Source organism: Pseudomonas sp. GNP013 (assembly GCF_054343995.1).
In genome coordinates this window covers 2,235,380-2,350,722 of the sequence record NZ_JBTGUT010000001.1, presented here as the reverse complement: position 1 = coordinate 2,350,722, position 115,343 = coordinate 2,235,380, and the positions used below count along the sequence as shown (strand labels likewise).

The window sequence follows — 115,343 nt, the reverse complement described above, 5'->3', positions numbered from 1 at the left end:
GCCAATTTCCGGCAGAGAGCGTGGCCCAACCGAGCAGTGGCAGGCAGAGCATCAGCAAGTAGAGCAATAGATGCGAAACATGCGCCGCCATTGCCTGCCAGTACGGTACGCTGGCAGGCAATGGCGGCGTGGTGCTTAAAAGCCGATTGCCTAGACGCAGGATAGCCAAAAGAAGAATGGCGATTCCCAGAGGCCTATGAAGATCAATGAGCCAGGGACGCAGGCTCAGAGAAGACATCATGCCTACACCTATAAATAGCATAGCCAGGATAAGGACAGCCATGAGCCAATGGAGAAGCCGTGCCGCGAAGTTGAAACTTTGCACACCGGTGTGCTTCTGCTGGGTATGCATTATTTGATTTCCTTTTTGCCAACCGCGTCAGTGGCTTTACCAAAACCTATTTCTCGTAATCGGGCGTTATAGGACTGGGAGTAAATACCCGCACGGGCTGCAAGCACCGGATCGTCTGAAAGCGCTATTCCTGAAGGTACAAGCGTCGGGTCAAAGTTAATGTCACGACATGCCCCATGAGTTTGCTCTACCACCTGGTTGACCTCTAACGTCCCAGCGATTACCTCCTTGCGGTTGCTCGGCCATGGTTGAGAAGGGTCGTTCACCGGATCTCCCGCCTCGGCCAGTTGGAATACCAGATCCCAGTACAAGGGTGCTACACCCACACGCTGAGTTATTTCATCAAACAGGAAGTCATGACTGGCTTGCGCATGAGCCTCTTTGCTCAACATCTCTACCGCCGCATGAGGGCGCATGGACCAGCGCACAGGTTGACGCTTTCCATCCGCTGCAATGAGTACGAAGGCGTTGATGGAATTATATTCGGTTCCTGCAAAACTGGCCGGCCAAGTCGCGTTCGCCTCTCGCTCTACAGACTTGCGAGCCTCTGGATATTTTTGAAAAAACGCGGCCACCTTGTCCGGGGCTGGTTGTCCAGTGGCAGCCACCGGTTCAAAGGCCTCGACCTGCGCCAGGAAACCCTCGGCATCCCGAGTCGCGAAGTAGGGTTCGTTGTTGAGCTTCATTCGCCACTGTGACTTGTCGTCGCCTACCAGCATGAGTGCCATGCTGACGGTCGCCGTCGAATTGTCCGCCGCATGCGGGTCCACGGTGCCGATTGAAAAACGCCCGACGGCTGGGATGTTGGCCGGTAGAAAAATACGTGAGGTCGACAGAGGGACGGCCTCGCCGCTCGCATGAAAAGTCCCACTGAAACACATACCCTTACCGTGGGCCCGTCGATAGCCTGGTGGAAAATTATCCAGGGAGTCACCCAGAAACTCTTTTGTGGTAACGCCGGTGCCTAAGAATCCTCCTGCCCAGGCAAAAGCCAGCACAAGAGCAGTCGCGATACTGAATATGCCCAACAACGGCACTCGATATTTCCATAAACCCTGAAGGTTATTCTTAAGCATAAAATTCTCAGCTGCACGTTGTCAGGCAGCGCTGGATTGAAACTGCCGAATGGCTAGCGCCAACACTAACCGGCGCAAAGCAGTAGTCATGTGTAAGACAGGGGGATTTGAACCGCCGATACGGCAAGAAAAAATCCCGGTGGGCTCAATGGGTTTGCTTGAGCGGCAACGCATGACAATCCCTGCGCCATAGCCTGTGTGTCATCACATTGCTGAGGACGGCCAAGGCAAATGACGCCGGCGATGCACCGCTTTTGACGTTATATGTCCAGCACCAATCGTGGAGACTTTGATCGTGAACAGCATACCAATATCGTATCGTTCGCCGCTTTTTCATCAGCAGTGAGATACACATCGCGATGGTCTGGTTCACCCTCTAAAACATCACAGAGGCATGTGCCACAAACACCCTGCTCGCAGGATATTTCGATATCAATACCTACTTCAGCCAGTGCTTGATAAATGGTCTGCCCGGTCATGACATTGACGGTTTTACCGCTGCGCGCCGCCACAACCTCAAAACCAGACCCATTGGTATCAATGTCGGCCTGAAAGTATTCGCGGTGAATGTGTGCATCAGGGTAGCCGAGTTCGAGAGCATTATTGATAACCCACTTCATAAAACCTCCCGGTCCACATGTATAGATGTGAGCCGTGTCCTGGCTGCCTCCTAATACGCGTTTGAGGTCCAGTTGGCTTTCAGGTTCATCGTCGAAGTGCAGCTGGACAGCTTGGGAAAATCCGGAGAGCTCCAACTCTTCAAGAAACGCACTTCGGCTACGTGAGCGTGCGCAATAATGCATCTCAAACGCCTTTCCCCTGGCTTCAAGCGCATAGGCCATGGCCAGCATCGGTGTGATGCCAATACCCCCTCCGAGCAGGATTGAACGTTCGGCATTCAAGTCCAGCGGGAAATGGTTACGAGGCAGGCTTATGTTTACCTTTACGCCTTCAAGTAATTCCTGATGGACTGCAATGGACCCACCCCTGGATTGAGGATCTCTCAATACCCCAAGGCGATAAATGCCTGCGTCAGCGGGATCGCCGCACAACGAATATTGGCGGATCACATTTGAGGGTAGGTGCACATCAATATGGGCACCGGCCTCAAAGGTCGGTAAATTGCCGCGGTCTGCCCGCGCCAGCTCGATGACGACCACATCATCACCTTGCAGCACTCGTTTAAGCACGACTACGTTTAGGAGTTCATTCATCGGGTAATACCTGTACGCACGCGGGAAGACAATTCATATTGATGGTTTAAAAAAGCTCGCCAATCTTCATTCAGACTGATCAAAAACACGCATAACACCGGCCTTGAGTGACGTGTGAGCGAGTAAGCCTTCTTCACCCAATTCATGACCTGCGCCTGAATCCTTCATGCCGCCGAAGGGGAGACTGAGATCCAGCACATTGTGGTTATTGATCCAGATAGTGCCTGCCTTCACGCCGCCGAAGAAGCTCGTGATCCGATCAACGTTTTTGGTCCAGATACTGGCCCCCAAACCAAATGAGGTCGCATTGGCGCGCTGGATAACCTCACGGTCGTCCTTGAAGGAAAAGGCTGTTAGCACCGGCCCAAAAATCTCCTTTTGGGATGTGATGCTGTTGTTTGTAAGGTCGGTCAAAATGGTAGGCTGAATATAAGCGCCAGGGCTGTTGATCGTTTCGCCCCCACACAGTAATTCTGCACCGGACTCAAGGCCCTGGTGGATCATGCTCATCACCTTGTCGCGGTGGGCGTGATGAACGAGTGGACCCATCTGCGAACTTAAATCCAGACCCGGGCCAATTTTGATGGTCCGTGCGATTTCAGCGACTCCCGCAGTGACTTCGGCGTAGTGGCGTTCGTGGACGTACAGCCGAGAACCTGCGCAGCAGTTTTGACCATGATTGCCGAAAATAGCCCAGGCAGCGCCGGGAATAGCGATGTTCAGATCGGCATCTTCGGCGATGACGACCGGTGACTTACCGCCGAGTTCAAGCGTGTATTTTTTCATCAGGGGCGCTGCTATTGCGGCGATTCGTTTCCCTGTCTCAGTCGAGCCTGTAAAACTTATCTTGTCCACGCCAGGGTGCTCAACAAGCGCCGCACCTACTTCATGACCTAGGCCGGTAATGACATTGACAACTCCAGGTGGAATGCCAGCTTCATTACACAGCTCCGCCAGGCGCAAAGTAGTGAACGGGGTTTGCTCAGCGGGCTTGAGAACAACAGTGCACCCCGTTGCAAGAACAGGTGCCAATTTCCAGACCGCTTGGCAAAGCGGAACGTTCCACGGGGTAATTGCTGCGACGACACCCAGTGGCGATCGTTTTGTGAAACCAAAGAATTTTTGATCCGGCAGGTAAGGAACGGATAGATCCAGGGTTTTTCCAGAGATTTTGGTGGACCACCCGGCCATATAACGCAGCGTATAAACCGACAGGTCCGCATCGAATGCGCGAGTGTTTCGAATAAGGCGGCCACTGCTGAGCGTCTCGAGTTCAGAAAGCTCCTGAGCATTTTCCGCAATCAGATCAGCGAGCCGCAGCATCAAAGCTTCACGTTGATAGGGTCTCATTCTGGACCAGGCGCTGTCTTCAAATGCCTTGCGTGCAGCGGCCACTGCCAGGTCGACGTCAAATTGGTCTGCCTGTGCGATTTGACCTAATTCAAGACCGTTACTAGGATCGGCGATAGAAAAGTATTTTTCTGAATGCGGGTCCCTGAACTCACCATTAATGAAGATTTGGGTACGTTTGCCGATCTTGGATTTAGCCCCAGCGGTGAGGTGTTCGTAGTTATTTGCCAATGTCATGATCGAATGCCCATTGTTATTGTTTCAGGGGCCGCTATCGTACTAGCGGAATATAAAGGAAATTAATATCCCGCACCGTCACGAGTTGGACAATGACAGCAGAGGTACCTATTGTTGCCCTTGCTGCAACAAAGGCGAATCATCCAGGTGGTGCGTCCAATGTCTCACTTGCGTTTAGGGCGGATTGGTTTTTGCTGATCGTGCCCTAGGTCGTGGACCACGACTGCACTAAGCTGAGACGATGACGATATCGGGTAAAACAGTAGTGCATCTGACCGGGCAGGTATATCTAGCCTGTATGGAATACAAGCAAGTATGGTCTTTAAGGCGAATTAAGAGTGTTGTATAATTTCTGCAATTTTTAGGTAAAAAGGAAATTCTCAATGAGGGTTGCTAAAAACAATCAAAAGACTGAAGAGAAACGTACGGCTATTTTGGTCGAGGCAAGGATGGTATTTCTCGACTCGGGAAATGCTGGATTCAGTATGAGAAGCGTGGCTAAAAAAGTCGATATGTCGCTGAGTCATCTTCAATATTTTTTTCCGACCAAAGATCAACTATTTTTGGAGATGGTCAGGTATACCGTAAATGACTATCTGAAAAATTATAAACTCATCATGATGGAGTCCTATAATAGTCCCGAACAACAGATGTGTGCTGTGTTGGATTATTTGTTTAGCGATCTCATGCGACTGGATGTTACAGCTATCTTCGTCGAGCTCTGGGGGATGGCACTCCGGGATGTAGAGGCGCGCCTTTTTCAGCGTAAACTGTACAGAGTCAATAGGCGAAAATTTTCGACAATCCTTACCAGGGTTTACCCTGATGCATCGCGTGAGACCATCAAGCGGGTCGCAACCCAGGTGCTGTTACACATCGATGGCATTATGGTGCTTTACATGGTGGATTGGCCGGATGCGCAGAATTATGAGCGAATAGTTCAAGACGCTAAATCCATCATATGGAGAATCATGGAAAACATCGCTCAGAAAAAAGAGGCTAGTCAACTGCCGTAGCTATGGCATTTTTCCGAACCAAGAAAATCTTATTGGGATTTCTGCTGGTGCAATCACGGATGCGCCGAATCTGTGCGTTTATCGCCATTGCCAAGTAATGCACCAAATCACGCGAAAGAGGGGACAGCTTCCTGGATTGGCGCGAAATAATTTGTACTTGTGTTACATTCAATGCGTGATAATCGATAGGAATAGCTTTTAATGTACCGTTGCATAACTCATCAATGACGGGAAAGTCACTGAGTATTGTCGAGGCTATGCCATTGCGCGTGAGGTCCAACATTATCTTCAGTGAGTTTGAAGTAATGTAAGGCTGGAAGTGAGCGCTGCTTTCACTTTGCAACTGATCAATAATTCCTCTGATCCGGTACTCAGGCGGGGGTAGAACAATATCTTCCTCAGCCAGGTCTTGAAGACTGAGTATCGATCTGCCCGCCAGCGGATGGTCGGGGTGGACAATAGCTCTCATGGGTTGATCGAAAGAATGGAGCCTATTGATGTTGGTGGTCTTGGTCGGGGAAAACACCAATCCTATGTCTGCTTCGTCTTCAGCGACCATTCGCTCAACTTCGTGAGAGGGCGCAATCAACAGCTCAGTGTGCGATTGTCGGTTAGCTTTGAAAAATTGATAAAGCTCACCTATGGCCTGAGTACTGAGTAATCCTTCGCCCACCGCAATGCTGGTTCTATTTAAATATCCTTCTTTGAGTTGGCCGAGTTTTTTCAAAAGTTGATTGTGATGACCCATACGCTCAACATAATAATCAACTGCAGCCTGACCAGCGGCGGTCAGGCAGATCCTGTGAGTACCTTCTTGTATGAGCTGAATACCTAGATCGGACTCCAGTTTCGCAATCTGTCGACTGATGGAGGAGACGGCGAGCTCCAGCTCTTCGGCCGCCGCGCGCATGGTTCCCAGTCTGGAGCTCAAATACAGATACTTGAAGCGTTGATCTTGAAGCTCAGTTTGGGAATTCATCATGGGTGCCTCGCACGGTTCGCATCATCAAGTTTTTTATTATGCTGACGAATCTATGCTAGTGAATGCCGGGAAGCAATACTGCGGGCTAGTTTTTTTGGTCAGTGACCTACAATGCTTTTATAGCTTTTTGATCTAAGGGGCGTTTCTGTCTGCGCCGAAATTTGCGGTTCCAGGTTGCACGTTTAACGTTCTATGGAGCTCTTGATTGCGGAGGTACCCCTGATTTCCTGGCTTGATCAGCTGTGCTGGCGCTTGAGGTGATACGGTGCGGGATTAACTATGGGTGTGTCGCCAGTGACGAGATCAGCGACCAGTTGTCCGGCTGCTGGAGAGGTGCCAAAACCATGCCCTGAGAATCCGGAAGCAAGCGTCAAGCCCGGGATTTTATCCACGGGGGATATCACTGGGAGGCCGTCCGGCGTTACATCGATCATGCCAGCCCATTCGAGCTCTATGGTGGCTTTTTTAAAAGCGGGCCAAGCTTCAGTGAGATTGCGTAATGCAGCCCGATTCAGTCCGTGATTGACCTTTGGGTCTATTGTCCGTCTCTGCTCGAAAGCAGAGGTACCTTGGTCAGAATTGCGTCGCGACAGGGCCAGTTCTGTCATGAAATCTCGTCCCAGGGAAAGATTCATGTTTTTCCATTGGGAACGCAGTGTGGAAAAGTAGTGATGCCCGATCAGCAAGCTGTCAGGTACGATCGGCACCATGAAAGCTCCCCGGTTCGTGATGATGTATCCGCCGTCCTGGTGTTTGCGAAAAGAGATATCTGGAGTGCCTACTGCGACTTCAGTCATGCCCTCTATCGTCAGAGGAGCCGTTCGAAGGACTGAGGCGACTACCGGTAACGTCAACAGGGGAACACCGCAGGTAGCCAGGAAGCGTCTTGACCACATGCCGCCGGAAAGGATTACGTTATCGCAACGCACTTCCCCCCGCTCGGTTACAACACCGCTTACTCTGCCTGCCGACATGGATAGCGTTCGCACCGCGCAGTTCTCCACGATGATAACGCCTTTAGCGATAGCCGCCCGTGCGATGGCACTGCTGGCAAGAGTAGGTTCTGCTCGGCCATCAGAGGCTGTGTAAATTCCGCCTGCCCAATCGACGGTGCACCCTGGAGAAATATCAACGATTTCTCTCGCCGTGACCAGGCGTGAGTCGAGCGAGGCATCAGCGACTGAGTTCAACCATTCTTGATGTGAAGCCATTTCCCCGGCTGAGCTGGCGGTATACAAAATACCCGTCTGTCTGTAGCCAACATCGGCATTGAGCCGTTGTGCCATGGTGCTCCATAGTTTTTCTGCGGCGATTGAAAGAGGGAGGTCCAGTTTGGCCCGCCCCATTTTCCTGATCCACCCCAGATTTCGCGAGGATTGTTCGCCAGCAATTCGGCCCTTTTCAAGTACTGTGACGGGGATGCCACGTTCTGCCAGCGACAATGCCGCAGTGAGTCCGATAATGCCCCCTCCGATCACCACCACTGTCGTGGCGGCAGGAAGAACGACAGAAGTCTGAACGGGAGAGATAGAGGGGGCCAAGTTTCTTGTCCTTGATACTGTATACGTTATCGAAAGTGCACTGAATCGCTACGCCCTGAGGCTGCTAAGTGTCACGTATTGTTATGAGTAATCGTGATTTCTTTGACATTGGCCTTTGAGACCCCGCGATAGGCGGTGACTTCAATTTCAACTTTGTATATCTCAGATCCCAGAGGAGGGCTGGTCAGCGTCAGCGTTGGATTAATACCGCGCATTTTTTCTGCGTAGGTGGCCATTACGATATCTATGTCCTTCGCAAACGGTATGAACACGCGCGCGGCAACGATATCGCCAAGCGAAGCGTCAACGGCCGAAAGGGCATGTTCTATATTGGCCAAGACTTGAAGGGTCTGCTCAGCCGGGTCTTCGGGCATTTCCTTTGTGGCGGGATTGCGGCCGGCGGTATTGGATACGAAAATCAGATCGCCGACGGCGATGAGGCGCGAATAGCTACCCAGCTCCTCAAACTTGGATCCGGTTTTAACTTTAATAACGTCGATAACTTCTTTCATGTGGAGTGTCCGGTATTCAATGAAAACTCAGAAGGCGCGGTGGCCGTGCGGGATCAACTTAGCGTTGGGGTTTCCCAGAGATTAAGTTTGACGCCTATGCCTTTTTCGCAGGCATTGCGATAAATCACGGTGCCCCACGCAACGTCTTCTACCGGCATACCGCCGACGGACATGATGATGATTTCATCGTCGTTTTTGCGGCCAGGTGCTTCACCGACAACAATCTTGCCCAGATCCTCGAGCTGGTCAGGTGACATTTTTCCTTCGTCTATCAGATCCAGGAATTGGATGCCCACTACTGGCACGATGTTGTGCACTGGCTTGGGATTTTCTTCATGCCATGCCTGGTAGAGAGAAGGATTGTCCAGAACCTTGCGGATGTCGGGTGACTGCATGCCTTCATCGATACTCGTCAAGGCGGGCATGGACAGAAACGTACCAGGGCTTAACCATTCACGCTTCACCACAGGATAGGCAGAGGCATCGCCAATTGCTCCGGAATTGCAGAATGTGACGATGTCACAGTCGCGTACCACAGCTTCGTTGGTGTCAACCACATGAATGTTGACAATCTGCGGAAAAGTCTCACGAACCCACGATGTAAACGCATCGATATTTTTTTGGCCGCGTCCTTTGACTTTAACTGTGTCAATCTCAGGACATTCGGCAACGAATGCCGAAAGTGAGGTCTTCGCCATCACACCTGGACCCAGGATGCCAACCACCTTCGAATTCTTTTTGGCCAGATGGCGGGCGCCTACGCCAGGCACGGCGCCTGTTCGATAAGCAGAAAGAAGATTCGCTGACATGATTGCCAGAGGAGCGCCCGTATCGGCATCGTTGAGTACGAACAGAAGGATGGAGCGGGGGAGGCCCTTCTCTCTATTCGCGATGTTGGATCCGTACCATTTCATCCCGGCTGTTCGAAATTGACCGCCAAGGTACGCAGGCATCGCCATGAAGCGTCGATCGGGGGTAGGTTTGGGCATGTCCGGAAAAGGTGAGTCTTCGGGAAATACCACCACAGATCCGTGGGAGTTGTTATTGGGACCTGCCATCCTGTAGTCGCCGTGGTACATCAGGGAAAACATTTCTTCCATCGTGTCAACGCAGGCTGCCATATTGGTGACGCCCGCCTGAATCATGTCCGGTTCGGAGAGGTAAATGAAATCAATATTTGGTAAGTTGTGCATAGTCGTTGATGCTCATTTTGAAATACTGCTCTTGCCGCTGATACGAACCTTTCTCAGCGGGGACGTGATCTGACCGGTTGCGGTCTAACCTTCAACGCCGTTGTCATTCTGAATCGAACGGTCCAAATCGCAGGGCCTTCGAATAATCGGGTGAGCCATGACGGTTATGCGCTTTTTTCGGCGCTTAACTGCTCCAAATCAGCCTTGGAGCATTCGGCATGAGTTCTGGCGCTCAAGCTAAACTAGGTAACAGACCACGCTTATCCTACAGTTCGTTTTTTTGAACTCGATGACATTCGAGGCGACACTTGTTGTGGTAATGACAACGCTTGCGCTAGCAGGGTATAGCGGCTATTCCGGTCAAGCACCGATCAACATCATTGCCTAAAAAGCAACATGATCCCTGGTTGCTGTGATTGTGGCCCGATTTCTATGTCAGTAATTTCCTTGTCTTGTTTTTGCAGATTCGACAGGAGCCTTTTCATGATTTCCCCCATTTCTGACATTTCCCTGCTGGAAGAGCGTATTCGGGTACTTGAGGCCGAATCTGCGGTTCGCCATTTACTGAATCGGTATATGTTTTTGTGCGACGTTCCCGGGCCTGAAACACGTGAAAGCGAGCTGGGCCAATTGTTCTGCCAGGACGCAGTTTGGCAGGGGGTCGGTTCTCGGTATGCCCTTAAGTTTGGTCGTGTAGGCGGACGCAAAGCGATAGTGGCGATGCTCATGAGTTACCTGCCGCCAGCTCCACACTTTCTGTCAAATATGCACTTTCTTTCCGGTGAGCAGATATCTGTCGATGGTTTTCAAGCCAAAGGCCGATGGGTAATGCAGCAACTCAGTCGCTACGAGTCTGGCCAATCAGGATCAATTGTCGCCGCCCTCAGCGTGGAATTTCTCTGGGAGGCAGACGCCTGGCGCATCTCCTCTTTTTCAACTGAACGCGTTGATGCCTTTCGTCTCGAGAATGTCCAGGGGGCGTCACTGTGAGCCCGCTGGTCATTGAAGGTTGCATCGGGGGGCCAGGTCGGACGGTCGCCATCAAGGATTCTTTGGATGTGGCAGGTTGGCCAACACGGTGTGGGAGTCGTGCTTTCGAACACGCCCCGCCAGCCCAAAACCATGCAACTGTTGTGAAGGCGCTTCTCGACGATGGTTGGCAAATCATTGGCAAGACTGTGCTGCATGAGCTGGCTTTCGGTGTGACCGGTATCAACGAGTGGGCTGGAACGCCAGTTAATCCACAGGCACCAGATCGGATACCTGGTGGCTCTTCCAGTGGCTCAGCGGTCATCGTTGCTCAGGGAAATGTGGATGTGGCATTGGGTACTGATACAGGAGGTTCTGTGCGCATGCCGGCTGCTTGCTGTGGGGTCTTGGGTCTCAAGCCATCGTTCGGTCGTTTGAGTCGTCACGGTGTGTATCCGGCCTCCAGTTCTCTTGATGTTGTAGGACCCATGGCTCGTGATCTCGAGACGCTCGTGGCCGCGATGACTTCAATGGACTCAACTTTCTCGGCGCATAAGCCTCTCGGGAAATTTCGGGTAGGTTTAGTCAATGTCTCTTGCGATCCTGCGATTGAGCAAGCCATACGGAACGAGATGAATCGTCGCGGCTGGGCCTGGGAAGTCGTCACGCTGCCGCTTCTTGATCAGGCATTCGAAGCTGCATTGACCGTCATTAATGCTGAAACGTGGGCTGCTTATAGTCATTACACCGGCCAGGCTTTACTGGGTGCCGATATTGAGGCGAGGTTACTGCGTGCGGCCGACACTGATGCCGTGGCCGTACAAGCAGCGAATGCGGTGCGCATGGCATTCAGCGAACAGGTAGACCATTTGCTGGAACGCTTCGATACACTCGTCCTTCCGAGTTTGCCTCGTCTGCCACCGCTATTGGTCGATGTGTGCAAGGGTGAATCGGTGATCGATCTGACGCGCTTCCTCAGGCCGTTCAACTTGAGCGGGCACCCTGCATTGAGTGTGCCAATTCCCTATCCGGGTTCCTCCATTAAAACCGGCCTGCAACTCATCGGAGCAAAGGGTGACGATGCACGTCTGTGTGCCATTGCTGGTGCGTTCCTTTGAATAAATCAGCGTTCGTCATCGAGCGCAGCAAGCACGCGGGTCAGGCGGTGCAATCAGCAGGCGGTGCAAGCAAAAAGTGACTCAGTTCCTTCTCGGGCGACCAAGGACCTGATCAGGGATGTCACCCAAAAGGTTGCAGCGTTGCAATCTGTACAACGAATGTCGCTTACGGTGTCATCGTTTCCGCGGCGAAGTACTGCAAGGATACCGGTAGGCCGTACACCGCTATGAAGCCGGCGACATGTGATGCGCAATCTACATCGCGCCGACAATTAGAAGGATACGCTTGAACCAGATTCAATCCGATTGCCACGGCCAGGAATATACACTGCACATTGATGCCTCATTGAATAGGCGTCATGAATCGTGTCATCGAAGACAAGTTCCTGAGTACCCGCCTTTTGGCAAGATAAGCGTTTGGTGAACTTGGCAACGAGTGGAGAGCGATATAAAGAATAGCCAGGCTGCGGTTTTCAGGGGCAGCGCGCAGGTATTGCTTGCGCTTGAGGAGCGCTCGCGTTGGTCCGCAAGGATGCTGCTGCATCGATTTATTTCCGTTATTCATAAAATAATTAGAGTGGAGAATTGGGATGACAGAGCTATCCGAGCCCCTATCTGCAGATGTACCTGCAGGCGGCCAGCAATTAGAAGGTAATCTAAGTGCTTATAAAATCGCGTTATTGGTGATTGCAGCCGCAGGACCGTTAGGGGCGGTTCTCACCGCAGCCCCTATTGCTTTTGAGCACGGTAATGGCGCTGGCCTTGCCGGAGCATTCCTGCTGGCAGGAATTCTGATGATTTTTTTCTCGATAGGGTATGGCGAATTAATCCGGGCGATCCCGGGGGCCGGCGCATTTTACAAATACCTCACGGTGATCTTTGGACGGGGCGTAGGAGCGGGGGCGGCATGGGTTGCCTTAGCCTCTTATCTGGCGATTACCACGGCGATTGCTGTGGCGTCCGGGTATTACACGAATATGACCCTGCAAGGGTTTGGTATTGATATCGGCTGGGCAGCATGGACCGTCTTATATGTGGGGGCGATCTGTTACCTGGGTCGGGCGAATATTGATTTTGCCGCAAAGATCCTCGTGCCTTTGGTGCTTGCAGAGTTCTTTGTGCTTTTTCTACTGGGTATTTCCATATTCTTGGATAAAGGTCTTAACGCCTTCCCGGTTCAAGCCATCTCGGTAGACGCAATAATGTTGCCGGGGCTGGGGGTTGGGCTCATGGTGGCGCTGGCATCATTCCTCGGTGTCGAGTCCGCCGCGCTTTATGCGATGGAAGCCAGGAAGCCAGCAAAAACCATTCCGCATGCCACTCGTTTGGCGGTCGTTTTGGTAGGCGTCGCCTACTTGATCATTATCTGGCTGATCATCGGTGAGGTTGGGTTTGACTCCATCAAGGACGAGGCAGCAATAGCGAAGGGCGGGTTGGTCATTAATCTGTTCACGACTCGTCTGGGTAGCACGATGGCGACGATTGTTTCCCTCATGCTCTGCACCAGCAACTTTTGCTGTTTGTTGTCACTGCATAATGCTGCGACGCGCTATGTTCAAGTTTTGGCCAAAGACAGACACTTGCCGAATGTGCTTTCACATGTTCATGAAACGAAAAAATCTCCAGCCAATGCTAGTCTTCTTGTAACCGTGCTCGTTGCGCTGACCATTATCGTCTCTTCCTCCCTGGGCTATGACGCCTTTGTATTTTTGTTTCCCGTAACGGTGGCATTGTCGACGCTTGGATTGATAGGGCTTCAGACATTTGTCACATTGGGGGTCGTCGTTCACTTCAAAAAAGCCAACGATAAACGGTATTTTAAAACATTACTCTGCCCACTCATCGCACTGGCGGGTCTTAGTACTGCCGTTTATCTTATCTACGATAATTACGGCATGCTAACGGGCAGTGAATCTGCCTGGGTCAATGGCACTCCATTACTTCTGGTTGTCTTGTTTCTCTACGGGATAATCAAGGGGCGCTTCAGGAAAGCTGACTCCTCCGGGATCAAATGATATAGGCCTTACCTAAACCGCCGTTAAGCTTGATCCAGGTGGGCTTACGCTTGTTGTCTTTAAAACAATAAACCTCTCGCGGTCGGCGGTTGATGAGCTGTGGGTGCGGGCTTAAGGTTATTTAAAAATGACTCTCGTCACATTGCGATAGAAAGGTAATTAATTGTGAGCGATTTAATTAACGTTGTCGGGTTTGATATGGAGCCCGCAAGCTTGGTCAAGCACGACCGCGTGCACACCTCGTTGTACACCGACGCCAAGCTGTTTGACATGGAACTGGAAAAGATTTTCTACAGTACCTGGGTCTGGGTCGCGCACGTCAGCGAGATCCCGGAGGCGGGCAGCTACAAAAGCACCTACATCGGCAAGCAGCCGGTGATCGTGGTGCGCGACCGCAAGAAACAGGTCCATGTGCACCTCAACCGCTGCCGCCATCGCGGCGCTACGGTATGCGAACACAAGAAGGGCAAGACCAACAGCTTTGTCTGCCCATATCACGGCTGGAGTTACGCGCTGGATGGTTCACTGCGTGGTGTGCCGAGCCCTGAAAGCTACGGTGATTGCCTGGATAAGGGCGAGCTGCCTCTGGTCAGCCTGCGTGTTGAAGAATACGCGGGCATGCTGTTTGCCACGCTCAAGGATGACATCGAACCATTGGTCGACTTCCTCGGGCCTGCCAAGAAATGGATCGACCTTTTCATGAAGCAGGGCGCCGGTTACCCGATCAAGGTCCCAGGCGAGCACCGTTTTCGCTTTCCGGGCAACTGGAAAATCCAGCTGGAAAATACCACAGACGCTTACCACTTCCCTCTGGTGCACAAGTCATTCCTGGCATCGGTTGATGAGCAAACCCTCAAACTGTTCGACTTCGTTGAAGGGCCGGGTTACGTCGAAGACCTTGGTAACGGGCACAGCGTAATGGTGATGATCCCCGACCTGGTGGATCTTGAAGCCGATCTCGACAAACCGATTCCGGAGCGCTTCGAGGAGCTTGCTGCGCAATTGCGCGAAGACGGTATCGAAGAGCAGCAAGTGCGCCGTATTGTTCGTGCTGTCGGTGGCTCGGGTTTCAATCTTAACCTGTTCCCCAACGTTGCCTGTTCCATGGCGTTTTTCCGCGCGCTGCAACCGATATCGGTGACAGAAACAGAAATTCATCACTCGGTAATCACCATGGACGGCGGCCCTGCTATAGCCAACCGCTACCGCCTGCGTTTGCATGAGCACTTCCAGGGTCCGATGGGCTTTGGTACTCCGGACGATTCCGAAGCCTGGGAGCGTGTGCAGAAAGGCGCCAGTGCTGGCGAAGACCTGTGGATCATGTTGAACCGTGGCCTGCCGGGTGAGAAACCGACCGAAGACGGGCTGGTCAGCGACGTAAGCGCCGAGACCGGCATGCGCGCTGCTTACCAGCAGTGGAAAAAGATGATGACGGCAGAGACTAAGTAAATGAACCTGCAATTACTGAACCAAGTCACCGCTTTTATCTGGGCTGAAGGCGACATGCTCGACCATGGCGAATTCGACACCTGGTTGAGCCTGTGGAACGAAAAGGGTACTTACATTATCCCGATCAATCCCAAGGAAGAAGACTTCGAAAACACCCTCAACTACGCCTATGACAATCATCACATGCGTCAGTTACGAATCCAGCGTCTGACCGGAGGTGATTCGATTTCCACCAGCCCGCAGCCGCGTACCGTGCGCACCCTGTCACGTTTTCGTGTGCTGTTCGAAAGCGATGAAAAAGTGACGGTCCGTTGCGCGCAAAACGTGCGCGAGTTCCGTAAGGACTCGCTCAAACATTACAGCGCGGACATCGTCTACGAGCTTGAACGCGTCAGTGACACTTTCAAGATTCAGCGTAAGTTGATTCGTTTGATCAACGCTGACGACGCGCTCGCTGGGATAGGTTATATACTTTAAGTTAACAGTTCGGGTGCCGAAGACGAGGAGTGTTCGAACTGTTTCTGCCGACTATAACAGTGGTGCCTTCTGACACTCGCCAAGCGTTTTGATCGGAAGGCACTTTGTCGGGGTTGAACAGGGTCTACTGAGGGTGTCGGTTATAGATTTAAATATCAGTCTCTGTAGAGGCGGTGTTTTCTGTCGGGTCAGCATACTCAAATTTTTAGCCCTTCTTATACGTGGCACAGGCTCTACAGAAAAAGCACGTCAGACTCGATTGTTGTACAGATAATAATGCTCATGTTAGGCCTGCTAGAGAGGTATTCAAGCAAGATATCGCTAGGAGGTGAAGATTTAAAAAAACGCAACAGATGTTTAAAGCATAGACTGCGCAACTATTAATCGGTAGCTCGCATTGACTACCCCAACGACTGCAGAATCCTGGCGGCATTTAAATGCAGGTGAGGAATAGCCCATTTAATGTATCGCTTAACCCAATAAAAAAAATGGAAATGCAACCATGCGTCGATATTCCCTGCTTCACTTTTGTACCCTCGCTGCACTGTTCAATGCAACAACTCCCGCGGGCGCTTATGAGCTTTTTTCCCGAGATGACACCCATCTCAATGCTAACTTGGATGCGGTTTTTGGCGTTTTCCACAGTCGTGAAAGTTATCCAGCCTCTGGCCGGTTAACACAGGGGGCGTCCTCATGGCGAGAGGGCTACATCAAGTACGGCGTGAGCGGCGATCAGGGATTGCGAGGCGCAGGGACGGCCTATGGTGCCTTCTCACTGGTCAGTTCGGCCACTTGGGGGGACGGGGACGCTGCTGGCTACACTGATGGATCTGAGCGCACCACCAAGATTGAAGATGCTTATTTGGGATGGCGCTCGGGCAACCTGGTTGAAGTCCTTGGCAAAGACGGCATCGACTTTTCATTCGGTCGACAGAATATTGCAGTGGGCGACGGCTTCCTTATTCAGGGCGATGCCTTCAGTGCAGGTCGCGGCCTCGGCGACGGACAGTACAATCGTGGAGGTGCTTTCTACGTGGCTGCCCGCAAAGCGTTCGATAAGACAGCCGTGTTGCGCATTGGCGGTAAAGAGGGCTGGCGTGGCGATCTGATGTGGCTTAAATCCGATAACCCCTCTCAGGCCAATACCGAGATGTACGTCGGTACGCTGGAACACGTGGCTGCAGCCGGTACGGTTGGCCTGACGTACATCAACACCACGAAAATCGCTGAACAGTACGCTTCGCCCCTGCAGCTTGAGCGTGAAGGCATGAAGACCTACAGCGTGCGCGCAGTGGGTAATGCTGGCGTGGAAAACCTGTTTTTGTCGGGTGAATACGCCAGGCAAAACAAACCGAATGCGGCGAATGAGGACGCTTGGTATCTGGAAGCAGGGTGGACCTTTGCTGATGCTCCGTGGAGGCCGAGCGCCAGCTATCGCTACAGCCGCTTTTCAGAAGGTTATGACACCTTGTTTTATGGGACGGGTCGTGGCTACGGCACATGGTTCCAGGGTGAAGTGGCCAGTAACTATGCCGGCCCCTTCAACAATAACGCTCGTATTCAGAATGTTACGTTCAAGGTCAATCCTTTGGAAAGCCTGACCCTCGGAGCCATGTACTTTAATTACGACACCATCGATCGTAACGTGAGTAACACCGATGGTCATGAAATCGACTTGTATGCCGAATGGCGCGTTAATCAGCACTTGACCGTTTTGCCGTTGTTAGGCATCTACCAGCCAGACAAGAGCGCAGAGAAGGGGGGGACGCAGTTGGGTAACAACGATACAAATGTGTACACCCAGTTGGTGTTTTCTACGACATTTTGATACCTGGCAGGTGACTGATGTCACCTGTTTTTGTTCCTCGCCGTTTAGATAAAGTTGTATCCCTGCACACGCCATAGCTCACCGTCGGATCGCCGAGTTTTGCCTGGCAAACGTTCTGTACTTCTTGCGAGATCTAGCTTGATCAAAGAAAAGCATGACGTAAATAACGCAGTCAGCACTAGAAACCGGCAGAGCGTTTCATCCGTGCGCCTGGAATAGTTTCCACTTTTGCTCCTTGGTGGAGGTGCCCTCGTTCCCGAGGGCACCCTTTTTAGACAGCCACTCTTTTTGAGCGGTTCTTGGCCGCTTTATTCTGGCGTTGCGTTTCCCAAGACTATTTCGTCTGGAGCACTCACGATTTTAGCCCCATCGACTTTCCTGACAGCGTCGCCGCGACATCGAGCATCATTTCGCGCCAACGCCGAGGGCCGGCTTGAAGCTTGATGTCCGAAATTTACAATACCGTCACCAACCGCACGCCGATACTCGACCTCGATAGCGTGGGAGCAGTCGATACCTCCTTCAGTCGAGAATAATAATGTCCACTACCACAAACATAGACTTCATCTACTTGTCCGAGCGCGTATCGCTTCGATCGTTTCTGATTTGACCCAAACCTCATGCCACTGTAGGAGCGAGGTTGCTCGCTCCTACGCAGATTAGCGGAGCGAAGCTATGCACTCAGCCAGCAGTTTCTTCACCACTCGAGCAGGCCTGAACCTGCATGTCCTGCGCTCGGACTTTCTGCCGGCGGCGACCCTGCAAGCCATGCGCGACTGCAATGCGCAGGTGCGCACCGCCGAAGTCGCGGACGCCAGCCATTATGTGCACGACGACCAGGGCGCGGGCCTCAACCGCCTGGTCATCGAGTTTCTTCACAGACTCGCGATTTCCGGTCGATGAACCCGCGGGCACGCCTGATTGTATTGCTCTCATCATTGACGGCCTTCGGGCCGTTTTCGATTGACACTTACCTGCCCAGCTTCCCGCAAATCGCCGAGGACCTGTCGACCAGCACTGCGCAGGTGCAACACACCATCAGCGCGTTTCTCGCCGGGCTGTGCCTGGGCATGTTGTGCTACGGCCCGTTGTCCGACCGCTATGGCCGACGCCCTCTGCTGCTTGGCAGCCTGGTGCTGTACGCGGCAGCGACCCTGGGTTGCCTGTTTGCCGGCAGCGTCGAACAATTGATTGCCTGGCGCTTTTTCCAGGCGCTCGGTGGCGCGGGCGCGCTGGTACTGGCGCGCGCCGTTGCCAGGGACATGGTCGGCCTGGTGGAGGCCGCCAAAGTGCTGTCGTGGATGCACGTGTTGACGATGATGGCGACACTGGTCGCGCCGATGATCGGCACCTGGCTGGTGCTGATCCAGGGTTGGCGCACGATCTTCGCGACCTTGTTCATCCTGTCCAGCCTGTGCCTGTTGCTGGTTACCCTGACGCTTAAGGAAAGCCTGCCGATACAGGATCGCGGCGCGTCCGTGGCGGCGGCTTTCGCGGCCTACCTTGCCATTGCCCGCCAGCCCAGGGCGGTGGCACTGATCCTGTGCATGGCCTTGGGCTTTGGCGGCATGTTCGCCTTTATCACCGCTTCGCCTTTCGTGTACGTGGTGTATTTCGGTGCCTCGCCTCGGGTATTCAGCGCATTGTTCGCCTTGAACATCCTCGGCATCATCCTGGTGACCTTCATCAATGCGCGCTGGGTCGGCCGTTATGGGCCACAACGCATGCTCGGCGTGGGCGCGGTGCTGGTCAGCGGGGCAGGGCTGGGGCTGATGCTGGTCGGCTATACCGAATGGGGTGGACTGGCGAGTATCGTGTGTTGCATGGCGCTGTACATGGGTGTGACCGGGTTGATCGGCGCCAATTGCATGGCCAGCCTGATGACGCTGTTTCCACGCCGGGCCGGCGCGAGCGTGGCGTTGGGGATTTCGGTGCAATTTGCCACTGGCGCGCTGGCCAGTGTGTGGGTCAGCGAGTTGGCTGATGGCACCGCGTGGCCGATGTGCCTGGTGGTGGGGTGTTGCGGGTTGGGTAGTCTCGTCGCTTATGCGGTGAGCCGTCGCCTGCCTGCTCGGGCGGTCGCAATGCAAGCTTGAGTCCGGTGGCAGTTGAGTTGTCAGCCCTGACCAAGAATTCGGCAATACTGGACATGCCAGCCAGGCAAATCCGCTACACACTGTAGGCGTGATAGGCCCTGATAATAAAAAGGTAGTCTGGTATGTCGTTGTCTCTGGAAAACCCTTCTTCGTACTACACCATGACCCGTAAATACGATCTGTATTATCGGGATCTCGAAGGGGATATCGAGGCAGAGGTTGTGATTATCAGGGGCGGTTTTTCGGGTATCAACACGGCGCTGGAGCTGGCCGAGCGGGGTATCACCAACGTGGTGATGCTGGAAGCCAATTACTTGGGCTTCGGCGGTTCGGGGCGCAACGGCGGCCACGAGATGGCGGGCATCGGCCATGATCTGGAGAATATCGAAAAGGACGTCGGCCCCGAGGGGCTCAAGGCAATCTTCGAGATCAGCGACCTGGGTGCAAGCCTGATCAAGCAACACATCGCGCGGTATGACATCCAGGCAGATTTTCGGCACGGTTATGGTTACCTGGGCTTCAATAAGCGCCAGGGGAAGCTGTTGCAGTCCTGGGCCAAGGGTTTCCAGAGCCTGAATCCGGATCAAGAAATCACTTACCTGGAAGGTTACGAAGTGCGCAGCATCGTCGGGTCCGATATCTACACCTGCGCGCTCAAGCATATGGGCAATGGGCATATCCATTCGCTGAACCTGCTGCTGGGGCAGGCTCAGGCATTCACTGAAATCCATGGCAGCAGGATTTTCGAGCAGTCTCCTGTGCTTGAGGTGAACTATGGGACTCAAGTCCCCGCGCGAACCGCAAAAGGGTCGGTCAAGGCCGACAAACTGCTGTTTGCGTGCGGGGCCTTTCTCAACAAGATGGACCGCTCGCTCGACAACTCCACCATCAACGTCTACGCAATCAATACGGTCACCGAGCCGCTGACCAATGAAATGATCGAGCGCATCAGCCCGATCCGTGGCGCCTTCAGCGATATCACGCCGATCATTGATTATTACCGGATCACCGCGGATAACCGGCTGATGTACGGCACCGCCGGCATGCTGCTCGAGTATGTCCCGCTGGACCTGAAGGCGTGGAACCATAAAAAGATGCTGAGACTGTTTCCCTACCTTGCCACCACCAAAATCGATTTGGCCTGGGGCGGCCCGATGGATTGCTCGTTGAACCTCTTCCCGCAGGTCGGCACGTTGGATGAGCATCCGAATGTGTTCTATGTGCAGGGATATTCCGGGTTCGGGGTCACACCCAGCCAGGTGATCGCCAGAGTCATCGCCGACGGCCTGAGCGGTGGCTCGCCCGCCTGGGACGCGATGAGTTCAATTCCGCGCAAGCGTATTTTCGGCAAGGATCGTTTCAGGGCAGTGCTGTGCTCTCTGGGCAAGGTTTCTCGCCAACTCAATGCCTACCGTGTAGGCCGTCGTTAAGCAAACGTGGACTTCTGTTCATCAAGCCGGGATACCTCAATGAAAATTACAAAAAAAAATCCGATCGATAAAACTTCCGTTTACTTGTGTGCAGGGCTGGTCTCGGGGGCGGGCGCACTATTATTGAACGTGCTGCCGGTCCTGTTTGGAGCGTTTGCCGAGCGATTCGGGCTGGGCGAGCACCAACTGGGTAACCTCGCCATGGCGATGAACCTGGGATTCGGCGCGTTCGGGCTGGCGTCATTGCTGTGGATTCACCGGCTCAGCTGGCGGGTTATTTCGGCGTTGTCGTCGGCGCTGGTGGTGGGCGCGGTGTTGTTTGTTTTGCGCGAGCCTTCCTATGAAATGCTGCAGGTGATCATGGCCTTGGCGGGTGCCGGGACAGGCGCCTTGTATGCCCTGGCCATGACGATTTTCGGTGACAGCTCTCGGCCCGAACGTGCGTTTGGTTTCAAGCTGGGTATCGAGACGGTACCGGGCGCCTTCCTGCTCATCCTGTTGCCAGTGGCGGTGGCGCCGGTGTGGGGCTTTGAAGGCATGTTGATCACCATCGCCCTTGCCATGGTGGTGATGGGCATTCTGCCGCTGCCTTGGGTGCCGCGTCGCAGCGAGCGCCAATTGGATGCGTCCGATGCTGCTGTCCAGATTGCCAGTACTGAGAGTCGCGCCATCGTGTGGTTGAGTCTGGTGGCCAGCCTGGTGTTCCTGACCGGCATCATGTCGGTGTGGGCGTTTCTCGAACTGATGGGGAAAAAGACCGGACTGAGCTCCGATACCATCGGGATGGTGCTGGCGCTGGGCTTTTTGATCAATGCAGGCGGTGGTTTCATCGCGTCGGCAATCGGCCTGAAGGTGGGGCGCTTCATGCCGGTGGCGGTTATCATACTCGCGGAGTTGCTGGGCCTGGTGGCGCTGGCGCAGTTTTCCTCTCTGACGACCTATGTCGTAGGGGTCATTTGCTTCCTGTTTTCGATCAGCTTCGTGCTGGCTTACACCTTTGGCGTCATGGCCGAGTTCGACCTGTCGGGCAAGCTTGTCGCGTTGGGCGCACTGTGCCTGTCTCTCGGTGCGGCATTCGGGCCAGCTATCGGTGGGTTCCTGATCGAGGCGTTTGGCTACTCAGCGGTATTCGTGTTCTCTGGCGCCTGTTCGGTTGCGGTCCTGGCCATCTATGGTGCTGCGGTGTTGAGAGCTCGGTTGGCGTTCAATCGCGCCAGGGATTCAGACACCGCAGTCATGTCCAGACTGTGAAGCAGGCGACCACCTGTTATTCAGCGCGCACTGCGCTGCTGCGCTGAGCCTCGACGAACGCCGCCAGGCGTTCGCTGGCATCGGCATTCAGCTCTTTGTAAGACTCCCCGGTGGCCTGCGCCATGGTCTTGATCATGCGCTTGGGCGCCAGCCAGTAGTACAACGCCGCCGACTGGCCTTTGAGTCATGCGCTGAAGTTGGATTTCGCAGCGCGTGGTCGACACCACAGGCTATCGGGCCTGGTCTGCGAACTATATGGGCTGGCGCCCTTGCACAAAGTTTTGGCAACAGCAGGCAAACCACGGCCTTCCAGTTGATTTTTTTGCGAGTTGGCGCGTTCTGTGCTTAATCATTAAAAGTAAGATTTTTTTGTTACCTGAATCACGTGAAAAGCGCACTAATAGTGGGCGTGTCCCTGGGAGAATATGATGAATGGTCAAGCGTTGTCGGCATGGAACGAAAGTGTGAACGCGGCTTGCGGTCGTTTCGAAACGCGCTATGACCATTGCCAGAGCCTTTTCATCGGGGAAATGAAACAAACACTGATAGGCAGCACGGCTGTTGCTCACATCCGCAGCAATGCCCATGTGATTGCCATGGATAGTCGGTCAAGCGGGCGCGATTCAGTGGGCCGGTGTTTCCTTGTGTTACAACAGCAGGGTTCAATGGCCATTGAACTGGGGGACCGGGTGGTTGACCTGCGGGCGGGTGACCTTGCTTTGCTCGACTTTTCCGAGGGGGTAAAAATGATCCCCCAGGGGTTGTTTTCCCATGTGTCGATCCCTCTGCCGCGTGAGCTGTTCAAGGACCTGGAGCGCGCCCGCTTCGGCAAACTGTCGACTACGGGGGGTTGTGGTCAACTGCTTGGCACGCTGGTGCGTCAGGTCGCTGGAGGCGAGCTGGCTCAGTGGTCTTGCCCGCAGGATGGCGACGGCGTGCAACGAGCCTTGGTTGCCTTGCTTGAGTCGGTGATGGAGTACCGCGCCAGCGACCACTCGCCGGGGTGGCAGTTGCATGAAGTGCAATCGGTCATCCAGCAGCGGCTCGACTCACCGCGGCTGTCGCCGGCGTCGTTGTCCGAAGAACTTGGCATTTCCAGCCGCCAGCTCTACCGGCTGTTCGAGGCCAGTGGCGACAGTGTTTGCCGGTACATTATGCGTGAGCGGCTGTTGAAGGCGGCGCAGGATTTGCGCGACCCCGTTTGCTCGCATCGCTCGATCACCGAGATCGCCAGCTATTGGGGGTTTGCCGACTCGGCGCATTTTTCCAAGACGTTCAAAAAGCAGACGGGGCTGACACCGAGCACCTACAGAAGTCGCGGGCGCTGAGTCCGGGTTCAGCGAACCGTGCGGATATGACTGCTTTCGTGTCGCATCCGCGCGGCTTTTTGTTGTCCGCGATTTGAGCGCAACCTGACAATAATTTGCAAAATGCTGTCCAGCATGTCCAATCAATCGGCGCCCGACTGCATCAGAATTTCTGTGTACCAGCTTAGAAACCGGCCCACAGCGATCTGATCCATTCATTCATTGAAACGGGTGCTTCATGACCAAGAAAGTATCGTCTTCCCTTGTGCTTCTGGCTGCACTGGCCTGCGGCTTTCCACACGCGCAGGCGCAATCCTCCGAACCGTTGCAGAGCACCATTGAGAACAAGCTGAACGGTATTGCCGCCAGCCGGCCGAAGAAAGACGCCAGGACAGTTGTCGAGCAGGTCTACACCGAGCAGACCCAGATCACCGGCGAAGGGGTAGCGGAGCGTTATCAGGGCAAGGCGCAGCTTACCGGCCTGGTTCAGCACCTGATGGCGGGCTCCAGGAGCACCGTCATCCATCTCAACCGGTTGGTGCAACTCAACGATGAGTCGGCCTACACCTGGGTGACGTGGGACGTGACTCCGGCCGGCAACGAGGAGCAGTTGAGTACGGCGGGGCGATGCGTGTCTGCCGTACTCGTTCACAAATAATGTTGGATCTCTACCTATCAGGTAGATAGAGATCTGCTTTTGATCTGCCCTCAAGTTCCTTCGTGTCAGTAGCGGATGATCACCGATTTCAGCTCGGTATAATCGTCGATAAACGCACTGCCGAACTCACGCCCGACACCCGACGCTTTCATCCCGCCAAACGGCACGCTGGGGTCGACGAAGGTGTGCATGTTGACCCACACCGTGCCCGCTTCGATTCGCGGGATCAGACGCAAGGCCTTGGACAGGTCGTTGGTCCAGATGCTGGCGGTAAGGCCGAACGGGCTGTCGTTCATTAGCTCGACCAGTTCTTCTTCATCGTCGAACCCCAGCACGCACACCACCGGGCCGAAGGTTTCTTCGTGCAGCAGTGGGTCGTCCTTGCCGGTGGCCACGATCAGCGTCGGTTCCACGTAGTAACCGGCGCGGTCCACTGCACGTGCGCCGCACACCACCTGGTTGCCCTGCAGGGCGCGGTCGAAAAAGCCGAGGATTTTGTCGAAGTGCGGCTTGTTCGACAGCGGGCCGAACTGGGCGTGTTCGTCCAGGGGCGAACCGATGACCATCTGCGACAGCATCGCGGCCATCTTCTGCGTCACTTGCTCGACGAGGGAGCAGTGCACGAACAAGCGCTCCGGTGAGGCGCACACTTGACCCTGATGCACATAGGCCGACTGCACGAAGCGCGCCACGGCGTCATCGACATTGGCATCGGCCAGTAGTGCCGCCGCGTTCTTGCCGCCCAGTTCCAGAGTGACGCGGGTCAGGTCGGCGGCCATGGCGGCCTTGCCCACGGCAATGCCGGTGGGCACCGAGCCGGTGAACGACACCTTGCGCACCTGCGGGTGTGCGATCAACTGCTGACCGACCTGGCCACGGCCGTTGACCACGTTGATCACGCCCGCCGGAATCCCGACCTCAATCGCCAGTTCTGCCAGGCGTAGCAGAGACAGCGGCGTGTATTCGCTGGGTTTGAGCACGACGGTGCAGCCGGTAGTCAGCGCGGCGCCGAGCTTCCATACGCCGATCATCAACGAGAAGTTCCACGGCACGATGGCCGCCACCACGCCCACCGGTTCGCGCAGGGTGTAGGCGCTGTACTGCTCGCCGTCCATGGCCGGAAACGACGGGGTCATTGTCTGGCCGCCGATCTTGCTCGCCCAGCCGGCGAAGTAGCGCAGGAACACCGCGCTCTGGCCCACTTCGATATGCCGCGACAGGTTGATCGATTTGCCGGAACTCAGGGTTTCCAATTGCGCCAGTTCTTCGCCGTTGGCTTCTATCAGATCTGCCAGGCGGTTGAGCAGGACGCCGCGCTGGTAAGGCGTGACCTGTGCCCAAGCGCCCTTGAAGGCGGTAGCCGCGCTGTCGACGGCCAGGTTCACATCTTCGGCCTGCGCATCACGCAACTGCGCAACGGTCTCGCCGGTGCCGGGGTCGATCACGCCGATGCGCTGCGCTGACGCGCTGGTGTGCACGGCGCCATCGATGAAGTTGGAATGATCGCGACCCAGGAAAGCAACGACTGAGGGCAATAAGGCAATGTGCATGGCGGGGCTCCAGTGAAAGGTTCGTCGCGCCCGTTGGGCGCTCGAAAGACCTCTGCATTAAAAGCCGATACGCGCCTGGCTGCTTGTTCAAGCCTGCCAGGAAGTTGACTATGCGCGACAGGCTATGTCGCGGCTGGCCTAGGGCTCGCCGAGGTTGTCGAACACCGTTTCGAGCAGGCGGCTCAGGCGCTGGATCTGCGCTTCAGTCATGCCGGTGAAGCTGCGTTTGAATACATCGCGGGTCGCCACCTGGATGCGTTCGATCGCCGCGCGGCCCTCAGGGGTGATTCGCACCTGGGTGACGCGGCCGTCGTCCTCGCAGGGCGCGGTATCGACCAGGCCATCTTCCTTCATGCGATAGACCGTCTTGGTGATGGTAGACAGCTTGGCGATCGCGTGGGTGGAAATCTCAGAAATGCTCGACTGGCCGTTCTCCTTGAGGATCAGCAGCACGCGCCAGCGCGGGATATCCAGGCCGATTTTCTTCAACGCCTTTTCCATGTACTGGCTGTAGCGGCCATGCACCATGGCCAGCCAGTAGAACGGAAAGTCTTCCTTGTGAAAGTTTTCGCTGCCGGGGTCGTAGCGGTTTGCGGTTTTTTTTACAGAAGTCATGGCGTGCTCATGTCAGAGGAGGCGAGTAATCATAGACTTTTCTCGTGAATTGGGCACGGTTATTGAGCCGTGCGGTCTGGGTCGACAATTATAAATATAATTGACAATTCACGTAATATTCGGTGAGTGTGAAAAAAAGGAAAGGGCGCATCGGGCGTCCGTATTCCGTAATTCGTACTGAAGGTGACGTGACATGACCCTGGTGATTGAACAGCTTTCCCTTGGCGGCGATGGTCCGACCGTGATGGTCAAGGACACTATCGATATCGCCGGCCTGCCAACGCGTGCGTCGAGCCAGGCCCTGGCGGATGCCGCGCCGGCCACCGCCCACGCCGATGTGGTGCAGGCCTTGCTGGACAAGGGCTGTCGCCTGGCGGCGAAAACCAGTCTGCACGAGCTGGCGTTCGGCACCACGGGCATCAATCACTGGGCCGGCACCGCGCCGAACCCGCGTTTTCCGGGGCGTATTCCAGGCGGTTCCTCCAGCGGCTCGGCAGCTGCCGTGGCTGCGGGGCTGGCGGATTTCTCCCTGGGTACGGATACCGGCGGTTCGGTGCGCATCCCCGCGTGTTGCTGTGGTGTGTTCGGTTTTAAGCCGACGTTCGGACGGGTCAGCCGCCGTGGCGTGATGCCGACGCACAGCAGCCTCGACTGTGTCGGCCCGTTTGCCGCGAGCCTGCCGATGCTGGTCACGGCCATGCAGGCGATCGACACGACCTTCAAGCCCGTGCCGACACCCGCCGCGCCGCGCCTGGGGATTGTGACGGTGCAGGCCAGCAAGGAAGTACAGCGCGTGATCGACGCTGCCATCGCCGGCAGCCAATTGCCCAATGAACCCCTCACGCTGCCCAGCCTCAAGGCGGCCTATGACGCCGGCATGGTGGTGATCAACCGCGAGACCTTCGATGCCTGCGGACATTTGCTGGACACCGGCAAGGTCGGCGCCGACATCGCCGCGCGCCTGGCGGCCGCCGACAACACCACGGCCACTGCGCTGGCCGAGGCCGAGCAGGTGCGCCTGCGCTTCACCGCCGAAGTCGATGCGGCGCTGCAACAGGTCGACGTGCTGGTGCTGCCAACCATGCCGGACTTCCCCTTGACCCTGGCCGAGGCGACCGACACCCAGGCGGTGCTGGGCATGACCGCCTTCGTCCGCCCGTTCAACCTGTCGGGGCATCCGGCGCTGAGCATCCCGCTAGCCAGTGCCGAGGGCCTGCCGGTTGGCCTGCAACTGGTGGCCGCCAAGGGCGCGGATGAGCAACTGCTGGCCATCGCCGGTCGCCTGCTTGAAAGCCTGTACGCTGGGCATGGTGGCTGAAATGAGCACAAGCATTCCCCGCGCAGACTTGGAACAACGCCTGCGTCGCTTTGAGATCCAGGACAGCGTCCGCGCCTGCATGAACCGCTACATGGTGTTGTGTGACGCCCTCGACGCACACACGCCGCTCGACGAACTGGCCGGCTTGTTCACCGAAGATGCGGTGTGGGAGGGCAAGGGCGCCAAGTACGTCCAGAGCTTCGGCGGCTATCGCGGGCGCGCAGCCATTGCCGCGATGTTCGCCGGCTACATGAAAACCCCGGCGCACTTTGCCCTCAACGTGCACTTCCTCGCCAGCGAGCTTATCGAGGCGCGGGACGCCGCCGTGGTCGGCAGTTGGGTGATGTTGCAGACGTCCACCTTCGCCAGCGGCGCCTCCCACCTCAACGCCGCGCGTCTGAGCGTGCGCTTTGCCGAGGAAGACGGGCAGTGGCGCATGGCGCATTTCCAGACCGAAAACCTGTTCAGCCGCCCGGTACAGGCGTGTAGCAGCGACGCCGAGCTGCCGGTGCCCAAGCCTGCCGCACAGGTGAGCGATAGCGCTCACGAATAACCCCTGACTTTCATATTCCGCGACTGCCGATAACGGCGGGCGCGCTGTGCGCGTGGCGCCTGGAGATTGCTTTGAAACTGTTCGAACTGTTGACCTTCACCTTGCGTGTACGCACCGTGCCGCAAGCCTTGCCACGCCTGGAGCAGAGTTTGCGCGAGGCGGGCGAGGGCGTGCATTTGATGGGCTGCTGGGTATCGGAAATCGGCTCGCAGAATCTTATCGCGGTGCTGCGCGGGTTCGACGATGGCGGCTGTCGTGAACGCGAACGCGAGCGCTATCTGCTGGCGTCCGATGGCTTTGCGATCGGCGAATTTCTGCTTGAACAGCAAGTGGATGATTACAGCGCCTTCGATTTTGTCGAACCGCTGCCTCCCGGGACTCATGGCCCGTTCTATGAATTGCGCGAATACAACCTCGTGCCCAGCGGGCTGGCACCGACGTTGCGTGGTTGGGTCAAGGCCGTGGAGCGGCGCACCGGACCGGACTATTCCCAGGTGTATGCCGCGTTCTATGCCACCAGCGGGCAGATTCCGCGCTACTTGCACATCTGGCCCTACAGCTCGCTGGAACAGCGCCTTGAAGTGCGCACTCGCGCCGTGGCCGAAGGCGCCTGGCCGCCGGAAAATTCCGCGCCGCAACTGTTGCAGATGCACTCCACGGTCTATCTGCCGGCGCCGTTCTCGCCGCTGCGCTGAAAAAATTGCACAGAGCACCCCCTGTAGGAGCGAGCTTGCTAGCGAAGAACTCTCAGACACCGCGTTTATCCAGGTGGTACACGTCATCGTTGAGGTTTTTAGCGGGCAAGCTCGCTCCTAAATTTTTATATTTTTTAAAAAAAATTTTTAATTTATTAACGATAATTCCATTTAAAACAATGAGTAATACTTATTTCATCCAATATTTACGCAAAATATTACGTGATTAGTATTGTTTTTAAGCGTGATAAATCAATTGACAATTCACGTAACCAAGCTCAAATTCACCCCAACGGCACCCACAAAAACAAAGGTAACCACTATGCCGATCCATCGCCCTCGTTACGCCCCGCGTCCCCGCTCGACGCTGAATTCCCGCCCAGCCCAATACCGTTCCTGAAAACGGAGTCAATCTATGCATTCGCTTAAAAAACCAGCGGTTGATACGGTGAGCTCGCTTGCCAGTGGCCCCGCCTTCGAAGCCTTGCTGGTCGATGTGCGTGAACGTGCCCGAGCCGGCGAGTTCGACTGCCAGCGCCACATTTCCCAGGACGTGATCGAGGCCTTCAAGCAGCACGGCGTTTACCGGGCACTGGTGCCCAAGCGCTTTGGTGGCCTGGAGTGTTCGCCGGCCGAGTTCTGCCAGGTGATCGAGCGTATTGCCCAGGCCGATGGTTCCGCCGGTTGGGTTGCCAGCTTCGGCATGAGCCCGGTGTACCTCGCGGCGCTGCCGCTGGAGAGCATCGCCAAGGTGTATGCCAACGGTCCGGACGTGGTGTTCGCCGGTGGCATCTTCCCGCCGCAACCGGCGGAAGTGGTCGAAGGCGGTTTTGTGGTCAATGGTCGTTGGAAATATTCCAGCGGCTCCCTGGGCTCCGACATTGTCGGCGTCGGCATCGCCCCGAAAAACGGCGACACTTTCGGCCTGCCACGCATTGCGGTAATGCCGCGCAGCGCGATCCGCATCGACGAAACCTGGGACACCGTCGGCCTGCTCGGTACCGGTAGCCATGACCTGGTCGCCGAACATGTGCGGGTCTGCGAAGAGTGGACGTTCGTGCGTGGCGGCTTGCCGAATCTGGACGAGCCGTTCTTCCGCTACCCATCGCTGTCATTCGCCACCCAGGTGCTCTCGGTGGTCAGCTTGGGCGTTGCCCGTGCGGCACTCGATGCCCTGGCCGACATGGCCAGTGGGCGTGTCTCGGTCACTGGCGCCCCGGCGATTGCCGATCGGCCCCTGGCCCAGGTCGACATTGCCCGTGCCGAAGCCGAGTTGCGTGCCGCACGGGCGTTTTTCTACGAATCCATCGACCGCGCCTGGGACTACGTCCTGGCCGGCGACGCGGTACCCGTGACCGCGACTAACCTGCTGCGGCTGTCGTCGACCCATGCCACCCGCGTCGCCGCCGATGTGGCGCGTACCGCGCAAATGCTCTCGGGCATGAGCGGCGTGTACAACGACAGCCCGCTGGCCCGCTGCGTCAACGACGCCCAAGTGGTGACCCAGCACGCCTTCATGGGCGACATCACCTATCAAAACGCCGGAGCCATGTTCTTCGGCAAACAGCCTTTGCCTGGCTACCTCTAACCGTCGAGGAAATAAAATGAGCGATAAAAAGACCTTGCGCGTGCTGTTCTGCATGGGCATCAACCAGAATTTTTTCGATGCCGCGCGCGACGAGCAATTGCAGGTGTGGGCAGCGTTCAGTGCAATGTGGAACGGCATTCACGACCTCGCCGGCGTCAAGGTGCTGGGCAACATGGATGACGACCAGAGCATGGTCGGGCCTTCCGATGGCTTCCCCTGGACCACCTACCTGCTGGCCGACGTGCCGGACATCGATACCGTGCATGCCGCCTGCAACCTGTTTCGCACAACACCCGTGGGAGATGGCCCGTACAAGCTGTGGCGCTACACCAAGATCGAAGCCCGGGTTGGGCGCGAGCTGATCATTCAGCGTACTTGATGCCGACGAGGACACTACCATGAGCAAGCTGATTCCCGCAGTAAACCTTGACGTCGACCCCGCCGACCTGGTGCAGGCCGACCGCGTCCACACCTTGATGTACACCGACGCGCAACTGTTCGACGCCGAGCTGGAGAAGATTTTCTACAGCACCTGGATCTGGGTTGCCCACGCAAGCGAGATCCCCGACAACGGCAGCTACAAGACCACCTATATCGGCAAGCAGCCGGTGATCGTGGTGCGGGACCGCAAGAAAGACGTGCACGTGCTGCTCAACCGCTGCCGTCACCGTGGCGCCACCGTATGCGAACACAAGAAAGGCAAGACCAACAGCTTCGTCTGCCCGTACCACGGCTGGGGCTACGCGCTCGATGGCTCGCTGCGCGGTATTCCGCACCCGGAAAGCTACGGCGATTGCATCGACAAGGCCGAGCTGCCGCTGGTCAGCCTGCGCACCGAAAGCTATGCCGGCATGATCTTCGCCACGTTCAAGGACGACATCGAGCCGCTGGAGGACTACCTCGGCGCGGCGAAAAAATGGATGGACCTGTTCATGAAACAGGGCGCCGGCTATGGCATCAAGGTTCCGGGCGAACACCGCTTCCGTTTCCCCGGCAACTGGAAGATCCAGCTGGAAAACACCACCGACGCCTACCACTTCCCGTTGGTGCACAAGAGCTTTCTGTCGTCGGTGGACGAGCAGACCCTGGCGCTGTTCGACTTCGTCAAGGGCCCCGGCTACGTCGAGGACCTGGGCAACGGCCACAGCGTGATGGTGATGATTCCCGACCTGATCGACCTCGAAGCCGACCTGGACAAACCGATCCCCGAGCGCTTCGAAGGCCTCGCGGCCGAGCTGCGTGACGGAGGTATCGAAGAGCAACAGGTGCGCCGGATCGTGCGTGCGGTCGGCGGCACCGGCTTCAACCTCAACCTGTTCCCCAATGTCGCTTGCTCGATGGCGTTCTTCCGGGTGCTGCAACCGATCTCGGTGACCGAGACCGAAATCCACCACTCGGTGATCACCATGGACGGCGGCCCGGCCGTGGCCAACCGTTATCGCCTGCGTCTGCATGAGCACTTCCAGGGCCCGATGGGCTTCGGCACCCCGGACGATTCCGAGGCCTGGGAACGGGTCCAGAAGGGCGCCAGCGCCGGTGAACGCCTGTGGATCATGCTCAACCGCGGCTTGCCCGGCGAGCAGGCCAGTGCAGACGGGCTGGTATCCGATGTGAGTGCCGAAACCGGCATGCGCGCGGCCTATCAGCAGTGGAAAAAGATGATGTCGGCCTGACCCGTGGAGAACCTTATGAACCTGCAATTACTGCACGAAGTGACCGCTTTCATCTGGCAGGAAGGCGACATGCTCGACCACGGGGAATACGACGGCTGGTTGAAGATGTGGACCGAGAAGGGCACCTACATCATACCCATCGATCCTCTGGAAACCGACTTCGAGAACACCCTCAACTACGCCTACGACGACCATCATATGCGTGAGCTGCGGGTGCAACGCCTGACCGGCGGCGAATCGATTTCCACCAGCCCGCAACCGCGCACGGTGCGCATGCAGTCGCGGTTTCGGGTGTTGGCCGATGACGGCGTGCAGGTGACGGTGCGCTGCGCGCAGAACATCCGTGAGTTCCGCAAGGAAAGCCTGAAGTTCTACAGCGCCGACCTCACCTACCAACTGATCCGCAGCGAGGGTGGTTTCAAGATCCAGCGCAAAGTGGTCAGCCTGATCAACAGTGACGATGCCCTTGCCGGTATCGGCTACATCCTTTAAGGAGCGCCGAAATGAGCCAGATCGCATTGGTGACGGGCGCGGGTCAGGGCCTGGGGCAGCATTTCTGCGCGAGCCTGCTGCGGGCCGGGTACTCGGTGGTCATTACCGACCTCAACCTTGACGCCGCGCAAGCCTGCGCCAAACAGTTGGATCCCGCCGGCGAGCACACGCTTGCGCTGCAACTGGACGCCGGCAGCAAGGCCGATTTCGAAGCGGGCCTGGAGCAGGTGCTGGCGCGTTTCGGCGCGCTGCACGTGGTGGTCAATAACGCGGCCGTCACTAAGACCACGCCGCTGATGCAGATCAGCCCCGAGGAATTCGACGCCGTGGTCGGCCTGAACCTGCGCAGTGTGTTCCTTGGCTGCCAGGTGCTGGGCGCGCACATGGCCGAAACCGGCTATGGACGCATCATCAACATGGCCTCCCTGGCCGGGCAAAACGGCGGCACCGCGACCGGCGCGCATTATGCCGCGAGCAAGGGCGGCATCGTGACGCTGACCAAGATCTTCGCCAAGGAATTTGCCGCGCGCGGGGTGACGGTCAACGCGATTGCCCCAGGCCCTATCGAATCGGCGGCGGTGCGCGCGGCGATTCCGGCCGAACGCTTGCCGGGCCTGATGGCCAATATTCCGGTGCAGCGCCTGGGCGATGCGGATTTTCTCGGTGACTTGATTGTGCAGTTGGCACGCCCCGAGGCGTATTTCGCTACCGGAGCCACTTGGGATGTGAATGGCGGCCTGTTCATGCGCTGACTGATACCGGCCGCTACGGCGGCCTTTGCGAACTCCATGGAATAATGGCCATGACTGAAGAACTGTTGGACGTAGTCGTGCGCAAGCGCGAGCTGCAAGGGGACGGTGTTGTCGTCCTGGACCTGACCCGCCGTGACGGCGCGCCGCTGCCGATGTTCGATGCCGGTGCGCACGTCGATATCCATATCGGGCCGGGGCTGGTGCGCCAGTACTCGTTGTGCAGCAACCCTGCCGACCCGAGCCTGTATCGCCTGGGTGTGCTCAGGGATCCGGCCTCGCGCGGTGGTTCGGTCGGGGTGCATGACATCCTGCTCGAAGGTCACGAGGTGCAGATAAGCCTGCCGCGCAACCTGTTTGCGCTGGCGGCCGATGCGCGACGTTCAGTGCTGTTGGGTGGCGGTATCGGTGTCACGCCGATCATTGCCATGGCCTATGCGTTGCACGCGGCCGGCCAAACTTTCGAACTGCACTACTGCGGGCGTGAGCGTAAGCGCAGTGCGTTCCTCGCGGAACTGGCCAGCGCACCGTTTGCCGCGCAGGTGTTCACCCACTTCGATGACGAAGGGCCCGAGCAGAAGCTCTATCTGGCCAAGGTGCTGGGCAAGGGCGAGGCCGGCGTGCACATGTATACCTGCGGCCCCGCAGGGTTCATGGACTGGGTGATCCAGGGCGCGCGCAAGCAGGGCTACAGCGAGTCGCACATCCACAAGGAATATTTCCAGGTGGAAGTGGACAACTCGGGTGGCAGTTTTGAAGTGGTGGCCGCACGCAGCGGCAAGACCGTGCAGGTGGCCGAAGGGCAGAGCATTCTCGCCGCGCTGGCGCAGGTGGGCGTCAAGATCGAGATTTCCTGCGAGCAGGGGGTGTGCGTGACCTGCCTGTGCGACGTGCTCGAAGGAGAGCCGGACCATCGCGACGTGTACCTCACGGACGATGAAAAGGCCGGCAATGACCAAATTCTAGTGTGCTGTTCACGAGCCAAATCCAAAAAACTCGTGCTGGATATCTAAGGGGAACGACCATGATAGATGTAGGCAGCTTTCGCAATGCAATGGCCATGCTGGGCGGTGCCGTGTCGGTCATCACCACCGATGGCGCCGCAGGACGGTTCGGCTTTACAGCGTCGGCGGTCTGCAGCGTGACCGACTCACCGCCCACGCTGTTGGTGTGCATGAACCGTTCCTCTCATTCCAACGAGCATTTCAAGCGCAATGGCGTGGTGTGTGTTAACACCCTATGCGGCGATCATCAGCACCTGTCCGGTGCTTTCGCCGACCGCACGCTGAGCATGGATGAGCGCTTTGCTGTGACGGGGTGGACCACCCTGGAAAGCGGCGCGCCGGTGATGCTCGAAGCGCTGGTGAACTTCGACTGCCGGATCGCGCAGGTCCACGAAGTGGGTTCCCACAGTATTTTCTACTGCGAGGTGCAGACCATTCGCCAGAGCGGTGCGGACGAGGGCCTGGTATATTTCAACCGCGCCTATCACCGCCTGGGTGAAGCCTCCAAGGCTTGCTGAATGCCACGTTCGCTGGAGAGCGAACGGTAGCCGGGTTCAGACAAACCCTGCCGGAGGAACTCAGATCAATTCTTCCACCAACTGCAGGCAATGTGTAAGCCCCGGCGACTGGTCATTCATCCGCCGGCTCAGAATGATCGGCGAGGTCGCAGTGGTTTCCACAACAGGCGTGTAGCCGATGTCCGCGCGGTGCAGCACCTGCACCGAAGCCGGTACCAACGTCACACCCATGCCCGCGCCGACCAGGCCGATGGCGGTCTGCAATTCGTTGGTCCATTGCGCCACCTTGAGGCTCAGGCCATGGGCGTCGAACAGCGCGATCACATGGTCTGCATAACTGGGACGCGGATTGCCGGGGTACAGCACAAAAGGCTCTGCGGCCAACTGGGCGAGGGTGGCTGGTGCGGCCAGCAACGGGTGGCGGGCGGGCAATACGGCGACTAGTCGATCTTCCACCAGTACGCGCTGGACGATGGCCGAGTCGTCGATGCGGATTCGCCCGAAACCCACATCGATCCGCCCGGCCTTGAGCGCTTCGACCTGTTGTAAGGTGGTCATCTCCGACAGCCCCAATTCCAGCTCCAGCGCCTCGTGGGTGCGCAGCATGCGAATCAGTTCCGGCAACACGCCATACAGGGTCGACGGCGCAAAGCCGATGCCCAGCCAAGTCTTCTCTCCCTGGCCGATGCGCCGCGTGTTGGCGCACACCGTGTTCAGCTGTTCCAGCAGCACATTGGCATGCTCATAAAAAAACCGTCCGGCCTCGGTCAGCCGCAGCGGCCGGCCGCGTTCGAGCAGAACAACCCCCAGCTCATCCTCCAGTTGCTGGATCTGCCGGCTCAAGGGCGGTTGGGCGATGTGCAGGCGTTCGGCGGCGCGGGTGAAGTTAAGGGTTGCCCCCAGCGCTTGGAAATAACGCAGGTGACGTAGTTCCATGATCACTCCCTCCATACCCTAAGGGTATTGTTCGAGACTCATTCTATATTGGATGCCCTGAAGAATAGGGAACAGAATCGGATCAAATCTAAAAAGAACTCAACAGGTATCGCCATGCCCATTTGCGCCATAGAGTCGATCGAGACCATCATCGTCGACCTGCCCACCATTCGCCCGCACAAGCTGGCGATGCACACGATGCAGAACCAGATCTTGGTGATCATCCGCGTGCGCTGCGCCGACGGCATCGAGGGCATCGGCGAATCCACCACCATTGGCGGCCTGAGCTACGGCAATGAAAGCCCCGACAGCATCAAGGTCAACATCGATCGCCATTTTGCGCCGCTGCTGATCGGCCAGGACGCCAGCAATATCAATGCGGCCATGTTGCGCCTGGAGCGCAGTATTCGGGGCAACACCTTTGCCAAGTCCGGCGTCGAAAGCGCCTTGCTCGATGCGCTGGGCAAACGCTTGAACCTGCCGGTCAGCGAACTGCTCGGCGGCCGCGTGCGCGATGCGTTGCCGGTGGCCTGGACCCTGGCCAGCGGCGACACCGAAAAGGACATTGCCGAGGCCGAGAAAATGCTCGACCTGCGCCGCCACCGCATCTTCAAATTGAAGATCGGCGCCGGTGAGGTCGACCACGACCTGGCCCACGTGATCGCAATCAAAAAGGCCCTGGGCGACCGCGCCAGTGTGCGCGTGGACGTTAACCAGGCGTGGGACGAGGCGGTGGCATTGCGCGCGTGCAAGGTGCTTGGCGACAACGGTATCGACCTGATCGAGCAACCGATTACCCGCAATAACCGCGGTGGTATGGCGCGGCTCAACCTGTCGAGCCCGGCACCGATCATGGCGGATGAATCCATCGAATCTGTGGAGGACGCCTTCAACCTGGCCCGCGAAGGCGCGGCGTCGGTGTTCGCCCTCAAGATCGCCAAGAACGGCGGCCCCCGCGCGGTGTTGCGCACGGCGGCAATCGCCGAGGCGGCGGGCATCGGCCTGTACGGCGGCACCATGCTCGAGGGCGGTATCGGCACCCTGGCGTCGGCGCATGCATTCCTCACGCTGAACAAACTGGCGTGGGACACCGAACTGTTCGGCCCACTGCTACTGAACGAGGACATCCTCACGGAGCCGCTGGTGTACCGTGATTTCCACCTGCATGTCTCCACCGCACCGGGCCTGGGCCTGGCCATCGATGAGGAGCGCCTGGCGTTCTTTCGTCGTGACAAACACTGAGAGGCACCTGCCATGTTGTTCCATGTGAAAATGACCGTGAACCTGCCCCTGGACATGAACCCCGAGCGCGCGGCCAGCCTCAAGGTCGATGAGAAGGCCCTGGCGCAGCGTCTGCAACAGGAAGGAAAATGGCGCCACCTGTGGCGTATCGCCGGACATTACGCCAACTACAGCGTGTTTGATGTCGACAGCGTGCAAGACCTTCACGACCTGCTGATGCAACTGCCGCTCTTCCCTTATATGGCCATCGAAGTGAACGCCTTGTGCCGGCACCCTTCGTCGATCCATGAAGATGACCGCTAAGCCTGTCATTCACCCAATAATTACAAGATGAGGAATGCACTATGTCCACCCGACTGTCACAGACCGACCACGCTCAACAGTTTCTTGAAGAGGCCAGCGGCAACCTTAACGATGGCGGCAACCCGCGCACCAAAGCGTTGGTGTACCGAATTCTGCGCGACACCGTGAACATCATCGAAGACCTGGAGGTGACCCCCGAAGAATTCTGGAAGGCGGTCAACTACCTCAACGAACTGGGCAAGAACCAGGAAGCCGGGCTGCTCGTCGCGGGGCTGGGGCTGGAGCATTACCTGGACATGTTGATGGACGCCGCCGATGTCGAGGCCGGCAAGACCGGTGGCACCCCGCGTACCATCGAAGGCCCGCTTTACGTGGCCGGTGCGCCGTTGTCCAAGTACGAAGCGCGGCTGGATGATGGGACCGATGCCGCCGCGCCGCTGTTCATGCGTGGTCAGGTGCGCGATACCGACGGCAATCCACTAGCCGGCGCGATTGTCGATGTGTGGCAAGCTAATACCGGCGGCACGTATTCGTGGTTTGACCCGACGCAATCGGAGTTCAACCTGCGTCGACGCATCGAAACCGATGCCCAGGGCAACTATCGTTTCCGCAGCATCGTGCCGTCGGGTTATGGCTGCCCGCCGACCGGGCCGACCCAACAGTTGCTTGATCAACTCGGGCGCCACGGGCAGCGGCCGGCGCATATCCATTTCTTTATTTCGGCACCGGGTTACCGGCACCTGACCACACAGATCAACCTGTCGGATGACCCGTACTTGCACGACGATTTTGCGTATGCCACACGCGATGAACTGATCGCCGAAATCCGCTTCAGCGACGATCAGCAACTGGCGCGGGAGTTGGGCGTGCAAGGGCGCTTTGCGCGGATTGATTTCGACTTTGAGCTGCAGGTGGCCGCTGCACCGGTAGAGCAGAAGCGCATGCAGCGCGTTCGTGCGCTCGAGGATTGAGCGCGGTAGGGCAGGTGAGTACCTGACTGTTCGGGATTACGGTGTGTCGGCCAGTCTATCGACCGATAGATCGCAACGGGGGCGCAAGCAGACTTTAGTTGCATTGCCTGGTCAGCGGATGCTGGCCAGGCTTGGCGCAGAGGCTTTTTTGGAGAAACTCAGCCGAATTGATCTGCATATTCAACTACGGTTTTAGACTTCCTGTTACGTGTTAGCTGATAAGAAAAAATTGCCAGCCACATGAACCAGCCTGGCATCACCATCAAGACGACGCTCAGCCATTTCGCGGCTGAGTACCGTGCACTGTTCGCCAAGGGTCGGCTATTCCTGCAGCGACCGGTATCGCGTTTGCCTTGGGCGTACTGTCGCTGCTCGGTAAACGTGTGCCCATTTCGTTGAGAATCTTTCTGTCCGCGCTGGCGATTCTTGATGACCTTGGTTCTGTACTGATCATCGCCCTGTTTTACACCAGCGGCTTGTCGGTCAGCATGTTGCTGGCCTCACTGAGCGTTATTGTGTTCCTGGTGATGCCCACGTGGGTCGCTTTCGCCGTTGTACCCATCTTCGGTTTTGCCAATGCGGATGTCTCTCTTGCCGGTATCTCGCCCAATAACCTGATCGACCCGGTACCTCTGGGAGTAACGCTTGGGCTATTGCTAGGCAAGCAAATTGGCGTGTTTGGTTTGGCTGCGCTGGCTATTCGCGCAGGGCTGGCCAAGCTGCCTGAGAAATGTGATTGGTCTCAGCTGTACGGTGTAGCGCTGCTGTGCGGAATTGGTTTCACAATGAGCCTGTTCATCGGGGCGCTGGCTTTCCCGGATAACCTGCATTTGGTCGATGAGGTGAAGGTTGGGGTGCTAATGGGCTCCATTCTTTCCGCTGTCCTCGGTGTTGCTGTTCTTTTGAAGGCTAAACTTTGCCGTTCCCAACCGCTCAGGATCGTACCTTTCTCAAAGGCCTGTGAGTTTGTCACGGAAAGTCGGAACTCCACGTTCAGCAGACATGCCGGCGCCGGTAAAAAACACAACCTTTCGAGCGTCAGTCACGGCTTTGATGGCGCGATCCCAGCATGTCCTCTGGAAGCTTTGTCGGCTGCAGAGCAAACGAACGGGGTGTGGTAGCTGCTATCGATTGCGGAGCTGAAGACTGGGCCCATCGGGGACACGTCAGTATCTGACGCTTCTTCAATCCGTCCTGCCAGAAGCACCTGAAACTGAGATGGATAGTGACGCAGGAGGAATTTGGCGTCACGGCGTACCCTTTCTGGCATCGATAAGTCTCGGGAGAGCTCGAGCAGAAACGCCCCCGTTTGGATGACTGCCCGGGTACGTTCAATCGGCATGGTCATGTTTAAGCCCTCTTGGTCATCGTGCTGCCGCAATTAGGTGCTCACGCTTGGCGAGTGCTTCCTATGATGTCTTGACCTACAGTTAGTTGACGTGCCGTATCGGCCACACAGAGAACATGCTACTAGGTTCCTTAGGCTAAGGCCCCCATGCGTGAGTGCTTGGACGAAATCAATCGGCGTTATGCTGCGCAACGGATTCCTGTGCAGAACACGTTAGCCCTGCCCGAAGTGAAGCCACCAAACCCCGACAAATAGCCAACATCGCCCACCATCAGCAGTCCTTGGTTGCGTGTTTGAAAACATCCATTGACTTGGTGAGGGTTCAAAAGATCTATGGTATTTCTTACTGAAACGTTATCCCTAGATGCGTGGATCAGCCGGCGAGCCTTCAACCCGGTTCCAGTTAGCATCCGCCTAACAGGGCCCGGTCCAGAAACCTGTTCTGTTTATCAGATCTGTTCCGAAGCAAGCCCTGAGCATGCTCTTCAAAATCTGCTTTCATTTTCCACTTGAGTGTCTTTACTTTTCGTCTCCCCTTCATTATCCCCCCTTTTTGAGTTTCAAAAGTCATAGTAATACTAGGTGCATCAAGCACTGATGGAGACTATCTCCAACGCAGAAAGCGAGTAACTTTCTTAATTTGTCGAACACACGATGAGCGGCAGGGTTGTTGTGCGTTGGAGAAATTTCCTCGCCCTGGAAGCGCTTTGATGAAATTCGATGCAGGTCGGTGCTTGAATCGCATGCGACCGCCTGGCAAAGTCTGATGCGAACGAGTGCTCTGTGAAACCACATCATATCTCCATGTTTGGTATCCATGCGGTTATTCAGCCAGCGCTGTCTAGTCAGCGCGTTAGCCGAGGAGGTCATTCAGGTCGGAGTCATTGAACCAGCAGTGACTACGACGGTATAGCAAGCTCAACTATCTTGGCTGACCTGTAGCGGCCAGCAGGCCTGAACATGCAAAGTACTAATAGAGCGGTTGATGGAAGCTTATATTTCTCACTGTCTCCCTAAGGGTCCAAAAAGCTGGGTATTGGATGCTGCCGAATAGTTCTCTGATAGCTGAAAGTTCTGTTGTTGAAGGTGCCTGGGGCAATACAACACCCGTGATTTCTTTTTCCGACGAAGATCCAGGTCACCCAGTTTGTAACTGGCTGAAGCAGTTCGGTAAACGACCGCGCTTTGATCAGTAGAGATGCCGTTAAAGACGGTAACGCTCTCTAGCTCCTCTAAAGTCCAGTAGGTGCGACCGCTGATGGACGGAGGGCACATCATGTGCACATGCCTAACCTCTACGTCCGTGACTGCAGATAGGTAGTACTGTAATTCGTAAGCACAGTTGAGTATGGCTGCACGATTGGTCTGCCCCGTGTGCAGGGAGATGATAGTGGCAACAAAGCATAGTCCCTCCATTTCGCCGTGAGTCCAATTCCGTACCTCACGCTGAGCGGGGTCATAAACAAAAATCAATTAGGGCACCCTGGCTGGTAGAAGGCATCGGTTTTGGAAAATGCTCTGCTTGCGATGGATAGAAAAAAAGCCCACAGCAGCGCCAAGAAATTTCCCTTGCGGGTTTGCGTTGCCGCAACGCAATTCTACCGAAATGAACACTATAGATTGTAGCCCTATAGTGATCAAAAAGGCTTCATCGTTCCTTTTGCGAGGAATGGTCATGGAAGTGAAGCAGGCGTTCGGGATTGCGCTCCGAAATGCCAGGGTTCGTCGGGGCTTAACGCAGGAAGATTTCTACGATATCAGCAGTAGGACCTACATCAGCACGCTAGAGCGCGGGCTGAAAAACGTTACCATTGACAAGGCAGCTGCATTGGCCGAGCGCACTGGCGTTCATCCTCTCACTCTGATAATCGAGACTTTCCTGATCCTCGACCCAACAGTTAATCTAGCCTCCCTGATCAGACAGGTGCAGGAAGAAATGGAAGCGGCTTCTAAGTGAAGGGGGGGAGAGGAGAGGAGCCACAGCAGCCCAAGGAGTCGAGAACGCAGCATCGAACTGGCGCTTCAGCAAATTGGGTGAGGCGACCGCTGGCTTACCGCCGTACTTTCCAGGGCGGCGTCGATAACCTGTCTGAGAACGCAGACCTTCAAGGCGCATCAACGAACAGCTCGTAGAATGCTTGTGGTGGTATTGGGGGAAATACACAACTAGCACGGTTGAAGTTACAAGCGCCAGCTGAGTGCAGCGTGAGTGCCCCACCAGTTAAAAGAAAACTGATGCTCTGGCGACTCCTGAAGTGGCTGGCATTTCTTTCTTCATCTGTTCCGGCACATGGTTGAAGGTCTAGCCTGTAGCGTGCAGGGTAAGGGACCGGCAAACCCACCTTCCGACCCCGGCCAATAAGGGCAATTGTGTCCGCGTAATTTTATGCGGACACAACTACCCTTAATGTCAGGATCGCCATGCGCCAACGTAATTCCTACACAAAATCCTTCAAGGCCCAAGTCGTCCATGAATGCCTGCAACCTGGCGTTTCCGTGGCAGCCATCGCGATGAGTCATGGTATCAACGCTAATGTCGTGCGCCGTTGGCTACCGCTTTACCGCGATCAGCCGGTCGCCACCTTGCCAGCGTTCATTCCTTTGAAAGTCGAATCGAAACCAGTAGCTCAAGCGTCGGCGATCATTGAATTACCGATTGGCCAGCAAACGCTTACGGTGAAGTGGCCAATTTCCGATCCCGAAGGATGCGCCCGACTCATTCGAGGGCTCACCCAATGATCCGCATCGATGCCATCTGGCTCTCCACCGAACCCATGGACATGCGTGCTGGCACCGACACTGCGTTGGCCAGGGTGATAGCGGTGTTCGGTGCGGCGAAGCCGCACTGTGCTTATCTATTCGCCAACCGCCGCGCCACTCGCATGAAAGTCCTGGTGCATGATGGGTTTGGCATCTGGCTGGCTGCCCGCCGATTGAATCAAGGAAAGTTTCACTGACCAGGAATTCGTCAAGGCTCTGAACTTGAGTTGGATACCGAGCAACTTCAGGCTTTAGTGCTGGGCTTGCCTTGGCAGCGCGCTGGGGCTGGCGGTGTGATCACACTGCTTTAACGGCTGCCATTAGCCTATCGGTGTATCGCTGCGAACGCCCTGCTCTGGCACAATCTGCAGCATGAATTCTTCTCCCAATCTCGACCAAATGACTCCTGACGCAACTGCGTGCCTTAGCTGCGCAGTTGCTCTTGCAAGTCGATGCAATGGGTAAGACGGTCGAAACCATTGGCAAGAAGACCAACCGCGATCAGACGGTGATCGAGAAGCTGACCTTCGAGATCGCGCAGCTCAAGCGCTTGAAATTTGCCAAGCGTAGCGAGCAGATGAACCCTGAGCAGGCCAGCTTGCTCGATGACCTGATCGATACCGATATCGCCACGATTGAAGCTGAGCTTCAAGCCTTGCAAACAGCGCCTGCGCCGACCGAGAAAAAGCAAAATCCCCAGCGCACCGCGTTGCCGGCAGAATTTCCACGCACGTTGATCCATCACGAACCGGACAACACTCACTGCCCATGCGGCTGCGCGCTCAAACGCATCGGTGCAGATGCTCATGCCGGGAACAAAGAAAACCCATCGCTCCTATGTTTGGGCCTACGCCACCAGCCAATTCTCGGATCTGTCAGCGGTGGTTTACGATTTCAGCCCCAGCCGCGCCGGTGAGCACGCTCGCAACTTCCTGAAAGACTGGAAGGGCAAACTGGTCTGCGATGATTTTGGCGGTTACAAAGCCAGTTTCGAACTCGGCGTGACCGAGATCGGGTGCATGGCCCATGCGCGGCGCAAATTCTTCGAGCTGCATGCTACGAATAAAAGCACGCTTGCTGAGCAAGCCTTGCGCTATATCCAGTTGCTGTACGAAATCGAGAGCGAAGTCCGCGACCTGGAACCGGATTTACGGCGCCGAATACGGCAAGAAAAAGCCGTCCCGGTAATGGACATGCTACATGCCTGGACGAGCGCTCAGCGCGAGCTTGTACCCGAAGGTTCAGGCATCAGCAGAGCACTCGATTACAGCCTGAAACGCTGGGCAGCGCTGTCGCGCTACCTCGATGACGGGGTCGTGCCCATAGACAATAATTGGGCTGAGAACCAAATCAGGCCATGGGCTCTTGGGCGCAAGAACTGGTTCTTTGCAGGGTCGCTACGCAGCGGAAAACGGGCGGCGGCGATCATGAGCTTGATCCAGTCTGCGCGGCTGAATGGTCATGATCCGTATGCTTATCTGAAGGATGTGCTTACGCGCCTGCCGACGCAGCGGGCGAGTGAAATCGATCAGTTGCTGCCGCATAGGTGGCAGCCGGTTTCATCACGCAAGGTGTGATGCCCAGGCGCTTACGTGGCTTGTGCACTTGCTAACAAACTGGCGCGTATCGCTCGGGCAAGAGCCGCTCACCATACGCAATATGAAACAGGGCCAGACGCCTTGAACGCCTGACCCTGCGGTTGTTGCAGTAGAACGATTCACCTTCAGGTTTTGCGATAGCTGAACAACAGATGATGTGAACGGCGCACCGGCCTGACGAAAATCCTGACATAAAAATCAGCTTCAGAAGCCGACGGGTTTTTAAAGATCGTCAGGCGCGACTCTCATCGTGGCGCTGGGGCCTGCCCCAAACAGACGCCGGATAGATTTAAGCAAGCCAACCACGTCACCCAGTATTGCAAAAATGGGGGTGACCATAGATTTTATTGCCTGAGTTTCACTGCAGCCAGGGCAGCCTTTGGAAGCACTAGCTGTTAGGGGAGCGAAGCTGGGCTCCAGCGATTGGGTAGCGGTTGTCTCATATGATTGTGGCAAGCCACCTAAGGGCGACCTACCAGCGGCCAGATGTCAGCTATCGTTTGAACTCGACTGAGTTTTAGGGGCATCAACACTCGGCTGTTTTTTTGCGATTTCTGACTTCGTCTCTGCGGACTTTTGAGCGGCCAGATAGGCCTGCTGCTGTTCCAAATTTCGTTGTATCAAACGGTCAGCACCGCCTTCAGCGAGCGCGCTAGTGGCACTGATACTGAGCAGTGAAATAATGGCAAGCTTGCGAAGGTTCATTTTGCATCTCTCTGATAATGGTCATGGAAGATACTGTTGCCACGCTTCCGTTTGCCATTCTCAGAGGTCGGGATTAACCAGCGATTAATGGGTCCAGTGCTTTCGAATCCATAGCGTGAAAACTTGTGCTACCAGTTAGGCGCCTTTCCGAGACTTGACACCTCCCGCTGCTTTTTCGTTTCCGACCCACCACACCCATTGCTCCGAGCTGGGAGTGCTGTGTGAGCCGATTCAATTCCAAAAAACATGCCCCACGGAATCGAGCGCATGGAGTATCTACAGCGCCTGCTCGACAAGATCGACAGGTTCGAATTTTTGATTGCGGGCCTCATTGGGGCCGTAGTTGCGAGCTGGTGGCACAAGGATGACTTGCCCGACTGGCGCGCCTGGATGGTGTTCTTGGTTACGGGTGCTGCCTGCTCGCTGTACCTGACGAGCATGGTCAGCGCCTACCTGAATGTCACCGAGCCCAAGATCGTCGCCGGGATTGGTTTCCTCCTTGGCATGTTCGGAGGCTCGCTACTGGCAGCAATCAACCGAGCCATCAAAGCCGCTGACCTCTGGGTGCTTTACTTTGAGCAACGTCGCCTGCAGCGTCATGCAGGCTTCTTCACCCTGCTGATTTTCGGCGTCGGTGCGGTGGTGGCGGGGCAGTATTCCGGCTGGAACCTGGGCCTGTCCCAAGGCTTCGGCGGCATGTTTCTGGCCTTGCTGATCATTGCCGTATGTACCTGTTTCGTTACTCGGCGGTGAAGCATCGAGTAATCTCCTATGAGCCCGGGAGCGCTACATCACGTTTGTTCTGCAAACGGCGGGTCAGCATTGCAAGCGTCACGGCCAACGCACCGCATGAGCAGGTAACCAGCGCCATTGGCAACGCCGTACCATCGTGAAGCACACCCACCAGCGCGGCCGCTGCTGCCGCCACACTGAACTGCAGGCAACCGAGCAATGCCGACGCGCTGCCCGCACGCGCCCATTGCCCGTTCATGGCGCAGGCTGAGGCATTGGGGGTGATGGAGCCCAGGCAGGCAATGCAGACAAACAAGGGCACCAGCAGGGGGCAGAGCTGTTCGGTGCGCAGACCGGCAATCACCAACAAGGCCAGTGCAGCAGCGAGGTACATCCAGATAACCCGCGACAGCAGGAACGCAGGCCCCTTTTTGCCCACCAACCGGGCATTGAGCTGCGAGACCAGAATGAAACCCGCCGCATTGGTACCGAACAGCCAGCCATAGTGCTCAGGCGGCACTCCGTAGAGCTTGATGAACACGAACGGCGAACCGGCGATGTAAGAAAACATCCCAGCCATGGCGATCCCGCCAGTGAGCGCGTGGCCTAGAAAAATACGATCGCCCAACAAGCGGCGGTACTGCGTCAGTGCGCCTGATAAAGGCTGGCGAGGATGAGTGGCGGGCATGCTTTCCGGCAGGCCCAGCGCCACGGCTATTGAAGCCAGCGCACTGAACGCCGTCAGGCTGATGAAGATCGACTGCCACCCATAGAGGTTGACCAGCAAGCCGCCGAGCATGGGCGCCAGAATCGGCGCCAAGCCCATCACCAGCATTAATTGCGAGAATACTTTGGCCGACTGAACGGCATCGCACCTGTCGCTGACAATGGCTCGGGCAATCACCATCCCCGCACAGCCGCCCAGCGCCTGAACGAAGCGCGCGCCGATCAGCCATTCCAGATTCGGCGCGAAGGCACACGCCTGCGATGCGAGGGTGAACAGCGAAGCCCCGAACAGCAGCGGGACACGTCGGCCGAAGCGATCCGCCACCGGCCCGTAAGCCAGTTGACCGATGGACAAGCCCAGAAAATATGACGCCAGGGTCAACTGGACATGCTTCTCGTCAGTGCCAAACGCGAGGGCAATGGCAGGGAAGCCAGGCAGATAAAAGTCGACGGCCAAGGGGCCGAATGCGCTCAAGGCACCGAGAATAATGATTGCGCGCAGGTTCATCAGACATCCAGACGATATTCAGAGCAGAGGGTGTACCCAACCCCGCAAAGCCCAGACATGGTATGCACTTAAGTTTAAGTGGACACCAGTTCTAGCCTTTTAAGCGGGTATTTCATGCAGCCAACACGCTATTCCGACTCCAACTCCTTCAAAGCCCAGGTCATTCAGGAGTGTGCCCAATCCAGCGAAATGGAGCTGGATACCGATCAACTCCCGGCACTGGTAGATGACTTGGCCGGACGCATACCGTGCAAGATCGGGTTGGATGGTACAGCGGTTCTTACACCCATCAACTTGATCTAGAAATTGCCTCTTTGCTAATCAGTGTCTGCGCTCGCACATATTGTCCTGGCGTAACACCCATTATCCGACGGAACATGGCAATGAAAGCACTAATATTTTCGTAGCCAAGCTCAATCGCCGTTGTCGTCACTGACATCCCCTCGACTAATAGTTGAGTAGCGCGCAACGTGCGTGCACGTTGTCGCCATTCAGAAAAACTAAAACCGGTTTCAGCGACCAGACGCCGGGCAAGTGTTCTAGGTGCCATACCTGACCAAGCAGCCCAATCCTCAAGTGATCTATTGTCATCAAGCTGAGCAAGTATCGCATCGGTGATACGCCTCAAGCGCGGGTCATTGGGGTGCGTCAGACCGATGGGTTCAGCGGGTGAGGTAGCAATTTCATCCAAGATGACTGCTGCAACCCGCGACTCCATTTCGTTGCGGGGTGGTTGTCCCCACGACGCAGCGCGGCTTACCGCTTCGCGCAGCAAACTGCTGACCCTAAATGTGCATGGCATTTGATGCAGGATCCCGCACTCTTGCTCCGCGATATAGACCATCGCTCCTGCAAAAGCGCCATGCGACATCATCGCGTGTGCGACACGGGGAGGTATCCAAATGGCATGGCTAGCCGGCACTACCCATGAGCCGCCGTCAGTGCTCACGGAAAGCAGCCCGGCAAGGCTTGCGATTAGTTGGCCTGTCGTATGAGTGTGGGCCGCCGTTTCGCGGATCGCCCGGTCGCGTTGCTCTATCGCCAGCAGTGGCATAAGCGCGCGGTTCATGGCTGGTTTACGTTATCCAATGTCATATCCGAGGTAGCCATATCCTGAATGCCTAATGGAGAATAAGACCGGTCAGAGGAATACTCAATGTCTAAAAATCGCAAATTTTGCCTCTCTTGGATTGGCCTGATTATGCGTACCTCTCACAGATTTATTTTCTGTGTTTTGGCCGTAACAGCTGGATGTGCAAGCTCAACTCCCTATTTGGCCCGTGAACCTTTAAAGGATCATTTGATGAATTCTAACCACATGGTGCATGCCGTCGATCATATTGGCTTCGCAGTCAGTTCATTGGAAGAAGCCATTCGCTTCTGGACAATTGGACTTGGGTTCATTCTTGAGCGTCAGTCGGAAATGGGCGGATCATTCATTTTGCAAGTAACCGGCACCGCCGATCCGAGCGTGCGAACGGCGATAGTCAAAGGCCCGGATGGCAGTCGAGTAGAGTTGCTGGAATATTCGCAGGGTGACCACCACGGTATCACTACACCTACGGCATCAGCGATTGGTTCAGCGCATTTGGCATTGAGGGTGCAAGACATATACGCCGTACTCGAACGCATTGAGCAAGCAGGCTGGAAAGCAAGAGGCAAGCCTCAAGCGATTCCCGCAGGCCCACGCAAGGGAACTCTAGTTGTATATGTGACTGGGCCAGATCATATCACTCTGGAACTGATGCAGGCTAATGAGTAGCTTCCTGCCGAAGACTGTTAAACTTATTTCCCTAAAGCAATTACTTAAAGCGCTCTCCGTCGCGCATGACGTCTCATGGCAAACATAAAGATCATCAGATTCAAGTATACAGCTGGCGTAATCATACACTTCGCCGGCCACATAAAATTTGGATTTCCTTTCTGGCACTCCACTGCGCAGATCGAAAAGCTAAAGCCCTGTTAGTGCGCTAGAGCGCAGATCACTAACGCGTAAAGGCGCAAATCTTAAATTACCGCCATATAGGATCTATCAATGACTGCTTTTGGCGGCGGACATTCTGATCTGCGACCCAAGTCTTCCAGGCACAGGGAGGAGCGCCAGCTCTCGAATTTCCGCCAATCCTCAAAGGAGGAAATTGGGATTAGGAGTAGGGCGCTAGTCAGTCTTTATGGAAGTACGAATTGGACCGCCCTGCGAAAAAAGCACTTTTTTTTCTATGACAACGCGCGTGATGAGTACGAGAATTTGAACCCCCTGAAACCGCTCTGCCAGAACGCCCCGGGTCGCATAGCCATTGTCCCGTCGGGAATCGAACGGTCTTCTTGGAAAATAGCACTCATTTCAGATTCCTTTACGCAGAATCGAACTGAATATTTCGGAGCCTAATTTTTTTTGAGTTTCGTAAACACCGTACTCTCGAAGGCTGCCACTTATGCTAGCAATTCGTATAGAGTCCAAACATGATGACTTTAGAGGAATTATTTCTTGATTATCCGCTCCTTCAATTTCCAGCTGGTGAACCGTTACTAGTATAATCTCATACACGAGGTTTCTGATTTGACGTTGCGTCAAACCAGGACGACCATGTGAGGTCACCAGCAACGGCTCATCCTCATCGTCGGGAGCCTCCCTAGGCAGACCACGACTTGACCGATACCTTTGAAGATATGGAATGAATATGTTTGGGGCAGTCACTGCTTCGACGCCCCGTAGACCTTCAACTAAATACTGAAAACCGCAGGTAGTATGTTTTAAGAGGTTAAATGAAGGAGTTCTTCTTACGTCTTTCGCAATCCACCGGATCGGCACTAAAAGATACCTCATCAAGGCCACAATGAATAAGGCTCGTTCATGGCGACCGCAGTCCAGATTTGCACCAATTCTTAAGATTTGATCCACATGCCAAATCGTCAGTCCGCGGTCAATTGACCTAGCTTCGGCACTAAAAGTTTGAAGGGGGAGCCTTTCTACATTTTGTGCCGGATTAAACTGGCAAATTCCTTTGCGGATTAGGTGATCATAGAAAGACGTGCAACAGGAGACTATGAGCTTAAACATGTTCATTGTACGCATCCCGGTTTCATTGGCGGGCTTTGAAAATGGGCGCCAGGCCGGGTTAGCAATGTAGCCGACTCCATCAACCCAATCGAATCGTCGACGTGCGACGTCGCCTACCCATTCGGAAGGGGGGCATGAGTTGAACTCTAAGAATTCTCGAAACTCTTCCTTTTCGATCGCTTCTACAGACTTTCCTTTTACGATCCATGACCAGAGTAATAGGCGTTCTGTAATACTCCTCGCAGATCCAAAACCTGACAGATTTTCTCCATCACTATGTGCGCCGACACGAGAAGCAATGAATTCTCGCGCTATATTCGCGAACTTGAAAGCATTCAGGTTTGAATCGAATTTAGCTAAGTATCTCTCTACTCCTGGATGCTCCCCGTAATAGGCAAGCTCACTTAAAGAAATACTGGTCATGCCTGAAAAGAGTGGGTTAGGCAAGCTCATGATGGCTGTCTCTCGACAAATGATTTAATGAGGGTAGGAGATCATCATGGAATTTGACATTATTTTTTTTAAAAAAAACACTTCCTCAGCAAACCCTTGATCTGGTTCGTCATTATCAAAAATTCGATTTCGAGCATTTTTTTTAAAATCATCAGCACTAAATATCTCATTGTTTCTCAAGTGCTTTTCACCTAATCAGGCTCAAGTATTTGAGCTATAAAAGTTTCAACCCCTTGATTTTTATGTCTTTAAGGGCCCGCTCAAAAGGGAAGATTATTGTTATTTGGGCTTCAGGTAACGAGCGAAAGACAGATATTTCGCCTCAATGACTTATCGTAACGATGCCAAGCTGGCAGGTTGTGGGGCTAAGCTGTTGATTTCACGGTACGATTTTTGAACTCACGAATTATCATTTTATGATTACAGCCACAACTGGTGACACAGTGCGCTCACGTTGCCTGATACATCATTTAACATAATATACATTATGCGTACTCCAATATACGTAACCGGCGGCCTTGACACGGGCATCTCAACGCTCATGGAGGATTGCCTACCTTCAAGCACTCGGGCAATGTACAGCTTCACCGATAAGGAAATATCGATGTCAGCCCCGACACTTAAATACATGCTTGCGAACGACCCAAACCTTCCTCAGCTTCAAAGAAAATTGCTTGCGCAGTCACTTCACAACGCCAGGCTACCCGCCGGGTCTCTACAGGCAGATGACGGCTCGGTTTATGCGGTGGTTAAATTGCAGGGTTCGACTTACATGCCCCTCGAATGCATCCACAACTGTCGCCATTACCAGAGCATCAATGCAGGCGATGTTGTTTATGGATGGAATCTGTTCGCTGGCGCATACGCGGACGGGAAAATGTTGAATGTCGCTCAGTACCACTGCGTCTGGCGGTCTCCAAGGGGTCAATTACTCGACGTTACGCCGGAGCCCGACCTGCCAGGCCAGCAAATACTGTTCATGATTGACAGCCGAATCAAAATTGGTTTGACGCGTAATATTCATACACCCCCTCTGTTCGTGATAATGACTGGCCAAACCGGGTGGACTACAGATTTGGTTGACTTCTGCGATGCGCAAGCTGATTACTTCGAAACGGCCAGGCAAGTGAGCCCTTATGTACAGCGCCTTTTGAATATATAGCCCCAACTCAACTAAATGACTATTTAGTTGAGTTAAGTCACAAAGCGAACCAAATGCTCTTCAGTAGCCACTGCCTGCCGTCGCCGCTCCCCCCACAATCGCAATCCCCGAACTGCTACCCAACCGAGTCGCCCCCGCCTCAATCATCTTCACAGCCGTCGGATAATCACGCACCCCACCGGATGCTTTTACCCCAATACCGGCGCCCACGGTCTTGCGCATCAGGGCTACGTCTTCAACGGTAGCGCCGCTGCGGCTGAACCCGGTGGATGTCTTGACGAATGCCACGCCCAGGTCGCGACAGATCTCGCATGCCTGAACCTTCTGTGCGTCATTGAGCAGGCAGGTTTCCAGGATGACCTTCAACGGCACGGCCGCGCAGGCCTTGTGCACCTGTGCAATATCGTCGCGCACGGCGTCCAGCAAGCCGTCCTTCAGCCAGCCGATATTGAGCACCATGTCGATCTCCCCTGCCCCGGCCGCAATGGCTCGTTCGGCTTCGAAGGCTTTGGTGTCACTCAGGCCGGCGCCCAGGGGGAAGCCCACCACCGCGCAGATCACCACGCTTTTATCGGTCAGGCACGAAGCCACGTAGGGCACCTGCCCGGAATTGACGCATACCGAATAAAAGCCATGTTCCCGCGCTTCGTCGCACAGGGTCTTGATCTGATCAACGGAGGCGTCGGGAGCCAGCAATGTGTGATCGATGTACTTGGCCAATGCGGCGGGTGGAAGACTGTTCATTTAATGGCCCCTTGCCTGTATGTTTCCAATAAGTGTGAAGCGCTGTCACAGTGCTCACATAATCCGTTACAATAGTAACACTTAATGTTGCTTATTTAACATCATCAATCAAGCCCTGGAATACGCGTGGACAGTAGAAAAGTCGAGCGACTCAAGCTTATCCAGCAAGCCCTGCAGGACCAGAACGCCATTCACCTGCGGGAAATGGCGGCCCTGCTGGACGTTTCCGAGATGACCCTGCGCCGCGATCTCGCTCACTTCACCGAGCACCTGCGCCTGCTGGGCGGCTATATCACCCGGGTCGGCAATGAGGTCGGCGATTACCGCGTGGCCGATCAAGACACTCGCCACGTCGAGGAAAAACGCCGCATCGGCAAGCTCGCCGCCCAACTGATCCAGCCTGGCGACACGGTGTTTTTCGACTGCGGCACCACCTCGCCGTTTGTGATTGATTTCATTCCCGATCAGTTGGAATTCACTGCGGTGTGCAGTTCGCTGAACGTGCTGCTCAGGCTGCAGAACAAGCCCAATTGCCATATCGTCTTGTGCGGCGGCACCTTTCACCGCAAGAACCAGGTTTTCGAAAGCAGTGCCGAAAGCAGCATTCTCGACAGCGTGCGCCTGACGTGGGCCTTCGTGACCGCCGCCGGCGTCAGCCAGGCATTCGGCGTGACCTGCTTCAACTTCAATGAGGTCGAGGTCAAGCAAAAGGTCATACGCCAAGCCCAGCAACGGGTGCTGCTTGCCGACTTCAGCAAGTTCGACACGGTGCGCACCGCTCACTTCGCCACCCTGGAAGACTTTCAGTACGTGGTCAGCGACAAGAAAATCCCGCGCAGCTACAAAGAATCCATCCTGGCCAGCGGTGCGCAATTGCTGGTTTAACCCAGCACCGTTTGCCGCTCCTGCGCACTCAGGTAGCCGGTGGTCAGGCTGAACGAAGCGCTGGCGCCGGCGGCCAGTACCCGCACGTTACCCTTGGCTTTTTCGGCGTTATACCCCTCGGGTTCGCAGGTGGACGGCAGCACGAACGCCGCCACCTGCTGATCCGGCGTGTAGAGAATCCAGCGCACGGCATGCTCGAACTGCTCGGGGCGGTAACGGGTGTAAAACGCCGCACCGTCGGGATGATCCAGCAGAAAATGCGCCTGGCCTGCGGCGTCCGTGCCCACGCCGTCGAAGAAAAACACGACTTCCGGGTCGTACAGCGATGGCTGATCGAGACTGGCCAATTGCGCCGGATGCTCGACCAATTGCGCCATGTAGGCGCTCCAGGCCGGTGTCGGTTTGACGTGGTCCGGCACGCTGGTGCGCAGGCGTTGGCGTTGCATGCCCAACGGCTCGACGAACCGCGCACCCGCCACATAGGCGTAGTTCATATGGGCCATATACATCAGGTCCATGGGTTTGCCGGCCAGGTTGGTCACCGCCATGCCGATATCGAACAGGGCCGAATCGGCGCGCAGGGTCACGCTGGGGCATGCGCGATAGCGATCGCCGAAGCCTTTGGCATATTCGTACGAACCGTTCAGGCTCACGCAGTCTTCACCCAGTTCCAGCCAGGCCGTGTCCATCGGCGCGCAGGGCATCTCGCCATGCAGCGCGTGGGTGTCCTGCGGCGCCGGGCAGCCGTTGCGCAGCAGGCCGCTGTGAAACATGAAACAGCCGTAGGTATCGATGATCGTCGGGCTGGGCCGGGGTTGCTCGAACAGGTTGGGCATGGTCAGGTCGCAATCGTCGAAGACGGCGGACCAGATCATCTGCCCCTGATAAGGCAACAGCACCAGACGACCACGGCTGTTTTCCAGGCTCAGGGCCTGCACGCCGGACGGATAGGTCCAGGCACTGACCTTGAAGGCCTGCGACTGCAGGATAATTTTCTCCTGCTCGCCGAACAGCGCGGGGTACAGCGGGATACGGGTACTCATGAAGCCACCGCCCCGGCTGCCGTCAACGGCTCGCGGCCTGGCTGGCGCATGCACTTGAGTGCGTAGATGACGATCACGATAAAGCACAGCAACGGCACGCTGTAGGCCAGTTGCATATTGCCGCCGCTGGCGTCGGACAGCAGGCCCTGGAAGATCGGGATGACGCCGCCGCCGACGATGCTCATCACCAGCAGTGAGCCGCCAACGCCGGTGTCTTCACCCAGGCCGTCGATGGTCAGGCCATAAATGGTCGGCCAGCAAGGACCGAGGAAAATACTCACGCCGACCGCTGCATACACTGCCGAGATATTCGGCACCAGAATGGTGTAGGCCAGCAGCACGATGCACAGCACACCGTAGATCGCCAGGACCTTGGCCGGGTGCAGGCGTCGCATCAACAGGTTGGCGATCATCTTGCCGACAAAGTAGGCGGCAAAGGTGGTCATCAAAAACCATGAAGCGCTGCGCTCATTCATGCCGCCCATTTGCATGGCCAGGCGAATGGTGAAACTCCACACGCCGACCTGGGCACCCACATACAGAAACTGCGCCAGTACGCCAAAGGTAAAGCGCGGGTTACGCCACAGGCGACCGAGGCTTTGACGCACGCTGCTACCCGCCTTGCTGCCGGCAGGTTTATTGCCCTTGCAGGCGGGGAAACGGGTGATGGCGACCAGAATAAACATCAGCACCAGCACGGCAATCATCCACTTGTAGGGCAATAAGGTGGACTGAATCATCTGCAACTGCTGCACCGCCGCCTCGGTGGCGCTCATCTGCGTCAGCTGTTCGGTGGTGGCGTCAGTGGACTTGAACATCACAAAGCTGCCGACATACACCCCGGCCATTGCGCCGAATGGGTGGAAGGTCTGCGAGATGTTCAGGCGCCGCGTGCCGGTTTCCCGTGGGCCCATCAGCGTCGAGTAGGTGTTGCAGGCGGTTTCCAGAAACGACAGGCCCGCAGCGATCACGAACAGCGCCAGCAGGAACATGCCGTACTTGGCGGTGGACGCCGCCGGAAAAAACAGCAGGCAGCCGAGCATGTACAACAACAGCCCGATCAGAATCGTGCTCTTGTAGCTAAAGCGCCGCACCACCATCGCGGCCGGAATGGCCACGAAAAAGTAGCCCAGGTAAAACGCCGACTGGACGAACGCGGTCTGGAAATCACTGAGCAAAAACGCTTTCTTGAAGTGCGCGATCAGCACGTCGTTCATGCTCGCCGCAGCGGCCCACAGTGCAAAGATGCTGCACAGCAGGATAAAGGCGAACCAGGGCGTGCGGTTCAGGTAGAAACCGTCGGGTGTCTGTTGCAGCGCAGGTTTGTTCATTATTGTTCTCCGGGCTGGGTTGAAGGTGTTACGGCTGTTGCTGGAAGCGCGCGAACGCTTCGCCGTCGGGATAGGAAGACTGCGTGCCCAGCGCCATGACCGAGCATGCCGAGTACGCTACCGCCTGCTCCATGGCCTGCTGAATATTGCCGTCGCGGTTCCAGTGGTGAATGAAGCAACCAATAAAGGCATCACCGGCGCCCGTGGTGTCGCGGGCCGCAACCTGGCGGCCCGGCACGCGGAACTCGCCCTCTTCGCCCACGTACAGCGCACCCTGTTCGCCCAGCGTGACGATGACGTGGCGAATGCCGCTGGCAACCAGGGTGCGTGCAGCGGTTTGAGCGGCGGCCGGTGAGTCCACCACCTGCCCGGTGATCAGCGCCAACTCCGATTCGTTGGGGATCAGAAAGTCCAGTTGCGCGAGATGCTCAGGGCTCAAGCTCGCCAGGGCCGGCGCCGGATTGAGCAGCACTGCAATACCGTGCCGGCGTGCGAATTCGATGGCGTAGTACACCGTCTCCAGTCGGATCTCCAGTTGCAGCACGATCAGCGTGCACTCACGCAGCTCGGCCGCCGCCGCATCAATGTCCGCCGGCGCCAGATGCGCGTTGGCGCCCTTGACGATAAGAATGCTGTTGTGGGAATCGGCGCGCACAAAAATCGGTGCCACACCACTGGAGACGCCAGCCACCCGCTGCACATAACGGGTGTCGATACCAAAGCGCTGAAAATTGGCCAGGGTGTTGTCGGCAAACATGTCGTCGCCAACCTTACTCACCATCAGCACCCGCGACCCGAGCTTGGCAGCCGCCACCGCCTGGTTGGCGCCCTTGCCACCACAACCCAGGGCAAAGTCCGGCGCTTCCAGGGTTTCGCCCTGGGCCGGCATGCGGTCGATGTAGGTAATCAAATCCACCATGTTGCTGCCGATGACTGCGATCTTGCTCATTGCTATTCCACCTTGTTGCGGCACGGCCAGGCAGGTCATGTCGCTCTTGTTTTGTTATTTAAATAACATATGGTGTGAATATTCAATCTTTTTTTGCGGTGTCGCATCGAGTCCAGGCAAAAAAAGCCGGCCCATGGTGGGCCGGCGCGTTGCGTAGCGAGCGTTACAAGCTGAAGCGATCCACCGATTGCGACAACTTGCCGGCCAGCCCGGACAAATGGTCGGTAGTGGACGCGGTTTCGCCGATCACCCGGCTGTTGTTTTGCGACATGCCGGCGATCATCTCGACCTGATGGGAAATTTCATTGCTGGCCAGGCTCTGCTCGCCGATGGTGCGCGAAATATCGTTGACCAACTCGGTGGTGCTGAGGGTGGCCTGCAGGATTTCGCGGATGGCCCGTTCGACCTCGGCGGTCACGGCCATGCCTTTGTCCACCTGGGCGACGCCCTCCTCCATGCTGGTCACCGCCTCACGCGTACTCTGCTGGATGCGTCCTACCATGCTGGCAATTTCCTGAGTCGAGGCGCTGGTGCGGCCTGCGAGGCTGCGCACTTCATCGGCCACCACCGCAAAACCACGACCCTGTTCACCGGCGCGAGCGGCCTCGATCGCGGCATTCAGGGCCAGCAGGTTGGTCTGGTCGGCGATGCCCTTGATCACCTGGATAATGCTGTAGATCGCCTCGGACTCTTTGTCGAGGGTACGGATGACCTGGGCCGATTGCTGCGCCGAGCGGGCGATGCCGTCCATGTCGCTGACCACCTGGTGAATCACTCGACCACCGTCCTTGGCCAGGGCTTCGGCCTGGTTGGCCATGTCCAGGGCGCGCCCGGCATGCCGGGTGATTTCCTCGATGCTGGCGGTCATTTCGCTGGCAGCGGCCGCCATGGTGCTGGCCGCGCCGCTTTGCTGCTGGCTGCTGTTGGCAACCTCGTGGCAACCGTGGCTCAGCTGCTCGCTCATGTGGTTGACCTCATGGGCGTTGCTGCGCACTACCTCGATCATGCCGCGCAAGTCGCGCTGCATGGTCGCCAGGCTACTGATCAACATGCCCGCTTCGTCCTTGCGCCGAGGCTCGGTGATCGGTTCGCTCAAATTGCCCCTGGCAATGCTCGCGGCAATGCGGCTCGCGGTCTGCAGCGGCCCCATGATGCTGAGGATGACCCAGCGGCCCTGCGTCAGCAGCAGCAACAGGCTGACGATCAACACCACGCCCAGGGTCAGGTTGGCATTGCTGAGGGTTTGCCGGGTGCTTGCGCCGCTCTGTTCGGTGTTGCCTTCGATCACCTCGCTCAAGGCGGCCATCTGTTCTTCCAGGTGACTGAACGCACTGTTGAACGTATCCAGTTCGGCGCGGGCGGCTTCGGGGTTGTCCAACGCCAGGGCGACGATACGCTCACCCGCGCTGATATAGGTGTCCAGGCTGGGCTTGAGCTTTTCCAGGTTGGTCTTGAGGGTGGCGTCCAGCGGCAGCTTGAGATTATCGCCCAGCACCTGGCGGAAGTGCTCGGCATGTTCTCTCAGCGACTGGGTGACCTCGGCCTTGGTGCTGGTGCTCTTGCCCAGTCCCACCAGCATCGCCGACAGCACGTCGGCGCGCAGGGCATCGTGCATCATGTCCGCTTCCATGTGGTTGCGCAGCACCGTCATGCTCACCGCGTTATCGGCCACGGCTACGCCCATGCGGGTGTTGCCCAGGTAACCGGCCAGGCTCATGACCAGCGCCGTGAGCAGTCCGGTCGCAATCAACAGCATCAAGCGTAGTCTGATCGTCATGCCTTATCCCCTGTATGGGCCGCCGATTGGCGGTCCTGCCGCTAGTAGCGTTATCGGCAGTGATCACAGGACTTTTAGGTAAATTTCAGCAGCGCGCCGCTAGGCGGGTATCAACCACTCGTCGGGCCTGCGCCGCATCCATCACAACTATCGCCGGAGCCAAAACTACTAATCCCATAGCACCCTTGGAAATCTATGGAGATTGTTATGACTGACTACCCACGCCCTCCCTTCGCCCCACAAGCCCAAGCCGTGCCAGGCACTCAAAAGAAGATGGATCCGTACCCTGACTGCGGCGAGCAGAGCTACAAAGGCTCCGGTCGGCTGGCCAACAAGATCGCGTTGATTACCGGCGCCGACAGCGGTATTGGTCGTGCCGTCGCCATTGCATTCGCCCGTGAAGGCGCCGATGTGGCCATCGCCTACCTGGACGAACACGAAGACGCCCGGGAAACCGCACGCTGGGTTGAAGAAGCCGGCCGTCAGTGCCTGTTGCTGCCCGGTGACATCGCGCAGAAAGCCACCTGCCAGGCGCTGGTGGACAAGACCGTCGAGCAGTTCGGCCGCATTGATGTGCTGGTCAACAATGCCGCGTTCCAGATGAACCACGAAACCCTCGAAGAGATCGAGGATGAAGAATGGGTCAAGACCTTCGATATCAACATCACCGCGATGTTTCGCCTCTGCAAGGCCGCTTTACCGCATATGAAGGCCGGCAGCTCTATCATCAACACCAGCTCGGTCAACTCCGACATGCCCAAGCCAACCCTGCTGGCCTACGCCGCCACCAAGGGCGCCATCGCCAACTTCACCGGTGGCCTGGCGCAGTTGCTGGGCAGCAAGGGGATTCGCGTCAACAGCGTCGCCCCCGGTCCGATCTGGACGCCGCTGATCGTGGCCACCATGACCGATGAAGACGTGCAGAGCTTCGGCAGCGAAACCCCACTGGGCCGGCCGGGCCAACCAGTGGAAGTGGCGCCGATCTACGTGTTGCTCGCCTCGGATGAGGCCAGTTACATCTCCGGCTCGCGCTACGCGGTGACCGGTGGCAAGCCGATTCTCTAATACCCCACGCAAGTGTGTGGGGCTTTCTCCCGATAGCGGTGTATCAGCCAAAAAATGGTTGCCTGACACACTGCAATCGGGAGCAAGCCCCCTCCCACCTTTTGATGTTCATCAAACGTTGCTCTTCATCCAGGCGGGCGACCGCTACAGGTCGAACCTGTCCACCGCGCGTCGCCGCTCGTTATCCTCGCGCACGTCATAACTGGCGGTGGTCTGGATATTGGTGTGGTGCGCCAGCTTCTGCGCAATCGACAGGTCATGCTCCTCGATCACGCGGGTGATGAACGAGCGGCGAAAGTCGTGGGGCATGATCTTCACCCCCACCTGCTCCCCGCGCTGGCGGGCGATGTAATAGATCGCATGCTTGGTGATGCGCTCGCGGGTGATATGACTGCCCCGGCGTATACGGTTGAACAGGAAGCTGTCGTCCTGCTCGCCCTCCTTGAGCTGTTCGCGACGAAAATCCAGCCAGGCCGCAAGCTTGGCGAATGCCCAATCCGGCGCGTACTTGACCAGTTCCTTGTTGCCCTTGCCGATCACTCGCAGGCTGCGCTCCTGGAAATTGACCTGCGCCAGGTCCAGGTTCACCGATTCCGACTTGCGCATGCCCGAGCCATACAGAATGCCGATCACGGCCGCGTCGCGCAGGCCCTGGGGGCGTGGGTCGGCGGCGCACACGTCCATCATTTCGCGGATCAGCGTGCGCCGCAGGTTGCGGCCCTGGCTGAGGCGACTGCCCGCGGTGGCCTTGACCGTGCGCATTTTCAGCAGGTGCTCCTGGCTGATCAGGCTCATGCGCCATGCCTCGTTCATCACCCCGCGCACGGCATTCACATACAGCGATGAGGTATTGGGCGCATAGCCGTCTTCGCGCAGGGCGGCGACGAGGGCGATCACGTGTTCGGGTTGCAGATGGTGCCAGTCGATGTCTTCGAGGTTGATGTCGTCGAAGCCCAGGCGGTCGGCCGCGTCTTGCAGCACGTAGCGCATGGTCAGTTGGCTGGAGGGGGCCAGGCGGGTGAGATAGAGGGTCAGTGGGTTGCGGATAGACTCAGTCAAGGTAGATCAGCCTTTGGATTAAATACCTCAAGTAATCGATTGATTAATCGAGGTATTTAGTGAATTGGCGAGGCCTGAGTCTAACGCAGGATCAGCCCCCGCACCACATCACGGCGCCGAGTCTTCGTCTACGGTGGGTTCCTGCGGCTGGGGTTGTGCCTGGGCCTGTCCCCACTCGGTGTCCTGCTTTTTCATCAGCGCAAACCAGTGCTGGCGCATGAAGGTCAGGTAGCGCTCGGGGGCCTTGGCAAAGTCTTTCTCATCGCCATAGCACCCCGGCAACGGCAGTTCGGTGCCCTGCTCCTTGTACTGGCTGACCAGCGCCTGTTGCGCAGCCACGCTGCAGTCGGTGGGCAAGGGCATGCCGCGCAACGCGCCAAGCTCTTCGTCCCACCACGCGGCGCCGTAACGGTCGACACCGCGCAGCCGGTACTTCTGGGACTTGCCCACATGCATGATCAGCTTGAATTGATTGGGGCTGACGTCGCTGGCGCAGGTCAGCGAATAGCCCACGGTGGCCTGGGTGCTGCCGTCTCCCGCGAGGTCAGTGACCCTGGTGGCCGCCATGTCGAAACGCAGCGCCGCATCGAATTCGCAGCGTTGCACGTCGTCGTAGAGCATCCACATGCGCCTGGGGCGGTCACCATCGATCAGGTACTGGGCCGCGTAGACGAATGCAGACTGACTGCCATCGTCGTCCCGCTCGCTGATTTGCTCGGCGAGCACCAGCAGGTTCTTGCCCTGGCGATCGTCCCAGGTGAACGCCGCCACCTGCTTGCCGCGCACTTCGACGCCGTCCGGTACCTGACTGACAGGCGTGAGCGCCACCCCTTCATCGGCCCGCACCGTACCGACACAGGCCACGGTCATCATTAAACCGATCAACGCAGGCCGCAATTGGCCGCGCAAAAGCTGCACGCTATTCATCCGACTACCCTGGCACGAGATGGCTTACTTTACCGGCACTTGAGGCGTAATGCAGAGAAGATTGTTGAATAAAATCCGCTGGCTAATCACAGACGACGGAGTCGCGCGCAATGTGCAGTTGCCTGTCCCCCTTTTTCCGGCCAAATCTCGCCTGCAGGCCCCTGACTGCTTAGCTGAACCCTAGCTGTCTACCTGTCAAATAAACGAGTTTTTCATCAGGCTTTCATATCTGTTCAACATTTTTGCGCTTAATCTTGAACACAGTACTTCACAGCAAACCGCGCTACACAGGCTAACCTGTTGATAATGTTCCAGCTTTGATACCGCTCAGTTACCCGCGGTCTGCAGGTTCGCCCCCTGATTGCTGCTGTTTTCACGCTTCAAGTTGCGCTAACCCCGAGGTCATGAATCTTTGAAACCCTACCCTATTCATTGCGTGTCGATCGTTATTCCGGTCTACAACGAACAAGAGAGCCTGCCTGAGCTGTTGCGTCGCACCACTGCCGCCTGCAAGCAACTGGCCTACGAATACGAAATCATCCTGGTGGATGACGGTAGCCGCGACAACTCGGCCCAGATGCTCGAAGACGCGGCGAACGAAGACGGCAGCAACATCGTGGCAGTGATCCTCAACCGCAACTACGGCCAGCATGCCGCGATCATGGCCGGTTTCGAGCAATGCCGGGGCGAGGTGGTGATCACCCTCGACGCCGACCTGCAGAACCCGCCGGAAGAGATCCCGCGCCTGGTCGAGCAGGCCGCCCTTGGCTACGACGTGGTCGCCACCGTGCGCAACAATCGCCAGGACTCGGCCTTTCGCCGCTGGCCTTCGCGCCTGATCAACCTCGCCGTGCAGCGTTCCACCGGCGTGGCCATGACTGACTACGGCTGCATGCTGCGCGCCTACCGCCGCACCATCGTCGACGCCATGCTCGCCTGCCGCGAGCGCAGCACCTTCATTCCAATCCTGGCCAACGGCTTTGCCCGCCACACCACGGAAATCCTGGTGCACCACGCCGAGCGTGAACACGGCGAATCCAAATACAGCGCCATGCGCCTGATCAGCCTGATGTTCGACCTGCTCACCTGCATGACCACCACGCCACTGCGCCTGCTCTCCATTGTCGGTTTCAGCCTGGCGGCGCTGGGCGTGCTGTTCGCCTTCGCGTTGGTCATCCTGCGCCTGGCCTTCGGTGCACAGTGGGCCGGTGACGGCATGTTCGTGCTGTTCGCGGTGCTGTTCGTGTTCACCGGCGGCCAGTTCATCGGCATGGGTTTGCTGGGTGAATACCTGGGACGCATGTACAGCGATGTGCGCGCCCGCCCCCGTTTCTTTATCGAAAAAGTGCTGCGCAACCAACCGGCAGCACCTGCACCCGTGGTCGTCGTCGACGGCCTGGTGTCTTCCCATACCTCCACTTCTTCCGATCAGGTTCAGTCATGAGTTCAAAAGCTGTTGTATTCGCGTACCACGATATTGGCTGTGCAGGCATCGAAGCCCTGCTCGCTACGGGTTACGACATTGCTGCCGTGTTCACCCATGCCGATGATCCCAAGGAAAACAATTTCTACGGCTCCGTCGCGCAACTGTGCGCACGCAATGGCATCCCGGTACACGCTCCGGAAGACGCCAACCACCCGCTGTGGGTCGAACGCATCGCCAAGCTGAACCCGGATTACATCTTCTCTTTCTACTACCGCAACCTGTTGAGCGAAGCCCTGCTGGCCACCGCCAAAAATGGCGCGTTCAACCTGCACGGCTCGCTGCTGCCCAAATACCGTGGCCGCGCCCCGGCCAACTGGGTGCTGGTCAATGGCGAAACCGAAACCGGCGTGACCCTGCACCGCATGGTCAAGCGTGCCGATGCCGGCGCCATCCTCGCCCAGCAAAAAGTCACGATCGACCGCAGCGATACCGGCCTGACCCTGCACGCCAAACTGCGTGACGCGGCCACCAGCCTGCTGCGCGACGCCCTGCCGCAGCTGGCCCAGGGCAAGCTGACCGAAACCGCCCAGGACGAAAGCCAGGCCACCTGCTTCGGTCGCCGTACCGCTGCCGATGGCAAGCTGGACTGGAAAAAGCCGGCTGAGCAGCTGTTCAACCTGGTGCGCGCGGTGACTCAACCCTACCCGGGCGCCTTCTGCGCCGTGAGCGAGCACAAACTGATCGTATGGCAGGCCGAGGTGGTCAAGGGCAATGAAGGCCTGGCGCCGGGCCGCGTGATCAGCGTCAACCCGCTGCGCATCGCCTGCGGTGAAGACTCCCTGGTGATCAAGTTCGGCCAGCGCAACGCCACCGGCCTGTACCTGGCCGGCCCTTCCCTGGCCGATGAACTGGGCCTGGTGGACGGCTCCGTGCTGCGCGGCGCCGAATCCGGCCGCAAGCCACGCCGTACACGTGTGCTGATCCTGGGGGTCAACGGCTTTATCGGTAACCACCTGTCCGAGCGCCTGCTGCGTGATGACCGCTACGAAGTCTATGGCCTGGACATCGGCTCCGACGCCATCGAGCGCCTGCGCAGCCACCCCAATTTCCATTACGTGGAAGGTGATATCAGCATCCACACCGAGTGGATCGAATACCACATCAAGAAATGCGACGTGGTGCTGCCGCTGGTGGCCATCGCCACGCCCATTGAATACACCCGCAACCCGCTGCGCGTGTTCGAGCTCGACTTCGAGGAAAACCTCAAGTTGGTGCGCTACTGCGTCAAATACAACAAGCGCGTGATCTTCCCGTCGACCTCCGAAGTCTATGGCATGTGCCAGGACCAGTACTTTGACGAAGACACCTCCAACCTGGTGGTCGGCCCGGTCAACAAGCAGCGCTGGATCTACTCGGTGTCCAAGCAACTGCTCGACCGCGTGATCTGGGCCTACGGCGACAAAGGCCTGAAATTCACCCTGTTCCGTCCGTTCAACTGGATGGGCCCGCGCCTGGACCGTCTGGACTCGGCGCGTATCGGTAGCTCCCGGGCGATCACCCAGTTGATCCTGAACCTGGTGGAAGGCACGCCGATCCGCCTGTTCGACGGTGGCGAGCAGAAGCGCTGCTTCACTGATATCGCCGACGGCATCGAAGCCCTGGCGCGCATCATCGATAACGACAACGGTGTCTGCGACGGCCAGATCATCAACATCGGCAACCCGGAAAACGAAGCCAGCATCCGCCAGTTGGGCGAAGAACTGCTGCGTCAGTTCGAAGCCCACCCACTGCGTGGCAACTTCCCGCCGTTCGCCGGTTTCCGCGACGTCGAGAGCAAGGCGTTCTACGGCACCGGTTACCAGGACGTGGCACACCGCAAGCCGAGCATCGACAACGCCAAGCGCCTGCTGAACTGGACGCCGACCGTGGAGATGAGCGAAACCATCGGCAACACGCTGGACTTCTTCCTGCGCGAAGCCATGCTCGAAATCGCGGACAAAAAGTAATGAAGGCAGGCTTGCGCATCGACGTCGACACCTACCGTGGCACCCGTGAAGGTGTGCCGCGGCTGCTCGAATCCCTGGACGAAGCCGGGGTTAAAGCGACGTTCTTCTTCAGCGTCGGGCCGGACAACATGGGGCGCCACCTGTGGCGCCTGATCCGTCCGCAGTTCCTGTGGAAGATGCTGCGTTCCAACGCTGCCGGCCTGTATGGCTGGGATATTTTGCTGGCCGGCACCGCCTGGCCGGGCAAACCGATCGGCCGCGACCTGGGGCACCTGATGCGCCAGGCCAAGGCGGCGGGCCACGAAGTCGGCCTGCACGCCTGGGACCACCACGGCTGGCAGGCCAACACCGGACGCTGGAGCGAAGCAAAACTGATCGAACAGATCCGCCGTGGCGTCGACACCCTGAGCGACATCCTGGGTGAACGCATCGACTGTTCAGCGGCCGCCGGTTGGCGTGCCGATGAGCGCGTGGTGCAAGCCAAGCAAGGGTTCAACTTTCGCTACAACAGCGATTGCCGGGGTACCAGCATGTTTCGGCCGACATTGGCCGACGGCAGCGCGGGTACGCCACAAATTCCGGTAGACCTGCCGACCTTCGACGAAGTCGTCGGGCCGGTGGTGGCTGCCAAAGACTTCAACGGCTTCATTCTTGACCGCTTTGAAGCGGCCAAGCTCAACGTCTACACGATCCACGCAGAAGTAGAAGGGATTCTGATGGCCAATGATTTTCGCCAGTTGCTCGCCCAGGCAGGGCAGCGCGGCATCGAGTTCGCGCCACTGGGTGAGCTGTTGCCCACCGACATCGACACCCTCCCCCGGCAGCAACTGGTACGCGGCGCCTTGAGCGGCCGCGAAGGCTGGCTTGGAGTGCAGCAGGCATGATTCGGCGTTGGGCGCTGCCCCTGTTTTTGCTGGCCTTCGGCGCGTTTTACCTGCTGCCATTGGCCACCCATGGCCTGTGGATTCCGGATGAGTCGCGTTATGCGCAGATCAGCCAGGAAATGCTGCTGACCGGCAAATGGGCCGCGCCGCACTTCATGGGCATCCGCTATTTCGAAAAACCTGCCGCCGGTTACTGGATGATCGCGTTCGGCCAGGCGATCTTCGGGCAGAACCTGTTCGGCGTACGGTTTGCCTCGGCCCTGAGCACCGGCCTGAGCATCCTCCTGGTGTACGCCGTGTCGCGCCGCTTGTGGGATAACCGTCAGAAAAGCCTGATCAGCACCGTGCTGTACATGAGCTTCGTCAGCGTGGCGGCGCTGGGCGGTTATGCCAACCTCGACCCGCAGTTCACCTTCTGGGTCAACCTCACCGGCGTTGCGCTGTGGTTTTGCTTGGACAGCAGCACCCGGCGTGGCCGCCTGTGGGCGTGGGCCCTGCTCGGGTTCGCCTGCGGCATGGGCTTCTTGACCAAAGGCTTTCTGGCGTGGCTGCTGCCGGTGTTGATTGCCTTGCCTTATATGGTCATGCAAAAGCGTGTGGGTGAACTGATGCGTCATGGGCTGATCGCGGTGGCGGTTGCCACGGCTGTCAGCCTGCCATGGGCGCTGGCCGTACACCTGCAGGAGCCGGACTACTGGCACTTCTTCTTCTGGCACGAGCATATCCAACGCTTTGCCGGCGAAGATGCCCAGCACGCCGAGCCGTTCTGGTATTACCTGCCGCTGCTGGCCGCCTTTTCGCTGCCGTGGCTGGGCCTGCTGCCGGCCACCTTCAAGCAGGCCTGGCTGGACAAGCGCTCGCCGAAAATCACCTATCTGTTGCTGTGGCTGCTGATGCCCCTGGCCTTCTTCAGCCTGGCCAAAGGCAAGCTGCCGTCCTACATCATGCCGTGCCTGCTGCCCCTGGCCTTGCTGATGGGCCATGTGCTGGCCGACACACTGGCCCAAGGCCGCACCCGTGCCTTGCGCATCAACGGTTGGCTGAACCTGATTCTCGGTGTCGTGGCGCTGCTGGCGCTGGCCTGGGTGCAACTGAAAAAACCGCTGTATGAACCCGGCCAGGAAACCTTCAGCCTGGTGCTGGTGTGTGTCTGCCTGTTCGGCTGGGTCATCGCCAACCTGCTGCAGGCCATGCGCCCGTTGACGCTGTGGGCGGCACCGCTGATCGGCAGCGGCTTGCTGGTTGCCCTCGCCCCGGCCGCGCTGCCCCATTCGGTGGTTTACAACAAGACCCCGGATCAATTCATCCTTGATCACCTGCAAGCGCTGCAACCCGCCACCGCGCTGCTGAGCAACGACCTGGGCGCCGCGTCGGCCCTGGCCTGGCGCCTGCAACGCGCTGACGTGACCCTTTACAACTCCATCGGCGAAGTGAAATACGGCCTCGCCTACCCGGATGCCGGCCATCACATGGTGGACACCCACCAGATTCAGCAATGGATGATCGATGCGCGCAGGCAGGGTCCGGTCGGCGTGGTGATGCGGGTCAAGGGCGATGACGAGATTGCCGAAGTCAATCTGTTGCCCCAGGACGGCAAACGCTACGAGCAAGGCAACATCGTGATCCTGATCTTCGCCCAGGTGGCACCGTGATCACCCTGTTGCTGTTACTCGCCGCGTGCCTGCTCACCTGCATGGGCCAGGTCTCGCAGAAGTTTGCCGTGGAAAGCTGGCGCCACCAGCCCGCGGGCTGGGCGTTGAAGCTGCGCTCGCCGTGGCTGTGGTCGGCGCTGCTGTGCCTGGGGTTTGGCCTGCTCGTGTGGCTGCTGGTGTTGCAGCGCCTGGAAGTCGGGATTGCCTACCCGATGCTCAGCCTGAACTTTGTGCTGGTCACGTTGATGGCGCGGTTCGTGTTCCATGAGCCCGTCGACGGCCGTCACTGGCTGGGCGTGGCGCTGGTGATTGCCGGCGTTGTGTTGCTGGGGCGCCAGGTATGAGCCGCGTACGGGGTTTCGCCCTGGCCATGGGCAGCGTCGGCCTGGTCAGCGCCGCACAGCTGGGCATGCGCTGGAGCATGACGCGCCTGCCGCTGCCCCATGAGTGGCTGAGTGCACCGATTGATCCAAGTGCGCTGGGCGTGGTGATCCTCGCGATCCTCGCCTACGCGCTGTCGATGCTCTGCTGGCTGGGTGCGCTCAAACACCTGCCGCTGGGCCGTGCCTATTCATTACTGAGCATCAGCTACGCGCTGGTGTACCTGCTGGCTGCCAGCCTGCCGGTGTTCAACGAATATTTTTCGCTTTCAAAAACCCTGGGGGTGGCGTTTGTCATCCTCGGTGTGTTGGTTATCAACTCCCGCCGTGCTAGCGCAGCAAGTCCCAGGAATGCCTCATGAAAATCAGTGTATTTGGTAGTGGTTACGTCGGTCTGGTGCAGGCCACCGTATTAGCCGAAGTCGGTCACGATGTCATCTGCATGGACGTGGATCAAAACAAGGTCAAGCTGTTGCAGCAGGGCCATGTGAGCATTTTCGAGCCGGGTCTTGCGGCCATGGTCAAGGAGAACCTGGAGAGCGGTCGCCTGCACTTCACCTTTGATGAAAAACTGGCGGTCGAACACGGCGAAGTGCTGTTTATCGCCGTGGGCACGCCGTCGGACGAAGACGGCTCGGCTGACCTCAAATACGTGCTGTCGGTGGGTGATGCCGTGGCCCGCCATCGTGTGGCCCCGGTGATTCTGGTGGAAAAATCCACCGTGCCCGTCGGCACCGGTGACACCTTGCGCGCGCACATTGAAAAAGCCCTGCGCGTGGCCGGCCGTCACCTGGAGTTCGATATCGTCTCCAACCCGGAATTTCTCAAGGAAGGCTCGGCCGTTGCCGACTGCCGCCGCCCGGACCGCATCATCATCGGCTGCGAGCGTGAAGAAGTGCGCGAGGTGATGCGCGACCTGTACGCGCCCTTCAACCGCAACCATGACCGCATCATCTTCATGGACCTGCGCAGCGCCGAGCTGACCAAGTACGCCGCCAACTGCATGCTGGCCACCAAGATCAGCTTCATCAACCAGATCGCCGAGCTGGCCGAACACCTGGGCGCCGACATCGAAGCCGTGCGCCTGGGCATCGGTGCCGACTCGCGCATCGGTTACCACTTCATTTACCCGGGCTGCGGTTACGGCGGTTCGTGTTTCCCCAAGGACATGCGCGCTTTGATCCACAGCGCCAGGCAGGCCAACTGCTCCAGCGACCTGCTGGAGGCGGTGGAAGCGATCAACCAGCGCCAGAAGAGCAAGCTGTTCGAGCGCATCAACGCGTTCTTCAAGGGCAATCTGCGCGGCAAGACCTTCGCCCTCTGGGGCCTGGCCTTCAAGCCCAACACCGACGACATGCGCGACGCCCCCAGCCGCGTGCTGATGGAAGCCCTGTGGGCCGCCGGCGCCAACGTGCGCGCCTTCGACCCCGAAGCCATGCAGGAAACCCAGCGCCTCTACGCCGATGAAGAGCGCCTGATGCTGATGGGCACCCCGGAGTCCACGCTGGTGGGCGCCGACGCGCTGATCGTCTGCACCGAATGGCAGCAGTTCAAGGCGCCGGATTTCGACCTGATCCACCAGCGCCTGAAAACCCCGGTGATCTTCGATGGCCGCAACCTGTATGACGGCGAGCGCCTGGCGCGCAAAGGCTTCCAGTATTTCCCGATGGGCCGTGGCGACTCCTGCACGCTGCCGATACCGCAGCAGCAATGGTTGCCCCAGGTTGTGGAAGCCTGATACGTGAACAAAGCGCAACCCTCCCCGCTCACTGCAACGCTGCGCCGCCAATCCCTGGGTCTGGGGTTGCTGGCGCTGTTGCTGTTTGTCGTCGGTAACTGGCATCAGGCAATCATCGGCTTTGACTCGCGTTTCGTGGTGTTTGCCCAGGAGATGCTGCGCCATGGGCCGAGCTTTTTCCCCACCACTTACGGGCAGCCCTACGCCGACTACCTGGCGACCTCCACGCTGCTGACCTGGGTGTTGTCGTTGCCGTTTGGCCAGGTCACCAGCTTCACGGCCTGGCTGCCCACCTCCATGGCGTCGGCGCTGATCGTTACCCTGGTATATCGCCTGACGGCGCCCTACTCCACGCGCTGGGGCCTGCTGAGCGTGGCAATGCTGTTGCTCAGCAGTACCTTCATTACCGAGACCCGCGCGGTATCCCTCGACCAGATGCTCGCCGCCGTGGCATTGGCGGTGTTCTACCTGGGTTACGCCCATGATCATTTCGGCGCGGCCAGGCGCGTGCACTGGCTGTTCCTGCTGCTGATCATCGGCTTCGCCATTCGCGGGCCCATCGGGCTGGTGATTCCTGTCGGCGTGCTGTGCAGCTACTACCTGCTCAATCGCCAATGGCGCCAGTTGTTCAGCTTCGGCCTGCTGGCCCTGGCGTTGCTGGCGGCGTGTATGGGCCTGTTGCTGCTGCTGGCCAAGCTCAGTGGCGGCGACGTGTTCATGCAGGACGTGATCCGCATGCAATTTCTGGGACGCATGGACGGCAGCGAAGGCTCGAGCGGCGTGCTGTATTACTTCACCAGCTCGCTGGGCAACTATGCCCTCGCCTACCCGCTGGCGGTGCTGGTGCTGCTGGCGGTGCTCGCCGGCGGGCGCCGCCCCGCGGACCCGGCGTTACAACTGGTGCTGTACTGCGCAGCGGCCGGTGTGCTGGTGATGCTGGGGCTGTCGGTGCCACAGGCGAAAAAGGCGCGCTACATCCTGCCGATGCTGCCGATGGCGGCGATCATAGCGGCCTACCCGTTCCAGGTCAGCCAGGGACGCTTGTTCGCCGGATTGCGCGCCTTGATGCTGGGCATCTGGACGCTGTCGCCGGCACTTCTGGCGATCGGGCTGATGGTTGCGCGGCGGCGTTATCCGCAGCAGCTGGACAGCCTTGGGCTGATGTTTGCCGTGCTCGCGGTGCTGCAACTGCTGGCATTGCTTTCGTTGCTGAAGCCGCGATGGCGCCCGCTGGGGCCGGCGTTGGCGGCCGTGCTTGCGATCTGGTCGACTTACATCGTGGTGGTCGAGCCTCTCGAGCGCGCGGTCTACGACACCCGCGCTTTCAGTCTTGCGGTCAAGGCGCGGATCCAGCAGGAGCCTGCCCCGTTGGTGCTGCACGGCCTGGGCAAGGATGCGAAAGCCATCAAGTTCATGGTCGGTTATGGCTGCGACAAGGTGCCCCTGTTCACCCGGACGTCCAGAGACCTGGCACCGCTGCAAGGGCCGGCATGGCTGGTGATGAGTGCCCAGGACTTCGCCCGCCTGGAAGACCCGCGCCTGCATGACCTCACACCGACCCTCACCGGTACCTTTGACAAGGATGCCTACGTGCTGCTGCATCTGGAGAAGGCTTCGCCGCCTTGAGCGCAGTGTTGACCGATTTGTAGGACGTGACGCCCGCTCTTTCAGGAGCGGGCGTTTTTCGTCACAAGCACCCGGAAACACCCTACACATCTATGCGTAAAGACCGATTAACTCTGCCTTTCGGCGCCCCCACCCCGTCGGTAAACTCGCTTGCCAGTGCGTTAACTATCTACCACCCGACGCACACTGCATAACAACAAGGACGCTGTCGGCCAGCCTCATCACGGCCGCCTACTGCATAAAAGAGGGCAATGCCGTGTCGGATGATTTTTTGCTTGTTGCCGTGCCGAGGCTGGATGGATTGATGGAACTTCGCGATGCCGTGGTGGCGCTGAACGGGCCGCTGGCGGAGGACCCGGCGGTGCAGGAAAACCTGCAGCGTCAGCTGTTCAACGAGGAACGCAGGACCCGCGTGCTGGGGCGCATCAGTGCGGTGTCAGCACAAGACACCCGGCAAATTCCCTTTGGCTGATGGCCTTAACTCCAGTTTTATTGCATTCAACCTGCATTAATATGCATTGGACCCGCCCATTCAACGGCGGCACACTGCGCAGGTTCCTTCCCCCAATTGTTGGAACTTGCGAGGGCTTTTTCCGGGAAACCAGGCAAGCCCTTTTTTTTGCCCGCTGTTCATGGATTCGTACAATGTTCGCTCGCTGGTTACCCGCAGCCATCAATACCCGACCCGCCGAATGGAGCCGTGCCGCCATCGGCATGGCCCTGGGCACCCTGTTCAGCGTGTGGCTGTGCGCTCAGGTATTTGGCATGGACGTAGCGCTGCACCTGCTGGGGCCGCTGGGTGCGTCGGCAGTGTTGCTGTTCGCGGTGTCATCCGGCGCACTGGCGCAGCCGTGGTCAATCATCGGGGGTTACCTGTGTGCGACGGTCGTTGCGCTGCTGGTGGCCCGGGTCCTGGGGCGCACCCTGGGCAGCGCCTGTCTGGCGGCAGGCATGACGGTAATCCTGATGTGCTGGCTGCGCTGCCTGCACCCACCGGCCGGGGGGCTGGCGATGACCCTGGTGCTGGCCGATCCTGCGTCCGCCACCCTTGGCTGGCACGAACTGTTCGCCGTGATGCTCGGCGCCGGCGCATTGCTGACCTGTGCACTGGCCTACAACAACGCCACCCGCCTCCGCTATCCAAAGGCTGCCGATGTATCACCCGATGGCGTCATGGGCAGCCAACCGCCGATGACTGACCCGGCGATCACCGTCGCCGACCTGAAGCGGGCCCTGGCTGAAATGGAACAGTTCTACGACATTGAACCGAACGCGCTGGAGCAACTGGTCCATGCGGCCGAGGGCCATGCGCGCCGCCGCAGCATCGGCGAAGTCCTGGCCCGTCGCGCGGCGTGAGCATGGCTGCATAAATGCAAGAAGCACCTGCATGTTTGAAGGTTGTACTGGGCAAATTTGCACTGGTAGGATCGTGAGCAGGTTCGTTCGCGAATATCTTGATAAAGACAATAAAAAGCAGGGAGTTAGAGATGACTGCTCAGGTTTCCGCCGAGGCAAGCCACGTCGACACGCACACCACGGATGTTCTGGCCGAAGTCCGCAACCATATCGGCCACCTTACCCTCAACCGCCCGGCCGGCTTGAACGCTCTCACGCTGGACATGGTGCGCAGCCTCAACCGCCACTTGCAGGCCTGGGCCGATGACCCGCAGGTGTATGCGGTGGTGCTGCGCGGCGCCGGCGAAAAAGCCTTCTGCGCCGGCGGCGATATCCGCTCCCTGTACGACAGCTTCAAGGCCGGCGATACCCTGCATGAGGACTTTTTCGTCGAGGAGTACGCGCTGGACCTGGCGATCCACCATTACCGCAAACCCGTACTGGCCCTGATGGATGGCTTCGTGCTGGGCGGCGGCATGGGGCTGGTGCAAGGCGCTGACCTGCGGGTGGTCACCGAGCGCAGCCGACTGGCCATGCCGGAGGTGGCCATCGGTTACTTCCCCGACGTGGGCGGCAGTTACTTCCTGCCGCGCATTCCGGGTGAGTTGGGGATTTACCTGGGCGTTACCGGCGTGCAGATTCGTGCGGCCGATGCACTCTATTGCGGCCTGGCCGACTGGTACCTGGAGAGCGAGCGGCTGACCGACCTGGATCAGAAGCTGGACGACCTGCGCTGGCACGGCGCCCCGCTCAAGGATCTGCAGGGCGTGCTGGCCAGACTGGCCGTGCAGCAACTGCCCGATGCACCGCTGGCCGGGTTGCGCCGGGCTATCGACCACTTCTTTGCCTTGCCGGATGTGCCGAGCATGGTCGAACAGCTGCAGCAGGTCACGGTCGCCGACAGCCATGAATGGGCGATCACCACCGCCAGCCTGATGCAGACCCGCTCGCCGCTTGCCATGGCGGTGACCCTGGAAATGCTGCGTCGCGGCCGCCGCCTGCCGCTGGAGCAATGTTTCGCCCTGGAGCTGCACCTGGACCGCCAGTGGTTCGAGCACGGCGACCTCATCGAAGGCGTGCGCGCGTTGATCATCGACAAGGACAAGGCGCCTCGCTGGAACCCGCCGTCCCTCCACGAGCTGCACGCCGCCCACGTTGAACGCTTCTTTCGCGACTTCAAGCAGGTTGGGAGATAAGTCATGCAAGATATTGAATACACAGAAGATCAGGTAATGTTTCGCGACATGGCACGCGACTTTGCACGCCATGAGATCGCCCCGCATGCCCAGGCGTGGGAAAAAGCCGGCTGGATCGACGACGCCTTGGTCGCGAAGATGGGCGAACTGGGCCTGCTGGGCATGGTCGTCCCCGAGGAATGGGGCGGCGCCTATGTCGATTACGTGGCTTATGCCTTGGCGGTGGAGGAGATTTCCGCCGGGGATGGCGCTACTGGTGCGTTGATGAGTATCCATAATTCAGTAGGTTGCGGGCCAATCCTCAACTACGGCTCACTGGAGCAAAAGCAAACCTGGCTGGCGAAACTTGCCAGCGGCCAGGCGATTGGCTGTTTCTGCCTGACCGAGCCCCAGGCCGGTTCCGAAGCGCACAACCTGCGCACCCGCGCCGAACTGCGCGACGGTCAGTGGGTGATCAACGGCGCCAAGCAATTTGTCAGTAACGGCAAGCGCGCGCAGCTGGCGATCGTGTTTGCGGTGACCGACCCCGATCTCGGCAAGAAAGGCATCTCGGCGTTCCTAGTGCCCACTGACACCCCGGGGTACGTGGTCGACCGTACCGAACACAAAATGGGCATCCGCGCGTCCGACACCTGCGCCGTCACCTTCACGGCCTGCACCGTGCCCGAGGCCAACTTGCTGGGCGAGCGCGGCAAGGGCCTGGCCATTGCGCTGTCGAACCTGGAAGGCGGCCGCATCGGCATTGCCGCCCAGGCCCTCGGTATTGCCCGTGCAGCGTTCGAAGCGGCGCTGGTGTATGCCCGTGACCGCACGCAGTTCGACAAGCCGATCATCGAGCACCAGAGCGTGGCCAACCTGCTGGCCGACATGCAGACCCGCCTTAATGCGGCCCGATTGCTGATCCTGCACGCCGCGCGCCTGCGCAGTGCCGGCAAACCGTGCCTGTCGGAAGCCTCGCAAGCCAAGCTGTTTGCCTCGGAAATGGCCGAGAAGGTGTGTTCGTCTGCGCTGCAGATTCATGGCGGGTACGGGTACCTGGAGGACTACCCGGTGGAGCGCTACTACCGGGACGCGCGGATCACGCAGATTTACGAGGGCACCAGTGAGATTCAACGGATGGTGATTGCCAGAGAGTTGAAAAACTATCCGCTCTGACTGATGCAACGCCAAGCTGCGGGAGGGAGCTTGCTCCCTCTTATCAAACACCCAATAACTTTTTGACTTTAAAACCTGAAGTCTCAGGCAGCCACATTCCTCTGTGGCGAGCAGGCTTGTCCTGCGTTGGGCTGCGCAGCAGCCCCAAAACCAGACGCTGAGCCGTATCAGGTACACCGCGTTTTGCTTGATTGGGGGCGCTTCGCCCCCCAACGCGGGGCAAGCCCGCTCGCCACAATAAGCCCACAAGCGCAGATTCCCTGTGGCGAGCAGGCTTGTCCTGCGTCGGGCTGCGCAGCAGCCCCAAAACCAGGCGCTGAGCCGTATTAGTTACACCGCGTTTTGCTTGATTGGGGGCGCTTCGCACCCCAACGCGGGGCAAGCCCGCTCGCCACAGAAGCTCCATTCGGCGCAGCTATCCTTAGCGCCGGGCAGATCGGTTACTTGTCCTTGAATTCAGGCGCGCGCTTGGCCACGAAGGCGGCCATGCCTTCCTTTTGATCCTGGGTGGCAAAGGCTGCGTGGAACACTCGACGCTCGAAGCGCACACCTTCCGACAGGCTGACTTCAAAGGCGCGGTTCACGCTCTCCTTGACCATCATGCTGATCGGTACCGACTTGCCGGCAATCAGGGTCGCGACTTTAAGCGCTTCGTCGAGCAGTTCATCGGCCGGCACGATGCGCGCGACGATGCCGCAACGCTCCGCTTCCACCGCATCGATAAAGCGCCCGGTCAGGCACATCTCCATGGCCTTCGCCTTGCCCACGGCGCGGGTCAGGCGCTGAGTGCCGCCCATGCCCGGCAGCACGCCGAGGTTGATTTCCGGCTGGCCGAATTTGGCGCCGTCACCGGCCAGGATAAAGTCGCACATCAGCGCCAGTTCACAGCCGCCACCCAGGGCGAAGCCGTTGACCGCCGCGATGATCGGCTTGCGGCGATTGGCCACGCGGTCGCTGTCACTGAACAGATCGTCAAGGTAGATCTGCGGGTAGGTCAGCTCGGCCATTTCCTTGATGTCGGCGCCGGCGGCGAAGGCTTTTTTCGAACCGGTCAGTACGATGCAACCGATTTGCGGATTGGCTTCCAGGCCGTCCAACGCCTGGTTCAGCTCGCTGACCAACTGCGCATTCAGCGCGTTCAGCGCCTGCGGGCGATTGAGGGTAATCAGCCCGACACGGCCCTGCACGTCGAGCAAAATGGTTTCGTAGCTCATGGATTGGCTCCTTAGAGATTGCGTGAGATGACCATGCGTTGAATATCGCTGGTGCCTTCGTAAATCTGGCAGACCCGCACATCGCGGTAGATCCGCTCCAGAGGAAAGTCGCTCAGGTAACCGTAACCGCCCAGGGTTTGCAAGGCGGCCGAGCAGACTTTCTCGGCCATTTCCGAGGCGAACAGCTTGGCCATGGAGGCCTCCACCAACGCCGGCTTGCCGCTGTCGCGCAGCGCAGCCGCGTAATGCACCATCTGCCGCGCCACCGCTATCTGCGTGGCCATGTCGGCCAGGCGAAACGCCACGGCCTGGTGCTCGATCAGCGCCTTGCCGAAGCTCTCGCGCTCACGCGCATAGTCACGCGCCGCCTCGAACGCCGCGCGGGCCATGCCCACCGCTTGCGACGCAATGCCCACACGGCCGCCTTCCAGGTTGGCCAGGGCGATCCGGTAACCCTCGCCCTCCTCGCCCAACCGATTGGCCACCGGCACCCTCAGGTCTTCAAACAGGATCTGGCAAGTATCGGAAGCATGCTGGCCGAGTTTGTCCTCGACCCGCGCCACGCTGTACCCCGGCGAATCCGTCGGCACGATAAACGCACTGATGCCGCGCTTGCCCGCGGTCGGGTCGGTGACGGCGAACACAATCACCACCCCGGCGTTTTTCCCCGAGGTGATGAATTGCTTGCAGCCGTTGAGCACATAGTGATCGCCGTCGCGGCGCGCGCGGGTTTTCAGGCTGCTCGCGTCGGAGCCGGCCTGCGGCTCGGTGAGGGCGAAGGCGCCGAGCATGGCGCCACTGGCCAGGGGCGCGAGGAACTGCGCTTTCTGTTGCTCGCTGCCGAATTTGAGGATCGGCACGCAGCCCACCGAGTTGTGCACGCTCATGATGGTCGAGCAGGCGCCATCGCCGGCGGCGATTTCCTCCAGGGCCATGGCATAAGCGAGATAGCCGGTGTCGCAGCCGCCCCACTGTTCCGGCACCAGCATGCCGAAAAAGCCCAGCTCGGCCATTTCGCCGATGGCCTCTTTGGGGAAGCGGTGGTCGCGGTCCCACTCGGCGGCAAACGGCTTGAGCCGCTCCTGGGCAAATTGCCGGGCGGCGTCACTGATTTGCAGCTGTTCGTCATTGGGCAGCATGGTGCTCATTCCTTAATACAGGCATTCGACGGCCATGGCCGTGGCTTCACCGCCGCCGATGCAGATGGCGGCCACACCGCGCTTGAGGCCTTGCTGGCGCAGCGCCGAAAGCAACGTCACCAGGATCCGCGCGCCGGAGGCGCCAATCGGGTGGCCAAGGGCGCAGGCACCGCCGTGGATATTCACTTTGCCGTGGGGAATCTGCAGCGTGCTCATGGTGACCAAACTGACCACGGCAAACGCTTCGTTGATCTCGAACAGGTCGACTTCGTTGAGGTTCCAGCCGGTCTTGCTCATCAGCTTACGAATCGCCCCTACCGGCGCCACCGGAAACAGCCCTGGTTCATCGGCGAACGCCGCATGACCATGGATGACTGCCAGAGGCTTGAGCCCGCGCTTGTCAGCTTCGGATTGGCGCATCAACAGCAAGGCCGCCGCGCCGTCGGAAATCGAGCTGGAGTTGGCTGCAGTCACCGTGCCGCCTTCGCGGAACGCCGGTTTCAGGCTGGCTATCTTGTCCAGTCGGGCCTTGGGCGGCTGCTCGTCATGCAGGATGGTTTGTTGCTCCTTGCCCACGGTGACCTGCACCGAGACGATCTCGGCGGCAAAACTGCCGTGGCTGATCGCTTCCTGTGCGCGGGTCAGGGAGGCAATGGCAAAGGCGTCCTGGGCTTCGCGGGTAAAGCCGTTATGCTGGGCGCAGTCTTCGGCGAATGTGCCCATCAGCCGGCCCTTGTCGTACGCGTCTTCCAGGCCGTCGAGGAACATGTGGTCAAGCATCTTGCCGTGGCCCATGCGGTAGCCGCTGCGGGCGCGGTCGAGCAGGTACGGCGCGTTGGACATGCTTTCCATGCCGCCGGCAATCACCACCTCGGCGCTGCCGGCGAGCAAGGCATCGTGGGCCAGGATCGCTGCCTGCATGCCCGAACCGCACATCTTGTTCAGGGTGGTGCAGCGGGTGCCCTTGTCCAGGCCGGCGCCCAGCGCGGCCTGACGTGCCGGCGCCTGGCCTAGGCCCGCCGGCAGCACGCAGCCGAACAGCACTTCGTCGACGCCGTCTGCGGCGATCCCGGCGCGTTCGAGTGCCCCACGAATCGCGGCGGCGCCCAGTTGCGGCGCGGTCAAGCCCTTGAGGTCGCCCTGGAACCCGCCCATGGGCGTGCGCGCGGCGCTGACAATAACAATCGGATCGTTCATGAGACCTCCTTAGCGGGCTGCCATGCGCAAGGCGCCGTCCAGACGGATCACCTCGCCGTTGAGCATGCTGTTTTCAATGATGTGCCGCACCAGCGCAGCGTACTCGGCAGGTTTGCCCAGGCGCGGCGGAAACGGCACGCCGGCGGCCAGGGCGTCACGTACCTCGGGGGTCATGCCGGCCATCATTGGCGTTTCGAAGATGCCGGGGGCGATGGTCATCACGCGGATCCCGAAACGCGCCAACTCACGGGCGGCCGGCAATGTGAGGCTGGCGATGGCGCCTTTGGACGCGGCATACGCCGCCTGGCCGATCTGCCCGTCGAAGGCGGCGACCGAGGCGGTATTGATGATCACCCCGCGCTCGCCGTCGGCATTGGCGTCGCTGTCGGCCATCGCCGCCGCCGCCAGACGCAGCAGGTTGAAGCTGCCGATCAGATTGACGTTGACCACCTGGGCAAAGCTCGCCAGGCCGTGAGGGCCGTCCTTGCCAAGGATTTTCTCGCCGCGCACCACACCGGCGCAGTTGACCAGCCCATGCAGGCCGCCAAACGCGTCGACCGCCGCCTGCACGGCCGCCTGGGCGGCAGCTTCCTGACTGATATCGGCCACGGCGCTGCGTGCACGCTCGCCCAGCTGTTCGGCCTTGGCGGCGACGGCTTGGGCGTTCATGTCCACCAGCATCACTTTCGCACCCGCCGCCACCAGCATGTCGGCCGTGGCCGCGCCGAGGCCCGAGGCACCGCCGCTGACCAGAAACACCTTGTTTTCAATCTGCATCATGGTTTCCTTGAAAAGTGGATCACGCCACGGCCGCCTGGGCCTTGGCGATCTCTTGATTACGCAGGATGAAGCGTTGCAGCTTGCCGCTCGGGGTCTTGGGCAAGTCGCTGACAAATTCGATTTCCCGTGGGTACGCATGGGCCGCCAGGCGCTTGCGCACATGCAGGCGCAGCTCTTCGGCCAGTTCCGGGGTGGCGCGGTACTGCTCGTTGATCACCACAAACGCCTTCACCAACTCGGTGCGCTCCGGGCACGGCTTGCCGACCACGGCCGCTTCGACCACTGCCGGGTGCTCCACCAGGGCGCTTTCCACGTCGAACGGGCCGACGCGGTAGCCGGACGTGGTGATCACATCGTCACTGCGCCCGACAAAACTGATGCTGCCGTCCGGGTTCAGCTCCACGGTGTCGCCGCTCAGGTAGTACTTGCCGACGAACGCTTTGGTGTTTACGCCGTCGTAACCGGCAAACCAGCACATCGGCGATTGTTCGCGGTCGATGGCCAGGATGCCCGGCTGGCCGGCAGGTAATTCCCGGCAGTCATCGTCCAGCACCACGATACGGTGGCCCGGCGAAGCGAAGCCGGCCGAGCCCACGTGCACCGGATGCGTCAGCCCGTGATGGTTGCACAGCACCATGCCCAGTTCGGTCTGGCCGTAATGGTCGTGGATGGTCACGCCCAGGTTGTCGGCGAACCAGCGGATCACTTCCGGGTTCAGCGGCTCGCCGGCGCTGCTGACGATGCGCAGCCGGCCCTTGATCGATTCGGCGAACTGCTTGCCGCCGGCAATCAGCAAACGGTAGGCCGTGGGCGAGCCGGTGAGGTTGGTGATGCCGTACTTGTTGATCACCCGGCAGGTGCTTTCGAGGGTGAACGGTCCATCGTAGAAGGTGATTGGGTGGCCCATGGACAGCGGCCCGGTCACGCCGAAATAGATGCCGTAGGCCCAGCCCGGGTCGGCGACGTTCCAGAAGGCGTCTTCGGGCCGCAAGTCCACGGCGTCACGGGTGTAGCTCTGGAACGCGACGATGGCCTTGAGCGGCACCGACAGTGCCTTGGAGGGGCCGGTGGTGCCCGAGGTAAACATCAGCAGGAACGGCTCGTCCGCGCCCAGCATCACCGGCTCGCAATGATTGGCGTGATTGGGCAGCTCGGCCCAGAAACTGAAGTCGCCCCGCACCAGGCCTTCGCCTTTGGGGCCGGTGACCGTGACGATGGTCGGGCAAGCGTCGACGTCAGCGAGTTTGGGGCGGTTGACCGCGTCGGTGACCACCAGCGCCGCGCCGGAACTGTTCAAGCGGTGCTCGATGGCCTTGGGGCCAAAGGCGGTAAATAACGGTTGGTAGACCGCGCCGATGCGCCAGGTGGCAAGCACCACCACCAGCAGTTCGGCGGTGCGTGGCAGCAGGCCCGCGACCTTGTCGCCGCGCTTTATGCCCTGAGCCAGGAGGAAATTGGCGAAGCGTGCCGCCTGATCCTGCAGGTCGCTGAAAGTCACCGTGGCGCTGCGCCCGTCCCGGCCCTCCCAGAACAGCGCGATGCGCCCCGGCAGCGCATGGCGGTCACAGCATTCCACGCAGGCGTTGAGGGCCTGCAGGTTGCCGGCCAGCGCCGCGTCAACGGTACGCGGGTAATCGAACTCGGTGATCGCAGACAGGTAGTCACGCATCGCTTCAAATCCCTCTGTGTTTTTATTTTCAGGGCGTCAACAGCAGAAATAGTGGCGTCAGAGTGTTGCAGCGGCAATGGTCAAAGCCTTCAAGATAGTTGACTGGTTTGGCCATTGCGCGCGGGAGCGGACACAGGTTTGACACCTGCCGTGGTCTGGTCGAAGCTGACGGCCTTGTAACAGTCGCTCACGTTTTCTGGACGCCCGCATGTCAAAGTCACGCCGTTACTCGATTGCCGGCCTGTGCGCCCTGCTGTTTATTGTAGTGATCACCTGGTATTTCTCCCGATCCACCCCGACGGCGGTGCCGCCTGCGATTGCCCATGGATATGCCAAGGCGCTGCGGCAGGCACACAACGGCGAACCGGGCGCGGCGCGGGTGCTGTACCAGCAATTGGGCCGCCCGGACCTGTCGCCGGAACGCCGCGCCGCCCTGCATGCCGAACTGCCCAACTACCCCAGCCCCCAGGCATTGAAACTGGCCGATAAAGACCTGCTTGACGACTCGCCCGTGGTACGCGAAGCGGCCATTCACAGCATTGTCGGCCTGGTGCCCACCGGCCAGCGCACCCTGCTGCTCGGGCCGGCGCTGGACGACCCGGAGCAGGAGGTTCGTTTTGCCGCCGCCAATGCCTTGCTCGGCCTCTCGCCGGACACGTTGGGCCTGTACTTCGGCCCGTTGCAGCAAGTGCTCGATGAGTTCGTGAAAAAGCTCAAGGCCGAGCCCGAAACCGCCGAGGGCTGGATTCAACTGGCGCGCCTGTACATTCACAGTGCCCTGCTGCCGGATGCGCAAAATGCGCTGGAGCAGGCAATACGTCTGCAGCCGGACAACCTGCAAGCCGTGGTTGCGCAGATTGAACTGCTGGACAAACAGGGCAAGACCGACGAGTCCCGCCAATTGCTCGGGCGCCAACTGGCGGCGCACCCGGAATCGGCCTATTTGCAGCATGCGCTCGGCATGTGGTTGCTGCACCACGGCGAGCGGCCTTATGCACTGCTCGGCCTGTCCAGAGCGATCGAACTGGAGCCGGACAATCAGGATTACCGCTACGACCTCGCCACCACCCTGCACGCCCAGGACGAACTGGAAGCGGCCCAGCGCCAGCTGGAAGAAATCATCCAGCGCCACCCCGCCAACCGCAAGGCGCGGGTGCTGCTGGTCAACTACTGGAAAGAGAGCGGGCAGTTGCAGAACGTGCAGATATTGCTCGCGCAGCTTGAGCAACAGAACCCCGACGACCCCGCGTTGCAGCAAGGCCTGTAAAAAACCTCGCAGCAAACGGACCTGTTGTGGCGAGCGGGCTTGCCCTAATGCCGTTCAGTTAAGCGCAGATTCCCTGTGGCGAGCAGGCTTGTCCTGCGTTGGGCTGCGCAGCAGCCCCAAAACCAGGCGCTGAGCCGTATCAGGTACACCGTTTTTTGCTCGATTGGGGGCGCTTCGCACCCCAACGCGGGGCAAGCCCGCTCGCCACAATAAGCCTGCTCGCCACAACAGGTCCCGTTTGCCACAACACAGCAAGCCCGCTCGCCACATTAAAGACCTGCTTTCCACCGTTAGACCTGCTTCACACAGCAACCGAGAGTCGCCCACAGCACATAATCGCAAGTTCGCGGAACGGCTACAGGCCGCTACGGTCAAGAGATTATGGCGTGCCAAGCGGGCACGCCCTCTATCTGTACGTGACCTGAGGGCACTTCTTGTCTACATCCAACGAGCTGTTCAGTGAAAAGGCGGCCATCGGCATTGAAGGTCTTGATGACATTCTTTGCGGCGGGCTATCGCGCAGCCACCTGTTCCTGCTGGAAGGCGAACCTGGCACCGGCAAGACCACCGTAGCCCTGCACTTTTTGCAGGCGGGCGCCAAAAACGGCGAGCGATCGCTGTACATCACGCTGTCGGAAACCGAGCGTGAATTGCGCCAGGGTGCCAAGTCCCACGGCTGGGACCTGGATGACAATATTCATATCTTCGAGCTCACCCCGCCCGAAAGCCTGCTCAACGCCGACCATCAGCAGAGCCTGCTGTACTCCTCCGACCTGGAACTGGGTGAAGCCACCCGGCAGATCTTTGAGGTCGTCGAGCGGGTCAAGCCGAGCCGCGTGGTGATCGACTCGCTGTCGGAAATTCGCCTGCTGGCCCAAAGCTCGTTGCGCTATCGCCGGCAGATTCTGGCGATCAAGCACTACTTCGTGCGCTACGACGCCACCGTGCTGCTACTGGACGACCTCACCACCGAATCCCTCGACAAGACCGTGCACAGCGTGGCCCACGGCGTGATTCGCCTGGAGGAGCTGACGCCCAGCTACGGCGCCGAGCGCCGCCGCGTGCGCGTGGTGAAGTACCGGGGTCAGAAATACCGTGGCGGTTTTCACGATTTCACCATCATGCAGGACGGCATCCACGTGTTCCCGCGTCTGGTGGCCGCCGAGCACCGTGGCGGTTACGTACGAGAGACGCTGAGCAGCGGCATTCCTGAACTGGATGCGCTGATGGGCGGCGGTGTCGAGACCGGTTCCAGCAGCCTGATCCTTGGCCCGGCCGGTACCGGCAAATCGCTGATTTCGATGGTCTTCGCCGCCGCCGCAGTGGCGCGTGGCGAAAAAGCCGCGTTGTTCATCTTCGATGAAGAGCTGGGCCTGCTGTTTGAACGCATGAAAAACATGGGCATCGACCTGGCCGCCTTGCAAGCGACCGGCAACCTGTTGATCGAACAGGTAGATGCCGCCGAACTGTCGCCTGGCGAGTTTTCGCACCGCGTGCGCCGTTGCGTCGACGAGCGCGGCATCAAGACCGTGGTCATCGACAGCATCAACGGCTATCAGGCCGCGATGCCGGAAGAGAACGCGCTGATCCTGCACATGCATGAATTGCTGCTGTACCTCAACCGCCGAGGCGCAGCGACCTTCATGACGGTTGCCCAGCACGGGCTGGTCGGCGACATGCAGACACCCGTGGACATCACCTACCTGGCCGACACCGTAATTTTGCTGCGCTACTTCGAGGCACTGGGCAAGGTCCGCCGCGCGATTTCGATCATCAAGAAACGCACCGGCGCCCATGAATCGTCGATTCGCGAGTACCGCATCAGCGGGCGCGGGCTGACCGTGGGTGAGCCCCTCGACAACTTCCAGGGCGTATTGCGCGGTATCCCTACCTACATGGGCGCGGGCTCTCCCCTGCTCAAGGAAGAGGGCCAGTGACCAGTCTTTCCCCTGTCTCCGAGCGGGCAATCATCCTGGCCCCCGTCGGCCGTGACAGCTCACTGGCGCTGATGATGCTCAACGAAGCCGGTTACAGTGGCATCGTCGCCGCCAACCTGGGCGCCTTGTGCGAGGCACTTGAACAAGGCGCCGGCTTGCTGGTGATTGCGGCGGAAGCCCTGCGCGGCGTCGACCTCGAACCATTGCTTGAATACCTGCATCAACAACCCGCCTGGTCGGACCTGCCGATCGTATTGATGACCCACCACGGCGGCACCGAACAAAACGGCTCATCGCACCTGAGCGGCCTGTTGGGTAACGTGACCTTTCTGGAACGGCCGTTTCATCCGGTCACGCTGATCAGCCTGGTGAGCGCCGCACTGCGTGGCCGTCGCCGCCAATACGAAGCCCGTGACCGCCTGATTGACTTGAGTGAAAGCGAGCAGCGCCTGCAAAGCACCCTCGAAACCCTCGAACAGCAAGTCGAGGAGCGTACTGCACAACTGCGCAGCAACGAAGACGCGCTGCGCCAGTCGCAGAAAATGGAAGCGGTCGGTCAGTTGACCGGCGGCATTGCCCACGACTTCAACAACATGCTCACGGGCATCATCGGCAGCCTGGAATTACTGCGAAGGCGCATTGCACGGGGCAAGCTCGACGACCTCGATAGCCTGATCGACCTGGGGGTCACCTCGGCCAACCGCGCCGCCGGATTGACCCACCGTTTGCTCGCCTTCTCCCGTCGCCAATCGCTGGACCCCAAGCCTGTGGAGATCAACCAACTGGTGAACTCGATGGGTGAGCTGCTGCAACGCAGCATCAATGAAAGCATCGCGCTTGACATGCGCCTCAGCGGCCCGCTCTGGACCGCCGAAGCCGACCCCAATCAACTGGAAAGCGCGCTGCTCAACCTGGTGCTCAACGCGCGCGATGCGATGCCGGGCGGCGGCCGCCTGACGGTCGAAACCGGCAACCGCCATCTGGACAGCGTGTTTACCGCCGCCTACGGCACCCTGCAGCCCGGCGATTACGTTGAATTAAGCGTCAGCGATACCGGCTGTGGCATACCCGACAACGTGATAGGCCGAGTGTTTGATCCTTTCTTCACGACCAAGCCGATCGGCCAGGGCACAGGCCTTGGCTTGTCGATGATCTACGGCTTTGCCCGCCAGTCTCGCGGGCATGTGACCATCCACAGTGAAGTGGGCAAAGGCACCACCGTCAGCCTGTTCCTGCCCCGCTTTGCCGGTGAGATCGCCGCGCAGGAGGCCACCAATCCGACGCTGCTGCCGTACGCCAATGCCGGCGAAACGGTGCTGATTGTCGAGGACGACCCCGCCGTACGCGTGTTGGTCAGCGCGGTGCTCAAGGAGTTGGGCTATGGATTCGTCGAGGCGGTGGACGCTGTCACGGCGGTGCCGATCATCGAGTCCGAGCAACGCATTGACCTGATGATCAGCGACGTCGGTCTGCCGGGCATGAATGGACGCCAGTTGGCTGAGATTGGCCGGCAGATCCGACCCGGGTTGAAGGTGCTGTTCATCACCGGGTATGCCGAGCATGCGGCGGTGCGTGGCGGGTTTCTCGACCCTGGGATGCAACTGATCACCAAGCCATTCACCTTTGACCTGTTGACCGCCAAGGTTCGGGAAATGATCCAGGCCTAGGGCTGCATGAAAGCAGCCCTTCGGCCGTCAGGCCAGCAGCCGCTGGATATGCTCCTGCAGCGTATCCAGATCGAACGGCTTGGCCAGGATCGGCGCATTGCGTGTGATCGGGCTGTCACAGTCGAGGATTTCCTGCGGGTAACCGCTGATAAAGATAACCTTCAATTCCGGCCGTACCCTCAGAGCTGGCTCGGCGATCTGCACCCCGGAGATGCCACCGGGCAGACGGTAGTCGGTGACCATCAGGTCCAGGTGCGGCTTGGTCGCGAGAATTTCAAACGCCTCTTTTCCGTTGACGGCCTTCAATACCCGATAACCCAGGCCTGCCAGGTATTCACCCAGCACAAACATAATGGATTCGTCGTCCTCGACGATCAGTACGACGTCTTGTGCATCTTCACTCATGGGAAGCCTATGTCCGGTCAATTGCTGCAATTACGACCATGGGGTCAAGCAGAGGTTGCGTTGAGCTGACGATTGATTTCAGGGCGCCGCCTGCAGAGGCAGACACACGCGAAACAAGGCGCCCTCGCCTATCTGGCTCTCCACCTCGATGGTGCCGCCATGGGCTGCCACGATCTGCTCGGAAATGAATAACCCAAGGCCCAGTCCGGCCGCTGCATGACTGGCCGAAACGCGCTCGAACTGCTGGAAGATGCGCTTCTGGTTCTCTTCGCTGATACCAATGCCGTGGTCGCGCACTTCCACGCGTGCCTCGCCATGCTCGGCGTATACCCGCACGTGCACCGGGCTCTTGGCGCCGTAGCGCAACGCGTTGGTCAGCAGATTGTTGATCACCTGTTCAATGCGAAATTCGTCCCAATGCCCCTCCACCGGCCCGTCGACCACCAGTTGCATGGACGACTCGGCGGCAGTTACCTGCGGCGCAAAATTGTTCACCAGGCTGCTCACCAACTGCGCCAGATCAAAAGGCGCCGGGCGAATCGACAATTTGCCGGTGCGAATACGCGACACATCGAGCATGTCTTCGATCAACCGGATAAGGCTGCGGATCTGCCGCTCGTCGCGGTCGACCATCGCGTGCATCTTGTCCAGGGTAAACGCCGCAGCGTTGTCCCGGGCCAGGTGCATCTTGCGCAGTTGGGTTTCCAGGATCAGGCCGTTGAGGGGCGTCCGCACTTCGTGGGCGACGATCGACATGAAGTCATCGCGCATGCGCACCGCCTGCTCCAGCTCTGCCTGGGTGGCCTGCAGGCGCGTCAGCAGCAGTTCCTGCTCGCGGCGGCTGCGCTCCAGGGCTTCGACCTGCAGCTTCATGGCCTTGCTTTGGCGATACAGGTCAACGAACACATTGACCTTGCTCTTCACCGCATGGATATCCAGCGGTTTGTGCAGGAAGTCCACGGCGCCGCTTTCGTAGCCCTTGAACGCGTAGTTCAGCTCGCGACCGGCGGCACTGACGAACACAATCGGGATGTTCTTGGTCTTTTCGGTGCCGCGCATCAACTCGGCCAGCTCGAAGCCGTTCATGCCGGGCATCTGGACATCGAGAATCGCCATGGCGAACTCGTGTTCGAGCAACAGTGACAAGGCCTCATCGGCGCTCAACGCCTTGTAGACGTGACGATCCTCACGCTTGATCAGCGCTTCGAGGGCCAGCAGGTTTTCCGGCAGATCGTCGACGATCAGCAGTTTGGCCTGGACGGTACTTAACATGGGGAAGATTCCAGGGAAGCCAGCAATGAGCCGATTCGGCCCATAGTCAGAATATGATCAGGTGTGTGCAGGGCCAGGGCCGCCAGCGGCATCACGGCGATGCGTGCTTCCGTGGGGTCCTGGACCACCGTGGTGCCGCCCGATTGCTTGACATGGGCCAGCCCGCGCGCGCCGTCCTGGTTGGCGCCGGTGAGCAGGATCGCCAGCAGGCCGGCGCCGTACACGTCGGCAGCCGAGGCAAACAGGTAATCGATGGCTGGCCGGGAATGGTGCACGCGGTCCTCCTGGCTCAGGGACAGGCTGCGATCCTGCTCCACCGAGAGGTGATAGCCGGGCCCGGCAAAATACAGGGTGCCGGCCTCGATCAGCTCTTTGTCCCGCGCTTCTTTTACCGGGATGCGCAGGCGCCGCGCGAACACTTCGGCCAACTGGCTGCGACGCTCGTCCGGCAGGTGCAGCACGGCAATGATCGGCAGGCCGAAGCCCGTGGGCAGCTCGCCAAATATGCTCAGCAACGCCTCGACACCGCCAGCGGACGCGCCGACGACGATGGCTTCAATCCCGCGAATCGGGTTGGCTGCGGCGTCGTTCATGATTTGCGGTAGATCCGTTCCTGTTTGACCAAAGGCTCGAACTGCTTGCTGTAGGCGGAAAAATCCAGGGTTTCCTTGCTGCCCAGCACCAGGAAGCCGCGATGACACAGCGATTCATGGAACAGCCCAAACGCGCGATCCTGCAATTTTTTATTGAAGTAAATCAGCACGTTACGGCACGAAATTAATTGAGTTTCGGAGAATACACTATCGGTCGCCAAACTGTGATCGGCAAAAGTCACATTCTCACGCAGTGTCTTGTCGAAGATCGCGTAATCGTAGGCTGCCGTGTAGTAGTCGGCAAATGAGCGCTGGCCGCCGGCCTGCTGATAGTTGGCGGTGTAGGCGCGCACGTTCTCCAGGGAGAAGATGCCCTGCTTGGCCTTGTCCAGCGACGCCGGGTTGATATCGGTGGCGTAGATGATCGTGCGCTCGAGCAAGCCTTCCTCACGCAGCAGGATCGCCATCGAGTACACCTCCTCCCCCGTGCTGCAGCCGGCAATCCAGATCTTGATCGACGGGTAGGTCTTGAGCAGCGGCACCACTTCCTGGCGGATCGCGAGAAAGTGCGAAGGGTCGCGAAACATCTCGCTCACCGGGATCGTCAGAAATTGCAGCAGTTGCATGAAAGCCGACGGATCGTGCAGCACCCGCTCCTGCAGCGCCGAGATGGTCGCACAGTCGAACTGACGCAACGCATGGGCCACACGGCGCTTGACCGACGCGCCCGAGTAATCGCGAAAGTCGTAGCTGTACTTGAGGTAAATCGCCTCAATCAACAGGCGCAGCTCAATGTCGCTGCTTTTGTCCAAGAAACTGCGCTCCACTTAAATGCGTTCCATCTTCGGCAGCCACACGCGAATCAACGAGAACAGCCGGTCCAGGTCAATCGGTTTGGCCAGGTAGTCATTGGAGCCTGCGGCGAGGCAGCGCTCCTGATCGTCTTTCATGGCCTTGGCGGTGACCGCAATGATCGGCAACTTCTTCCAGCGCGGGTCCTGGCGGATCAACGCAGTGGCCTCGTAACCGTCCATCTCCGGCATCATCACGTCCATCAGCACCAGGTCGATGTCCTCGACTTCATCGAGCCGTTCGATGGCTTCGCGGCCGTTTCGGCCGATCACCACCACAGCGCCCTTGTGTTCCAGCGCACTGGTGAGGGCAAAGATATTGCGTACATCATCGTCCACCAGCAGGATCTTGCGGCCTTCGAACACCTTGTCGCGGCTGCGCGCGGTTTTGAGCATCGTCTGGCGCTCATGGGACAGCTGGGATTCGACTTTGTGCAGAAAGAGTGTGACCTCGTCCAGCAGACGTTCCGGCGAACGCGCGCCCTTGATGATGATCGAGCGCGAATACTTGCGCAGTTCGGCTTCTTCATCGCGGGTCAGGTTGCGCCCGGTGTAGACGATCACCGGCGGGAATGAACAGATATCTTCGGTGGCCATGCGCTTGAGCAGCTCGTTGCCGAGCATGTCCGGCAGCTTGAGGTCGATGATCATGCAGTCATAGATATGATCGCGCAGCAGGTCCAGGGCTTGCTGGGCAAAGCCCACGGCAGTGATCTCGATGTCATCGTCGCCGATCAGGCGGGCAATGCTGTCGCGTTGCAGGTCATCGTCTTCCACCAGCAGCACACGCTTGACCTTCTGCGTCAGCTTGGCCTCCAGACGCGCGAACACATCCTTGAGCTCTTCACGGGTGGTGGGTTTGACCGCATAGCCGATGGCACCCATGTGCATCGCCGCTTCGACGCGGTCTTCCACGGAAATCACGTGCACCGGGATGTGGCGGGTGCCGGCGTTCTGCTTGAGGCGCTGCAGCACGGTGAGACCGGAATGGTCCGGCAGGCGCATGTCGAGCAGGATCGCGTCGGGAATGAGTTCTGCCGCCAGGCTGTAGCCTTCGTCCGCGCCATGGGCCACCAGGCAGTGGTAGCCCAGTTCATGCGCCAGATCGAAGAGGATCCGCGCAAAATTGGGCTCGTCTTCCACTACGAGGATGCAGCGGGTGGTGAACGGCGCCTTGTCGCGGTCGTCGGCAAAGCGCGGGATCTGGCTGGTATCGGCCACCGGCAGCGGCGAGACCTTGACCGGCGCAGGCGCGGCGGCCAGCGGCTGGCGCGCCTGCTCTGCCAGCGGCGCATCGGCTTCGCGCTCCACGTAGTGCTCAGGCAAGACCAGGGTGAACACGCTGCCCTTGCCCGGCTCGCTGGTCACGCTGATATAACCGCCGAGCAACGCGGCCAGGTCGCGGGAAATCGACAGGCCCAGGCCGGTGCCGCCGTAACGGCGGTTGGTGGTGCCGTCGGCCTGGCGGAAGGCTTCGAAAATGCTTTCCTGCTGGTCCGGCGCAATGCCGATGCCCGAATCGCGCACGGTAAAGGCAATGCCCGCATCCTGCGCACGGGACACCGACAGGCTGACCTCACCCTGCTCGGTAAACTTGACCGCGTTGGACAGCAGGTTCTTGAGGATCTGCTCCAGGCGCTGGCGGTCGGTAAACAGCATGGCCGGCGCACCGGGCTGTACATCCACCTGAAAACCCAGCTTGCGGTCGGCGGCCAGCGGCTCGAACATCCCGCGCAAACCCTCGACCAGACGCGCCACGCTGGACGTTTCCGGACGCACTTCCAGCTTGCCGGCTTCGACCTTGGAGATGTCGAGGATGTCGTTGATCAGGTTCAGCAGGTCGTTGCCCGCCGAATAGATCGACTCAGCGAACTTGACCTGTTCGGCACTGAGGTTTTCCTGAGGGTTCTCGGCCAGCAACTTGGCCAGGATCAGCGAGCTGTTGAGCGGCGTACGCAGTTCGTGGGACATGTTGGCGAGGAATTCGGACTTGTATTTGCTCGAACGCTGCAACTCGTCGGCGCGGTCTTCGAGTTCAAGCTGGGCCTGGTTGAGTTCGATGTTCTTGCGGTCCATGGCGTCGCGCTGCTCGGACAGGGTCTGGGTCTGCTCGGCCAACTGCTCGTTGGTCTGCTCCAGCTCCGCCTGCTGGGTTTCCAGATGGGCCTGGGACTCCTTGAGGATGCGTGACTGTTCTTCGAGCTCTTCGTTGGCGGTCTTGAGTTCTTCCTGCTGCACTTGCAGCTCTTCGTTGAGCTGCTGGGTCTCGGCGAGCACTTCCTGCAGGCGCTGACGGTAGCGCGCAGCTTCGATGGAGGTGCCGATATTGCCGGCGATCAGTTCCAGCAGCTCGACGTCGCGTTCATCCAGGGGGCGCAGGAAACCCAGTTCGATCACACCGTTGACACGGTCCTCGTCGCTGGTCGGCACCACCAGTACGCTGCGCGTCGAGCCCTCGCCCAGCCCGGAGCTGACCTTGAAGTAATCCACCGGCACATCGTCCAGGCGAATCAGGCGATCAAGCTGGGCGGCCTGCCCAACGATGCCTTCGTCGCTGTAGATCGACTGTTCGTGCTGTTCCTGCTCGCGTGAGAAACCATAAGTGGCCACACGCTTGAGACCGCCGTGCTCCTGACGCACGTACAACGCGGCCACGGCAGAGCCCATGTATTGAGCGAAGAACTGCAGGATATTGCGGCCGAGCATGTTCAGGGTCAGTTGGCCGAGGACCTGCTCGGCCAGTTCGGTCTGGCCGTTGCGCAGCCAGGCCTGTTGCTCAAGACGCCGCGCAATCTTCTGTTGCGACGCGAGGTTTGCGCTGTAGCTATCTGATAACGCTACCAAATTCCTGCGGCCGATATAGGCAAGAAAACCGCTCAGCCCCAATACGAATGTCAGGTACAGCGCAACGCTGACAATGGTGGTACGGGTGACGTCCTTGTTGCGCGCGATTCGGAACTGCTGCTCCATCGCCACCGCATCCGCGTATTCCTGGCGGATCGCATCGGTGAGGCCCTTGCCCCGACCGGCCTTGACCGCCGAGCGGTAGTCACCGCTGTTGCGCTGCAGGTCGATCATCGACTGGGCGTACTTGTTCCACTCGCCCTGCATCGCTTCCAGGCGTTTGAGGCGGTCCACCTGCTGCGGGTTATCCGCCACCAGCTCCTGCAAGTTACGCAGGTCGCCAATGATGCGCGGCTTGGCCACTTCGTAGGGGTCGAGAAAATGCTCGTCGCCGGTGATCAGAAAGCCACGCAGGCCGGTTTCCAGATCCACTGTCAGTTTCGACGACTCATTGAGGTTGTTGATGACCCGGTCGGTGTGCTCCACCCACTGGATCACCGACAGCAGATAGGTGATCAGGCAGACGAAAAACACCGCGCTGAGTACGCCGACGCTTAAGGGTAACGCGACGTTTCGGCCCAGCAGGGTACGGAAGCTCTTTTCATCGACGGATGACGCAGGAGTCATGGGCATGCCTTGGCCAATACGGAAAAACCGGGAGTTTGCCCGAATATCGGGTGCCGAGGCTATGTTTGTGCGCTGATTTGACGCAACAGTACGGGCTCGATGCATAAATCCCACACCTCTTACCGCCAGTTTCGCCAGCTTACTTACAATTTTTTTTACAGATCGACGCAGCGAAGTTGGAACGTCAGTGCATCGATCCGGCACTCATGGCTGCGCCTCAGGAACAGGGAGATCCAACGTAAAGGCGTCCTTCTGACAGACCGGGGTATTTCGAATGAGCATCACCCGCGTAGCGCATCGACCGATGAACCTTGTCACCGAAGCACCTGAGCCGGGTGCAAAAAAAGCGGGTGCGGTAACAGCGAACCCATCTCCCCGGGACCGTTCGTCCTCGGTTGCGACACCTGCCGTCAAAACCGTGCAGCAATTGCTGGCGGACCAACAGGATATGTTCAGTTTGGCCGATAAACTAAGGGGCCTGACAACCTGGGTGGATCACAAGTTTTCCTACCAGTTGAACAGCGATGTCGTGCTTCCCTATGTAGGTTCTTCCTACGCTCTGGCGCGCACCACTCCCCCGACCCTGGCTACCGTCATCACGGACCTGGGCTATGACTTGCCGCAGAACGTCGTTGAAGCCAAAGCGCTGGCAGACATATTGGAGAAAAAAGCGTCGGTGCTCCTCCTGGGGGATTTCGGTGGCGCGCTGTCCTGGCCGATACCGATGGCGCAAACTGACCAGTACCGCATCGCCCAATTCCTGCTTTCCAGCGAGACGGGGCTGCCGGGTTTACCGTTGTCCACTGACAGGGGTGTGCTGGATTATTTATTGATTGGCAGCTCGGTGACACACGATGACTTGAAAGGCCCCGCCACCATGGCCATGCAGAAATTGCTCGACAGCCCAAACGCCCTGGCGCTGGGGCAAGCCCTCCAGGCGCACCTGGGGGGTGTGGCGTCGGACACCAGTATTTACGACTATATATTGGCGGCGATTCACCTTCGGCTGGATCCGGAATCTTCTCTAAAAAAAATTCGCAACCACACCGCGCACTTTGATCTGTTACGTCCCGAGCATTGGGGCCTCGCCCCGTCGCACGTCGTCAGCGAACTGAGCCGTCATCTTGTCGACAATGGACGGGCTGCACCGTATTCAGCCACGCTCGCGACTCACCTTTTACTGGCCTCCAGTGCACCGCAATTTCTGGTTAAAGACATTCCAGGCGGCGTCACCGTAGGCTCTGCCATGTGGGCGCAGTTGACGATTGCCGCAGCCAGGATCGAGGCGCAGACGCCGGGTCGGGTGCAGAACATGACCTACGCAGAGGTTATCGCTCAAGCTGAGTCAATAGCGGCTGACACTTACACCAGTCAATTGGCTCAACGCGGCGCCCTGATCGATTGGGCCGTAGCCAATGGAGTGCTGAAGCCCAGCGAAACCGAACATTCTGCGGCCGAGATACAACAGGCCAGGATCGCCTATAACGATCAACTCAGCGCGCTGGTGAAGTCTTCGTCATTACTGGAGACGCCCGTGCCCAGTCGAAAGGACATCGCGCTGGAATACCTGAAAGCTGAATTTCCTCAGGTGGATCCTTCCGTCTTTGAAATCAGGAATTTGCAAATACGCGACCAGAACGCACTCCGCGTTTACCCCGCTTATCTTACGCGACGCTCGATGCTTGATATCGTGATGGAGGGCAAACCGCTCGACAAGCATCACGTATGGGTCACGCCGGATAGGCGAATTCCGATCGCCTCGTTCAACACTTACTTAAAAACCAAAAAACATACTGAGGTCAAAAAGTTATTCGACACTCATTATGAAGCCGCCATGAAATCGCTGGGTGACGGCCACCATGAACTTGTCAAGCAGCTGGTATCCAACTTGCCACTGGCTGACCGCAGGAATTTTGAACAGGGCGACGTGAAATTTTTTCACACCAGCGACTACAAAATTGCACTCGATTTCACTTCACCGCTCGAACTGGTACATCGTGCGCGCACGATGCATGTAAAGACTACGCTCAACGGCGAGGTCAACGTGTATGAAATCGACTCCAGCACAGGGACCATTGAAAAAAAGGAACACCTGATTCGCAGACTCAGCGAGCCCTATACCGCTGAGAAGATGGATTCCAGAGCCGCGAATCTCATTACTCGAATGTCCGTGCTGAACCCTTACAACAGTGCTCGAGACAGCGAAACGACAGAGAAGCCCGTTACCGCTCAAACGCCCGACAGCTATCGCTCCAAGCGCACCGACTTTATTGCCAACATGTACGTCAAAGCGCTCGCGCTGGATGGCGAGGAGCTGTTGAACCACGCCAGAGGTATTACGTCCTTCGACAAAGGTCGGGCGCTAGGTAGCGTGATTGATGAGTTTTTTCTCAACCTGATTCCGTTTCGATCGGCTATCAATAATTTTCTGCAAGGCAACACCCTTGACGGGGTCGGTGATCTGGCTATTGACGCGTTCGGACTGCTCACGCTGGGTGCGGGCAAGGCGGCGCAAGCGGTAAAAGTCTTTGGCAAGGGCATGTCGGGTTTGAACGCCGCTGCCAAGGCAACCAAAGCGGTAAAGTTTATTGGCGCGGCTGCTATTGAGTTTATTAATCCCGTGGGCGGGGTGGGCGACGTGTTGGTGGGAGGAGCCAAGCTGGTTGGAAGAGGGCTTGCCAAGGGGGCCGATGTGGTCACCGCGCTCAGGGGCGCAAGTGGCAGTTACGATGCGCTCAAAGCAGCCAGTAAACATAATCGCATCGTTGCAACCGGCACCTTCAAGCTGGCAGACGAGGTTGTCCAAGGCGGTGCAGTGTTTGAAAACCGTAAATGGTACTCGTTGGACCCGGTCATTGGTCCTTATGGAACGGCGTTGGCGAACTTCAAACCGGTAACGGTCGCCGCCAACGGTGAGATAAACGGCAACTGGATTAATTGGTTGACCGCTGTTGTGGCTCCAACCCCGAGAACGCCCCACATTTCTGATGTCCTCAGAGACACCTTGGCAAAGGCCAAGGCTAATGACCTTGCCGCCTTCACCCGAGGTCATGATGCTGGCAACATCGAAAACATCCCTGGGTATTACAGTTCCATGAATGTTTCGGATCTCAAGGAGTTGACCGTCAGTTCGGGGCGCACGGCCGAAGAGATCGGTTCGTTGGCCAAAGTGATAGAAACCAGAATGGTGCGCAATAGCCTTGAAAGCGCGAGAATCTTCAGCGAGCAAATCGCGGCCGCAGGTGGCAAAGCCACGCTGATGCCGCAAAACTTCTACCTGAGCCAAGGGGATCTGGCATCAAACGGCGAATGCGCGGCCTTGGTCAATACCATGGCCATAGCCATTCAGAATGGGCGCCAACAGACGTTGATCGATAATTTTTTCAAAGCGAGCATTAAGACCAATGATTCCAAAGTCCTCGCGTTTCGCAAACAACTGAACGAGATGCATCAGATCGTTCGCGACCATTTTCATGGTGTTCAACCCGTGTCCCAAATGTCACACATTGACATCGGCGCTACCCTGAGCAAAGCAACCCCGCCCTGCATGATGAGGGTCGCTACGCAAAATCACGGTCTGCTCGCGGGGGCCATGTTGAATAGCAACGGCCAGAAGGAGTGGTTTTTCTTTGACCCCAATTTCGGCCTGGCGACGTTCACCAGCGAAGCCACAATGCAGCGCGGAATAGAGGTCTGCCTGAATAGCGGAAGAACAGCAGGCACACTGAGCCCTGTCGCCATTACCAGCGGCAGGCCGCAATTCAATGTCAGTCTTTTCAATGAGTCTGACTTTCTAATGACAGTGCCCTATAACAACCCGTATGCGCTGTTCAACGCGGCTCTTTGAGCCAGGGCTCACACATTCGTGCAAGAGGGTTTCAACGCCGGGCGTTCTGTACGCCTCCAGCGACTTCAAGACGGGTCGCAACCCCTCGGCAGTCAAACGTATGAGTAAACCAGCACGCTGACGGGACATTCGGCGTGCCTAAGGTCACAATGCCAGCCATTCATTTTGAACTTGCTGGCATTGTTATCACTCACTACCGGGTTAGCTTCTGCCTCGTCACGTTCAGCCCCTCACTTTTCAGGAATGCTCATTATGTCCTCCACCTCCTCCACCATCCTTGTAGTAGAAGACGACAACATCGTGCGCATGCTGATCGTCGATGTACTCGAAGAGTTGGAGTTCACTGTGCTGGAGGCTGCTGACGCCGAACAGGCACTGGCATTTGCGCAGAATCGCGATGAGGTCATCAGCCTGATGATGACCGACGTCGGCCTGCCGGACATGGACGGCAAGCAACTGGCAACCAAAGTACGTGAGTTGCGCCCCGAACTGCCGATCCTGTTTGCCAGCGGCTACGCCGACAACATCGATGTGCCCCCCGGCATGCAGCTGATTGGCAAACCGTTCTCGATCGATCAGTTGCGCGACAAGGTCAAGTCCATGCTCCCCGCAGCCTGATACCTGCCCCTCGCCTTATCCATTTGCTCAGTTCAGTGTGCGTGCAGGGATTTACGTGACGTTTGCCCAATAAAACGGGAAACTCGTCGCCTTCATCTCCCGTCAGTCAAAAGAACTCTGGAAGGACGCAACAACATGATCGGAAAACCTGCGCGCCTGGTGCTGGCGAGCCTCTCCCTCCTCATGAGTACCGGCGCATGGGCCGACTTCACGGCGACGCCGGCGCAAGCGCGGGCGATCGCCAAGGAAGCCTACCTGTATGGCTTCCCGGTGGTGCAAATGTACAAAACGCTCTACACCCAGGCGGTGGACAAGGGCGGCGTCAACTACAAGGCACCGTTCAACCAGATCGGCAATGCCGCGCAGGTGGTGACGCCCAGGGACGCTGCGTTCCCCAGCCCGAACGCAGATACGCCCTACTCCTTCGTATGGATGGACCTGCGCAGGGAACCGCTGGTACTGACCCTGCCCAAAATCGAAGACGACCGCTATTACTCGGTGCAGTTGATCGACCTGTATACGCAGAACTTCGCCTACCTGGGCACCCGCAGCACGGGTAACAACGGCGGTCACTACATGATCGCCGGGCCTGACTGGAAAGGTCAGCAGCCGGTGGACGTCGACCGAGTGCTCTACAGCGAGAGCAATATCGCCTACGCCCTCTACCGCACGCAGTTGTTCGATGAAAAGGACCTGAACAAGGTCAGGCAGATCCAGGAAGGCTACAAGGTGCAGGCGCTGAGCAGCTATGTGAAACAGGCCGCGCCGCCCAAGGTTGCAAAGGTCGAGTGGCCCAAGCCGATGGCGACCATGACCGAGGGCCCGCAGCTGTTTCGCTATCTGAACTTCATGCTGGCCTTTGCCGCGCCCCAGGACAGTGAAAAGGAGATGCTCGCGCGCTTTGCCACCATCGGCATCGCCCCCGGCGCGCCGTTCAAGGTCAAACAGTTGACGGCTGAGCAACGCAAGGCGCTGGAAGACGGCATCGCCGACGCCAAGGCCGAGTTCGCTGCGTTCAAGAAAGACAAAATCGAGACCCGTCAGGTCACCAGCGCAGACCTCTACGGCAGCCGCGACCACCTGCAGAACAATTACCTGTACCGCTACGCCGGTGCCGAAACGGGCTTGTTCGGCAACTCGAGTGATGAAGCGGCCTACTTCAAATACGTCGTCGACAGCGAAGGCAAACCGGCCAACGGTGCACGTCACAGCTACACGGTGCATTTTGCCAAGGACCAGTTGCCGCCCGCCGATGCGTTCTGGTCACTGACGATGTACGACGCCAAAACCCGCTTGCTGGTGCCGAACCACAAGAAGCGCTACCTGATCAATTCACGCATGCTGCCCGCCCTCAAGCGCGACGCTGACGGTGGCCTGACCCTGGCGCTGCAGCACCACGAACCACCGAAGGCCGAACAGAGCAACTGGCTGCCGGCGCCACCAGGCCCGTTCTATGCGGTGCTGCGGGTGTACCTGCCCAAACCCGAAGTGGGTAATGGGCAATGGAAACTGCCTCCATTGACGCCGTTGAAATAGACGCTTCAGGCGCGTTCGCGGGGAATCAGGCTTTGTAGCTGCGATGCCAGAAAGTTGGCATCGAAGGCATAGGTGTCCGGGTCTTTCAGGCCATTGGTTTTCTTCCATAGCCAATCGTTTTTGTCCGCCGGCAGCACCAGCGATATGCTGCCATGGCGCGTCGCGGTCAGGCCCGTCACCGCCACGGAGATCAACCCGCCCGCTCCCATTACATCCGGCACGAACTCTACGGTTTTGCCGGTGATTAGCACAGTGAGCTTTTCGGTGTTGAAGGCCGATGCCTGTGCAGCTGCGCTCGGGCCGCTGGCGACGTAGGCTTCACGGCTCACCTCCAGCAATCCGGCGCGCTTTACCGGTTCCAGCCACTGTTCAATCAGTTGGAACAGCTCGCCGAGTTTGTGCGCCCAGCGCGCCGACTGCACATCGAACAGCTGTTTTTTATGCGCTTCGCTATCAGCGTAGTGACGAAGCATCTCGCCCAATTGGTGTACATCGTCCATTTCGGAAATCCTTGGGTGAACCAAGTTGCGAAGCCCGATCATGGCAGATGCGCCCACATGGCGTACGGCTTAAAAACTGTTCGGGGCATTTGGTCGGCTGTTTGCGGATCAGATCGAGCTGCGCAGACGCGCCATGCTCAACGTATCGACAAACACACCGTCACGCAGGGCGTAGTCGCGCAAGCGCCCTTCCACCTCGAAGCCGAACTTGCGGTACAGGTGATGCGCGGCTTCGTTGTCGGCATACACCGTCAGTTCCACCCGGTGCAGGTTCATCCAGTTGTCGGCCACGTCCAGCGCGGCCGCCAGCAGCCGGGAGCCCACTCCCTTGCCTTGCCAGGCCGTCGCCACGCCCATGCCGAACGAACCGACGTGGCTCTGGCGCACCCGCAGGTACTGCTCCAGGCCAAGTTGGCCAACCACCTCGCCGCCATGCAGCGCAACCAGCTGGAGTCGGCGCTCGTTATCCAGCACCAGACGTTTGCGCCAGGCTTCGACCGACTGGAAGGGCATCTGCAGCACCTGCCTGCACACCGCCGGCTCGTTATAGAGGGCGGTGACGCCTTCCAGATGGGCCTCGGTGAAGCGCTGGATCACGATCGGGGTTTCAGGCGCATGCATTGTGTTTCATCCTTTGAAAGACACATGGCCGCCCAGTGTAGGGCGCAAGTCGGCGCAAAGGAAAGTGCCGTACGTTCCCGGAGCCTGCCGGTAACAAGCGCTGTGTTTTCCTACATTCACGGCCAGACCGACCTTGTAATACTCCCGGCCATCCAACCACAGCCGGGTCTTCAAACAGTGAGCAAGCAACGAACAGTATTGGGCAGCCTTATTATCATTGCGCTAATGACCAGCGGAGCCTGTGCGACCAGAAAACAGGCGGAAAATATTCGATGGCTCCCCGACTGCGACGCACGGCCTATCCGCGGCCTGGACCCGGAAGTCGTTGCCAGAACACAGTGCGGCATCGTCCGCGTGCCGTTGAATCACCTGAAACCTTCGCTCGGCACCCTCGACCTGGATATCACGCGGGTGACCGCGCGCCAGCCAGGCAAGCGAGAAGGCGCGATATTCACCAACCCGGGCGGCCCCGGTGCTGAAGCAGACGGCTTTGCGGTGCTGCTGGCTTCAATCTGGAAAAACTACGGCGAAAAGCCCGACGGCGAGGCGTATCGGCATCTGACCGACACCTTTGACGTTATCGGTCTCACGCCCCGGGGAATGGGCAGCACGAAAGATTCGCAGCTGGTGTGCCAATCCGATGAGCTGATCGTCGCGCACAACGACATCACTGAAGACCGCAGCCCCGCCAACCTGATGGCCCTGCAACACAACGCCGCCGTACTGGCCCGTGGCTGCGCCAGTCAGCGCCTGGCGCCCTATATCAATACCGCTCAGACTGCGCGTGACATGGAGTTCGTGCGCGTTTTACTCAAGGAGAAAAAGCTCAATTATTTGGGTAATTCCTACGGCACCTGGCTGGGCGCCTGGTATGCGGGACTGTTCCCCGAGCACGTTGGTCGCATGGTGCTCGATTCGAACACGGACTGGACATCGACTTTCCAGGACGCCTCATTAATCCAGGCGCCAGAGAAGGAAAAGATATTCGAACGTTTTGTTGCGCAGCCCGCCGCCCGCCGCCCGCAGGTCTATCAGATGGGCAACGATCCCAAGGCCATACGTGACATTTTCCTCGAACTGTTACCCGAGGTCCGCGCGGCACTGCGTTCGGACAATGAGCTTTACAGTTCTGCAGAGTATCTGATGGCAGCACGCTTGCTCAGTCAATGGTTGCGAGAAACGCCCGACACCAATGACACCCACCTTCTGTCCAGGGCACGCACCCACCGATTCAGCCCGGACACCGAGGTGGATCAGTCTGCTAAAAGTGCGTTCATGCACTTGCTTACGCTCATCCGCAACCCTGAACCCTGGAATGGTCTGGCACCCGGTCCGCTGAAGCTCACGCCGACGGCCTCTGTACGCAGCACGGTGTTATGCAATGACACACCAGCGGCGGGCGAGGCATTCTGGGCCGACAAGGGCAACCGCTACGCCACCCAGTACCCGGTGGGCGGCAGCTTTTTCCAGGCCGCGCACTGCGCTGGGTGGAGTGTTCAACCATTGAACGGTGTTCCCGTGAAAAACCTGAAGCACGTGCACAGCATCCTGATGGTCCAGGCCGAATTTGACGACCAGACACCGGCAGCGGGCGCGTTGAAAGCCTTCAAAAGCTTGCCCAACACCCACATGACGTTGCTCAAGGGCAGCTATCAGCATGGTGTGTCTTTTTCCGACAGCAGCGCCTGCGTCAATAAGAGTGTCGGTGATTACCTGGCATACGGACGCAAGCCTGAACGTTATCTGATCTGCTTCGGTGCAGATTGAACCGGCGCCGCCAGTCGCCACACCCGTGCGATATCCGATGCGCGCTCGCGCAACAGGCGTGGCGCCTCGCTGCAGGCCTGCTCCAGGCTCATGGGTCCTGACGGCAAGGCAAAGGCTGCGTCCACGCCGTGGGCATACATCTGCGCATAGCCATCACCCAGGGTGCCGGCGATCACGATCACCGGCACGCTGTGCTGTTGGGCAATGCGTGCCACCCCAAACGGCGTTTTGCCGCGCAGGGTCTGCGCGTCGAAACGGCCCTCCCCGGTGATGACCAGGTCGGCGCCGCACACGACGGCGTCCAGGCCGACCAGTTCGGCGACTACCTCCACTCCCGCCCGAAACTGCGCCCTCAGGAATGCCTTGGCGGCAAAGCCCAGGCCGCCGGCGGCGCCGCTGCCGGGCTCGTCGCGCACGTCGGTGGCCAGCACGCTGGCGCAGTGGTCGGCGAAATGACCGAGCGCGGCGTCCAGGTATTGGACTTGCCGGGGATTGGCGCCTTTCTGCGGACCAAAAATCGCCGAAGCGCCGTGCGGGCCGCACAGCGGGTTGTTCACGTCGGCGGCGATTTCAAAACGCACCTGTGCCAGGCGCGAGTCAAGGTTGTCCAGGCCGATATGCGCCAACTGCGCCAATGCCAGGCCGCCGGGGGGCAATTGTTGGCCTGCCGCGTCGAACAGTTGCACACCAAGGGCTTGCATCGCCCCGGCGCCGCCATCATTGGTCGCACTGCCGCCGATGGCCAGGATGATGCGCCGCGCGCCGAGATCCAGTGCGGCGCGGATCAATTCCCCCGTGCCGTAAGTGGTGCTGGAGCAGGCGTCGCGCTGGCCCGGCGCGACCAGTTGCAGGCCGCTGGCCTCGGCCATTTCGATGATGGCCGTGTGGCTGTCGGCCAGCCAGCCCCAACGGGCTTCAACCGTGCCGCCCAATGGCCCTCGAACCGTCTGGCTGCGCAACTCGCCGTTGCACGCAGCCAGCACGGCATCGACCGTGCCTTCACCGCCGTCCGCCATCGGACATTGAACCAGCTCGGCAGTCGGCCAGACCTGGGCCAGCCCTTCGGCAATGGCCTGGGCCACGCCTGCAGCACTCAGGCTGTCCTTGAACGAGTCAGGGGCGATGATGATTTTCATGGGCGTTCTCCGGTTTTTATAACGCCCATGCTGCCAGTTGCCACCGGTCATGACGCCTGTCCGATGCACAAGTGCGGCGCAGGTTTGTTGTTCATTGTGACAATGGCTGGGGCAACAGTTGCACACCCAGATACAGCGCGAGCATGCCGTCCAGGGTCAGCGGGTCAACGCCGCTGAGTTCGGCGATACGCTCCATGCGGTAGCGCAGGCTGTTGCGGTGGATGCCCAGGGCGTCGGCACAGGCCTGGCTCTGCCCGTCGTGTTCGCACCAACTGCGCAGCGTGGCCAGCAACTGGCCATTGTTGTCCCTGGCCAGCACCTGGCGCAGCGGGTTGAGCAGCTCATCCAGCGCGTCTTCGTGGCGATGGCGCCAGAGCATCACCGGCAGGCGGTAGCGGTTGAGGGTAAGAACGCGCGATTGCGGCAGCACATCGCGGCCGTAGGCGAGCAGATCGCCGACGCGGCGGTAACAACGACGCAATGCGGCCAGCCCCTCGGCCTGCCCGCCAATGGCCACGCGCAGGACGTTCCAGCCCAGACCGTCGAGTTTTTCCAGCAGGCGTGGATTATCCACCAGCACGGCGGCGGGCCGGCACCACAGCAGTGAGGATGGCGCCGAACTCACGCACCAGCTGTCCGGGTAGCGTGAGGCCAGCCAGGCACTCAAGTCCTGAGCCGATTGCCCGGCCCCCAGCTCAAACAGGTACGGCATGCGCGCCGCTTGCGGCTTGAGGCCCAGGCGTTGCGCCTCATCCACCAGGCGCGGCGAGTCGCCGTTGTCGGCCAACAGCAGCGCCAGCAGGTCATCGCAGCGCTGACGTCGCCATTGTTGCTCGATTTGCTGATGACGATGGCTCACCAGCATTTCGGCGGTCATGCGCACCAGTTCGGCGTAGGTGCGCAACCCTTGCGGCTCGCCGGTGATGCCGAGCACGCCGATCAGGCGCTGATCATGCAGCAGCGGCAGGTTGATGCCCGGTTGCACGCCCTTGAGGTGCTTGGCGGTCTGCGTGTCAATCTCCACCACGCGGCCGTTGGCCAGCACCAGCTGCGCGCCTTCGTGACGGGTGTTGATGCGTTCCGGCTCGCCGCTGCCAAGGATCAGGCCCTGGCTGTCCATGACATTGACGTTATAGGGCAGGATCGCCATGGTGCGATCGACGATATCCTGTGCCAGGTCATGATCAAGCTCGAACATGGGGCTGTTTTCCTTGAAAGCGAGGTTGTTCATCGGCACAGCGCATCGCATGCTTGACTGTGCGCGGGCACAAAGACAGCAGCCTGCCCGTTGGCCGAGACTCGTTGGGCGATCAACGTTACCTGCGCATCGCAAAAAATCATAATAAAGAGAGACCGCCATGTCCCAGAGCGCCGCTGCAGCACCGGCCACCGATGACGCAAAAAACGCCATCTACAAGCGCGTCACCCTGCGCCTGATCCCCTTCATCTTCATCTGCTATCTGTTCAACTACCTTGACCGGGTCAACGTCGGCTTTGCCAAGCTGCAGATGCTCGACGCGTTGAAGTTCAGTGAAACCGTGTACGGCCTGGGGGCCGGGATCTTCTTTATCGGCTACGTGCTGTGCGGCGTGCCGAGCAACCTGGCGCTGACGCGGTTCGGCCCGCGGCGCTGGATCGCACTGATGATGATCGTGTGGGGCACGCTGTCGACCTGCCTGCTGTTCGTCACCACGCCCACGCATTTCTACACCCTGCGTCTGTTTACCGGCGCCGCCGAAGCGGGCTTCTTTCCGGGCGTGGTGCTGTACCTTTCGCAGTGGTTCCCGACCTTCCGCCGGGGGCGCATCATGGCCTTGTTCATGTCGGCAATCCCGGTGTCCGGCCTGCTTGGCAGCCCCTTTTCCGGCTGGATCCTCAACCATTTCGCCGCCGGCCAGGGCGGCCTTGCGGGCTGGCAGTGGATGTTCCTGTTGCAGGGCGTTCCCACTGTAATACTCGGCGCCCTCGCCTACTTCCTGCTCAGCGACAGCTTTGCCCATGCCAAGTGGCTCACGCCCCACGAGCGTGCGGTGCTGGAGGCCGACCAGGCCACAGACCTGGCGAACAAGCCGAAAACCAGCACCGATTCGCTGGCTGAGGTGTTCAAGAACCCGGTCATCTGGGCGTTCGGCCTGATCTACTTCTGTATCCAGAGCGGTGTTTACGCGATCAACTTCTGGCTGCCGTCGATCATCAAGAACCTGGGATTCAGCGATAACCTGGTGATTGGCTGGCTGAGCGCGATTCCTTATCTGCTGGCGGCGGTGTTCATGCTACTGGTGGGGCGTTCCGCCGATTTGCGCAAGGAGCGGCGCTGGCACCTGGTGGTGCCGATGCTGATGGGCGCCATCGGCCTGGTGATTGCGGTGAATTTCGCCACCACGCCGGCAATCGCGATCCTCGGCCTGAGCATTGCGACCATGGGCGCCCTCACCGGCCTGCCAATGTTCTGGCCGGTGCCCACCGCCATGCTCAGTGCAGGCGCGGCGGCGGGCGGCCTGGCGTTGATCAACTCCATGGGCCAGATGGCTGGCTTCCTCAGCCCGTATATCGTCGGCTTTGTGAAGGATGCCACCGGGTCCACGGATATGGCGTTGTACCTGCTGGCGGCGGTGATTGTGGCGGGCAGTGTGCTGGCTTTGCGCATGACCCGCAGCCTGAAGGCCTGAGCCGGCCGGGAGCCGTCAAAAACGCCCCAAAATAGCGCGACGCTGCTTCGCTAAAACCACCATAATCTACGCTTGAAATTGGATTGAACGGTTTGCGCGAGGGCAGCGTGTCTAAAGGTGTTGTGTTATCCGTATCGGCGTCGGTGTTGTTTGCCGTCATGTACTACTTCACGTCGTTGCTGACGCCGTTGAGCGGCCTGGAAATTTTTGGCTGGCGCATGCTGCTGACCATGCCCTGCATGACCGTGTTCATGATCGTCACCGGCGAGTGGCGGCGTGCATGGGCGTTGTTGCGCAGGATCGCGGCCCAGCCACAGTTGATTGTCGGGGCGATGCTGTCCTCGACGTTTCTTGGTGTGCAGTTGTGGCTGTTCATGTGGGCGCCGCTCAACGGACGCAGCCTGGACGTGTCGGTGGGCTATTTCCTGCTGCCGCTGACCATGGTGCTCACCGGGCGCCTGGTGTGGGGCGAGCAGTTGTCTTATCTGCAGAAAATTGCGGTGTTCTTCGCCGGGCTCGGGGTGCTCAACGAGGTGTTCCAGGCCGGAGGCTTCTCCTGGGCGACGCTGGTGGTGATCATCGGCTACCCGCTGTATTTCATCATCCGCAAATACCTCAAGACCGACCACCTGGGCGGGCTATGGCTGGACATGGCGCTGATGCTGCCGGTCGCCTGGTGGTTCGTGCAGAGCGGTGAACAGGGGTTTGCGGTGATGGATACGCACCCGAAACTCTACGCGTTGATCCCCATACTCGGGCTGATCAGTGCCTCGGCGCTGGTGAGCTATATCATTGCCAGTCGACTGCTGGCGTTCAGCCTGTTCGGGCTGCTCAGTTACGTTGAACCCGTGTTGTTGCTGGTGGTGGCACTGCTGCTCGGCGAGGGCATCAAACCGGGCGAATGGCTGACCTACATTCCGATCTGGATCGCGGTGATGGTGCTGGTGTTCGAAGGCTTCAAGCACCTGGTGCGCCAGCGTCGGGCGTGAATGGCAGGCAATAAAAAGCCCGGCCGACGCCGGGCTTTTTATTTATGCGTCAGTCGGTGCTCAACACACCGCGACGCACCTGGTCGCGCTCGATCGACTCGAACAGCGCCTTGAAGTTGCCCTCGCCAAACCCATCGTCGCCCTTGCGCTGGATGAATTCGAAGAACACCGGCCCCATCAGGGTTTCCGAGAAAATCTGCAACAGCAGGCGCTTGTCGCCTTCGATCGACGAACCGTCCAGCAGGATGCCGCGCGCTTGCAACTGGTCGACCGGCTCGCCGTGGTTGGGCAGGCGGCCTTCGAGCATTTCATAGTAGGTGTCCGGCGGCGCAGTCATGAAGCGCATGCCGATCCGCTTCAAGGCGTCCCAGGTCTGGATCAGGTCGTCGGTGAGGAACGCCACGTGCTGGATGCCCTCGCCATTGAACTGCATCAGGAATTCTTCGATCTGCCCCGCGCCCTTGGACGACTCTTCGTTGAGCGGGATACGGATCATGCCGTCCGGCGCACTCATGGCCTTGGACGTCAGGCCGGTGTACTCGCCCTTGATATCGAAGTAGCGCGCCTCACGGAAGTTGAACAACTTCTCGTAGAAGTTCGCCCAGTAGGCCATGCGGCCGCGGTACACGTTGTGGGTCAGGTGGTCGATGACCTTGAGACCAGCGCCGACAGGATTGCGCTCCACGCCGTCGAGGTAGACGAAGTCGATGTCATAGATCGAACTGCCTTCGCCGAAGCGATCGATCAGGTACAACGGCGCGCCGCCGATACCTTTGATGGCCGGCAGGTTGAGTTCCATCGGACCGGTCTGGATATGAATCGGCTGGGCACCCAGTTCCAGCGCGCGGGTGTAGGCCTTTTGCGAGTCCTTGACGCGAAACGCCATGCCGCACACCGACGGACCGTGTTCGGCCGCGAAATACGAGGCCAGGCTGTCGGGTTCGTTGTTGAGGATCAGGTTGATCTCGCCCTGGCGGAACAGGTGCACGTTCTTGGAGCGGTGGGTGGCTACCTGGGTGAAGCCCATGATCTCGAAGATCGGCTCCAGGATGCCTGGGGTCGGTGATGCGAATTCGATAAATTCAAAGCCCATCAGGCCCATCGGGTTTTCGTAGTGGTCTGCCATGGTCGGCGCCTCATCATGCGGGTGGTTGGCAATTGTTCAGTGGCGAGCAGGGATGAGGATTGAGGGCGGCGCGCAGGAGAGGCCTCGCACGCTGCGGGCGAGGAAGTCACCGAAGATGAGGGGGGAGCCGAGTAGCTTCATGGTGTCATCAGTCTCTGACGGCAGAGGCTTGCGTGAGCGCAAGTCCATATTCTTGTATGCGTAAATCGATTCTACACAGCGTAACCTTGTTTGTCCGCAGTCTTATCAGATCGCCAATGCCCTGCCCCGTGCAAGGGGTTTGTAACGGCACTCGATACAATGTTGGCCTGCTGCGCGGCAAGCATATTTCAGCCCAGGCATCTATCATCGCTATATTGCCGCCGGCCTCCTGGCGCCCCCACTCGCCTGACAGGCCGCTTATGCCCTTATCCGTCAAAGGCCCGCGCAAGCCCCTCGCCCGCCATTCCATCAGCGTTTTCTGTGCGCTGGTGCCCATTGTGCTGGGTGTGTTCATCCTGCACTGGCAAGCCGAGCGCACCCTGAAGCACAACACGGTGCAAGCCGCCCAGGAAGCGGTGCGCCAATTCGAACTGATGCTCGACCAAACCGCACTCGCCACCCAGGCGCTGCTGCCGTTGGCTGGCAAACCCTGCGACCAGGCGGTGCAATTGGCGCTGCGCGAGCAGGTCACGCGGAGGCCGTTTGTGCGCGCAACGACCTTGTCCTGGCAGGAAAACATCTACTGCACGTCACTGTTCGGCAGCGATCACGTGTCACGCATCAACCCGGCCGACTACGTGGATGGGCGACTGTGGCTGATGAAAGGCAACCCGGTGACGCCGGACACAGCATTGCTGGTGTACCGGCTGGTCGATGGTGACCGGGCCGCCTTCGCCTCAATCGATGGCTACCACCTGACCAATACCCTGCGCCTGCTCAGCCGCCATGCACAAATGGTGCTGCGCGTGGGCCACAATTGGCTGGGGGACGACGGCAAAGCCCACGCCACTGCGGTTCCGACGTTTGCCGTGGCCCATCACCATCTTGCTTCCGAACGCTATCGATTGAGCGTCGACGCCGGCCTGCCGGCGGGTGAAGTCTGGCGCTACATGCAGGCGCGCTACCCGGCCATGTTCAGCCTGGTGCTGTTTTTTGGCCTGTTGGCGGGCCTGCTCGCACATGGCCTGCAAAAACGCGTGTCGCGGCCCACCCATGAGCTGCGGCGCGCCTTGGGCGCCAATGAGTTTCTCGCGTATTTCCAGCCAGTGGTGCGCGGCGATACCCGCGAATGGGCAGGCTGCGAAGTGCTGATGCGCTGGCAGCACCCCAAGGAAGGCCTGGTACGGCCCGACCTGTTTATTCCATTGGCCGAGGATTGCGGCCTGATCGTACCGATGACCCGCGCCCTGCTGCGCCAGACTGCCGAACAACTGGCACCGCACGCCGCGCTTCTCACTCCCGGCTTTCACATCGCGGTGAACATCACGGCCCGGCATTGCCGCAATCTGGAGCTGGTGGAGGATTGCCGGGCATTTCTTGCCGCCTTCCCACCCGGTCACGTGACGCTGGTGCTGGAGCTCACCGAGCGCGAGTTGATCGAGCCTACCGATGTGACCCGTCGATTATTCAATGCGCTGCATGAACTGGGGGTGATGATCGCCATAGACGACTTCGGCACCGGGCATTCCAGCCTGGGCTACTTGCGCAACTTCCACGTTGACTACTTGAAAATCGATCAGAGTTTTGTCGCCATGATCGGCGTCGACGCGCTCTCCCGCCACATTCTCGACAGCATCATCGAACTGTCTGCAAAGCTCGACCTGGCTATCGTTGCCGAAGGCGTGGAAACTGCCGAACAGTGCGAATACCTCGCCGCCCACGGTGTGGATTTCCTGCAGGGTTATCTGTTCGGACGGCCTTTGCCCGGCGCTGAATTCATTAAATCCCTGGTTCGCCATTGAATAGTCAGTGACGGGCGATGTGAAATAATGCAGTTAAGACAAAAGACTTGATTTACTCAAGACAGATTAACTACTACAATTTTTCGTGCCTGTGCAGCACCCGCAGACGCCATCTTACTTGAGTCGCCTTACCGCTTTTGGCTTATTGCTTTGTCTGCAGTTGATGTCAGCCACATACACTATTGGAGTAAAGATCTTGTCCAGACTCGCCGAATTTCGCGCAGCAGAAAAAGCCCTTCAAGAACAGCTCGCCCAGCTGGAATCCCTGAAGAACGACGCCGGCCTGAAGAAAGAAATCGAATTCGAAGAAAAACTCCAGGCGCTCATGAAGCACTACGGCAAAGGCCTGCGCGACATCATCTCCATCCTCGATCCAAACCCGGGCAAGGCCGGCACGGCAGGCGCCGCCGCCCCCAAACAGCGCCGTGCACGGGTGGTCAAGGTGTACCAAAACCCGCACACCGGCGAGCTGATCGAAACCAAGGGCGGCAACCATCGCGGCCTTAAAGCCTGGAAAGAACAGTATGGCGCTGCCACTGTTGACTCTTGGTTGCGCGGCTGATCGCAGCGCACTAACAAAGAGCCCCGCTTAAGCGGGGCTTTTTTATTCAAGGGTTCGAAAGCGAACTTAAATATTATTTCATTTTGTTCAAAATCGATAAGTACCCCACACTTAAAGTTTCAGCGTGCTGCGCACTGAATTGACTTCATCCTTGCTCGCTTCATAAGCCTGGGCCTGACCCGCAAATGAAAATACATAGGCCTTATCGGCATCGACAGCGCCGACCAATGTTTGTGACAGCACATGCCTGCCGTTCTCGGTAATCACGCAGGTAGATTCCAGTGCATCGAGACGGCTCAATGTGCTGGCGTGAATTTTGGTACACACACTTTGATAACCACCCTGGGCGAAATCCTTCTGGATGGATTTACGCATTTCCAGCAACACGCCTTGCAGATTGACCTTATGCCCCGCCTCAATCGGCGTAGCGGTCAGCTCCATGGCCATCAGGGTCGCACCCTTTTCGTCGTTCTTGATTGCCCGTTGGCGCGACACGCTCGAGGCGGCCGAGGGCGCCTGGGCGTCAGGCGCCACGTCCTCTATCTGCCAGCCACTGGGCCAGTGAACTTCCGGGTCGGCCGCCCCTACCAACGGACTGGCCAACAATAAACACAGGACACTCAACAGCGGTTTAGGTAATTGGATCATTGCAAAGACGCCCAAGGTTCAGGCGTCAAAGTCTGAGCCCCCACCCCCGCGACTCGCAAGGCCTGCGTGACCTTTTCTTTTGGCGCTGCCGGCGGGCCTTGCGTATCATGACCGCGCAGCACGGACGCTTGCCGCAAGCCAAGGGACCGCTTTGCCCCATTTTTTCTGGAGGGCCCATGAGCCTGCACGAACTGAACACCTTGCCGGGCGTCACCGCCCAACCTGACACCGCCACCTCGAACTTCGTCTTCAACCACACCATGCTGCGGGTCAAGGACATCACTCGGTCGCTGGACTTCTATACGCGCGTGCTGGGGTTTTCCCTGGTGGAAAAACGCGATTTCGCGGAAGCCGAATTCAGCCTGTACTTCCTTGCCCTCGTCGATAAAACGCAAATTCCAGCGGACGCCGCCGCGCGTACCCAGTGGATGAAATCGATTCCGGGCATCCTGGAACTGACCCACAACCACGGCACCGAAAACGACGCAGATTTCGCCTACCACGACGGCAACACTGACCCACGCGGTTTCGGTCATATCTGCATCTCGGTGCCGGATATCGTGGCCGCCTGCGAGCGTTTCGAAGCCCTGGGCTGCGATTTCCAGAAGCGCCTGACGGATGGCCGCATGAAAAGCATCGCCTTTATCAAGGACCCGGACGGGTACTGGGTCGAGATCATTCAGCCCGCGCCGCTGTAACGAAAAAACCCCATGATCGCTCATGGGGTTTTTCATTTTCAGGCTTGGTATCAAGCCGGAGCGGAGCTGCGGATCAAGTGATCGAAAGCACTCAGGGAGGCCTTCGCGCCCTCGCCTACCGCAATCACGATCTGCTTGTAAGGTACAGTCGTCACGTCACCGGCGGCAAACACGCCTGGCAGTGACGTTTCGCCACGGGCATCGACGATGATCTCGCCGCGTGGTGTCAGCTCCACGGTGCCTTTGAGCCAGTCGGTATTAGGCAGCAAGCCGATCTGCACAAAGATGCCTTCCAGGTCGAGGGTGTTGAACTCGCCGCTGTCGCGATCCTTGTACACGAGGCCGGTGACTTTCTGGCCGTCGCCTTTGACTTCACTGGTCAGCGCACTGGTGATCACGTCCACGTTCGGCAGGCTGTGCAACTTGCGTTGCAACACGGCGTCGGCGCGCAGTTTGCTGTCGAACTCGAGCAAAGTGACGTGGCTGACAATACCGGCCAGGTCGATGGCTGCTTCCACGCCGGAGTTACCGCCGCCGATCACCGCCACACGCTTGCCCTTGAACAGCGGGCCATCGCAGTGCGGGCAGAAGCACACGCCCTTGGCCTTGTATTGCTGCTCGCCCGGCACACCCATTTCACGCCAGCGCGCGCCAGTGGCCAGAATCAGCGTTTTGGACTTGAGGGTGGCACCGCTTTCGAAGCGAATTTCGTGCAGGTCACCGGCATTTTTTGCCGGGATCAGGCTGCTGGCGCGCTGCAGGTTCATGATGTCCACGTCGTACTGACGCACATGGGCTTCCAGGGCGCTGACCAGTTTCGGCCCTTCGGTTTCCTGCACCGAGATGAAGTTCTCGATGGACATGGTGTCCAGCACCTGGCCGCCAAAGCGCTCGGCCGCCACACCGGTACGAATGCCTTTGCGCGCAGCGTAGATGGCGGCCGAAGAGCCCGCGGGGCCACCACCGACGACCAGTACGTCAAAGGCGTCCTTGGCACTGATTTTTTCGGCGGCTTTTTCGATGCCGCTGGTGTCGAGCTTGGCGAGGATCTCTTCCAGCCCCATGCGGCCCTGACCGAAGTTCACGCCGTTCAAGTAGACGCTGGGCACCGCCATGACCTGGCGCTCATCGACTTCCGCCTGGAACAGCGCGCCGTCGATGGCGACGTGGCGGATGTTCGGGTTGAGCACGGCCATCAGGTTCAGCGCCTGGACGACATCCGGGCAGTTCTGGCAAGACAGCGAGAAGTAAGTCTCGAAGCTGAACTCGCCTTTAAGGGCGCGAATCTGTTCAATCACTTCGACACTGGCTTTCGAGGGGTGGCCGCCGACTTGCAGCAGGGCCAGCACCAGCGAAGTAAATTCATGGCCCATGGGGATGCCGGCAAAACGCAGGCTGATATCGGCACCCGGGCGGTTGATGGAGAACGACGGCTTGCGCGCGTCATTGCCATCGGTGTTCAGAGTGATCAGCGTGGTGAGGCTGGTCACGTCCTGCAAAAGGGCAAGCATTTCCTGGGATTTCGCGCCGTCATCGAGGGAGGCGACGATCTCAATCGGCTGGGTGACCCGTTCCAGGTATGACTTCAACTGAGCTTTAAGAGTGGCGTCCAACATACGGGCGATTTCCTTTGATTTCGGGTATAAAAAAACGCCCGAGCGAATCTCGCCCGGGCGTTTTTGAGGGCGGTTGCAGCTTACTGAGTAGGTGCGGATACCCGCCCTGGGTGCTTCACAGACTTAGATCTTGCCAACCAGGTCCAGGGACGGAGCCAGAGTGGCCTCGCCTTCTTTCCACTTGGCTGGGCACACTTCGCCCGGGTGGGCAGCGACGTACTGGGCAGCCTTGATTTTGCGCAGCAGCTCGGAAGCATCACGGCCAACACCACCGTCGTTCAGTTCGACGATCTTGATCTGGCCTTCCGGGTTGATCACGAACGTACCGCGGTCCGCCAGGCCTGCTTCCTCGATCAGCACGTCGAAGTTGCGGGAGATGGTCAGGGTCGGGTCGCCGATCATGGTGTACTGGATCTTGCCGATGGCTGGCGAGGTGTTGTGCCAGGCAGCGTGCGCGAAGTGGGTGTCGGTGGACACGCTGTAGATCTCGACGCCCAGTTTCTGGAATTCGGCGTAGTTGTCAGCCAGGTCTTCCAGTTCGGTTGGGCAAACGAAGGTGAAGTCGGCTGGGTAGAAGAACACAACGGACCACTTGCCTTTCAGGTCAGCGTCGGTCACATCTACGAAGCTGCCGTTTTTGAATGCGGTGGCTTTGAACGGTTTTACTTGGCTGTTGATGATAGGCATCGTTGACTCTCCGTCAGGGGTTATGAAGTTGATGGGGTGAATCCTAACCACTCTTTGCGTCGATGGCTCATTGGCAAACCTGATGCTGGTGATTGGTTTTCCCTATCAGGTAGCTGTATTAATAGAAGAAATCTCACAGCAGCGGTTGGCTGGCCAGGGTCATGCCGGTAAAGGGGGTTGCCTCAACATAGCGCATGGCCGATTTCATGTCGCGCCAGCCGACGTAACTCATCAACGACTTCAAGTCCCAGCCGCTGCGGTGAGCCCAGGTCGCAAAGCCCCGGCGCAATGAGTGGCTGGTGTATTGCTCGGCGGCGATCCCCGCACGCTCCAGCGCCTGGCGCAGCAATGGAATCACGCTGTTGGGATGCAAGCCCGCCTCGCCCAGGTTGCCCCAACGGTCAATGCCGCGAAACACCGGGCCGCGCACCAGCGCCGAAGCGCTGAGCCATTCGCTGTAGGCCTGTACCGGGCACAGCCTCAAGAGTGCAGGCGTTTGGTAAGTCTTGCCGAGATTGTGCCGATCGCTTTTGCTGCGCGGCAGGTACAGGCTGATACCGGCGCCGGGCGTGGCCTGCACATGTTCGATCTGCAGGCGACACAGCTCATCACTGCGAAACCCGCGCCAGAACCCCAGCAGGATCAACGCAGTGTCGCGCCGGGCGCGCAGCAGTCGCGGCTGATCCTGTTGATCGCTCGCCTCCTGGGCCTCTGCCTGCAGAGAAGCCACCACCTGCTCCAAATGAATGAGTTGCAACGGCTCGGCCTGCTTCTCCTGAACCGGGTGCACGGCCCGAATGCCCTTGAGCACCTTGCGCACCACAGGCGTCCTGGTCGGATCGGGAAAACCCTGGCTGGTGTGCCACTGCGCCAACGCCGACAGGCGCAGCTTCAGCGTATTGACCGCCAGCACGCCTGCATGCGCCACCAGATAGCGCGCCACACTGTCGCTCGTCGCCGGCAGGAATCCGCCCCAACTCACTTCGAAATGCTCGATGGCCGCGCGATAGCTGCGGCGCGTGTTGTCGCGGGTGGCGGCGTTGAGATACCGCTCCAGATCGCTCATGGCAGGCCTATTCGTACTGATGGCAGGGGTTTTCGCGCTCACAACGCACATGACACGGGATAATACGCCAATATCCCATCTGTTAAATCATGAATTTAAAGACCCTTTTATTTATGATACGGTATGTAAATACATACTCTGTACCACAGTACGAAATCGACGGAGACCCCATGGCTCGTGGCGGCATTAATAAGGCAGTAGTGCAGACGGCGCGCACGGCGATCATCGCCCGCGGCGAAAACCCCAGCATCGACGCGGTACGCATCGAGATGGGCAATACCGGTTCGAAAACCACTATTCATCGGTATTTGAAGGAGCTGGACGAGAGCGAAACCCGGGCGACCATCACCCAGGCGCCCATCGACGACGAGCTGAGCGAGCTGGTGTCACGACTGGCCCAGCGCCTCAAGGAGAAAGCCCAGGAGCCAATTGACCTGGCCCAGGCGCGGTTCGAACAGGACAAAGCCGCCCTGCTCGGCCAGCTGGAAGAACTCGAGCTTGCCCACGGCCAGCTCAAGCAGCAGTTCGATATCCAGGCCGCAGCGCTTGCCGAAGAAAGTGCTGCACTGCAGACCGCCAGCACCAGCCTGCAAACCGAGCAGACACGCAACGCCGGGCTCAGCCAGGCGTGCAGCGATTACGAATTGAGGATTAACGATAAAGACGAACAGATCCGCTCGCTGGAAGAAAAACACCTGCACGCCCGCGATGCACTGGAGCACTACCGCAACGCCATCAAGGAACAGCGCGAGCAGGAGCAGCGTCGTCACGAGGGCCAGGTGCAGCAGGTGCAGGCCGAGCTGCGCCAGGCGCAGCAAAGCGCGATGGTGCGTCAGGACGAGATCACCCAGTTGCACCGTGACAACGAGCGCCTGCTGATCGAGCACCGCGTCACGGCCAGGGAACTGAATACACTGCAGGAACAGACCCGCGAAGACCAGGCCCGGCAACTCGCGCTGAGCGAACAGGTAAACCGGATTGAAAGCGAGCGCGTCCTGCTGCAGGAGCGTCTGCGCGTGGCCATGTTGGACAGCCAGTCACGCCAGGACGCGCTGGCCGAGCATCAACAAAAGAACAAGACGCTGGAGCTGGACCTGATCAAGGCCCAGGCCAGCATCGAGGCGCTACGCCTGGCGGCCGTCGTTGCGACGACGCCAGAGGCAACGCCTGACGCCTGATCAGTCGGCTACAGGCGTGCGCATGGTGACGAACTCTTCAGCGGCCGTGGGGTGCACGCCGATGGTTTCGTCGAAATGCTGCTTGGTCGCGCCCGCCTTGAGCGC

General features: G+C 58.7%; 100 protein-coding genes and 5 pseudogenes (2 of these 105 running past the window's edge). 61 read left to right on the top strand and 44 right to left on the bottom strand.

All coding sequences use genetic code 11. The annotated features are described in order from the left end of the window. The 4 genes from ACXX81_RS10495 to ACXX81_RS10480 form a co-directional block, all read right to left on the bottom strand. Positions 1-352: the 5' portion of a cytochrome b gene (locus tag ACXX81_RS10495; protein ID WP_003232751.1), read on the bottom strand. It extends 206 nt beyond the left edge of the window; 352 of the gene's 558 nt are visible here — the first part of the coding sequence; the start codon lies at positions 350-352; the stop codon falls past the left edge of the window. Then, positions 352-1,428, bottom strand: coding sequence for a catalase family peroxidase (locus tag ACXX81_RS10490; protein ID WP_041931476.1), 1,077 nt, complete (start codon positions 1,426-1,428; stop codon positions 352-354). The genes ACXX81_RS10495 and ACXX81_RS10490 overlap by 1 nt, the downstream gene beginning before the upstream one ends. A 260-nt stretch (positions 1,429-1,688) precedes the next feature. Further along, positions 1,689-2,642: a PDR/VanB family oxidoreductase gene (locus ACXX81_RS10485; RefSeq protein ID WP_015372132.1), complete on the bottom strand. Its 954-nt coding sequence runs from the start codon at positions 2,640-2,642 to the stop codon at positions 1,689-1,691. A 66-nt stretch (positions 2,643-2,708) separates the two neighbouring features. After that, positions 2,709-4,229, bottom strand: coding sequence for an aldehyde dehydrogenase family protein (locus ACXX81_RS10480; protein WP_015372131.1), 1,521 nt, complete (start codon positions 4,227-4,229; stop codon positions 2,709-2,711). A 383-nt stretch (positions 4,230-4,612) separates the two neighbouring features. On the opposite strand from ACXX81_RS10480, the gene ACXX81_RS10475 reads away from it, so the two are divergent. Then, positions 4,613-5,245: a TetR/AcrR family transcriptional regulator gene (locus ACXX81_RS10475; protein ID WP_015372130.1), complete on the top strand. Its 633-nt coding sequence runs from the start codon at positions 4,613-4,615 to the stop codon at positions 5,243-5,245. Here ACXX81_RS10475 and ACXX81_RS10470 read toward each other — a convergent pair. From ACXX81_RS10470 to ACXX81_RS10455, 4 genes are all read right to left on the bottom strand, one after another. Beyond that, positions 5,229-6,227 carry a LysR family transcriptional regulator gene (locus ACXX81_RS10470; protein WP_236277690.1) on the bottom strand — a complete coding sequence of 333 codons (999 nt, stop codon included), beginning with the start codon at positions 6,225-6,227 and terminating at the stop codon, positions 5,229-5,231. The two genes, ACXX81_RS10475 and ACXX81_RS10470, sit on opposite strands and share 17 nt — an antisense overlap. A gap of 236 nt (positions 6,228-6,463) precedes the next feature. Next, entirely contained in the window at positions 6,464-7,768 is a 1,305-nt protein-coding gene (locus ACXX81_RS10465) for an NAD(P)/FAD-dependent oxidoreductase (RefSeq protein WP_015372128.1), read from the bottom strand. Positions 7,769-7,839: 71 nt separating this feature from the next. Then, positions 7,840-8,280 (bottom strand): Rid family hydrolase, encoded by a 441-nt coding sequence (locus ACXX81_RS10460; protein ID WP_003232737.1) that lies wholly within the window; start codon positions 8,278-8,280, stop codon positions 7,840-7,842. A 53-nt stretch (positions 8,281-8,333) separates the two neighbouring features. Then, on the bottom strand, positions 8,334-9,473 hold the full coding sequence (locus tag ACXX81_RS10455) for an ornithine cyclodeaminase family protein (RefSeq protein WP_015372127.1): 1,140 nt from the start codon (positions 9,471-9,473) through the stop codon (positions 8,334-8,336). A 483-nt stretch (positions 9,474-9,956) separates the two neighbouring features. Between ACXX81_RS10455 and ACXX81_RS10450 the strand changes: the two genes are divergently transcribed. The 12 genes and pseudogenes from ACXX81_RS10450 to ACXX81_RS10395 all read left to right on the top strand — a co-directional run bounded on the left by ACXX81_RS10450 (position 9,957) and on the right by ACXX81_RS10395 (position 24,071). Further along, complete coding sequence (locus ACXX81_RS10450) at positions 9,957-10,463, top strand: nuclear transport factor 2 family protein (RefSeq protein ID WP_065935483.1); 507 nt, start codon at positions 9,957-9,959, stop codon at positions 10,461-10,463. After that, positions 10,460-11,560 (top strand): amidase, encoded by a 1,101-nt coding sequence (locus ACXX81_RS10445; RefSeq protein WP_065892722.1) that lies wholly within the window; start codon positions 10,460-10,462, stop codon positions 11,558-11,560. Before ACXX81_RS10450 ends, ACXX81_RS10445 begins: the two co-directional genes overlap by 4 nt. Positions 11,561-12,150: 590 nt before the next feature. Then, on the top strand, positions 12,151-13,575 hold the full coding sequence (locus tag ACXX81_RS10440; protein ID WP_015372124.1) for an APC family permease: 1,425 nt from the start codon (positions 12,151-12,153) through the stop codon (positions 13,573-13,575). Between the two features lie 165 nt (positions 13,576-13,740). Then, the gene (locus ACXX81_RS10435; RefSeq protein ID WP_015372123.1) at positions 13,741-15,024 is read left to right on the top strand and encodes an aromatic ring-hydroxylating oxygenase subunit alpha; all 1,284 of its coding nucleotides are present in this window, start codon (positions 13,741-13,743) and stop codon (positions 15,022-15,024) included. Beyond that, positions 15,025-15,501, top strand: coding sequence for an aromatic-ring-hydroxylating dioxygenase subunit beta (locus ACXX81_RS10430; protein WP_015372122.1), 477 nt, complete (start codon positions 15,025-15,027; stop codon positions 15,499-15,501). Positions 15,502-16,003: 502 nt separating this feature from the next. Then, positions 16,004-17,329, top strand: a complete 1,326-nt coding sequence (locus ACXX81_RS10425; protein WP_041931474.1) for an alginate export family protein — start codon at positions 16,004-16,006, stop codon at positions 17,327-17,329. Positions 17,330-18,061: 732 nt separating this feature from the next. Further along, positions 18,062-18,232 (top strand): annotated as a pseudogene (locus tag ACXX81_RS10420) (alpha/beta fold hydrolase); the annotation flags it as partial. Next, positions 18,229-19,425, top strand: coding sequence for a multidrug effflux MFS transporter (locus tag ACXX81_RS10415; protein ID WP_065892724.1), 1,197 nt, complete (start codon positions 18,229-18,231; stop codon positions 19,423-19,425). The pseudogene ACXX81_RS10420 and the gene ACXX81_RS10415, both read left to right, overlap by 4 nt. Positions 19,426-19,547: 122 nt before the next feature. After that, a complete protein-coding gene (locus ACXX81_RS10410; RefSeq protein ID WP_458571625.1) occupies positions 19,548-20,855 on the top strand; it encodes an NAD(P)/FAD-dependent oxidoreductase in 1,308 nt (435 codons plus the stop codon). A 6-nt stretch (positions 20,856-20,861) separates the two neighbouring features. Continuing rightward, complete coding sequence (locus tag ACXX81_RS10405; protein ID WP_240998955.1) at positions 20,862-22,106, top strand: MFS transporter; 1,245 nt, start codon at positions 20,862-20,864, stop codon at positions 22,104-22,106. Between the two features lie 428 nt (positions 22,107-22,534). After that, on the top strand, positions 22,535-23,434 hold the full coding sequence (gene feaR, locus ACXX81_RS10400; RefSeq protein WP_065892727.1) for a transcriptional regulator FeaR: 900 nt from the start codon (positions 22,535-22,537) through the stop codon (positions 23,432-23,434). Positions 23,435-23,651: 217 nt separating this feature from the next. Further along, positions 23,652-24,071: a hypothetical protein gene (locus ACXX81_RS10395; RefSeq protein WP_015372115.1), complete on the top strand. Its 420-nt coding sequence runs from the start codon at positions 23,652-23,654 to the stop codon at positions 24,069-24,071. A 65-nt stretch (positions 24,072-24,136) separates the two neighbouring features. Here the strand turns inward: ACXX81_RS10395 and ACXX81_RS10390 are convergent, their stop codons facing one another. Both ACXX81_RS10390 and ACXX81_RS10385 read right to left on the bottom strand, forming a co-directional pair. Next, positions 24,137-25,621, bottom strand: a complete 1,485-nt coding sequence (locus ACXX81_RS10390) for an aldehyde dehydrogenase family protein (RefSeq protein WP_015372114.1) — start codon at positions 25,619-25,621, stop codon at positions 24,137-24,139. A gap of 138 nt (positions 25,622-25,759) precedes the next feature. Continuing rightward, complete coding sequence (locus ACXX81_RS10385) at positions 25,760-26,236, bottom strand: MarR family winged helix-turn-helix transcriptional regulator (protein ID WP_015372113.1); 477 nt, start codon at positions 26,234-26,236, stop codon at positions 25,760-25,762. Positions 26,237-26,429: 193 nt separating this feature from the next. Between ACXX81_RS10385 and ACXX81_RS10380 the strand changes: the two genes are divergently transcribed. The 10 genes from ACXX81_RS10380 (at position 26,430) to ACXX81_RS10335 (ending at position 34,826) form a co-directional block, all read left to right on the top strand. Next, positions 26,430-27,554 carry an amidase gene (locus ACXX81_RS10380; RefSeq protein ID WP_065892728.1) on the top strand — a complete coding sequence of 375 codons (1,125 nt, stop codon included), beginning with the start codon at positions 26,430-26,432 and terminating at the stop codon, positions 27,552-27,554. Between the two features lies 1 nt (position 27,555). Further along, complete coding sequence (locus ACXX81_RS10375; RefSeq protein ID WP_458571624.1) at positions 27,556-28,107, top strand: nuclear transport factor 2 family protein; 552 nt, start codon at positions 27,556-27,558, stop codon at positions 28,105-28,107. Between the two features lie 71 nt (positions 28,108-28,178). Further along, entirely contained in the window at positions 28,179-28,802 is a 624-nt protein-coding gene (locus ACXX81_RS10370) for an NIPSNAP family protein (RefSeq protein ID WP_458571623.1), read from the top strand. Positions 28,803-29,217: 415 nt separating this feature from the next. After that, a complete protein-coding gene (gene iacA / locus ACXX81_RS10365) occupies positions 29,218-30,390 on the top strand; it encodes an indole-3-acetate monooxygenase (protein ID WP_015372109.1) in 1,173 nt (390 codons plus the stop codon). A gap of 16 nt (positions 30,391-30,406) precedes the next feature. Continuing rightward, positions 30,407-30,769, top strand: coding sequence for a hypothetical protein (locus ACXX81_RS10360; RefSeq protein ID WP_015372108.1), 363 nt, complete (start codon positions 30,407-30,409; stop codon positions 30,767-30,769). Between the two features lie 19 nt (positions 30,770-30,788). Beyond that, positions 30,789-32,063 (top strand): aromatic ring-hydroxylating oxygenase subunit alpha, encoded by a 1,275-nt coding sequence (locus ACXX81_RS10355; protein ID WP_458571622.1) that lies wholly within the window; start codon positions 30,789-30,791, stop codon positions 32,061-32,063. A gap of 15 nt (positions 32,064-32,078) precedes the next feature. Next, on the top strand, positions 32,079-32,555 hold the full coding sequence (locus ACXX81_RS10350) for an aromatic-ring-hydroxylating dioxygenase subunit beta (protein ID WP_015372106.1): 477 nt from the start codon (positions 32,079-32,081) through the stop codon (positions 32,553-32,555). Positions 32,556-32,566: 11 nt separating this feature from the next. Further along, positions 32,567-33,307: an SDR family NAD(P)-dependent oxidoreductase gene (locus ACXX81_RS10345; RefSeq protein WP_015372105.1), complete on the top strand. Its 741-nt coding sequence runs from the start codon at positions 32,567-32,569 to the stop codon at positions 33,305-33,307. Between the two features lie 50 nt (positions 33,308-33,357). Beyond that, a complete protein-coding gene (locus ACXX81_RS10340) occupies positions 33,358-34,317 on the top strand; it encodes a PDR/VanB family oxidoreductase (protein ID WP_458571621.1) in 960 nt (319 codons plus the stop codon). 11 nt (positions 34,318-34,328) lie between these two features. Then, on the top strand, positions 34,329-34,826 hold the full coding sequence (locus ACXX81_RS10335; protein WP_003232688.1) for a flavin reductase: 498 nt from the start codon (positions 34,329-34,331) through the stop codon (positions 34,824-34,826). Positions 34,827-34,886: 60 nt separating this feature from the next. On the opposite strand, the gene ACXX81_RS10330 is transcribed toward ACXX81_RS10335, so the two are convergent. Further along, the gene (locus tag ACXX81_RS10330) at positions 34,887-35,762 is read right to left on the bottom strand and encodes a LysR family transcriptional regulator (protein WP_015372103.1); all 876 of its coding nucleotides are present in this window, start codon (positions 35,760-35,762) and stop codon (positions 34,887-34,889) included. A gap of 114 nt (positions 35,763-35,876) precedes the next feature. On the opposite strand from ACXX81_RS10330, the gene ACXX81_RS10325 reads away from it, so the two are divergent. From ACXX81_RS10325 to ACXX81_RS10310, 4 genes and pseudogenes are all read left to right on the top strand, one after another. Further along, positions 35,877-37,004, top strand: coding sequence for a muconate cycloisomerase family protein (locus ACXX81_RS10325; protein ID WP_122560588.1), 1,128 nt, complete (start codon positions 35,877-35,879; stop codon positions 37,002-37,004). Between the two features lie 12 nt (positions 37,005-37,016). Further along, entirely contained in the window at positions 37,017-37,307 is a 291-nt protein-coding gene (gene catC, locus ACXX81_RS10320; protein WP_015372101.1) for a muconolactone Delta-isomerase, read from the top strand. Between the two features lie 41 nt (positions 37,308-37,348). Further along, on the top strand, positions 37,349-38,278 hold the full coding sequence (gene catA, locus ACXX81_RS10315) for a catechol 1,2-dioxygenase (RefSeq protein WP_015372100.1): 930 nt from the start codon (positions 37,349-37,351) through the stop codon (positions 38,276-38,278). A 314-nt stretch (positions 38,279-38,592) separates the two neighbouring features. Then, positions 38,593-39,180, top strand: a pseudogene (locus tag ACXX81_RS10310) (Na+/H+ antiporter NhaA); the annotation flags it as partial. A 140-nt stretch (positions 39,181-39,320) separates the two neighbouring features. On the opposite strand, the gene ACXX81_RS10305 reads toward ACXX81_RS10310, so the two are convergent. Beyond that, on the bottom strand, positions 39,321-39,620 hold the full coding sequence (locus ACXX81_RS10305; RefSeq protein WP_305117495.1) for a BPSL0761 family protein: 300 nt from the start codon (positions 39,618-39,620) through the stop codon (positions 39,321-39,323). 1,681 nt (positions 39,621-41,301) lie between these two features. Here ACXX81_RS10305 and ACXX81_RS10300 point away from each other — a divergent pair. From ACXX81_RS10300 to tnpC, 4 genes and pseudogenes are all read left to right on the top strand, one after another. Further along, positions 41,302-41,583 (top strand): helix-turn-helix domain-containing protein, encoded by a 282-nt coding sequence (locus ACXX81_RS10300; protein WP_042944669.1) that lies wholly within the window; start codon positions 41,302-41,304, stop codon positions 41,581-41,583. A 464-nt stretch (positions 41,584-42,047) separates the two neighbouring features. Next, positions 42,048-42,365: an IS66-like element accessory protein TnpA gene (gene tnpA, locus ACXX81_RS10295; RefSeq protein WP_083203303.1), complete on the top strand. Its 318-nt coding sequence runs from the start codon at positions 42,048-42,050 to the stop codon at positions 42,363-42,365. Beyond that, entirely contained in the window at positions 42,362-42,583 is a 222-nt protein-coding gene (tnpB, locus tag ACXX81_RS10290) for an IS66 family insertion sequence element accessory protein TnpB (RefSeq protein ID WP_083203302.1), read from the top strand. Before tnpA ends, tnpB begins: the two co-directional genes overlap by 4 nt. Positions 42,584-42,758: 175 nt before the next feature. Further along, positions 42,759-43,963, top strand: a pseudogene (gene tnpC / locus ACXX81_RS10285) (IS66 family transposase). A gap of 510 nt (positions 43,964-44,473) precedes the next feature. On the opposite strand, the gene ACXX81_RS10280 reads toward tnpC, so the two are convergent. Further along, positions 44,474-44,689, bottom strand: a complete 216-nt coding sequence (locus tag ACXX81_RS10280) for a DUF2790 domain-containing protein (protein WP_065873494.1) — start codon at positions 44,687-44,689, stop codon at positions 44,474-44,476. Positions 44,690-44,956: 267 nt separating this feature from the next. Here ACXX81_RS10280 and ACXX81_RS10275 point away from each other — a divergent pair. Further along, positions 44,957-45,259 (top strand): annotated as a pseudogene (locus ACXX81_RS10275) (MFS transporter); the annotation flags it as partial. 199 nt (positions 45,260-45,458) lie between these two features. Here the strand turns inward: ACXX81_RS10275 and ACXX81_RS10270 are convergent. Both ACXX81_RS10270 and ACXX81_RS10265 read right to left on the bottom strand, forming a co-directional pair. Continuing rightward, a complete protein-coding gene (locus ACXX81_RS10270; protein WP_458571620.1) occupies positions 45,459-46,655 on the bottom strand; it encodes a multidrug effflux MFS transporter in 1,197 nt (398 codons plus the stop codon). Positions 46,656-46,944: 289 nt separating this feature from the next. Then, entirely contained in the window at positions 46,945-47,724 is a 780-nt protein-coding gene (locus tag ACXX81_RS10265; RefSeq protein ID WP_458571619.1) for an AraC family transcriptional regulator, read from the bottom strand. Positions 47,725-47,811: 87 nt separating this feature from the next. Here ACXX81_RS10265 and ACXX81_RS10260 point away from each other — a divergent pair, with 87 nt between their 5' ends. Continuing rightward, the gene (locus ACXX81_RS10260; RefSeq protein ID WP_458571618.1) at positions 47,812-48,417 is read left to right on the top strand and encodes a VOC family protein; all 606 of its coding nucleotides are present in this window, start codon (positions 47,812-47,814) and stop codon (positions 48,415-48,417) included. 582 nt (positions 48,418-48,999) lie between these two features. Here ACXX81_RS10260 and ACXX81_RS10255 read toward each other — a convergent pair. Continuing rightward, on the bottom strand, positions 49,000-50,169 hold the full coding sequence (locus tag ACXX81_RS10255; protein ID WP_209981944.1) for a hypothetical protein: 1,170 nt from the start codon (positions 50,167-50,169) through the stop codon (positions 49,000-49,002). A 574-nt stretch (positions 50,170-50,743) separates the two neighbouring features. On the opposite strand from ACXX81_RS10255, the gene ACXX81_RS10250 reads away from it, so the two are divergent. Further along, the gene (locus tag ACXX81_RS10250) at positions 50,744-51,331 is read left to right on the top strand and encodes a hypothetical protein (RefSeq protein WP_209981946.1); all 588 of its coding nucleotides are present in this window, start codon (positions 50,744-50,746) and stop codon (positions 51,329-51,331) included. Positions 51,332-51,391: 60 nt separating this feature from the next. On the opposite strand, the gene deoC is transcribed toward ACXX81_RS10250, so the two are convergent. Continuing rightward, positions 51,392-52,075, bottom strand: coding sequence for a deoxyribose-phosphate aldolase (deoC, locus tag ACXX81_RS10245; RefSeq protein WP_209981949.1), 684 nt, complete (start codon positions 52,073-52,075; stop codon positions 51,392-51,394). Positions 52,076-52,201: 126 nt separating this feature from the next. Here deoC and deoR point away from each other — a divergent pair, with 126 nt between their 5' ends. After that, on the top strand, positions 52,202-52,960 hold the full coding sequence (gene deoR / locus ACXX81_RS10240; RefSeq protein WP_209981951.1) for a DNA-binding transcriptional repressor DeoR: 759 nt from the start codon (positions 52,202-52,204) through the stop codon (positions 52,958-52,960). On the opposite strand, the gene ACXX81_RS10235 is transcribed toward deoR, so the two are convergent. The 5 genes and pseudogenes from ACXX81_RS10235 to ACXX81_RS10215 all read right to left on the bottom strand — a co-directional run. Continuing rightward, entirely contained in the window at positions 52,957-54,003 is a 1,047-nt protein-coding gene (locus ACXX81_RS10235) for an aldose 1-epimerase family protein (RefSeq protein ID WP_209981953.1), read from the bottom strand. The two genes, deoR and ACXX81_RS10235, sit on opposite strands and share 4 nt — an antisense overlap. Continuing rightward, positions 54,000-55,334 (bottom strand): L-fucose:H+ symporter permease, encoded by a 1,335-nt coding sequence (gene fucP / locus ACXX81_RS10230; RefSeq protein ID WP_209981954.1) that lies wholly within the window; start codon positions 55,332-55,334, stop codon positions 54,000-54,002. The genes ACXX81_RS10235 and fucP overlap by 4 nt, the downstream gene beginning before the upstream one ends. Before the next feature lie 28 nt (positions 55,335-55,362). Beyond that, entirely contained in the window at positions 55,363-56,283 is a 921-nt protein-coding gene (gene rbsK, locus ACXX81_RS10225) for a ribokinase (RefSeq protein WP_209981956.1), read from the bottom strand. A 163-nt stretch (positions 56,284-56,446) separates the two neighbouring features. After that, on the bottom strand, positions 56,447-57,172 hold the full coding sequence (locus ACXX81_RS10220; RefSeq protein WP_435532508.1) for a methyl-accepting chemotaxis protein: 726 nt from the start codon (positions 57,170-57,172) through the stop codon (positions 56,447-56,449). Positions 57,173-57,304: 132 nt separating this feature from the next. After that, a pseudogene (locus ACXX81_RS10215) lies at positions 57,305-58,060 on the bottom strand (MCP four helix bundle domain-containing protein); the annotation flags it as partial. A gap of 207 nt (positions 58,061-58,267) precedes the next feature. Here ACXX81_RS10215 and ACXX81_RS10210 point away from each other — a divergent pair. Further along, positions 58,268-59,125, top strand: coding sequence for an SDR family oxidoreductase (locus ACXX81_RS10210; protein ID WP_231421276.1), 858 nt, complete (start codon positions 58,268-58,270; stop codon positions 59,123-59,125). A 144-nt stretch (positions 59,126-59,269) separates the two neighbouring features. Here ACXX81_RS10210 and ACXX81_RS10205 read toward each other — a convergent pair whose 3' ends face one another. Next, on the bottom strand, positions 59,270-60,184 hold the full coding sequence (locus ACXX81_RS10205) for a site-specific integrase (protein ID WP_209981962.1): 915 nt from the start codon (positions 60,182-60,184) through the stop codon (positions 59,270-59,272). A gap of 108 nt (positions 60,185-60,292) precedes the next feature. Next, complete coding sequence (locus tag ACXX81_RS10200) at positions 60,293-61,111, bottom strand: M949_RS01915 family surface polysaccharide biosynthesis protein (protein ID WP_231421277.1); 819 nt, start codon at positions 61,109-61,111, stop codon at positions 60,293-60,295. 412 nt (positions 61,112-61,523) lie between these two features. Here ACXX81_RS10200 and arnC point away from each other — a divergent pair, with 412 nt between their 5' ends. From arnC to ACXX81_RS10140, 12 genes are all read left to right on the top strand, one after another. After that, positions 61,524-62,555 (top strand): undecaprenyl-phosphate 4-deoxy-4-formamido-L-arabinose transferase, encoded by a 1,032-nt coding sequence (gene arnC, locus ACXX81_RS10195; protein ID WP_231421278.1) that lies wholly within the window; start codon positions 61,524-61,526, stop codon positions 62,553-62,555. Continuing rightward, on the top strand, positions 62,552-64,543 hold the full coding sequence (gene arnA, locus ACXX81_RS10190) for a bifunctional UDP-4-amino-4-deoxy-L-arabinose formyltransferase/UDP-glucuronic acid oxidase ArnA (protein ID WP_458571617.1): 1,992 nt from the start codon (positions 62,552-62,554) through the stop codon (positions 64,541-64,543). The genes arnC and arnA overlap by 4 nt, the downstream gene beginning before the upstream one ends. Then, positions 64,543-65,427, top strand: coding sequence for a 4-deoxy-4-formamido-L-arabinose-phosphoundecaprenol deformylase (arnD, locus tag ACXX81_RS10185; protein WP_458571616.1), 885 nt, complete (start codon positions 64,543-64,545; stop codon positions 65,425-65,427). The genes arnA and arnD overlap by 1 nt, the downstream gene beginning before the upstream one ends. Beyond that, entirely contained in the window at positions 65,424-67,079 is a 1,656-nt protein-coding gene (gene arnT, locus ACXX81_RS10180; RefSeq protein ID WP_458571615.1) for a lipid IV(A) 4-amino-4-deoxy-L-arabinosyltransferase, read from the top strand. Before arnD ends, arnT begins: the two co-directional genes overlap by 4 nt. Next, positions 67,076-67,423, top strand: a complete 348-nt coding sequence (gene arnE, locus ACXX81_RS10175; RefSeq protein WP_231421282.1) for a 4-amino-4-deoxy-L-arabinose-phosphoundecaprenol flippase subunit ArnE — start codon at positions 67,076-67,078, stop codon at positions 67,421-67,423. The genes arnT and arnE overlap by 4 nt, the downstream gene beginning before the upstream one ends. Further along, complete coding sequence (arnF, locus tag ACXX81_RS10170; protein WP_231421283.1) at positions 67,420-67,821, top strand: 4-amino-4-deoxy-L-arabinose-phosphoundecaprenol flippase subunit ArnF; 402 nt, start codon at positions 67,420-67,422, stop codon at positions 67,819-67,821. Before arnE ends, arnF begins: the two co-directional genes overlap by 4 nt. Beyond that, positions 67,818-69,197 carry a UDP-glucose dehydrogenase family protein gene (locus ACXX81_RS10165; RefSeq protein WP_209981977.1) on the top strand — a complete coding sequence of 460 codons (1,380 nt, stop codon included), beginning with the start codon at positions 67,818-67,820 and terminating at the stop codon, positions 69,195-69,197. The genes arnF and ACXX81_RS10165 overlap by 4 nt, the downstream gene beginning before the upstream one ends. Before the next feature lie 3 nt (positions 69,198-69,200). Continuing rightward, a complete protein-coding gene (locus tag ACXX81_RS10160) occupies positions 69,201-70,823 on the top strand; it encodes an ArnT family glycosyltransferase (RefSeq protein WP_458571614.1) in 1,623 nt (540 codons plus the stop codon). Positions 70,824-71,127: 304 nt separating this feature from the next. Further along, positions 71,128-71,295: a hypothetical protein gene (locus tag ACXX81_RS10155; protein WP_458571613.1), complete on the top strand. Its 168-nt coding sequence runs from the start codon at positions 71,128-71,130 to the stop codon at positions 71,293-71,295. 173 nt (positions 71,296-71,468) lie between these two features. Beyond that, a complete protein-coding gene (locus tag ACXX81_RS10150; RefSeq protein WP_458571612.1) occupies positions 71,469-72,179 on the top strand; it encodes an HPP family protein in 711 nt (236 codons plus the stop codon). A 131-nt stretch (positions 72,180-72,310) separates the two neighbouring features. After that, complete coding sequence (locus ACXX81_RS10145; protein WP_209981986.1) at positions 72,311-73,414, top strand: enoyl-CoA hydratase/isomerase family protein; 1,104 nt, start codon at positions 72,311-72,313, stop codon at positions 73,412-73,414. A gap of 3 nt (positions 73,415-73,417) precedes the next feature. Beyond that, a complete protein-coding gene (locus ACXX81_RS10140) occupies positions 73,418-74,569 on the top strand; it encodes an acyl-CoA dehydrogenase family protein (RefSeq protein ID WP_209981988.1) in 1,152 nt (383 codons plus the stop codon). A 440-nt stretch (positions 74,570-75,009) separates the two neighbouring features. On the opposite strand, the gene ACXX81_RS10135 is transcribed toward ACXX81_RS10140, so the two are convergent. The 5 genes from ACXX81_RS10135 to ACXX81_RS10115 are packed head-to-tail and all read right to left on the bottom strand — an operon-like array spanning position 75,010 to position 80,568. Then, positions 75,010-75,783, bottom strand: a complete 774-nt coding sequence (locus ACXX81_RS10135; RefSeq protein WP_231421288.1) for an enoyl-CoA hydratase — start codon at positions 75,781-75,783, stop codon at positions 75,010-75,012. An 11-nt stretch (positions 75,784-75,794) separates the two neighbouring features. Then, positions 75,795-76,922 (bottom strand): acyl-CoA dehydrogenase, encoded by a 1,128-nt coding sequence (locus ACXX81_RS10130; RefSeq protein ID WP_209981993.1) that lies wholly within the window; start codon positions 76,920-76,922, stop codon positions 75,795-75,797. A gap of 12 nt (positions 76,923-76,934) precedes the next feature. Continuing rightward, positions 76,935-78,119: an acetyl-CoA C-acyltransferase gene (locus tag ACXX81_RS10125; protein ID WP_458571611.1), complete on the bottom strand. Its 1,185-nt coding sequence runs from the start codon at positions 78,117-78,119 to the stop codon at positions 76,935-76,937. Positions 78,120-78,128: 9 nt separating this feature from the next. Then, positions 78,129-78,896, bottom strand: a complete 768-nt coding sequence (locus ACXX81_RS10120) for an SDR family NAD(P)-dependent oxidoreductase (RefSeq protein ID WP_458571610.1) — start codon at positions 78,894-78,896, stop codon at positions 78,129-78,131. A gap of 22 nt (positions 78,897-78,918) precedes the next feature. Next, positions 78,919-80,568, bottom strand: a complete 1,650-nt coding sequence (locus ACXX81_RS10115) for an AMP-binding protein (protein ID WP_458571609.1) — start codon at positions 80,566-80,568, stop codon at positions 78,919-78,921. Between the two features lie 208 nt (positions 80,569-80,776). Here ACXX81_RS10115 and ACXX81_RS10110 point away from each other — a divergent pair, with 208 nt between their 5' ends. The 3 genes from ACXX81_RS10110 (at position 80,777) to ACXX81_RS10100 (ending at position 85,439) form a co-directional block, all read left to right on the top strand. Further along, a complete protein-coding gene (locus ACXX81_RS10110; RefSeq protein WP_209982002.1) occupies positions 80,777-81,835 on the top strand; it encodes a HEAT repeat domain-containing protein in 1,059 nt (352 codons plus the stop codon). A 434-nt stretch (positions 81,836-82,269) separates the two neighbouring features. Continuing rightward, a complete protein-coding gene (locus tag ACXX81_RS10105) occupies positions 82,270-83,772 on the top strand; it encodes an ATPase domain-containing protein (protein ID WP_209982005.1) in 1,503 nt (500 codons plus the stop codon). Next, entirely contained in the window at positions 83,769-85,439 is a 1,671-nt protein-coding gene (locus tag ACXX81_RS10100; RefSeq protein WP_458571608.1) for an ATP-binding protein, read from the top strand. Before ACXX81_RS10105 ends, ACXX81_RS10100 begins: the two co-directional genes overlap by 4 nt. 27 nt (positions 85,440-85,466) lie before the next feature. Here ACXX81_RS10100 and ACXX81_RS10095 read toward each other — a convergent pair whose 3' ends face one another. The 5 genes from ACXX81_RS10095 to ACXX81_RS10075 all read right to left on the bottom strand — a co-directional run bounded on the left by ACXX81_RS10095 (position 85,467) and on the right by ACXX81_RS10075 (position 92,031). Then, positions 85,467-85,844 carry a response regulator gene (locus ACXX81_RS10095; RefSeq protein WP_057009991.1) on the bottom strand — a complete coding sequence of 126 codons (378 nt, stop codon included), beginning with the start codon at positions 85,842-85,844 and terminating at the stop codon, positions 85,467-85,469. Positions 85,845-85,922: 78 nt separating this feature from the next. Then, on the bottom strand, positions 85,923-87,116 hold the full coding sequence (locus tag ACXX81_RS10090) for a hybrid sensor histidine kinase/response regulator (RefSeq protein WP_209982009.1): 1,194 nt from the start codon (positions 87,114-87,116) through the stop codon (positions 85,923-85,925). Then, positions 87,110-87,709 carry a chemotaxis protein CheB gene (locus ACXX81_RS10085; RefSeq protein WP_209982011.1) on the bottom strand — a complete coding sequence of 200 codons (600 nt, stop codon included), beginning with the start codon at positions 87,707-87,709 and terminating at the stop codon, positions 87,110-87,112. The genes ACXX81_RS10090 and ACXX81_RS10085 overlap by 7 nt, the downstream gene beginning before the upstream one ends. Beyond that, positions 87,706-88,536: a CheR family methyltransferase gene (locus tag ACXX81_RS10080; RefSeq protein ID WP_015372059.1), complete on the bottom strand. Its 831-nt coding sequence runs from the start codon at positions 88,534-88,536 to the stop codon at positions 87,706-87,708. Before ACXX81_RS10080 ends, ACXX81_RS10085 begins: the two co-directional genes overlap by 4 nt. Next, positions 88,537-92,031, bottom strand: a complete 3,495-nt coding sequence (locus tag ACXX81_RS10075; RefSeq protein WP_209982013.1) for a response regulator — start codon at positions 92,029-92,031, stop codon at positions 88,537-88,539. Positions 92,032-92,305: 274 nt separating this feature from the next. Between ACXX81_RS10075 and ACXX81_RS10070 the strand changes: the two genes are divergently transcribed. From ACXX81_RS10070 to ACXX81_RS10060, 3 genes are all read left to right on the top strand, one after another. Then, the gene (locus ACXX81_RS10070) at positions 92,306-95,878 is read left to right on the top strand and encodes an Mcf1 protease effector domain-containing protein (RefSeq protein WP_458571607.1); all 3,573 of its coding nucleotides are present in this window, start codon (positions 92,306-92,308) and stop codon (positions 95,876-95,878) included. Positions 95,879-96,130: 252 nt separating this feature from the next. Further along, positions 96,131-96,496 carry a response regulator gene (locus ACXX81_RS10065; protein ID WP_458571606.1) on the top strand — a complete coding sequence of 122 codons (366 nt, stop codon included), beginning with the start codon at positions 96,131-96,133 and terminating at the stop codon, positions 96,494-96,496. A gap of 135 nt (positions 96,497-96,631) precedes the next feature. Continuing rightward, a complete protein-coding gene (locus ACXX81_RS10060) occupies positions 96,632-98,032 on the top strand; it encodes a DUF1254 domain-containing protein (RefSeq protein ID WP_231421294.1) in 1,401 nt (466 codons plus the stop codon). Between the two features lie 5 nt (positions 98,033-98,037). Here the strand turns inward: ACXX81_RS10060 and ACXX81_RS10055 are convergent, their stop codons facing one another. After that, positions 98,038-98,532, bottom strand: a complete 495-nt coding sequence (locus ACXX81_RS10055) for a hypothetical protein (protein ID WP_322213585.1) — start codon at positions 98,530-98,532, stop codon at positions 98,038-98,040. Positions 98,533-98,640: 108 nt separating this feature from the next. Then, positions 98,641-99,153 carry a GNAT family N-acetyltransferase gene (locus ACXX81_RS10050; RefSeq protein ID WP_209982025.1) on the bottom strand — a complete coding sequence of 171 codons (513 nt, stop codon included), beginning with the start codon at positions 99,151-99,153 and terminating at the stop codon, positions 98,641-98,643. Positions 99,154-99,330: 177 nt separating this feature from the next. Between ACXX81_RS10050 and ACXX81_RS10045 the strand changes: the two genes are divergently transcribed. After that, entirely contained in the window at positions 99,331-100,920 is a 1,590-nt protein-coding gene (locus ACXX81_RS10045) for an alpha/beta fold hydrolase (protein WP_209982028.1), read from the top strand. Here the strand turns inward: ACXX81_RS10045 and ACXX81_RS10040 are convergent. Then, on the bottom strand, positions 100,893-102,056 hold the full coding sequence (locus tag ACXX81_RS10040; RefSeq protein ID WP_458571605.1) for a glycerate kinase: 1,164 nt from the start codon (positions 102,054-102,056) through the stop codon (positions 100,893-100,895). The two genes, ACXX81_RS10045 and ACXX81_RS10040, sit on opposite strands and share 28 nt — an antisense overlap. 91 nt (positions 102,057-102,147) lie before the next feature. Continuing rightward, positions 102,148-103,254 (bottom strand): sugar diacid recognition domain-containing protein, encoded by a 1,107-nt coding sequence (locus ACXX81_RS10035; RefSeq protein WP_458571604.1) that lies wholly within the window; start codon positions 103,252-103,254, stop codon positions 102,148-102,150. A 160-nt stretch (positions 103,255-103,414) separates the two neighbouring features. Here ACXX81_RS10035 and ACXX81_RS10030 point away from each other — a divergent pair, with 160 nt between their 5' ends. Then, on the top strand, positions 103,415-104,725 hold the full coding sequence (locus tag ACXX81_RS10030; protein ID WP_231421297.1) for an MFS transporter: 1,311 nt from the start codon (positions 103,415-103,417) through the stop codon (positions 104,723-104,725). Between the two features lie 107 nt (positions 104,726-104,832). Further along, on the top strand, positions 104,833-105,714 hold the full coding sequence (gene rarD, locus ACXX81_RS10025; protein WP_209982037.1) for an EamA family transporter RarD: 882 nt from the start codon (positions 104,833-104,835) through the stop codon (positions 105,712-105,714). Positions 105,715-105,763: 49 nt separating this feature from the next. Here the strand turns inward: rarD and hppD are convergent, their stop codons facing one another. Beyond that, the gene (hppD, locus tag ACXX81_RS10020) at positions 105,764-106,840 is read right to left on the bottom strand and encodes a 4-hydroxyphenylpyruvate dioxygenase (protein ID WP_209982039.1); all 1,077 of its coding nucleotides are present in this window, start codon (positions 106,838-106,840) and stop codon (positions 105,764-105,766) included. Positions 106,841-107,241: 401 nt separating this feature from the next. Here hppD and ACXX81_RS10015 point away from each other — a divergent pair, with 401 nt between their 5' ends. Continuing rightward, the gene (locus ACXX81_RS10015) at positions 107,242-108,783 is read left to right on the top strand and encodes an EAL domain-containing protein (RefSeq protein ID WP_209982041.1); all 1,542 of its coding nucleotides are present in this window, start codon (positions 107,242-107,244) and stop codon (positions 108,781-108,783) included. Between the two features lie 196 nt (positions 108,784-108,979). After that, positions 108,980-109,345 (top strand): histone-like nucleoid-structuring protein, MvaT/MvaU family, encoded by a 366-nt coding sequence (locus ACXX81_RS10010; RefSeq protein WP_209982044.1) that lies wholly within the window; start codon positions 108,980-108,982, stop codon positions 109,343-109,345. A 111-nt stretch (positions 109,346-109,456) separates the two neighbouring features. Here ACXX81_RS10010 and ACXX81_RS10005 read toward each other — a convergent pair whose 3' ends face one another. Further along, complete coding sequence (locus ACXX81_RS10005) at positions 109,457-109,993, bottom strand: DUF4946 domain-containing protein (protein WP_458572575.1); 537 nt, start codon at positions 109,991-109,993, stop codon at positions 109,457-109,459. A 176-nt stretch (positions 109,994-110,169) separates the two neighbouring features. Between ACXX81_RS10005 and gloA the strand changes: the two genes are divergently transcribed. Next, complete coding sequence (gloA, locus tag ACXX81_RS10000; protein ID WP_209982046.1) at positions 110,170-110,691, top strand: lactoylglutathione lyase; 522 nt, start codon at positions 110,170-110,172, stop codon at positions 110,689-110,691. Between the two features lie 50 nt (positions 110,692-110,741). On the opposite strand, the gene ahpF is transcribed toward gloA, so the two are convergent. From ahpF to ACXX81_RS09985, 3 genes are all read right to left on the bottom strand, one after another. Further along, entirely contained in the window at positions 110,742-112,307 is a 1,566-nt protein-coding gene (gene ahpF, locus ACXX81_RS09995) for an alkyl hydroperoxide reductase subunit F (RefSeq protein ID WP_209982048.1), read from the bottom strand. Between the two features lie 123 nt (positions 112,308-112,430). Continuing rightward, the gene (ahpC, locus tag ACXX81_RS09990; protein WP_003191303.1) at positions 112,431-112,994 is read right to left on the bottom strand and encodes an alkyl hydroperoxide reductase subunit C; all 564 of its coding nucleotides are present in this window, start codon (positions 112,992-112,994) and stop codon (positions 112,431-112,433) included. 133 nt (positions 112,995-113,127) lie between these two features. Continuing rightward, entirely contained in the window at positions 113,128-114,060 is a 933-nt protein-coding gene (locus tag ACXX81_RS09985; RefSeq protein WP_458571603.1) for a site-specific integrase, read from the bottom strand. A gap of 170 nt (positions 114,061-114,230) precedes the next feature. Here ACXX81_RS09985 and ACXX81_RS09980 point away from each other — a divergent pair, with 170 nt between their 5' ends. Further along, positions 114,231-115,238: a DNA-binding protein gene (locus ACXX81_RS09980; RefSeq protein ID WP_458571602.1), complete on the top strand. Its 1,008-nt coding sequence runs from the start codon at positions 114,231-114,233 to the stop codon at positions 115,236-115,238. Here the strand turns inward: ACXX81_RS09980 and gorA are convergent, their stop codons facing one another. After that, positions 115,239-115,343, bottom strand: the 3' end of a protein-coding gene (gene gorA, locus ACXX81_RS09975; RefSeq protein ID WP_458571601.1) for a glutathione-disulfide reductase. It continues 1,254 nt past the right edge of the window; 105 of the gene's 1,359 nt are visible here — the last part of the coding sequence; its start codon lies off the right edge, out of view — the gene reads right to left on this strand; it ends in the stop codon at positions 115,239-115,241.

Coding starts and splice junctions, on each gene's coding strand:
- ACXX81_RS10340 (WP_458571621.1), top strand. CDS start 33,358: ATGACTGAAGAACTGTTGGACGTAGTCGTGCGCAAGCGCGAGCTGCAA.
- ACXX81_RS10120 (WP_458571610.1), bottom strand. CDS start 78,896: ATGCAGATTGAAAACAAGGTGTTTCTGGTCAGCGGCGGTGCCTCGGGC.
- ACXX81_RS10005 (WP_458572575.1), bottom strand. CDS start 109,993: ATGATCCAATTACCTAAACCGCTGTTGAGTGTCCTGTGTTTATTGTTG.
- ACXX81_RS10050 (WP_209982025.1), bottom strand. CDS start 99,153: ATGCATGCGCCTGAAACCCCGATCGTGATCCAGCGCTTCACCGAGGCC.
- tnpB (WP_083203302.1), top strand. CDS start 42,362: ATGATCCGCATCGATGCCATCTGGCTCTCCACCGAACCCATGGACATG.
- ACXX81_RS10035 (WP_458571604.1), bottom strand. CDS start 103,254: ATGTTCGAGCTTGATCATGACCTGGCACAGGATATCGTCGATCGCACC.
- arnD (WP_458571616.1), top strand. CDS start 64,543: ATGAAGGCAGGCTTGCGCATCGACGTCGACACCTACCGTGGCACCCGT.
- ACXX81_RS10380 (WP_065892728.1), top strand. CDS start 26,430: ATGACCCTGGTGATTGAACAGCTTTCCCTTGGCGGCGATGGTCCGACC.
- ACXX81_RS10345 (WP_015372105.1), top strand. CDS start 32,567: ATGAGCCAGATCGCATTGGTGACGGGCGCGGGTCAGGGCCTGGGGCAG.
- ACXX81_RS10450 (WP_065935483.1), top strand. CDS start 9,957: ATGATTTCCCCCATTTCTGACATTTCCCTGCTGGAAGAGCGTATTCGG.
- hppD (WP_209982039.1), bottom strand. CDS start 106,840: ATGGCAGACCACTACGAAAACCCGATGGGCCTGATGGGCTTTGAATTT.
- ACXX81_RS10065 (WP_458571606.1), top strand. CDS start 96,131: ATGTCCTCCACCTCCTCCACCATCCTTGTAGTAGAAGACGACAACATC.
- ACXX81_RS10480 (WP_015372131.1), bottom strand. CDS start 4,229: ATGACATTGGCAAATAACTACGAACACCTCACCGCTGGGGCTAAATCC.
- ACXX81_RS10115 (WP_458571609.1), bottom strand. CDS start 80,568: ATGCGTGACTACCTGTCTGCGATCACCGAGTTCGATTACCCGCGTACC.
- ACXX81_RS10140 (WP_209981988.1), top strand. CDS start 73,418: ATGCAAGATATTGAATACACAGAAGATCAGGTAATGTTTCGCGACATG.
- ACXX81_RS10095 (WP_057009991.1), bottom strand. CDS start 85,844: ATGAGTGAAGATGCACAAGACGTCGTACTGATCGTCGAGGACGACGAA.
- ACXX81_RS10330 (WP_015372103.1), bottom strand. CDS start 35,762: ATGGAACTACGTCACCTGCGTTATTTCCAAGCGCTGGGGGCAACCCTT.
- ACXX81_RS10030 (WP_231421297.1), top strand. CDS start 103,415: ATGTCCCAGAGCGCCGCTGCAGCACCGGCCACCGATGACGCAAAAAAC.
- catA (WP_015372100.1), top strand. CDS start 37,349: ATGTCCACCCGACTGTCACAGACCGACCACGCTCAACAGTTTCTTGAA.
- ACXX81_RS10475 (WP_015372130.1), top strand. CDS start 4,613: ATGAGGGTTGCTAAAAACAATCAAAAGACTGAAGAGAAACGTACGGCT.
- ACXX81_RS10425 (WP_041931474.1), top strand. CDS start 16,004: ATGCGTCGATATTCCCTGCTTCACTTTTGTACCCTCGCTGCACTGTTC.
- ACXX81_RS10110 (WP_209982002.1), top strand. CDS start 80,777: ATGTCAAAGTCACGCCGTTACTCGATTGCCGGCCTGTGCGCCCTGCTG.
- ACXX81_RS10165 (WP_209981977.1), top strand. CDS start 67,818: ATGAAAATCAGTGTATTTGGTAGTGGTTACGTCGGTCTGGTGCAGGCC.
- ACXX81_RS10385 (WP_015372113.1), bottom strand. CDS start 26,236: ATGACTTCTGTAAAAAAAACCGCAAACCGCTACGACCCCGGCAGCGAA.
- ACXX81_RS10085 (WP_209982011.1), bottom strand. CDS start 87,709: ATGAACGACGCCGCAGCCAACCCGATTCGCGGGATTGAAGCCATCGTC.
- ACXX81_RS10260 (WP_458571618.1), top strand. CDS start 47,812: ATGTCTAAAAATCGCAAATTTTGCCTCTCTTGGATTGGCCTGATTATG.
- ACXX81_RS10150 (WP_458571612.1), top strand. CDS start 71,469: ATGTTCGCTCGCTGGTTACCCGCAGCCATCAATACCCGACCCGCCGAA.
- ACXX81_RS10075 (WP_209982013.1), bottom strand. CDS start 92,031: ATGACTCCTGCGTCATCCGTCGATGAAAAGAGCTTCCGTACCCTGCTG.
- ACXX81_RS10235 (WP_209981953.1), bottom strand. CDS start 54,003: ATGAGTACCCGTATCCCGCTGTACCCCGCGCTGTTCGGCGAGCAGGAG.
- ACXX81_RS10090 (WP_209982009.1), bottom strand. CDS start 87,116: ATGTTAAGTACCGTCCAGGCCAAACTGCTGATCGTCGACGATCTGCCG.
- ACXX81_RS10305 (WP_305117495.1), bottom strand. CDS start 39,620: ATGCCGATTGAACGTACCCGGGCAGTCATCCAAACGGGGGCGTTTCTG.
- arnT (WP_458571615.1), top strand. CDS start 65,424: ATGATTCGGCGTTGGGCGCTGCCCCTGTTTTTGCTGGCCTTCGGCGCG.
- ACXX81_RS10410 (WP_458571625.1), top strand. CDS start 19,548: ATGTCGTTGTCTCTGGAAAACCCTTCTTCGTACTACACCATGACCCGT.
- ACXX81_RS10155 (WP_458571613.1), top strand. CDS start 71,128: ATGGAACTTCGCGATGCCGTGGTGGCGCTGAACGGGCCGCTGGCGGAG.
- ACXX81_RS10375 (WP_458571624.1), top strand. CDS start 27,556: ATGAGCACAAGCATTCCCCGCGCAGACTTGGAACAACGCCTGCGTCGC.
- ACXX81_RS10415 (WP_065892724.1), top strand. CDS start 18,229: ATGAACCCGCGGGCACGCCTGATTGTATTGCTCTCATCATTGACGGCC.
- ACXX81_RS09985 (WP_458571603.1), bottom strand. CDS start 114,060: ATGAGCGATCTGGAGCGGTATCTCAACGCCGCCACCCGCGACAACACG.
- ACXX81_RS10200 (WP_231421277.1), bottom strand. CDS start 61,111: ATGAATAGCGTGCAGCTTTTGCGCGGCCAATTGCGGCCTGCGTTGATC.
- ahpF (WP_209982048.1), bottom strand. CDS start 112,307: ATGTTGGACGCCACTCTTAAAGCTCAGTTGAAGTCATACCTGGAACGG.
- ACXX81_RS10390 (WP_015372114.1), bottom strand. CDS start 25,621: ATGCACATTGCCTTATTGCCCTCAGTCGTTGCTTTCCTGGGTCGCGAT.
- ACXX81_RS10485 (WP_015372132.1), bottom strand. CDS start 2,642: ATGAATGAACTCCTAAACGTAGTCGTGCTTAAACGAGTGCTGCAAGGT.
- deoC (WP_209981949.1), bottom strand. CDS start 52,075: ATGAACAGTCTTCCACCCGCCGCATTGGCCAAGTACATCGATCACACA.
- rbsK (WP_209981956.1), bottom strand. CDS start 56,283: ATGAGCAAGATCGCAGTCATCGGCAGCAACATGGTGGATTTGATTACC.
- ACXX81_RS10430 (WP_015372122.1), top strand. CDS start 15,025: ATGAACCTGCAATTACTGAACCAAGTCACCGCTTTTATCTGGGCTGAA.
- gloA (WP_209982046.1), top strand. CDS start 110,170: ATGAGCCTGCACGAACTGAACACCTTGCCGGGCGTCACCGCCCAACCT.
- ACXX81_RS10070 (WP_458571607.1), top strand. CDS start 92,306: ATGAGCATCACCCGCGTAGCGCATCGACCGATGAACCTTGTCACCGAA.
- ACXX81_RS10455 (WP_015372127.1), bottom strand. CDS start 9,473: ATGCACAACTTACCAAATATTGATTTCATTTACCTCTCCGAACCGGAC.
- ACXX81_RS10490 (WP_041931476.1), bottom strand. CDS start 1,428: ATGCTTAAGAATAACCTTCAGGGTTTATGGAAATATCGAGTGCCGTTG.
- ACXX81_RS10135 (WP_231421288.1), bottom strand. CDS start 75,783: ATGAGCTACGAAACCATTTTGCTCGACGTGCAGGGCCGTGTCGGGCTG.
- ACXX81_RS10360 (WP_015372108.1), top strand. CDS start 30,407: ATGAGCGATAAAAAGACCTTGCGCGTGCTGTTCTGCATGGGCATCAAC.
- feaR (WP_065892727.1), top strand. CDS start 22,535: ATGAATGGTCAAGCGTTGTCGGCATGGAACGAAAGTGTGAACGCGGCT.
- ACXX81_RS10055 (WP_322213585.1), bottom strand. CDS start 98,532: ATGGACGATGTACACCAATTGGGCGAGATGCTTCGTCACTACGCTGAT.
- ACXX81_RS10470 (WP_236277690.1), bottom strand. CDS start 6,227: ATGATGAATTCCCAAACTGAGCTTCAAGATCAACGCTTCAAGTATCTG.
- ACXX81_RS10325 (WP_122560588.1), top strand. CDS start 35,877: ATGCCCATTTGCGCCATAGAGTCGATCGAGACCATCATCGTCGACCTG.
- catC (WP_015372101.1), top strand. CDS start 37,017: ATGTTGTTCCATGTGAAAATGACCGTGAACCTGCCCCTGGACATGAAC.
- ACXX81_RS10250 (WP_209981946.1), top strand. CDS start 50,744: ATGTACAGCTTCACCGATAAGGAAATATCGATGTCAGCCCCGACACTT.
- ACXX81_RS10210 (WP_231421276.1), top strand. CDS start 58,268: ATGACTGACTACCCACGCCCTCCCTTCGCCCCACAAGCCCAAGCCGTG.
- ACXX81_RS10060 (WP_231421294.1), top strand. CDS start 96,632: ATGATCGGAAAACCTGCGCGCCTGGTGCTGGCGAGCCTCTCCCTCCTC.
- ACXX81_RS10145 (WP_209981986.1), top strand. CDS start 72,311: ATGACTGCTCAGGTTTCCGCCGAGGCAAGCCACGTCGACACGCACACC.
- ACXX81_RS10130 (WP_209981993.1), bottom strand. CDS start 76,922: ATGCTGCCCAATGACGAACAGCTGCAAATCAGTGACGCCGCCCGGCAA.
- ACXX81_RS10355 (WP_458571622.1), top strand. CDS start 30,789: ATGAGCAAGCTGATTCCCGCAGTAAACCTTGACGTCGACCCCGCCGAC.
- ACXX81_RS10265 (WP_458571619.1), bottom strand. CDS start 47,724: ATGAACCGCGCGCTTATGCCACTGCTGGCGATAGAGCAACGCGACCGG.
- ACXX81_RS09980 (WP_458571602.1), top strand. CDS start 114,231: ATGGCTCGTGGCGGCATTAATAAGGCAGTAGTGCAGACGGCGCGCACG.
- ACXX81_RS10255 (WP_209981944.1), bottom strand. CDS start 50,169: ATGAGCTTGCCTAACCCACTCTTTTCAGGCATGACCAGTATTTCTTTA.
- tnpA (WP_083203303.1), top strand. CDS start 42,048: ATGCGCCAACGTAATTCCTACACAAAATCCTTCAAGGCCCAAGTCGTC.
- ACXX81_RS10335 (WP_003232688.1), top strand. CDS start 34,329: ATGATAGATGTAGGCAGCTTTCGCAATGCAATGGCCATGCTGGGCGGT.
- arnF (WP_231421283.1), top strand. CDS start 67,420: ATGAGCCGCGTACGGGGTTTCGCCCTGGCCATGGGCAGCGTCGGCCTG.
- ACXX81_RS10300 (WP_042944669.1), top strand. CDS start 41,302: ATGGAAGTGAAGCAGGCGTTCGGGATTGCGCTCCGAAATGCCAGGGTT.
- ACXX81_RS10040 (WP_458571605.1), bottom strand. CDS start 102,056: ATGAAAATCATCATCGCCCCTGACTCGTTCAAGGACAGCCTGAGTGCT.
- ACXX81_RS10350 (WP_015372106.1), top strand. CDS start 32,079: ATGAACCTGCAATTACTGCACGAAGTGACCGCTTTCATCTGGCAGGAA.
- ACXX81_RS10015 (WP_209982041.1), top strand. CDS start 107,242: ATGCCCTTATCCGTCAAAGGCCCGCGCAAGCCCCTCGCCCGCCATTCC.
- ACXX81_RS10220 (WP_435532508.1), bottom strand. CDS start 57,172: ATGGCGGCCGCTGCCAGCGAAATGACCGCCAGCATCGAGGAAATCACC.
- ACXX81_RS10125 (WP_458571611.1), bottom strand. CDS start 78,119: ATGAACGATCCGATTGTTATTGTCAGCGCCGCGCGCACGCCCATGGGC.
- ACXX81_RS10395 (WP_015372115.1), top strand. CDS start 23,652: ATGACCAAGAAAGTATCGTCTTCCCTTGTGCTTCTGGCTGCACTGGCC.
- ahpC (WP_003191303.1), bottom strand. CDS start 112,994: ATGCCTATCATCAACAGCCAAGTAAAACCGTTCAAAGCCACCGCATTC.
- ACXX81_RS10460 (WP_003232737.1), bottom strand. CDS start 8,280: ATGAAAGAAGTTATCGACGTTATTAAAGTTAAAACCGGATCCAAGTTT.
- ACXX81_RS10280 (WP_065873494.1), bottom strand. CDS start 44,689: ATGAACCTTCGCAAGCTTGCCATTATTTCACTGCTCAGTATCAGTGCC.
- arnA (WP_458571617.1), top strand. CDS start 62,552: ATGAGTTCAAAAGCTGTTGTATTCGCGTACCACGATATTGGCTGTGCA.
- ACXX81_RS10270 (WP_458571620.1), bottom strand. CDS start 46,655: ATGAACCTGCGCGCAATCATTATTCTCGGTGCCTTGAGCGCATTCGGC.
- ACXX81_RS10440 (WP_015372124.1), top strand. CDS start 12,151: ATGACAGAGCTATCCGAGCCCCTATCTGCAGATGTACCTGCAGGCGGC.
- fucP (WP_209981954.1), bottom strand. CDS start 55,334: ATGAACAAACCTGCGCTGCAACAGACACCCGACGGTTTCTACCTGAAC.
- iacA (WP_015372109.1), top strand. CDS start 29,218: ATGCATTCGCTTAAAAAACCAGCGGTTGATACGGTGAGCTCGCTTGCC.